The 110,378-nt window shown below is 72.2% G+C and carries 110 protein-coding genes and 3 pseudogenes (2 of these 113 cut by a window edge); 51 read left to right on the top strand and 62 right to left on the bottom strand.

From position 1 onward, the window contains the following. The 4 genes from ACZ3TI_RS09870 to ACZ3TI_RS09855 all read right to left on the bottom strand — a co-directional run. Positions 1-677 carry the 5' portion of a thiolase family protein gene (locus tag ACZ3TI_RS09870; protein ID WP_465725269.1) on the bottom strand. It extends 541 nt beyond the left edge of the window, so only the first 677 of its 1,218 coding nucleotides appear in the window; its start codon is at positions 675-677; the stop codon falls past the left edge of the window. Between the two features lie 231 nt (positions 678-908). Then, positions 909-2,168, bottom strand: coding sequence for an HRDC domain-containing protein (locus ACZ3TI_RS09865; protein WP_465725267.1), 1,260 nt, complete (start codon positions 2,166-2,168; stop codon positions 909-911). A gap of 127 nt (positions 2,169-2,295) precedes the next feature. Continuing rightward, entirely contained in the window at positions 2,296-3,012 is a 717-nt protein-coding gene (locus ACZ3TI_RS09860; RefSeq protein WP_188303604.1) for a LuxR C-terminal-related transcriptional regulator, read from the bottom strand. A 320-nt stretch (positions 3,013-3,332) separates the two neighbouring features. After that, positions 3,333-3,995 carry a DUF3000 domain-containing protein gene (locus ACZ3TI_RS09855; protein ID WP_465725265.1) on the bottom strand — a complete coding sequence of 221 codons (663 nt, stop codon included), beginning with the start codon at positions 3,993-3,995 and terminating at the stop codon, positions 3,333-3,335. Between the two features lie 236 nt (positions 3,996-4,231). Here ACZ3TI_RS09855 and hemE point away from each other — a divergent pair, with 236 nt between their 5' ends. From hemE to hemQ, 3 genes are all read left to right on the top strand, one after another. Next, positions 4,232-5,245 (top strand): uroporphyrinogen decarboxylase, encoded by a 1,014-nt coding sequence (hemE, locus tag ACZ3TI_RS09850; protein ID WP_465725485.1) that lies wholly within the window; start codon positions 4,232-4,234, stop codon positions 5,243-5,245. A gap of 127 nt (positions 5,246-5,372) precedes the next feature. After that, positions 5,373-6,803 (top strand): protoporphyrinogen oxidase, encoded by a 1,431-nt coding sequence (gene hemG, locus ACZ3TI_RS09845; RefSeq protein WP_465725263.1) that lies wholly within the window; start codon positions 5,373-5,375, stop codon positions 6,801-6,803. Then, complete coding sequence (hemQ, locus tag ACZ3TI_RS09840) at positions 6,800-7,519, top strand: hydrogen peroxide-dependent heme synthase (protein ID WP_465725262.1); 720 nt, start codon at positions 6,800-6,802, stop codon at positions 7,517-7,519. Before hemG ends, hemQ begins: the two co-directional genes overlap by 4 nt. Positions 7,520-7,629: 110 nt before the next feature. Here hemQ and ACZ3TI_RS09835 read toward each other — a convergent pair whose 3' ends face one another. The 3 genes and pseudogenes from ACZ3TI_RS09835 to ACZ3TI_RS09825 form a co-directional block, all read right to left on the bottom strand. Continuing rightward, positions 7,630-8,412, bottom strand: a complete 783-nt coding sequence (locus tag ACZ3TI_RS09835; RefSeq protein WP_465725260.1) for a TIGR04222 domain-containing membrane protein — start codon at positions 8,410-8,412, stop codon at positions 7,630-7,632. 69 nt (positions 8,413-8,481) lie between these two features. Continuing rightward, positions 8,482-9,555, bottom strand: a complete 1,074-nt coding sequence (locus ACZ3TI_RS09830; RefSeq protein WP_465725259.1) for a TIGR04222 domain-containing membrane protein — start codon at positions 9,553-9,555, stop codon at positions 8,482-8,484. An 81-nt stretch (positions 9,556-9,636) separates the two neighbouring features. Then, a pseudogene (locus ACZ3TI_RS09825) lies at positions 9,637-10,877 on the bottom strand (MbnB/TglH/ChrH family RiPP precursor modification enzyme). Positions 10,878-11,236: 359 nt separating this feature from the next. Between ACZ3TI_RS09825 and ACZ3TI_RS09820 the strand changes: the two are divergent. The 7 genes from ACZ3TI_RS09820 (at position 11,237) to ACZ3TI_RS09790 (ending at position 17,989) form a co-directional block, all read left to right on the top strand. Next, positions 11,237-12,157, top strand: a complete 921-nt coding sequence (locus ACZ3TI_RS09820) for a GNAT family N-acetyltransferase (protein WP_465725257.1) — start codon at positions 11,237-11,239, stop codon at positions 12,155-12,157. A gap of 271 nt (positions 12,158-12,428) precedes the next feature. Then, the gene (locus tag ACZ3TI_RS09815) at positions 12,429-13,439 is read left to right on the top strand and encodes an MBL fold metallo-hydrolase (RefSeq protein WP_465725255.1); all 1,011 of its coding nucleotides are present in this window, start codon (positions 12,429-12,431) and stop codon (positions 13,437-13,439) included. Between the two features lie 109 nt (positions 13,440-13,548). Beyond that, positions 13,549-15,423 (top strand): ATP-binding protein, encoded by a 1,875-nt coding sequence (locus ACZ3TI_RS09810; protein WP_465725253.1) that lies wholly within the window; start codon positions 13,549-13,551, stop codon positions 15,421-15,423. Next, a complete protein-coding gene (locus ACZ3TI_RS09805) occupies positions 15,420-15,851 on the top strand; it encodes a roadblock/LC7 domain-containing protein (protein WP_465725251.1) in 432 nt (143 codons plus the stop codon). The genes ACZ3TI_RS09810 and ACZ3TI_RS09805 overlap by 4 nt, the downstream gene beginning before the upstream one ends. Continuing rightward, on the top strand, positions 15,848-16,201 hold the full coding sequence (locus tag ACZ3TI_RS09800) for a DUF742 domain-containing protein (protein ID WP_465725249.1): 354 nt from the start codon (positions 15,848-15,850) through the stop codon (positions 16,199-16,201). The genes ACZ3TI_RS09805 and ACZ3TI_RS09800 overlap by 4 nt, the downstream gene beginning before the upstream one ends. After that, positions 16,179-16,799: a GTP-binding protein gene (locus ACZ3TI_RS09795; protein WP_465725247.1), complete on the top strand. Its 621-nt coding sequence runs from the start codon at positions 16,179-16,181 to the stop codon at positions 16,797-16,799. Before ACZ3TI_RS09800 ends, ACZ3TI_RS09795 begins: the two co-directional genes overlap by 23 nt. Further along, positions 16,796-17,989, top strand: a complete 1,194-nt coding sequence (locus tag ACZ3TI_RS09790) for a cytochrome P450 (RefSeq protein ID WP_465725245.1) — start codon at positions 16,796-16,798, stop codon at positions 17,987-17,989. The genes ACZ3TI_RS09795 and ACZ3TI_RS09790 overlap by 4 nt, the downstream gene beginning before the upstream one ends. Before the next feature lie 108 nt (positions 17,990-18,097). Here the strand turns inward: ACZ3TI_RS09790 and msrB are convergent, their stop codons facing one another. The 4 genes from msrB to ACZ3TI_RS09770 form a co-directional block, all read right to left on the bottom strand. Further along, positions 18,098-18,502: a peptide-methionine (R)-S-oxide reductase MsrB gene (gene msrB, locus ACZ3TI_RS09785; protein ID WP_465725243.1), complete on the bottom strand. Its 405-nt coding sequence runs from the start codon at positions 18,500-18,502 to the stop codon at positions 18,098-18,100. Positions 18,503-18,524: 22 nt separating this feature from the next. Next, on the bottom strand, positions 18,525-19,913 hold the full coding sequence (murC, locus tag ACZ3TI_RS09780; protein WP_465725483.1) for a UDP-N-acetylmuramate--L-alanine ligase: 1,389 nt from the start codon (positions 19,911-19,913) through the stop codon (positions 18,525-18,527). Positions 19,914-20,097: 184 nt separating this feature from the next. Further along, positions 20,098-20,559 carry an indole-3-glycerol phosphate synthase gene (locus ACZ3TI_RS09775; protein ID WP_465725241.1) on the bottom strand — a complete coding sequence of 154 codons (462 nt, stop codon included), beginning with the start codon at positions 20,557-20,559 and terminating at the stop codon, positions 20,098-20,100. Positions 20,560-20,632: 73 nt separating this feature from the next. Beyond that, positions 20,633-21,403 (bottom strand): pyrimidine reductase family protein, encoded by a 771-nt coding sequence (locus tag ACZ3TI_RS09770; protein WP_465725239.1) that lies wholly within the window; start codon positions 21,401-21,403, stop codon positions 20,633-20,635. 109 nt (positions 21,404-21,512) lie between these two features. Here ACZ3TI_RS09770 and zapE point away from each other — a divergent pair, with 109 nt between their 5' ends. From zapE to ACZ3TI_RS09745, 5 genes are all read left to right on the top strand, one after another. Continuing rightward, positions 21,513-22,586, top strand: a complete 1,074-nt coding sequence (gene zapE / locus ACZ3TI_RS09765) for a cell division protein ZapE (protein ID WP_465725237.1) — start codon at positions 21,513-21,515, stop codon at positions 22,584-22,586. 36 nt (positions 22,587-22,622) lie between these two features. After that, positions 22,623-24,713 (top strand): excinuclease ABC subunit UvrB, encoded by a 2,091-nt coding sequence (uvrB, locus tag ACZ3TI_RS09760; RefSeq protein WP_465725235.1) that lies wholly within the window; start codon positions 22,623-22,625, stop codon positions 24,711-24,713. Positions 24,714-24,965: 252 nt separating this feature from the next. After that, positions 24,966-25,547 (top strand): TerD family protein, encoded by a 582-nt coding sequence (locus ACZ3TI_RS09755; RefSeq protein WP_465725233.1) that lies wholly within the window; start codon positions 24,966-24,968, stop codon positions 25,545-25,547. Between the two features lie 203 nt (positions 25,548-25,750). After that, positions 25,751-26,737, top strand: a complete 987-nt coding sequence (locus ACZ3TI_RS09750; protein WP_465725232.1) for a TerC family protein — start codon at positions 25,751-25,753, stop codon at positions 26,735-26,737. Positions 26,738-26,967: 230 nt separating this feature from the next. Then, positions 26,968-28,158 carry a UDP-N-acetylglucosamine--N-acetylmuramyl-(pentapeptide) pyrophosphoryl-undecaprenol N-acetylglucosamine transferase gene (locus ACZ3TI_RS09745; protein WP_465725230.1) on the top strand — a complete coding sequence of 397 codons (1,191 nt, stop codon included), beginning with the start codon at positions 26,968-26,970 and terminating at the stop codon, positions 28,156-28,158. On the opposite strand, the gene ACZ3TI_RS09740 is transcribed toward ACZ3TI_RS09745, so the two are convergent. Genes ACZ3TI_RS09740 through ACZ3TI_RS09720 form a run of 5 tightly spaced genes read right to left on the bottom strand, consistent with a single transcriptional unit; the run spans position 28,155 to position 32,379 of the window. Next, a complete protein-coding gene (locus tag ACZ3TI_RS09740; RefSeq protein ID WP_465725228.1) occupies positions 28,155-28,619 on the bottom strand; it encodes an arsenate reductase/protein-tyrosine-phosphatase family protein in 465 nt (154 codons plus the stop codon). The two genes, ACZ3TI_RS09745 and ACZ3TI_RS09740, sit on opposite strands and share 4 nt — an antisense overlap. Before the next feature lie 20 nt (positions 28,620-28,639). After that, a complete protein-coding gene (locus ACZ3TI_RS09735) occupies positions 28,640-29,788 on the bottom strand; it encodes a DegT/DnrJ/EryC1/StrS family aminotransferase (RefSeq protein ID WP_465725226.1) in 1,149 nt (382 codons plus the stop codon). 16 nt (positions 29,789-29,804) lie between these two features. Beyond that, a complete protein-coding gene (locus tag ACZ3TI_RS09730; RefSeq protein ID WP_465725224.1) occupies positions 29,805-30,803 on the bottom strand; it encodes an ATP-grasp domain-containing protein in 999 nt (332 codons plus the stop codon). An 11-nt stretch (positions 30,804-30,814) separates the two neighbouring features. Continuing rightward, complete coding sequence (gene rfbB, locus ACZ3TI_RS09725; RefSeq protein ID WP_465725223.1) at positions 30,815-31,789, bottom strand: dTDP-glucose 4,6-dehydratase; 975 nt, start codon at positions 31,787-31,789, stop codon at positions 30,815-30,817. Next, positions 31,789-32,379, bottom strand: a complete 591-nt coding sequence (locus tag ACZ3TI_RS09720) for a dTDP-4-dehydrorhamnose 3,5-epimerase family protein (protein WP_465725221.1) — start codon at positions 32,377-32,379, stop codon at positions 31,789-31,791. Before ACZ3TI_RS09720 ends, rfbB begins: the two co-directional genes overlap by 1 nt. Before the next feature lie 65 nt (positions 32,380-32,444). Here ACZ3TI_RS09720 and ACZ3TI_RS09715 point away from each other — a divergent pair, with 65 nt between their 5' ends. Next, positions 32,445-33,359 carry a transcriptional regulator gene (locus ACZ3TI_RS09715; RefSeq protein ID WP_465725219.1) on the top strand — a complete coding sequence of 305 codons (915 nt, stop codon included), beginning with the start codon at positions 32,445-32,447 and terminating at the stop codon, positions 33,357-33,359. Positions 33,360-33,363: 4 nt separating this feature from the next. Here ACZ3TI_RS09715 and cutA read toward each other — a convergent pair whose 3' ends face one another. The 3 genes from cutA to ACZ3TI_RS09700 all read right to left on the bottom strand — a co-directional run bounded on the left by cutA (position 33,364) and on the right by ACZ3TI_RS09700 (position 35,247). Continuing rightward, the gene (cutA, locus tag ACZ3TI_RS09710; RefSeq protein ID WP_465725217.1) at positions 33,364-33,690 is read right to left on the bottom strand and encodes a divalent-cation tolerance protein CutA; all 327 of its coding nucleotides are present in this window, start codon (positions 33,688-33,690) and stop codon (positions 33,364-33,366) included. Between the two features lie 120 nt (positions 33,691-33,810). After that, entirely contained in the window at positions 33,811-34,464 is a 654-nt protein-coding gene (locus ACZ3TI_RS09705) for an MBL fold metallo-hydrolase (protein ID WP_465725215.1), read from the bottom strand. 48 nt (positions 34,465-34,512) lie between these two features. Continuing rightward, on the bottom strand, positions 34,513-35,247 hold the full coding sequence (locus ACZ3TI_RS09700; protein WP_465725207.1) for a maleylpyruvate isomerase family mycothiol-dependent enzyme: 735 nt from the start codon (positions 35,245-35,247) through the stop codon (positions 34,513-34,515). Positions 35,248-35,517: 270 nt separating this feature from the next. On the opposite strand from ACZ3TI_RS09700, the gene uvrA reads away from it, so the two are divergent. The 11 genes from uvrA to ACZ3TI_RS09645 all read left to right on the top strand — a co-directional run bounded on the left by uvrA (position 35,518) and on the right by ACZ3TI_RS09645 (position 48,539). Continuing rightward, on the top strand, positions 35,518-38,433 hold the full coding sequence (gene uvrA, locus ACZ3TI_RS09695) for an excinuclease ABC subunit UvrA (RefSeq protein WP_465725205.1): 2,916 nt from the start codon (positions 35,518-35,520) through the stop codon (positions 38,431-38,433). A gap of 127 nt (positions 38,434-38,560) precedes the next feature. Then, positions 38,561-39,001: a Rieske (2Fe-2S) protein gene (locus ACZ3TI_RS09690; RefSeq protein ID WP_465725203.1), complete on the top strand. Its 441-nt coding sequence runs from the start codon at positions 38,561-38,563 to the stop codon at positions 38,999-39,001. 66 nt (positions 39,002-39,067) lie between these two features. Next, complete coding sequence (gene uvrC / locus ACZ3TI_RS09685; protein WP_465725201.1) at positions 39,068-41,116, top strand: excinuclease ABC subunit UvrC; 2,049 nt, start codon at positions 39,068-39,070, stop codon at positions 41,114-41,116. 76 nt (positions 41,117-41,192) lie between these two features. Beyond that, positions 41,193-42,119, top strand: coding sequence for an RNase adapter RapZ (gene rapZ / locus ACZ3TI_RS09680; protein ID WP_465725199.1), 927 nt, complete (start codon positions 41,193-41,195; stop codon positions 42,117-42,119). A gap of 65 nt (positions 42,120-42,184) precedes the next feature. After that, entirely contained in the window at positions 42,185-43,282 is a 1,098-nt protein-coding gene (locus ACZ3TI_RS09675) for a gluconeogenesis factor YvcK family protein (RefSeq protein ID WP_465725197.1), read from the top strand. Next, positions 43,273-44,253 (top strand): DNA-binding protein WhiA, encoded by a 981-nt coding sequence (gene whiA / locus ACZ3TI_RS09670; RefSeq protein WP_350521392.1) that lies wholly within the window; start codon positions 43,273-43,275, stop codon positions 44,251-44,253. The genes ACZ3TI_RS09675 and whiA overlap by 10 nt, the downstream gene beginning before the upstream one ends. 305 nt (positions 44,254-44,558) lie before the next feature. Next, on the top strand, positions 44,559-45,566 hold the full coding sequence (gene gap / locus ACZ3TI_RS09665; protein WP_465725194.1) for a type I glyceraldehyde-3-phosphate dehydrogenase: 1,008 nt from the start codon (positions 44,559-44,561) through the stop codon (positions 45,564-45,566). 153 nt (positions 45,567-45,719) lie between these two features. Continuing rightward, positions 45,720-46,931, top strand: coding sequence for a phosphoglycerate kinase (locus tag ACZ3TI_RS09660; RefSeq protein ID WP_465725192.1), 1,212 nt, complete (start codon positions 45,720-45,722; stop codon positions 46,929-46,931). Positions 46,932-46,935: 4 nt separating this feature from the next. Next, positions 46,936-47,721 carry a triose-phosphate isomerase gene (gene tpiA, locus ACZ3TI_RS09655; protein ID WP_465725190.1) on the top strand — a complete coding sequence of 262 codons (786 nt, stop codon included), beginning with the start codon at positions 46,936-46,938 and terminating at the stop codon, positions 47,719-47,721. Positions 47,722-47,808: 87 nt separating this feature from the next. Then, positions 47,809-48,045, top strand: a complete 237-nt coding sequence (secG, locus tag ACZ3TI_RS09650) for a preprotein translocase subunit SecG (protein ID WP_402218557.1) — start codon at positions 47,809-47,811, stop codon at positions 48,043-48,045. Positions 48,046-48,251: 206 nt separating this feature from the next. Next, the gene (locus ACZ3TI_RS09645) at positions 48,252-48,539 is read left to right on the top strand and encodes an RNA polymerase-binding protein RbpA (RefSeq protein WP_030238413.1); all 288 of its coding nucleotides are present in this window, start codon (positions 48,252-48,254) and stop codon (positions 48,537-48,539) included. A gap of 62 nt (positions 48,540-48,601) precedes the next feature. Here ACZ3TI_RS09645 and pgl read toward each other — a convergent pair whose 3' ends face one another. The 5 genes from pgl to tkt all read right to left on the bottom strand — a co-directional run bounded on the left by pgl (position 48,602) and on the right by tkt (position 55,406). Next, positions 48,602-49,390, bottom strand: a complete 789-nt coding sequence (gene pgl, locus ACZ3TI_RS09640; RefSeq protein ID WP_465725188.1) for a 6-phosphogluconolactonase — start codon at positions 49,388-49,390, stop codon at positions 48,602-48,604. Then, a complete protein-coding gene (opcA, locus tag ACZ3TI_RS09635; protein ID WP_465725186.1) occupies positions 49,387-50,463 on the bottom strand; it encodes a glucose-6-phosphate dehydrogenase assembly protein OpcA in 1,077 nt (358 codons plus the stop codon). The genes pgl and opcA overlap by 4 nt, the downstream gene beginning before the upstream one ends. Next, complete coding sequence (gene zwf / locus ACZ3TI_RS09630; RefSeq protein ID WP_465725481.1) at positions 50,460-52,016, bottom strand: glucose-6-phosphate dehydrogenase; 1,557 nt, start codon at positions 52,014-52,016, stop codon at positions 50,460-50,462. Before zwf ends, opcA begins: the two co-directional genes overlap by 4 nt. Before the next feature lie 61 nt (positions 52,017-52,077). Next, a complete protein-coding gene (tal, locus tag ACZ3TI_RS09625; RefSeq protein ID WP_465725184.1) occupies positions 52,078-53,220 on the bottom strand; it encodes a transaldolase in 1,143 nt (380 codons plus the stop codon). A gap of 86 nt (positions 53,221-53,306) precedes the next feature. After that, on the bottom strand, positions 53,307-55,406 hold the full coding sequence (gene tkt / locus ACZ3TI_RS09620) for a transketolase (protein WP_465725182.1): 2,100 nt from the start codon (positions 55,404-55,406) through the stop codon (positions 53,307-53,309). A 465-nt stretch (positions 55,407-55,871) separates the two neighbouring features. On the opposite strand from tkt, the gene ACZ3TI_RS09615 reads away from it, so the two are divergent. Next, entirely contained in the window at positions 55,872-56,819 is a 948-nt protein-coding gene (locus ACZ3TI_RS09615; RefSeq protein ID WP_465725180.1) for a heme o synthase, read from the top strand. Between the two features lie 68 nt (positions 56,820-56,887). Here ACZ3TI_RS09615 and ACZ3TI_RS09610 read toward each other — a convergent pair whose 3' ends face one another. Beyond that, complete coding sequence (locus tag ACZ3TI_RS09610; protein WP_465725178.1) at positions 56,888-57,529, bottom strand: DUF2461 domain-containing protein; 642 nt, start codon at positions 57,527-57,529, stop codon at positions 56,888-56,890. Between the two features lie 72 nt (positions 57,530-57,601). Here ACZ3TI_RS09610 and ACZ3TI_RS09605 point away from each other — a divergent pair, with 72 nt between their 5' ends. Next, the gene (locus ACZ3TI_RS09605) at positions 57,602-57,940 is read left to right on the top strand and encodes a hypothetical protein (protein ID WP_030238391.1); all 339 of its coding nucleotides are present in this window, start codon (positions 57,602-57,604) and stop codon (positions 57,938-57,940) included. 67 nt (positions 57,941-58,007) lie between these two features. Here the strand turns inward: ACZ3TI_RS09605 and ACZ3TI_RS09600 are convergent, their stop codons facing one another. Next, on the bottom strand, positions 58,008-58,994 hold the full coding sequence (locus ACZ3TI_RS09600; RefSeq protein ID WP_465725176.1) for a COX15/CtaA family protein: 987 nt from the start codon (positions 58,992-58,994) through the stop codon (positions 58,008-58,010). A 626-nt stretch (positions 58,995-59,620) separates the two neighbouring features. Between ACZ3TI_RS09600 and ACZ3TI_RS09595 the strand changes: the two genes are divergently transcribed. Then, a complete protein-coding gene (locus tag ACZ3TI_RS09595; protein ID WP_465725174.1) occupies positions 59,621-60,343 on the top strand; it encodes an LAETG motif-containing sortase-dependent surface protein in 723 nt (240 codons plus the stop codon). Between the two features lie 74 nt (positions 60,344-60,417). On the opposite strand, the gene ACZ3TI_RS09590 is transcribed toward ACZ3TI_RS09595, so the two are convergent. Together ACZ3TI_RS09590 and ACZ3TI_RS09585 are read right to left on the bottom strand one after the other, a co-directional pair. Continuing rightward, the gene (locus ACZ3TI_RS09590; RefSeq protein WP_465725479.1) at positions 60,418-61,137 is read right to left on the bottom strand and encodes an ABC transporter permease; all 720 of its coding nucleotides are present in this window, start codon (positions 61,135-61,137) and stop codon (positions 60,418-60,420) included. A gap of 47 nt (positions 61,138-61,184) precedes the next feature. After that, a complete protein-coding gene (locus ACZ3TI_RS09585; RefSeq protein ID WP_465725172.1) occupies positions 61,185-62,111 on the bottom strand; it encodes an ABC transporter ATP-binding protein in 927 nt (308 codons plus the stop codon). Positions 62,112-62,275: 164 nt separating this feature from the next. Between ACZ3TI_RS09585 and ACZ3TI_RS09580 the strand changes: the two genes are divergently transcribed. Genes ACZ3TI_RS09580 through ACZ3TI_RS09545 form a run of 8 tightly spaced genes read left to right on the top strand, consistent with a single transcriptional unit; the run spans position 62,276 to position 69,071 of the window. After that, the gene (locus ACZ3TI_RS09580) at positions 62,276-63,118 is read left to right on the top strand and encodes a helix-turn-helix transcriptional regulator (RefSeq protein ID WP_465725170.1); all 843 of its coding nucleotides are present in this window, start codon (positions 62,276-62,278) and stop codon (positions 63,116-63,118) included. A 9-nt stretch (positions 63,119-63,127) separates the two neighbouring features. Further along, a complete protein-coding gene (sufB, locus tag ACZ3TI_RS09575; protein ID WP_465725168.1) occupies positions 63,128-64,543 on the top strand; it encodes a Fe-S cluster assembly protein SufB in 1,416 nt (471 codons plus the stop codon). A 57-nt stretch (positions 64,544-64,600) separates the two neighbouring features. Beyond that, positions 64,601-65,830, top strand: coding sequence for a Fe-S cluster assembly protein SufD (sufD, locus tag ACZ3TI_RS09570; protein ID WP_465725166.1), 1,230 nt, complete (start codon positions 64,601-64,603; stop codon positions 65,828-65,830). Positions 65,831-65,835: 5 nt separating this feature from the next. Beyond that, the gene (locus ACZ3TI_RS09565) at positions 65,836-66,153 is read left to right on the top strand and encodes a bifunctional 3-phenylpropionate/cinnamic acid dioxygenase ferredoxin subunit (protein WP_063349526.1); all 318 of its coding nucleotides are present in this window, start codon (positions 65,836-65,838) and stop codon (positions 66,151-66,153) included. A 6-nt stretch (positions 66,154-66,159) separates the two neighbouring features. Next, positions 66,160-66,924 (top strand): Fe-S cluster assembly ATPase SufC, encoded by a 765-nt coding sequence (gene sufC, locus ACZ3TI_RS09560; RefSeq protein WP_465725164.1) that lies wholly within the window; start codon positions 66,160-66,162, stop codon positions 66,922-66,924. Beyond that, on the top strand, positions 66,921-68,180 hold the full coding sequence (locus ACZ3TI_RS09555) for a cysteine desulfurase (RefSeq protein ID WP_465725162.1): 1,260 nt from the start codon (positions 66,921-66,923) through the stop codon (positions 68,178-68,180). The genes sufC and ACZ3TI_RS09555 overlap by 4 nt, the downstream gene beginning before the upstream one ends. Positions 68,181-68,200: 20 nt before the next feature. Then, positions 68,201-68,653 (top strand): Fe-S cluster assembly sulfur transfer protein SufU, encoded by a 453-nt coding sequence (gene sufU / locus ACZ3TI_RS09550; protein ID WP_188303625.1) that lies wholly within the window; start codon positions 68,201-68,203, stop codon positions 68,651-68,653. A gap of 22 nt (positions 68,654-68,675) precedes the next feature. After that, on the top strand, positions 68,676-69,071 hold the full coding sequence (locus ACZ3TI_RS09545) for a metal-sulfur cluster assembly factor (protein ID WP_465725160.1): 396 nt from the start codon (positions 68,676-68,678) through the stop codon (positions 69,069-69,071). 282 nt (positions 69,072-69,353) lie between these two features. Here ACZ3TI_RS09545 and ACZ3TI_RS09540 read toward each other — a convergent pair whose 3' ends face one another. The 10 genes and pseudogenes from ACZ3TI_RS09540 to ACZ3TI_RS09495 all read right to left on the bottom strand — a co-directional run bounded on the left by ACZ3TI_RS09540 (position 69,354) and on the right by ACZ3TI_RS09495 (position 75,711). Further along, complete coding sequence (locus ACZ3TI_RS09540) at positions 69,354-70,238, bottom strand: hypothetical protein (RefSeq protein WP_465725158.1); 885 nt, start codon at positions 70,236-70,238, stop codon at positions 69,354-69,356. Between the two features lie 234 nt (positions 70,239-70,472). Further along, positions 70,473-70,904 carry an NUDIX hydrolase gene (locus ACZ3TI_RS09535; protein WP_465725156.1) on the bottom strand — a complete coding sequence of 144 codons (432 nt, stop codon included), beginning with the start codon at positions 70,902-70,904 and terminating at the stop codon, positions 70,473-70,475. Between the two features lie 129 nt (positions 70,905-71,033). Beyond that, positions 71,034-71,678, bottom strand: a complete 645-nt coding sequence (locus ACZ3TI_RS09530; RefSeq protein ID WP_465725154.1) for an L-threonylcarbamoyladenylate synthase — start codon at positions 71,676-71,678, stop codon at positions 71,034-71,036. Positions 71,679-71,740: 62 nt separating this feature from the next. Beyond that, positions 71,741-72,487, bottom strand: coding sequence for a phytanoyl-CoA dioxygenase family protein (locus ACZ3TI_RS09525; protein WP_465725152.1), 747 nt, complete (start codon positions 72,485-72,487; stop codon positions 71,741-71,743). Between the two features lie 26 nt (positions 72,488-72,513). Next, entirely contained in the window at positions 72,514-73,302 is a 789-nt protein-coding gene (locus tag ACZ3TI_RS09520; RefSeq protein WP_465725150.1) for a creatininase family protein, read from the bottom strand. Continuing rightward, the gene (locus tag ACZ3TI_RS09515; protein WP_465725148.1) at positions 73,299-73,631 is read right to left on the bottom strand and encodes a hypothetical protein; all 333 of its coding nucleotides are present in this window, start codon (positions 73,629-73,631) and stop codon (positions 73,299-73,301) included. Before ACZ3TI_RS09515 ends, ACZ3TI_RS09520 begins: the two co-directional genes overlap by 4 nt. A 221-nt stretch (positions 73,632-73,852) precedes the next feature. Beyond that, a pseudogene (locus ACZ3TI_RS09510) lies at positions 73,853-74,089 on the bottom strand (class I SAM-dependent methyltransferase); the annotation flags it as partial. Next, positions 74,086-74,541, bottom strand: a complete 456-nt coding sequence (locus ACZ3TI_RS09505; RefSeq protein WP_465725146.1) for a hypothetical protein — start codon at positions 74,539-74,541, stop codon at positions 74,086-74,088. The pseudogene ACZ3TI_RS09510 and the gene ACZ3TI_RS09505, both read right to left, overlap by 4 nt. Positions 74,542-75,043: 502 nt before the next feature. Then, the gene (locus ACZ3TI_RS09500) at positions 75,044-75,271 is read right to left on the bottom strand and encodes a hypothetical protein (RefSeq protein WP_465725144.1); all 228 of its coding nucleotides are present in this window, start codon (positions 75,269-75,271) and stop codon (positions 75,044-75,046) included. Further along, a complete protein-coding gene (locus ACZ3TI_RS09495) occupies positions 75,268-75,711 on the bottom strand; it encodes an ATP-binding protein (RefSeq protein ID WP_465725142.1) in 444 nt (147 codons plus the stop codon). Before ACZ3TI_RS09495 ends, ACZ3TI_RS09500 begins: the two co-directional genes overlap by 4 nt. A 71-nt stretch (positions 75,712-75,782) precedes the next feature. On the opposite strand from ACZ3TI_RS09495, the pseudogene ACZ3TI_RS09490 reads away from it, so the two are divergent. Both ACZ3TI_RS09490 and ACZ3TI_RS09485 read left to right on the top strand, forming a co-directional pair. Next, positions 75,783-76,019: pseudogene (locus tag ACZ3TI_RS09490) on the top strand (helix-turn-helix domain-containing protein); the annotation flags it as partial. Positions 76,020-76,130: 111 nt separating this feature from the next. Continuing rightward, complete coding sequence (locus tag ACZ3TI_RS09485) at positions 76,131-76,490, top strand: NUDIX hydrolase (RefSeq protein ID WP_465725477.1); 360 nt, start codon at positions 76,131-76,133, stop codon at positions 76,488-76,490. Between the two features lie 457 nt (positions 76,491-76,947). Here ACZ3TI_RS09485 and ACZ3TI_RS09480 read toward each other — a convergent pair whose 3' ends face one another. Further along, the gene (locus tag ACZ3TI_RS09480; RefSeq protein WP_465725140.1) at positions 76,948-78,279 is read right to left on the bottom strand and encodes an MFS transporter; all 1,332 of its coding nucleotides are present in this window, start codon (positions 78,277-78,279) and stop codon (positions 76,948-76,950) included. A 327-nt stretch (positions 78,280-78,606) separates the two neighbouring features. Between ACZ3TI_RS09480 and ACZ3TI_RS09475 the strand changes: the two genes are divergently transcribed. Next, positions 78,607-80,220, top strand: a complete 1,614-nt coding sequence (locus ACZ3TI_RS09475; RefSeq protein ID WP_465725138.1) for a hypothetical protein — start codon at positions 78,607-78,609, stop codon at positions 80,218-80,220. Positions 80,221-80,225: 5 nt separating this feature from the next. Here the strand turns inward: ACZ3TI_RS09475 and ACZ3TI_RS09470 are convergent, their stop codons facing one another. After that, positions 80,226-80,702 (bottom strand): VOC family protein, encoded by a 477-nt coding sequence (locus ACZ3TI_RS09470; RefSeq protein ID WP_465725136.1) that lies wholly within the window; start codon positions 80,700-80,702, stop codon positions 80,226-80,228. Between the two features lie 136 nt (positions 80,703-80,838). Between ACZ3TI_RS09470 and ACZ3TI_RS09465 the strand changes: the two genes are divergently transcribed. Together ACZ3TI_RS09465 and ACZ3TI_RS09460 are read left to right on the top strand one after the other, a co-directional pair. Next, positions 80,839-82,023 carry a hypothetical protein gene (locus tag ACZ3TI_RS09465; protein WP_465725134.1) on the top strand — a complete coding sequence of 395 codons (1,185 nt, stop codon included), beginning with the start codon at positions 80,839-80,841 and terminating at the stop codon, positions 82,021-82,023. Positions 82,024-82,251: 228 nt separating this feature from the next. Continuing rightward, a complete protein-coding gene (locus ACZ3TI_RS09460; RefSeq protein ID WP_465725475.1) occupies positions 82,252-83,742 on the top strand; it encodes an alkaline phosphatase PhoX in 1,491 nt (496 codons plus the stop codon). Here the strand turns inward: ACZ3TI_RS09460 and ACZ3TI_RS09455 are convergent. Then, complete coding sequence (locus tag ACZ3TI_RS09455; RefSeq protein ID WP_465725132.1) at positions 83,730-85,373, bottom strand: PucR family transcriptional regulator; 1,644 nt, start codon at positions 85,371-85,373, stop codon at positions 83,730-83,732. The genes ACZ3TI_RS09460 and ACZ3TI_RS09455 overlap by 13 nt on opposite strands. Positions 85,374-85,518: 145 nt before the next feature. Here ACZ3TI_RS09455 and ACZ3TI_RS09450 point away from each other — a divergent pair, with 145 nt between their 5' ends. The 4 genes from ACZ3TI_RS09450 (at position 85,519) to ACZ3TI_RS09435 (ending at position 90,269) form a co-directional block, all read left to right on the top strand. Continuing rightward, complete coding sequence (locus ACZ3TI_RS09450) at positions 85,519-86,115, top strand: PadR family transcriptional regulator (RefSeq protein WP_465725130.1); 597 nt, start codon at positions 85,519-85,521, stop codon at positions 86,113-86,115. Beyond that, complete coding sequence (locus ACZ3TI_RS09445) at positions 86,112-87,275, top strand: FAD-dependent oxidoreductase (RefSeq protein ID WP_465725129.1); 1,164 nt, start codon at positions 86,112-86,114, stop codon at positions 87,273-87,275. Before ACZ3TI_RS09450 ends, ACZ3TI_RS09445 begins: the two co-directional genes overlap by 4 nt. A 229-nt stretch (positions 87,276-87,504) precedes the next feature. Continuing rightward, positions 87,505-89,133: an L-glutamate gamma-semialdehyde dehydrogenase gene (gene pruA, locus ACZ3TI_RS09440; RefSeq protein WP_465725127.1), complete on the top strand. Its 1,629-nt coding sequence runs from the start codon at positions 87,505-87,507 to the stop codon at positions 89,131-89,133. A gap of 206 nt (positions 89,134-89,339) precedes the next feature. Further along, positions 89,340-90,269, top strand: a complete 930-nt coding sequence (locus ACZ3TI_RS09435; protein WP_465725125.1) for a proline dehydrogenase family protein — start codon at positions 89,340-89,342, stop codon at positions 90,267-90,269. Between the two features lie 65 nt (positions 90,270-90,334). Here the strand turns inward: ACZ3TI_RS09435 and ACZ3TI_RS09430 are convergent, their stop codons facing one another. Next, positions 90,335-90,928, bottom strand: a complete 594-nt coding sequence (locus ACZ3TI_RS09430; protein WP_465725123.1) for a Uma2 family endonuclease — start codon at positions 90,926-90,928, stop codon at positions 90,335-90,337. A 148-nt stretch (positions 90,929-91,076) separates the two neighbouring features. On the opposite strand from ACZ3TI_RS09430, the gene ACZ3TI_RS09425 reads away from it, so the two are divergent. After that, a complete protein-coding gene (locus ACZ3TI_RS09425; protein ID WP_465725121.1) occupies positions 91,077-91,769 on the top strand; it encodes an RraA family protein in 693 nt (230 codons plus the stop codon). 20 nt (positions 91,770-91,789) lie between these two features. Here the strand turns inward: ACZ3TI_RS09425 and ACZ3TI_RS09420 are convergent, their stop codons facing one another. The 4 genes from ACZ3TI_RS09420 to ACZ3TI_RS09405 form a co-directional block, all read right to left on the bottom strand. Beyond that, on the bottom strand, positions 91,790-92,278 hold the full coding sequence (locus ACZ3TI_RS09420; protein ID WP_465725119.1) for a GNAT family N-acetyltransferase: 489 nt from the start codon (positions 92,276-92,278) through the stop codon (positions 91,790-91,792). A 47-nt stretch (positions 92,279-92,325) separates the two neighbouring features. Next, positions 92,326-92,595 carry a hypothetical protein gene (locus tag ACZ3TI_RS09415; protein WP_465725117.1) on the bottom strand — a complete coding sequence of 90 codons (270 nt, stop codon included), beginning with the start codon at positions 92,593-92,595 and terminating at the stop codon, positions 92,326-92,328. A gap of 167 nt (positions 92,596-92,762) precedes the next feature. Then, a complete protein-coding gene (locus tag ACZ3TI_RS09410; RefSeq protein ID WP_465725473.1) occupies positions 92,763-94,109 on the bottom strand; it encodes a TerD family protein in 1,347 nt (448 codons plus the stop codon). Positions 94,110-94,369: 260 nt separating this feature from the next. Continuing rightward, positions 94,370-95,542, bottom strand: a complete 1,173-nt coding sequence (locus ACZ3TI_RS09405; RefSeq protein ID WP_465725115.1) for a hypothetical protein — start codon at positions 95,540-95,542, stop codon at positions 94,370-94,372. Positions 95,543-95,882: 340 nt separating this feature from the next. On the opposite strand from ACZ3TI_RS09405, the gene ACZ3TI_RS09400 reads away from it, so the two are divergent. Then, positions 95,883-96,383, top strand: coding sequence for an SsgA family sporulation/cell division regulator (locus ACZ3TI_RS09400; protein ID WP_465725113.1), 501 nt, complete (start codon positions 95,883-95,885; stop codon positions 96,381-96,383). Between the two features lie 74 nt (positions 96,384-96,457). Here ACZ3TI_RS09400 and ACZ3TI_RS09395 read toward each other — a convergent pair whose 3' ends face one another. The 3 genes from ACZ3TI_RS09395 to ACZ3TI_RS09385 form a co-directional block, all read right to left on the bottom strand. Beyond that, positions 96,458-97,873 carry a GAF domain-containing protein gene (locus ACZ3TI_RS09395; protein ID WP_465725111.1) on the bottom strand — a complete coding sequence of 472 codons (1,416 nt, stop codon included), beginning with the start codon at positions 97,871-97,873 and terminating at the stop codon, positions 96,458-96,460. Between the two features lie 163 nt (positions 97,874-98,036). Next, positions 98,037-99,206, bottom strand: coding sequence for a M56 family metallopeptidase (locus tag ACZ3TI_RS09390; RefSeq protein ID WP_465725109.1), 1,170 nt, complete (start codon positions 99,204-99,206; stop codon positions 98,037-98,039). Continuing rightward, positions 99,203-99,649: a BlaI/MecI/CopY family transcriptional regulator gene (locus tag ACZ3TI_RS09385; RefSeq protein ID WP_465725107.1), complete on the bottom strand. Its 447-nt coding sequence runs from the start codon at positions 99,647-99,649 to the stop codon at positions 99,203-99,205. The genes ACZ3TI_RS09390 and ACZ3TI_RS09385 overlap by 4 nt, the downstream gene beginning before the upstream one ends. Before the next feature lie 423 nt (positions 99,650-100,072). On the opposite strand from ACZ3TI_RS09385, the gene ACZ3TI_RS09380 reads away from it, so the two are divergent. Together ACZ3TI_RS09380 and ACZ3TI_RS09375 are read left to right on the top strand one after the other, a co-directional pair. After that, a complete protein-coding gene (locus tag ACZ3TI_RS09380; RefSeq protein WP_465725105.1) occupies positions 100,073-100,741 on the top strand; it encodes a phosphatase PAP2 family protein in 669 nt (222 codons plus the stop codon). Between the two features lie 159 nt (positions 100,742-100,900). Beyond that, complete coding sequence (locus tag ACZ3TI_RS09375; RefSeq protein ID WP_465725103.1) at positions 100,901-101,416, top strand: pyridoxamine 5'-phosphate oxidase family protein; 516 nt, start codon at positions 100,901-100,903, stop codon at positions 101,414-101,416. Between the two features lie 65 nt (positions 101,417-101,481). On the opposite strand, the gene ACZ3TI_RS09370 is transcribed toward ACZ3TI_RS09375, so the two are convergent. From ACZ3TI_RS09370 to ACZ3TI_RS09310, 13 genes are all read right to left on the bottom strand, one after another. After that, positions 101,482-101,775: a hypothetical protein gene (locus tag ACZ3TI_RS09370; protein ID WP_465725101.1), complete on the bottom strand. Its 294-nt coding sequence runs from the start codon at positions 101,773-101,775 to the stop codon at positions 101,482-101,484. Between the two features lie 25 nt (positions 101,776-101,800). Continuing rightward, positions 101,801-102,385, bottom strand: a complete 585-nt coding sequence (locus tag ACZ3TI_RS09365; protein WP_465725099.1) for a hypothetical protein — start codon at positions 102,383-102,385, stop codon at positions 101,801-101,803. Beyond that, positions 102,382-103,968, bottom strand: coding sequence for a WXG100-like domain-containing protein (locus tag ACZ3TI_RS09360; protein WP_465725098.1), 1,587 nt, complete (start codon positions 103,966-103,968; stop codon positions 102,382-102,384). The genes ACZ3TI_RS09365 and ACZ3TI_RS09360 overlap by 4 nt, the downstream gene beginning before the upstream one ends. A 30-nt stretch (positions 103,969-103,998) precedes the next feature. After that, positions 103,999-104,328, bottom strand: coding sequence for a WXG100 family type VII secretion target (locus tag ACZ3TI_RS09355; RefSeq protein ID WP_465725096.1), 330 nt, complete (start codon positions 104,326-104,328; stop codon positions 103,999-104,001). Between the two features lie 144 nt (positions 104,329-104,472). Then, positions 104,473-105,075, bottom strand: coding sequence for a hypothetical protein (locus tag ACZ3TI_RS09350; RefSeq protein ID WP_465725094.1), 603 nt, complete (start codon positions 105,073-105,075; stop codon positions 104,473-104,475). Next, positions 105,072-105,743: a hypothetical protein gene (locus ACZ3TI_RS09345; protein ID WP_465725092.1), complete on the bottom strand. Its 672-nt coding sequence runs from the start codon at positions 105,741-105,743 to the stop codon at positions 105,072-105,074. Before ACZ3TI_RS09345 ends, ACZ3TI_RS09350 begins: the two co-directional genes overlap by 4 nt. Then, positions 105,733-107,055: a WXG100 family type VII secretion target gene (locus tag ACZ3TI_RS09340; protein ID WP_465725090.1), complete on the bottom strand. Its 1,323-nt coding sequence runs from the start codon at positions 107,053-107,055 to the stop codon at positions 105,733-105,735. The genes ACZ3TI_RS09345 and ACZ3TI_RS09340 overlap by 11 nt, the downstream gene beginning before the upstream one ends. Next, entirely contained in the window at positions 107,052-107,348 is a 297-nt protein-coding gene (locus ACZ3TI_RS09335) for a hypothetical protein (RefSeq protein WP_465725088.1), read from the bottom strand. Before ACZ3TI_RS09335 ends, ACZ3TI_RS09340 begins: the two co-directional genes overlap by 4 nt. A gap of 159 nt (positions 107,349-107,507) precedes the next feature. Then, entirely contained in the window at positions 107,508-107,999 is a 492-nt protein-coding gene (locus tag ACZ3TI_RS09330; protein WP_465725087.1) for a hypothetical protein, read from the bottom strand. Positions 108,000-108,113: 114 nt separating this feature from the next. Beyond that, a complete protein-coding gene (locus ACZ3TI_RS09325; protein ID WP_465725085.1) occupies positions 108,114-108,434 on the bottom strand; it encodes a DMT family transporter in 321 nt (106 codons plus the stop codon). Positions 108,435-108,441: 7 nt separating this feature from the next. Next, a complete protein-coding gene (locus tag ACZ3TI_RS09320; RefSeq protein WP_465725083.1) occupies positions 108,442-109,134 on the bottom strand; it encodes an HAD family hydrolase in 693 nt (230 codons plus the stop codon). Between the two features lie 59 nt (positions 109,135-109,193). Continuing rightward, on the bottom strand, positions 109,194-110,279 hold the full coding sequence (locus ACZ3TI_RS09315; RefSeq protein ID WP_465725081.1) for an ABC transporter ATP-binding protein: 1,086 nt from the start codon (positions 110,277-110,279) through the stop codon (positions 109,194-109,196). A 54-nt stretch (positions 110,280-110,333) separates the two neighbouring features. Next, positions 110,334-110,378, bottom strand: partial view of an ABC transporter permease gene (locus tag ACZ3TI_RS09310; protein ID WP_465725471.1) — the end only. It continues 765 nt past the right edge of the window; 45 of the gene's 810 nt are visible here — the last part of the coding sequence; its start codon lies beyond the right edge, outside the window; the stop codon is at positions 110,334-110,336.

Genomic DNA, 110,378 nt, shown 5'->3' with positions numbered 1-110,378 from the left:
CCCGGGCGCATCGGCTCGTCCGTGGTGGCCAGGCCCCAGCCGGTCTCGCCGGCCTCGGGGTTGGTGTTGCGGATCGAGATCGGCACCAGGTCGGGCTGGATGTCGCCGTTGGCGTAAGCCTTGGCGGCCTTCTCCTGCGAGCGCACGGCGTAGGCGTCGCAGCGCTCCTTGGTGATGTGCGGGAACCGGTCGTGCAGGTTCTCCGCGGTCATGCCCATGAACAGGGCGGACTCGTCGACGAGCTTCTCGGAGACGAAGCGCGGGTTCGGGTCGACGCCCTCGCCCATCGGGTGGCGGCCCATGTGCTCGACGCCACCGGCCACGACCACGTCGTACGCGCCGAAGGCGATGCCGCCGGCGGTGGTGGTCACGGCGGTCAGCGCGCCGGCGCACATGCGGTCGATCGCGTAGCCGGGCACGGACTTCGGCAGGCCGGACAGCAGGGCGGCGGTGCGCCCGATGGTCAGACCCTGGTCGCCGATCTGCGTGGTGGCCGCGATGGCGACCTCGTCGATGCGCTCGACGGGCAGGTTCGGGTTACGGCGCACGAGCTCCCGGATGCACTTGACGACGAGGTCGTCGGCGCGCGTCTCGTGGTAGATGCCCTTCGGGCCGGCCTTGCCGAACGGGGTGCGGACGCCATCGACGAAGACGACGTCCCTCGCGGTACGAGGCACGGGGGCTCTCCTCCCAGGGACCAACATTTGAGGTGGGCAGGCTGCCGCCGTCGAAGACCCGAGCGGCGCCGCATCACCGCCATGCTACCGGTCGGTAACCAACCTGCCCAGGCCCCTCGGTCGGTTACGGCGGTGTGTCCCGCGACACGTCCGACCAGGAGAGCTGCTCCGAATACGACGAAGGGGACGTCGCCCGTACGGACGACATCCCCTTCCGAGGCTCTGCCGGGGTCAGCCCTGGGCCGTGGTGGTGGCCGTGGCCGCGGCTGCGGCGAACGCGGCGGCCACCGCGGGCGCCACCAGGTCCACCTGCCACTGCCGGGCGCCGAGCCGGCGCAGCGCGGCGGCCACGCCCTCCGCACCACGGTCGGCCGGCGGCTCCCAGGAGACCCGCCGGACCAGGTCCGGGGTGATCAGGTTCTCGGCGGGCAGGTTGTGCCGCTCCGCCAGCTCGCTGACCGCGGTGCGCGCGCCGGAGAGCCGGGCGGCGGCCACCGGGTCCTTCTCGGCCCAGGCCCGCGGCGGAGGCGGTCCGTCGTGCGGCGCGGCCGCCGGCGGCAGCTGCCCCTCCGGGACCTCCCGGCCGCGCTGAACGGCAGCCAGCCACTGCTCCAGCTGACGCCGGTGCACCCGCGGCCCGAAGCCCTGGACGGCCTGCAGCGAGGCGATGTTCAACGGCATGGCCAGCGCGGCGTTGACGATCGCGGCATCCGAGAGCACCCGTCCGGGGGAGACGTCCCGTTCCTGCGCCATCCGGTCGCGGGCCAGCCACAGCTCGCGCACCACGGCCAGCTGACGGCGCCGGCGGACCTTGTGCAGCTGCGAGGTGCGCCGCCACGGGTCGGTGCGCGGGGCCGGTCGGGGCGCGGCGGCGATCGCGGCGAACTCCTCCATGGCCCAGCCGAGCTTGCCCTGGGCGTCCAGCTCCTGTTCGAGTGCGTCGCGCAGCTCGACCAGCACCTCGACGTCCAGAGCGGCGTAGCGCAGCCACGGCTCGGGCAGCGGGCGGGTGGACCAGTCGACCGCCGAGTGCTCCTTGGCCAGGCTCAGGCCGAGCACGTTCTCGGTCATCGGTCCGAGGCCGACCCGGGCGAAGCCGGCGATCCGCCCGGCCAGCTCGGTGTCGAAGAGGCGCCGGGGTCTCATGCCCACCTCGGCCAGGCAGGGAAGGTCCTGGGTGGCCGCGTGCACCACCCATTCGGCGTCCTCGATGGCAGCGCCGAGCGCGCTGAGGTCGGGGCAGGCGATCGGGTCGATCAGGGCGGAGCCGGAACCCGCGCGGCGCAGCTGGATGAGGTAGGCGCGCTGCCCGTAGCGGTAGCCGGAGGCGCGCTCGGCGTCGACGGCGACAGGTCCGGTGCCCGCGGCGAAGGCGGCGATCGTGGCGGCCAGCGCCTGCTCGTCCGCCACGACGGGCGGGATCCCCTCCTTCGGCTCGAGGAGCGGGACCGGGGCTGCTTCTTCTGGGATGGCTGCTACGGCGTCGGTCACCCACCAAGGGTACGACGGTCCTCGCGACCGGGAGTGTTGTCCGACTGCGGCCGGACCCGGCGAACGGTGCGGCGGCCGAGGAGGAAACGTTCCTCCTCGGCCGCCGCGGCGGTACGGAGCGGTCGGCTCAGTGGATGATCCCGGTGCGCAGTGCGACGGCGACCATCCCGGCGCGGTCGCCGGTGCCCAGCTTCCGGGCGATCCGGGCGAGGTGGCTCTTCACGGTGAGCGCCGACAGGCCCATCGCCACGCCGATCGCCTTGTTCGACTGCCCCTCGGCGACCAGTCGCAGCACCTCGACCTCGCGACCGGACAGCTCGCGGTAGGCGGCCTGCTGCGGGCCCGGCGCTCCGGGGGCTCCGGGAGCGCCCGGGGCACCGGTGGCGCCCGGCATGCCCGGCATCCCGGGGCGGCGCATCCGGCCGGCCAGTCCGGCGGCGCCGAGCGGCAGGCCCGGGCGGCCGGGCATCGCGACGTTCGTCCGGGTGCCGGTGACGACGTAGCCCTTGACGCCGCCGGCCAGCGCGCTGCGGACCGCGCCGATGTCGTCGGCGGCGGACAGCGCCAGGCCGTTGGGCCAGCCCGCGGCGCGGGTCTCGGCGAGGATGGTCAGCCCGGAGCCGTCCGGCAGGTGCACGTCGGCGACGCAGATGTCGCGCGGGGTGGAGACCCGGGGGCGGGCCTCGGCGATCGAGGACACCTCGATCACGTCCCGGACGCCGAGCGCCCAGAGGTGACGGGTGACGGTGTTTCGGACGCGGGGATCGGCGATGACCACCATGGCGGTGGGCTTGGTCGGGCGGTAGGCGACCACGTTTGCGGGGTGCTCAAGAAGGACCGACACCAGGCCTCCTGCGGGGAGTGGCGGACGGAACCCCGATGGGGGCGGTCGGAGTGTTCCGCGTTCGGAAAGGGTCACAGTCTGCTTCGGCAGCAACCGTGCCCGGCTTTAGCGAAAGATCACGATCTAGTGAGTAACAATACGGACAAATCGCGCAAATGATTGATGCGACATGCCTGGTATTCGCACAAAATCGATCAGATTCGATGCAGATCGGTCGGTGTCGACCGGTTAATTGACACAGAGCGGATCCGAAGTCACACTCCGTCAGTCCTGGGGGTGGCGTCCGGCCGTCCGGTGCCGTCGGGTCCGGACACCACCCGTCAGTGCGACCGGGGGCGTCGCCGGGCGGGCATCGGGACCACTCCACCGAGTGACGGCACCTCGGCGGGGCCCTGCGGCGCCGGGGAGGCGGGCGGCAGGCCGGCGCTGATGCAGAGCAGGTCCCCCCAGGCCGCCAGGTGCCGCTCGAACCGGCCGTCGGCCGGCGTCCAGGAGGCCCGGATCTCGATCTCGGTCGACGTCGGGCGGTCCGCCAGACCGCCGAAGTACTGGGACGCGCACCTGGTCACCGTGCCGGAGGGCTCCGCGTACCCGGCGCCGTGCGCCTGCAGCGCGTCCAGCAGCCAGGCCCAGCCGACCTCGCAGAGCATCGGGTCGCCGGCCATCTCCGGCTCCAGCTCGGCCCGGGTCATCGTGACCACCCGGAACTCCCCGTTCCAGGCCTCCTGCCCGGCCGGGTCGTACAGCAGCACCAGCCGGCCGTCCGCCAGCTCCTCGCCGTCCACCTCGACCGCGGCGGTCACCGCGAAGGAGTACGGGGCGAGCCGGCGCGGCGCCGGTGCGGGGGAGAGCTGCACCTCGGGCCGCAGCCGGGCCCCGTCCAGGGCCGCCACGGCAGCCCGGAACTCGCTCGGCGCCCCCTCGCGACCCGTTCCGCCACCTGCTCCGCCACCCTGCGCGGGGTGCCCTCCGACCGCTGCCATGCCCCGAAGACTAGGTCGAAGACCCGGGTTATCGCCGCAACTTCTCTCCCAGCGGCGTGCCGGAACGGCAAACCCGGGCAGATCTTGGAGGAACCGACGAGACCGGCTGGGGAGAGGCCCCCGGGACGCGTGCGAAGATTTGACGCGTGAGCGAGACAACGGCAGACACGACGGCGGCCGTCAACGACGGCCGGACCACCCCCGCGCGCCGCGGCGCCGCGCACGACTCCGCGTTCCTGCGCGCCTGCCGGCACGAGCCGGTGCCGCACACGCCCGTGTGGTTCATGCGCCAGGCCGGCCGCTCGCTGCCCGAGTACCTGAAGGTCCGCGAGGGCATCCCCATGCTCGAGTCGTGCATGCGGCCCGAGCTGGTCAAGGAGATCACGCTGCAGCCGGTGCGACGGCACAAGGTGGACGCGGCGATCTTCTTCAGCGACATCGTGGTGCCGCTCAAGGCGGTCGGCATCGACGTCGACATCAAGCCCGGCATCGGGCCGGTCATCGCCGACCCGATCCGCACCTTCGAGGACCTCCAGCGGCTGCGCCCGCTCGAGCCGGACGACGTCCCCTACATCACCGAGGCCGTCGGCCTGCTGGTGGACGAGCTCGGCGGGACCCCGCTGATCGGCTTCGCCGGCGCGCCGTACACGCTGGCCAGCTACCTGGTCGAGGGCGGTCCGTCCAAGAACCACGAGAACACCAAGGCCATGATGTACGGGCAGCCCGAGCTGTGGGCCGCCCTGGTGGACCGGCTCGCGGACATCACCTCGGCCTTCCTCAAGGTGCAGATCGAGGCCGGTGCCTCGGCGATCCAGCTGTTCGACTCCTGGGTCGGCTCGCTCGCGCCGCAGGACTACCGCCGCTCGGTGATGCCGGCCAGCACCAAGGTCTTCGACGCCGTCGCCGGGTACGGCGTGCCGAAGATCCACTTCGGCGTCGGCACCGGCGAACTGCTCGGCCTGATGGGCGAGGCCGGCGCGGACATCGTCGGCGTCGACTGGCGGGTGCCGCTGGACGTCGCCGCCGAGCGGGTCGGCCCCGGCAAGGGCCTGCAGGGCAACCTCGACCCGGCGGTGCTGTTCGCGCCCACCGGGGTCGTGGAGGCCAAGGCCCGCGAGGTGCTGGACGCCGCCCGGGCGCTCGGCACCAGCGGCCACATCTTCAACCTCGGCCACGGCGTGCTGCCGTCCATGGACCCGGACGCGCTCAGCCGCCTCGTCGCCTACGTCCACGAGGCCAGCGCGCGCTGAGGCCTGCCGCGGCGGCGGGCCTCCGGAACCGGGGGCCCGCTACCCGGCGGCGACCTCGATCCCACGATCGACCTGGCGCGTGCAGCGGATTGAGGCGTCGGTGTAAAGACCTGCGAGACTGCGGAGCATGTCGGATGCACAGGTCGTCGTCGTCGGTGGTGGGATCGCGGGGCTGGCTGCGGCCGCCTTCCTGAGCGGAGCGGCCGGGGGGCCGGCGCGGGCGCGGGTGACGGTGCTGGAGGCTTCGGGGCGGGTCGGCGGGAAGCTGTGGGGCGGGGAGGTCGGCGGGGTCCGGGTGGACCTCGGGGCCGAGTCGGTGCTGGCCCGGCGGCCGGAGGCGGTGGAGCTGGCGCGGGCGGTCGGGCTGGGGGAGGAACTGGAGCCGCCGACCACCGCGAAGGCGGCGATCTGGACCCGCGGCGCGCTGCGGCCGCTGCCGGGCGGGCAGGTGATGGGGGTGCCGGGCGATCTGGAGGCGCTGGCGGCCTCGGGAGTGCTCACCGCCGAGGGGCTGGAGCGGGCCCGGCACGAGGAGCCCACCGAGGTGGGCGAGGACGTCGCGATCGGGCGCTACGTCGCCGCCCGGCTGGGCCGGGAAGTGGTGGACCGGCTGGTCGAGCCGCTGCTCGGCGGCGTCTACGCCGGGCGCGCCGACGAGATCTCGCTGCGCGCCGCGGTGCCGCAGCTGCTGGCGATCGCGCGCGGCGGCGGTTCGCTGGTCGAGGGGGTGCACGAGCTGGCCTCCCGGCCGAAGGTGGTCGGCAGCCCGGTGTTCAACGGTCTGCGCGGCGGCATCGGCACCCTGCCGGAGGCGGTCGCCGCGGCCTGCGGCAAGGCGGGGGTGGACCTGCGCACGGACGCCCCGGTGGACGAGCTGCGCCGCACGCCCGATGGCTGGCGGGTGGTGACCGGCGGCGAGGTGCTGCACGCGGACGCCGTGGTGCTGGCCGTCCCGGCCCCGGCCGCGGCCCGTCTGCTGCGCGAGGACGCCCCTGCGGCCGCCGCCGAGCTGGACACCGTCGAGTACGCGGGCATGGCGCTGGTGACGCTGGCGTTCCGGCGGTCCGACCTGGCCGAACTTCCGAGCGGCAGCGGGTTCCTGGTGCCGCCGGTGGACGGTCGGTGGATCAAGGCGTCCACCTTCTCCTCCAACAAGTGGGGCTGGCTGGAGCGTTCCGCGCCGGACGCGTTCCTGCTGCGGACCTCGCTGGGCCGGCACCGCGAGGAGGAAGCGCTGGGCCTGCCGGACGAGGAGCTGGTGGCCCGCTCGCTGGCGGACCTGGAGGAGGCGATCGGGCTGACCGCCCGGCCGTACGACACCTTCGTTTCGCGCTTCGCGGCCGGTCTGCCGCAGTACCCGGTGGGCCACCCGGAGAAGGTGGCCCGGGTCCGGGCGGCGGCCGAGCGGGTGGGCGCGCTGGCGCTGTGCGGCGCCGCGTACGACGGGGTGGGGATTCCGGCGTGCATCGGTTCGGCGGCCGTCGCGGCGGCCGCCGTCGACAGACTGTTGACCCCGGCGACCGGGGAAGGTTCCACGGAGAGGACAATGGGCGCATGACTGAGAGCGTTGAGCGGGAGCAGCAGCCCGAGAAGAAGAAGGCGCGCGACCTGAACCAGGTCATCCGCTACACCATGTGGTCGGTGTTCAAGCTCAAGGGCGCCCTGCCCGAGGACCGCACCGCGCTGGCCGCCGAGGTGGACGAGCTGTTCGAGCAGCTGGCCGCGAAGGACGTGACGGTGCGCGGCACGTACGACGTCTCCGGTCTGCGCGCGGACGCCGACATCCTGGTCTGGTGGCACGCCGGCGACTCGGACGACCTGCAGGAGGCGTACAACCGCTTCCGCCGCACCGCGCTGGGCCGCGAGCTGGAGCCGGTCTGGTCGAACATGGCGCTGCACCGCCCGGCCGAGTTCAACAAGTCGCACATCCCGGCGTTCCTCGCCGACGAGCGCGCGCGCGACTACGTCTGCGTGTACCCGTTTGTGCGCTCCTACGAGTGGTACCTGCTGCCGGACGAGGAGCGGCGCGCGATGCTCGCCGAGCACGGCATGATGGCGCGCGGCTACCCGGACGTGCGGGCCAACACGGTGGCCTCGTTCGCGCTCGGCGACTACGAGTGGCTGCTCGCCTTCGAGGCGGACGAGCTGCACCGGATCGTCGACCTGATGCGCGACCTGCGCCCCTCCCGGGCCCGGCTGCACGTCCGCGAGGAGGTGCCGTTCTTCACCGGGCGCCGCAAGCCGGTCCGCGAGCTGCTCAACGGCCTGGTCTGAGCGACTCGACGGTCCGGTCCGAGCGACCGCGGTTCCCGCAGGAGGCCGGTTCCCCCGTACGCCGGGGGAGCCGGCCTCCGCGCGTTCGCAACGGGTGCGGCCGGTTCCGGTCAGGTGCGGTGCGGGCGCAGGGCGGCGCGCAGGCGGGCGTCGGGGAGGACGGCCGGGCCGTTCATGGCGACGGCGGTGAGCAGTTCGCGCTCCTCGTCGTCGACGAGGCCGCGCTGGCGGGCCGGGCGGACCTCGCGCAGCACCTCCTGGCCGATCGGGGAGGCCCAGCGGGTGTAGGGGTAGACGTCGACCCGGGCCATCAGCAGGGTGCCGGAGGTGAGCACCAGCGGCAGCGAGAACCAGGCCAGCGGGGCGAGGGTGTCACCACCGGTGAAGCCGCTGAGGGCGAGCGAGGCGGCCAGCAGGAGCAGGGACAGCAGCAGCGCGTGCCGTACGTGCCGGACCACCACCACGGTGTTGCGCTGCACCAGGGCCGGGGTGGCCAGGCCGGCCAGCGCGAGCCGGGCGCCGATCTCCAGCACGGTCGGGTGCTCGGCCATCGCCCGGCGCAGCTCGTCGGTACGGCACTGCCCCTCCGGGCCGACGGTGGCGATGACCGCCCGCTCCAGACGGCTGCGGCCCTTGGGGTCGACCACGGTGGTCCAGCCGGTGTGCGCGAGGTGCAGCCGGCCCCGGCCGGCCATCAGGACGAGGGCCAGTTCGACCACCCGGTCCGGGCCGCCGGCCAGGTAGGCGGTCTCGTAGAGCCCGATGCCGACGGCCTCCGGCGGGCGCGGTCCGCCCTGGTCGGCCAGGGCGTCGGCGGTGGCGGTCATCCGGACCAGCCGGAGGCAGGAGAGCACCGCCGCGACACAGGCCGGTATCAGGAAGAGCAACCACATGGCCTTGTTGTATGCCTGGCCCGTCGGCGCGGGGAACGTGTTCCCGGTCCGCGATACCGAACTGTGACGTCAGGAGCCGCCACAGCCGCCGCCACCGCAGCTGGAGCCGCAGCTGGAGGAGGACGACGAGCCACAGCTGGACGAGGAGGACCCGCAGCTGCTGGAGCCGGAGCCGCAGCTGCTGGAGGAGGATCCGCAGCTGGACGAGCCGCAGCCGCTGCTGCCGGAGGACCCGGAGTCGGAGGAGCCGCACCAAGCGGCGGTGCTGCCGCAGGAGCTCGACGAGCCGGAGGAGGACGAGGAGTTCGAGGACGACGAGAGGAACGAGGACGAGCTCGCGGCGGCCTGCCGCATCGCCTCCTCCTCGGCCTCCGCCGCCAGCATCGTGGCCTCCAGCTCCGGGTTGTCCAGCCCGGCGGCGGCGAGCCCGCCGAGGGCGAGCGCGCCCAGCAGCGCGCCGCCCGCCAGCGCGGGCGAGAACCCCGAGTGGGGCGTCCACGGCGAGCCGCCCATCAGGGACAGCTGGCGCGTTCCGGCCGGGGTGATCCGGCCCCTGACCGGCTTCGTGACGAGCAGGGTGACGGCGCCCGCCATCAGCAGGACGGCGGGGATCCACAGGTTGGGACGGTCGGGGCCGTGGGCGCTGTCGATCAGCTCGGCGGCGATGGTGAAGGCCACGACGACGAGCATGGCGAGCCAGAGCAGCCGGCGCGCGGTGCGGGCCCGTCGCATCCGCTCGGGGCGGCGCATCAGACCGCGGTCGGCGAGCCGGTCGCCGATCTCCTGGACGGCGGCGGAGCGCATCACCATCCGGCGCAGCGGGGCGATCTCGCGGCTGCCGGTGGGACCGACGGCGTCCTGGATCGCCTGGTCGACGGCGTCGTACGGCGTGCCGCCGGTGAGCGTGACCAGGCCGGAGCGGCTGATCACGACCTGCTCGCCCAGGTGCATCCGGACGAGCGCGGTGTCGAACACCCGGCCCGGCCCGCCGGACAGGAACGCGGTGTCGAGCAGCGGCAGACCGCGCCCGCTCAGGCCCTGGGGGCGCGGGACGTGGCCGATCCGCTGGCGGGTTTGGGCGGCGTACAGGGCGGCCGCGGCCAGCAGGACGGCCGGAGTGACGAAGTAGCTGTTCTGCCACATGGGCGATTCCCCCCAGAATGACGATGAGTCGGGTCGTTGGGCGTGTCTCGCGGGCCCGGCGAGGATCCGCAGGACGCGCCGCTAGCCGTACAGCGCTCGGCGCAGGCGTGCGAGCGGGCCGGGCGGCCGTACGGGGGCCGGGTGGAGCCACTGCTCCAGGGCCCGGCGGTCGTCGGCGGCGAGTGGGCCGCCGTCGGTGAGCACCCACTTGCCGAAGGCCCGGGCGTCGGCGCGGTAGCCGCCGGTCTGCGGGTGGGTGCGGGCGTAGCCGAGGAACAGCTGCCCGTACCGCTCCCCGAGCAGGCGGGGCAGCTCCGGGGCCACCTTGGCGGTGGTGTCGCGCCGCTTGGCGGCGAGGCCGGTGGACTGGGCGCGGACCTGGGCCGGGTCGAAGCCGGGCGGGACGGGCCCGCCGGCCACCAGGGCGGCCAGCAGCTCCTCCTGGCGGCGGGCCAGGCGCTCCCGGGCGGCGGTGGTGTCCCGGTCGCCGGTGCGGTCGTGGACCGCGGTCGGGTCGCTCATCGCCGGGTGCTCCCCTCCAGCACCCGGCGGATGGCGTCCAGTTCACCGGCCAGCTCGCTGGGCGGCGGGAAGTCGGCGTCCCGCTCCAGCAGGACGCCGGGCGGTGCGACCCGCGCGCAGAGCTCGGCCAGCACCTCCAGCACCGGTTCGGTGACGGGGTGGGCGTGCGTGTCGTGCCAGGTCCCGTCGACCAGGGTGCCGCCCGCGACGTGGACGTAGGCGAGCGCCTCCAGCGGCAGGCGGTCGAGTTCGGCGGCCGGGTCGACGCCGAGGTTGACCCGGTTGGTGTGCAGGTTGGCGACGTCGATCAGCAGCCGGACGCCGGTGCGCCCGACCAGCTCGGCGAGGAACTCTCCCTCGGTGAACTCGTCATCCGGCCACGCGAGTTGGGCGGCGACGTTCTCCACGGCGAGCGGCACCGGAAGCTGGTCCTGGGCGATCCGGATGTTCTCGGCGATCACCCGCAGCGAGTCCCGGGTGCGGGGGACGGGCAGCAGGTGCCCGGCCTCCAGGCCGCCGGCCCGGACGAAGGCCAGGTGCTCAGTGACCAGCGGGGATCCGAGCGCGAGCGCGGTGTCGGCGAGCCTGGCGAGGCGGTCGGGGTCGGGCAGGTCGGCGCCGCCGAGGCCGAGGCCGACGCCGTGCGGGACGACGGTGACGCCGCGTTCGCGCAGCACCGTCAGGGAGTCGGGCAGGTGGCCGGTGCAGACGTTCTCGGCGACCACCTCGACCCAGTCCAGGCCGGGTTGGCGTTCGACCACGGTGTCGATCTCGCTGCGCCAGCCGAGGCCGACGCCCAGGCGGGTGGGGCTGGTGGAGCCGGTGGGGTTGGTGGAGCCGGTGGGGCCGCCGGTGGCCCGTGCGGGCAGGTCCAGGGCAGGGGAAGTCATCGGTTCGCCCCCTTCGGAGGGCTGGGGTGGGAAGGGCCGTCGGGTGGTGCGGGCGTCGTCGCCAGGACCACGCGGCCGTGATGCTGAGGATGTCCCCGGGCGGGGTGGCTGCCAAGCCTCACCCGGTCTTCTCAGAGCATTATTTGAGCTTGCCGTCCTGTCGATGACGGACTCTAGCCTCCCGTCGCGGCCATCACCGCAGGTGGGGTGCCCTGTCAGCGGGAATAACCGGAGGCGGAGCGGGGCCGGTGCGGCTAGCGTGGGAACCCATGACTTCTTTGACCATTCGTGAATTCCGCTCCGACGACGCCGATGCGGTGGCGGCCGCCCACCGGGCCGGGCGCGAGCACCTGGTGATGTCCGCCGAGGCCCTGCTCTGGCTGAACGGCCAGCCGAACCCCGACGGGCACTTCCGCACCTTCGTCGCCGAGTACGAGGGCCGGGTGGTCGGCGCGGTGCGCTGCGCGCTGGTGCTCGGCTCGACGACCACGGGCGTCGGCTACGCCAACGGCAGTGTGCTGCCCGAGTTCCGCCGGCGCGGCGCGGCCACCGCGCTGCTCGCCGCGGCCGAACGGCACCTCGCCGAGCACGGGGTGACGGACCTGCACACCTGGCTGGACGACGAGCCCGCCGCGCTGGCCTTCGGCACCGCCCGGGGCTACGAGCTCGGGCGGGCGGCGCAGTTCGGCGCCCGGGACCTGGCGCTGCCGCTGCCGCAGGCGCCCGTACGGCCCGCCGGCGTCGAGCTGCGCCCGGCCTCCGACTGGGCGGACGACCCGCGCCCGCTGTTCCTGGTCGAGGCGGACGCCATCCGGGACGAGCCCGGCGAGGTGCCGATGGACGCCCTGGAGTACGAGGAGTGGCTGCGGGGCGACTGGGCCCGACCGGACCTGGACCTGGGGCTGAGCCTCGTCGCCGTGGTGGACGGTGAGCCGGTCGCGTTCACCATGGCGCAGACCGACGGGGTGGACCGCTATTGGTCCGCGTTCACCGCCTGCCGCCGGGACTTCCGCGGGCGCGGGCTGACCAAGCTGGCCAAGCTGGAGTCGCTGCGCCGGGCGGCCGGGGCGGGCTTCCGGCACGCGTACACCTCCAACGACGAGACCAACGCGCCGATGCTGGCGATCAACGCGTGGCTCGGGTACGAGCGCTGTGCCGGGGAGCGCAAGGGGATCAAGCGCCTGACGTGACGCTCGGCGCGGTGGTCCCGGTGCTCCGCGCCCTGCCCCGCCTCGCGGTCCGGCGTCCCGTCGGGCCCGCGAGGCGGGGCGGGCGAGGTGCGCGAGGCGGGCGGGGCGGGCGAGGTGCGCGAGGTGTCCGCGAGTCGTCCCGAGCAATGAGACAATTGGTCTCGACCATCCGGGGCGAATCCGGACAGCCCGGGAGAGACCGGGGCATGAACTCCCGGTGTTCGTAAAGGTTTTACCCCGCCCACGACCCATCATGGGCATAATCGCGCACATGACGATCAACCGTGCGAACGTGAGCGCGATTGCCGAGGACCTGTACGTGTGGCTCCCCCCGAAGCGGGGCTGGGGCCTGGCCAACTGCGGCCTGCTGGCCTCCGAGACCACCGCGCTCTGGATCGACACACCCTACGACCCCTCGATGGCCGGGGAGTTCCTCGCCGCGAGCCGTCGGCTTCTGCCGACCGGAGTCGAGATCGACCGAGTGGTCGTCACCCACGCCAACGGAGACCACCTGTGGGGCGCGGGGGTGCTCCCGGACGCCGAGGTGATCGCCACCCGCGAGGCGCTGGACCACATCCACTGGGAGCCCACCCCCCAGCAGCAGCACGCCCTCGTCACCGGCAGCGACCCGGACTCCCTGCTCGGCGGCTACCTCAAGGAGCACTTCGGGCGGTTCGACTGGTCCACCACCGAGCCGGTGCACCCGGACACCGTCTTCACCGGCGAGCTTGAGCTGCGGGTCGGACGCCACCCCGTGCGGATCACCAGCCTGCCCGCCGCCCACACCGGCGGCGACCTGATGGTCCACCTCCCGCACCAGCGCGCGGTGTTCACCGGCGACATCATCTTCTCCTCGACGCCCGAGCAGCCCGGCGACCACCCCTCGCACTGGGCCGGCCCGTTGGAGAACATCATCGGCGCCTGCGAGCAGGCCCTGGCCACCGGAGCGGAGATCTTCGTCCCCGGTCACGGCCCGGTGCTCGACCGCGACGGCGTCCGGGAGCACATCGCCTACCTCGCCTACGTCCGCGAGCGCGCCCACACCCTGCACGCCGCCGGGATACCCGCGCTGGACGCCGCCCGGCGGGTGATCGCCGAGCAGCGCCACCCCGAACTCGGCCTGCCCGAGCGGCTGGTGCTCACCGTCGCGGCCGAGTACCGGCACCTGGACGGCTCGGCGGCGCCGGGCGCGCTGGACGCCATGGGCCAGGTCGCGCTGGTCGCCCGGGAGCTGGCCGAGGACGCCGCCCGGATCCCGGGCCCGCGCACCGCCCAGGGCTGACGCCCGTACGGACCCCGCGCCCCCGCCCGGGAGCGCGGCCCGACCTGATCCGCCCGGCCCGACCCGGCTCGCCCGACCCGCACGCACTCCGAGGACCCCGAGGACTCCGATGACGCAGATCGCGCTGATCGCCCTGGCGCTGGTCGCCGCCGTGGCCGCGGCCGTGCTCGCCCGCGGCCGGGCCGGGGCCGTCGCCCGGGCGGCGGCCGCCGAGACCGCGCTCACCCGGGGCGAGGAGCGCGCCCGCGTCGCCGAAGGCCGCCTCGCCCGTGCCGAGCAGCAGCTGCGCGAGGCGCAGGAGACCGCCCGGCGCGCCGCCGACGAGGCCCGGCGGGCCGAGGGCCACGCCCGCGCCGCCGAGGATGCCGCCCGCGAGGCGCACGACGCGACCCGCGAGGCCCAGGAGGCCGCCCGGGAGGCCGACCGGCAGGGCGCCGTCGCGACCACCCGCGCCGATGAGGCCGATCGCCGCCTCGCCGCCGCCGACGCGCACGCCGCCGCGCTGCTCGCCGAGATCGGCCACCTCGCCCGGGAGCGGGTCGCCGCCACCGCCGTACGGCTCACCCACGCCAACGCCCCGCTGGTCGGCCCGCTGGACCCGCAGGCCGTCGGCCCCGAAGCCGTCCGGGCACTGCAGTCCGTGCTGGACGCCGCCGCCACCGCCCTCGCCGAGGAACGCGAACGGGTGGACGCCGCCGCCCGTGCCGCCATGCGCGGCGCCACCTCCCGGATCCAGACCCTGCTCTACCAGATCCAGAGCCTGGTCCAGCAGCTCCAGCACGACAACGACGACCCCCGGCTGCTGGAGGTCGACTTCCGCAACGAGGTCGCGCTGCGCCGGATCCAGACCGTCGCCGTGCTCTGCGAGGCCTGGCCGGGCCTGGCCCGCACCGACTCACCGCTCGCCGAGGTGGTCGTCGGCGCGCTCTCCCGGGTGCCCGGCTACGCCCGGATCAGGGTTGCCAACCACCTGCGGGAGCACCGGCTCGCGGTGGTCGCCCGGGCCGCCGAGCCGATCGCCGTCACCATCGCCGAACTGCTCGCCAACGCCACCGCCTACTCCCACCCGGAGACCGACGTCCCGGTCACCGTCCAGCAGACCGGCCGCGGCGCGCTGGTGATCATCGACGACAGCGGCATCGGCATGGACGAGGACCAGCTGCGCCGCGCCCGCCGACTGCTCGCCGGGCCGCCGGACCTGCTGCTCACCGAACTCGGCAACCCGCCCAAGACCGGCTTCGCGGTGATCGGCAAGCTGGCCCGCCAGTACGGCTTCGCCTGCCACATCGAGCCCTCGCCGTACGGCGGCATGCGGACCATCCTGCGGATCCCGGCCGGACTGGTGACCGTCGTCGACGACGAACAGCCGCTGTCGGTGCTCACCCCGCTGCCGCTGCGGGCCGGCTCCGGACCCGCCCCCGCGCCCACCGTCGCCGCCGTCCCGCCGATGCGCGACGCCGACGAGCAGGGCGGGCCGCAGCTCGCCGACCGCCACCACCAGCCGGGCCCGCACCCGGCACCGGCCATCCACGTGGTGCCCGACCCGGGCGCGGACGGCGCGACGGCGGGCGCCCCGACGGTGGACCCCCTGGCCTCCGCGGAGGCGGCGGGGGCCGCCGGCTCCCCGGTGGAGGACGGCACCGGACTGCCCACCCGGCGCCGCCGCCGTCCGCTGGCCGCCGAGGACCCGGGCGCGCCCGCGACCGCCGCCGCTTCCGACCGGGCCTCCGACCCGGCCTCCGACCGGACGCCCGAGCGGGCCGCCGCCCGCTGGCAGGCGCTGCAGCAGGGCACCGGCTCCGGCCGGGCCGCCGTGGCGCAGGCCGCCCGCGAGAGCGCCGTACGCGAGGACCCCGTACGCGAGGACCCGGCTCGCGAGGACCCCGCCCGCGAGGGCAGCAAGAGCACCGCCGGCGACACCACCGCCGACCGCAGCACCGGCCCGACGACCCTTCCGACGTCCTTAGAAGGAGCAGAGCAGTGAGCAGCTCGCCCAGCCCGACCGCCACCGACGAGATCTCGTGGGTGCTGACCCCGCTGCTGGAGCTGCCGGGGGTGCTGCACGCGGTCATCGCCACCGGGGACGGCCTGGTCGAGGGCGCCTCGGACGGCCTGGGGCGGGCCTCCGCCGAGCGGGTCGCCGCGATGACCGCCACCGTGCACGCCGCCGCCCGCGCCTTCACCACCGCGTTCACCGACACCGAGCGGCCGCGGCTCGCCCAGACCGTGGTGGAGTCGGACCTCGGCTACGCCATCGTCGTCCCCGCCGGGGAGAACACCTCGCTCGCCGTGTTCACCGCCCCGGACGCCCAACTCGGCAACGTGTCCTACCAGATGCAGGTACAGGTCGCCGCCCTGGGCCGCGCGCTCGCGAGCCCGTCCCGGCGGCAGGACGACACCGTCCGGTCATGACCGCCGCACCCCGCAGGCGGATGGTGCCCGCCTACCTGGCCACCGGCGGCCGCAGCCGCCCCGGCAGCGAGGGCTTCGAGCGGCTGACCGTCCTGTTCGCCGACCGTGCCGAACCGCCGACCGGGCTCGAACCCGAACACCGCCGGCTCTGGGACCTGCTGTGCCCCGGCGCGCTGACCGTGGTGGAGGCCGCCGCGCACCTGCGCCTGCCGGTCAGCGCCACCGTCTTCCTCGCGGCCGACCTGGTCGAGGCGGGCTGCCTGCGCGCCCGCGCGCCGATCCCGCGCGCCCAGCAGACCGACCGCTCCATCGTCGAGAGGCTCCTCGTTGGACTCCGTGCGCTCCGGTGACCGGGTGGGCTACCTGCCCGACCGGGACCAGACGCTGATGAAACTGGTGGTCGCCGGCCCGTTCGGGGTCGGCAAGACCACGCTCATCCGCACCCTCTCCGAGATCGCCACCCTGCACACCGAGGAGGCGATGACCGAGACCGGACGGCCGGTGGACGACCTGGCGGGCCTGCCCGAGAAGACCACCACCACCGTCGCCGTGGACTTCGGCCGGCTCACCCTGCCCGGCAACGTCGTGCTCTACATGTTCGGCACCCCCGGCCAGCGCCGGTTCTTCCCGCTCTGGCAGGACATCGCCCGCGGCGCCCTCGGCGCCCTGGTGCTCGCCGACACCCGGCGACTGGCCGACTCCTTCGAGATCATGGACATGGTCGAGGAGCAGGGCCTGCCGTACGCCGTCGCCGTCAACTGCTTCCCGGACGCGCCGGTCCACCCGGTCGAGGTGCTCCGCGCCCACCTGGACCTGCACCCTGCCACCCCCCTGCTGCTCTGCGACGCCCGTGAGCGGGAGGCCAGCCTGGACGCGCTGATCGCGCTGGCCGAGCACGTCCTCGACGCCCTGCCCGCCGCCTCCACCGCCATCCAGGAGCGCCCATGACCGTCGAGACCCGCCCGACCCCGATCCACGGCCCGGTCTTCGCCGCCGACCCCCAGCTGGTCTACGAGCGGCTGCGCCGGCACGGTCCGGTCGCCCCGGTGGAGATCGCGCCGGGCGTCGAGGCCCTGCTGGTCACCGACTACCAGGCCGCGCTGGACCTGTTGCGCGACACCGACACCTTCTCCAAGGACTCCCGCGCCTGGCAGCGGACCGTCCCGCCGGACTCCCCGCTGCTGCCGATGCTCGGCTACCGCCCGACCGCCCTGTTCAGCGACGGCGAGACGCACGCGCGCTACCGCGCCGTGATCATCGACGCCCTCGCCCTGTTCGAGCCGCACCGGCTGCAGCGCCAGGTCGCCGAGACCGCCCACCGGCTGATCGACCGCTTCGCCGCCGTCGGCCGCGCCGACCTGATCGCCGAGTACGCCCGCCGACTGCCCGCCTCCGTGCTCACCACCTGGTTCGGGGTGCCCGAGGAGCAGCACGAGGATGTGGTCGCCGCGATCACCGGGCTGATCGAGTCCGGCGCGCAGGCGGGCGCCGCGTACGGGAAGCTCCTCGCGGTGGTCACCGCCATGGTCGCCGAGCGCCGCAAGCGCCCCCGGCACGACCTCGCCTCCTGGTTCGTCACCCACCCGGTCGGGCTGGACGACGACGAGGCGATCCGGCAGATCAGCCTGACCATGATCGCCGGGCACGAGCCGACCACCAACCTGATCGGCAACGCCCTGCTGCGCCTGCTCACCGACGCCCGCTACGCCGGCTCGCTGTTCGGCGGCGCGATGACCGCCCACCAGGCGATCGACGAGGTGCTGTGGCACGAGCCGCCGCTGGCCAACCTCTCCGCCCACTACCCGCGCTACGACATCACCTTCCACGGCCGCGAGATCAAGGCCGGCACCCTCCTGCTGGTCTCCTACGCGGCCGCCAACTCGCAGGCCGCGCCGCCCACCGGCGACGGCGAGCTGCGCAGTGGCGAGAGCGCCCACCTGGCCTGGGCGGCCGGCCCGCACGCCTGCCCGGCCCGCGACCCGGCCCTGCTGATCGCGATCACCGCGATCGAGCAGCTCGGCAGCCGCCTCAGCGACCTCGAACTGTCCACCCCCGCCGAGGAGTTGCTCTGGCGGCCGGGCCCGTTCCACCGCGCCCTGGTGCACCTCCCGGTCCGCTTCGACCCGGTTGCCGGGTAGCCGAGGCGGGTGACCGAGCCGGACAGCCGAGCCGGACAGCCGAGCGGACAGCGCGAAGGCCCGGACTCCGTCCGCGGAGTCCGGGCCTCGGTGCGGGTGCGACCGGTACTACTCGGCCGGCCTGAGCGTCAGCGAGATGCTGTTGATGCAGTAGCGCTGGTCGGTCGGCGTGCCGTAGCCCTCGCCCTCGAAGACGTGCCCCAGGTGCCCGCCGCACCGCGCGCACCGCACCTCGACCCGGCGCATGCCGAGCGAGGTGTCCTCGATGTACTGGACCCGGTCCTCCGCCAGCGGCGCGTAGTACGACGGCCAGCCGCAGTGGCTGTCGAACTTGGTCTCGGAGCTGAACAGTTCGGCCCCGCAGGCCCGGCAGCCGTACACCCCGACGGTCTTGGTGTCGGTGTACTCACCGGTGAACGGGCGCTCGGTGCCCGCCTCGCGGAGCACGTGGTACTCCTGCGGGGTGAGCTGCTCGCGCCACTCGGCCTCGGACTTCTCGATCTCGTAGCTCATCACGGCTCCCGGTCGGGGTACGTCAGACGTTGGAGGCAACGTTCGCGAGGTGCTCAAGAATTTCGGGTCCGAGGTTGGTGACGTCCCCGGCACCCATGGTGAGCAGCAGGTCGCCCGGGCGGGCGAGGCCGGCCAGCAGGGCGGGGGCGGCGGCGAAGGAGTGCTCGGCGGTGACCTCGGCGCCGGCCCGGCGGGCGGCGTCGATGATCAGCTCGCTGGTCACGCCCGGGATCGGGTCCTCGCGGGCGGGGTAGATGTCCAGCACCACCGAGGCGTCGGCCAGCGCCAGGGCCTGGCCCATCTCCTCGGCGAGCTGCTGGGTGCGGCTGAACAGGTGCGGCTGGAAGACCACCAGCACCCGGCCCGCGCCGTCCAGGCCCTCGCGGATCGCCTCCAGGTCGGCGGTCATCTCGGTCGGGTGGTGGGCGTAGGAGTCGATCACCTGGACGCCGGCGGCCTCGCCCTTGAGCTGCAGGCGGCGGCGCACGCCGGTGTAGGCGCCGAGCGCCTTGGCCAGGTCGGCGGCCGGGACGCCCAGCGCGACGCCGGCGGCCAGCGCGGCGACGGCGTTGTGGGCGTAGTGGCGGCCGGGCACCGAGACGGTGAAGGTCAGCTCGGAGCCGTCCAGGACGACGGTGACCTCGCTGGTCATGCCGCGGGCGACGACCGAGAGCACCCGCACGTCGGCGTCCTCGGCGGAGCCGACCGTCACCACGTTCAGGCCCTCGCGGCCGGCCACCCGGGAGGTCAGCTCGCGGGCGCCGTCGTGGTCGGCGGAGACCACCAGGGTGCCGCCGGGGACGATCCGGCCGACGAAGGTCTCGAAGGACTCGTAGATCTCGTCGATCGAGGCGTAGTTGGCGTGGTGGTCCAGCTCCACGTTGAGCACGATCGCCACCTCGGGCGCGTACTTGTGGAAGCTGCGGTCGCTCTCGTCGGCCTCGGCGACGAAGATCTCGCCGGTGCCGTGGTGGGCGTTGGAGCCGGGGGTGTCGAGGTCGCCGCCGATCGCGTAGGACGGGTCCAGGCCCAGCTCGCCGAGGGCGACGGCGAGCATGCTGGTGGTGGTGGTCTTGCCGTGGGTGCCGGCCACCGCGAGCGCGCGGCGGCCGCCCATCAGCGCGGCCAGCGCGTCGGAGCGGTGCACCACCGGGATGCCGCGCTCGCGGGCGGCGGCCAGCTCCGGGTTGTCGCTGCGGATCGCGCTGGAGACGACCACGCTGCTGGTGCCGTCCGGCACGTGCTCGGCGGCGTGGCCGACGTGCACGGTGGCGCCGAGGGCGCGCAGCGCGAGGACGGTCTCGGACTCCTTGGAGTCGCTGCCGGAGACGCTGGCACCGCGCACTGCGAGGATCTTCGCCAGGCCGGACATCCCGGCGCCGCCGATGCCGATGAAGTGCGGGGCGTGCAGGTCGTGCGCGGCGTCGTTCAAGGCGTGGCTCCGTACGGGCGGGGGCAGACAGGTCGGGCGGACGGTTCGGTGCGCGTCGACGTCACCTGGGTCACCGACGTCGGCAACGTCGCAGACGCCGGAACCGTCCTCGCGGGCGGACCGCAAGGACGATTCTGCACCACCGGCGCGCGGAGCCGGGGCCCTAGGAGTCGCTGGCGAACAGCCGCAGCACCGGGACCCCCACCTTGTGCCGGGCCTGGGAGGCCCAGTCGCGGTGGAAGAACTCCTCCACGAAGTGCGGTGAGGTGAGCACCACCACCTCGTCGGCCTGGTGCTCGTCGACCACCGCGCGCAGCCGCTCCAGCGGCTTCTCCTCGACCAGCTCGCCCACCGCTTCGGCCCCGGCCGAGCGCAGGTGGCGCAGGCTGTGCTCCAGCGACTCGGTGGCCAGGGTCGGGGCGTTCTCGGACTCGTCGTGCTCGTGCACCACCTTGTCGAGGTGGCCGAGGGCGACGTCGTCGAGCGCCCGCAGCAGTTCGTCCTGCTTGCCGCGCGGCTGCATCAGGACGACGAAGGAGACCTTCTCGTCGCTGTGGAGCGTGGTGACGAGCTCCACGTCCGCGTCGGAGAGAGCCTTTTCGATCATCAGTACCGTCTTGAACACGTGAGTCCCTTCCAGTGGCCGGCCCCCGGGCCCCGGCATCGCATAACGGGATCACGAGCGGGGGGTCACGGGGTCATTCCGAACCCAGGTGACGCAGGTAACGGGTGAAAAGGAATCCTTTCTGCTCGATCAATGAGACCAGCCGCATCCGCTGCACGTCAGGCATTTCCGCACGGTGGAGGATGCGCGGCGCGTCGCCGCCGGTGAGCAGCGGAGCGAGCGACAGGCACAGCTCGTCCAGCAGGTCCGCCGCCGCGAGCTGCCCCAGCAGGCGGGGGCCGCCTTCGGTCAGCAGCCGGGTCCAGCCGCGCTCGGCCAGCGCCGCCACGCCCGCCCGCAGGTCCACCGAGCCGGTGCCGGCGAGCACCAGGTCGGCGACCTCGGCGACCGCCCGGCGGCGTTCCTCGGGGGCGTCCTCGGTGGTGATCACCACCGTTCTGACCAGGGGTTCCGTGAACAGCGGTGCGGTCAGGTCCAGCTGCAGCGAGCGGGTCACGATCGCGATCGCCGGGGCCGGCGCCTGCCCCGCCGCGGCCCGGGCCGCCGCGAACTCCTTGCGGGCCCGGGCCGGCCGGTAGCCCTCGGCGCGGACCGTCTCCGCGCCCACCAGCACCACGTCGGACAGCGCCCGCAGCACCCCGAAGATCCGCTTGTCGGCGTCGCCGGAGAGCCCCTCGGACAGGCCGTCGAGCCTCGCCCCGCCGTCCAGCCCGGCCACCATGTTGGCGCGCAGCCAGGGGAGGCCCCGATTCACCTGTTCGGGGTACGCGTACACGGCGGCGAGCGACTCCAGCGCGGCCGGATCGGCGACCGGCTCACCCAACGGGCTGATCAACTGTTGCATGCCCTCAGTGTTCCACCGTGGGCCGTCCGCGGGCCCCTCCGGAGGCGGCCGGGAGGTCGGTCCGGAGGCGGTTCGGAGGCGGCGGGGAGCAGGCGTACCCTCTACTACCGTGCCCGCAGCCTCCCGCCCCGACACCGCGACCGAGTCCATAGCCGCCGACGGCTTCCCGATCGCGCTCACCGACCGCCGCCCCGTCGTCCCCGCCGAGCGGCTGGTCGCCGAGATGGTCCCGCCGCCCCGGTTCGCCGGCGTGAGCTTCGGGTCGTACATCCCGGACCAGAGCCAGCCGAGCCAGTACGAGGCCGTCCAGGTCCTGGAGCAGTTCGCCGGCACCCTCGCGGGAGGAAACGGTTCCGCGCCCAAGCGCGGCTGGTTCCGCCGCTCCGCCCCCGCGCCCGCCGGCCCCGCCGGGGTCTACCTCGACGGCGGCTACGGCGTCGGCAAGACCCACCTGCTCGCCTCGCTCTGGCACTCCGCCCCCGGCCCCAAGGCCTTCGGCACCTTCGTCGAGCTGACCAACCTGGTCGGCGCGCTCGGCTTCCAGCAGGCCGTCCAGACCCTCTCCGGGCACAAGCTGCTCTGCATCGACGAGTTCGAGCTGGACGACCCGGGCGACACCGTGCTGGTCTCCACCCTGCTCGGCCGCCTGGTCGACGCCGGCGTCAAGCTGTGCGCCACCTCCAACACCCTGCCGGAGAAGCTCGGCGAGGGCCGCTTCGCCGCCGCCGACTTCCTGCGCGAGATCCAGGGCCTGTCCGCGCACTTCCGCCCGCTGCGGATCGACGGCCAGGACTACCGCCACCGCGGCCTGCCCGACGCCCCGCCGCCGTACACCGACGAGGCCGTCGAAGCCGCCGCCGCCCGCACCCCCGGCGCCTCCCTGGACGACTTCGACGCCCTGCTCGCCCACCTCTCCGCCGTCCACCCCAGCCGCTACGGCGCCCTGCTGGACGACGTCACCGCCGTCTGCCTGCGCGGCGTGCGCCAGGTGGACGACCAGTCCACCGCCCTGCGCCTGGTCGTCCTGGCCGACCGCATGTACGACCGCGAGCTCCCCGTCACCGCCTCCGGCATCCCCTTCGACCAGGTCTTCCCCGAGGACATGCTCCGCGGCGGCTACCGCAAGAAGTACCTGCGCGCCGTCTCCCGCCTCGTCGCCCTCGCCCGCGACAGCGCCAAGTAGGCCCCGGCTGTCAGTGGTGGGTCGTACGGTGGAGTCGTGCGTCCCATCACGAGTATTGAGCGGTCCGTGGCGCCCTTCGAGGTCGTCAGCCCCTTCCAGCCGAACGGTGACCAGCCGGCGGCGATCGCCGAGCTGGAGCGGCGGATCAGGGGAGGGGAGAAGGACGTCGTCCTGCTCGGTGCCACCGGTACCGGCAAGTCGGCCACCACGGCCTGGATGATCGAGAAGCTGCAGCGGCCCACCCTGGTGATGGCGCCGAACAAGACGCTGGCCGCTCAGCTGGCGAACGAGTTCCGCGAGCTGCTGCCGAACAACGCGGTCGAGTACTTCGTCTCGTACTACGACTACTACCAGCCCGAGGCGTACGTCCCGCAGACGGACACCTACATCGAGAAGGACTCCTCGATCAACGAGGAGGTCGAGCGGCTGCGCCACTCGGCGACCAACTCGCTGCTCACCCGGCGGGACGTGGTCGTGGTCGCGTCCGTCTCCTGCATCTACGGCCTCGGCACCCCGCAGGAGTACGTGGACCGGATGGTGCCGCTCAAGGTCGGCCAGGAGATCGACCGGGACGTGCTGCTGCGCCGCTTCGTGGACATCCAGTACGCCCGCAACGACGTCGCGTTCTCGCGCGGCACCTTCCGGGTGCGCGGCGACACCATCGAGATCTTCCCGGTGTACGAGGAGCTCGCCGTCCGGATCGAGATGTTCGGCGACGAGATCGAGGCGCTGTACACCCTGCACCCGCTCACCGGCGAGATCATCAGCCAGGACGACTCGGTCTACGTCTTCCCCGCCTCGCACTACGTGGCCGGCCCCGAGCGCATGGAGCGCGCGATCACCGGCATCGAGCAGGAGCTGGAAGGGACGCTCGCCAGGCTGGAGAAGCAGGGCAAGCTGCTGGAGGCCCAGCGGCTGCGGATGCGCACCACCTACGACATCGAGATGCTGCGCCAGATCGGCACCTGCTCGGGCGTCGAGAACTACTCGATGCACTTCGACGGCCGCGAGCCCGGCTCCCCGCCGAACACCCTGCTCGACTACTTCCCGGAGGACTTCCTCCTGGTCATCGACGAGTCGCACGTCACCGTCCCGCAGATCGGCGCGATGTACGAGGGCGACGCCTCGCGCAAGCGCACGCTGGTCGAGCACGGCTTCCGGCTGCCGTCCGCGATGGACAACCGCCCGCTGAAGTGGGAGGAGTTCCTGGAGCGGACCGGCCAGACGGTCTACCTGTCGGCGACGCCCGGCCCGTACGAGCTGTCGCGCGGCGACGGCCAGGTCGAGCAGATCATCCGCCCGACCGGTCTGATCGACCCCGAGGTGATCGTCAAGCCGACCGAGGGCCAGATCGACGACCTGGTGCACGAGGTCCGCAAGCGGGTGGAACGGGACGAGCGCGTGCTGGTCACCACGCTGACCAAGAAGATGGCGGAGGACCTCACCGACTACATGCTCGGCCTGGACATCCGGGTCCGGTACCTGCACAGCGACGTGGACACCCTGCGCCGGGTGGAGCTGCTGCGCGAGCTGCGGGCGGGCAGGTACGACGTGCTGGTCGGCATCAACCTGCTGCGCGAGGGCCTGGACCTGCCCGAAGTGTCGCTGGTGGCGATCCTGGACGCGGACAAGGAGGGCTTCCTGCGCTCCGGCACGTCGCTGATCCAGACGATCGGCCGCGCGGCCCGCAACGTCTCCGGCCAGGTCCACATGTACGCGGACAAGATCACCCCGGCGATGGAGAAGGCCATCGACGAGACCAACCGCCGCCGGGCCGTGCAGCAGGCCTACAACAAGGAGCACGGGATCGACCCGCAGCCGCTGCGGAAGAAGATCGGCGACATCCTGGACACCCTCGCCCGCGAGGACGTGGACACCGACGAGCTGCTCTCCACCGGCTACCGCGGCCAGGGCAAGGGCAAGGCCCCGGTGCCGTCGCTGGGTGCGGAGCGCAAGCCCGCCAAGTCCCTGCCGGCCGCCGAGCTGGCGGACCTGATCCAGGAGATGACCGACCGGATGCACACGGCCGCCGCCGATCTGCAGTTCGAGGTCGCGGCGCGGCTGCGCGACGAGGTCAAGGAGCTGAAGAAGGAGCTGCGGCAGATGCGCGAGGCCGGTGTGGCGTAGGGCGTGTCGTGAGGGACCGCCCGGGCTTGGCCGGAATGGCACCGGTCAAGCCCGGCGGTGTCTCAGCCTTGCCACAAACGGGGAAACCCTGGGGAGGTCGGGGTGTCGCAGGGCCTAGGCTGGCCTGCGGCATCGCGCTCATGGGACGGGCGCGGGCCGTATGCAGAGGGGGCCTCAGCCGGGGGACGGCGACGGGGTGTTCCACGGGGGCCGGGCGGTATCGACCGCGTGGCCGGCAGAGAGGACAACGTCGTGTCGGTGAACCTTGCCAAGGGGCAGCGGGTCAGCCTCCAGAAGGGGCCGGGCGCCGCCCTGACCGTGGTCCGGATGGGCCTCGGCTGGCAGGCCGCCCCCAAGCGGGGCCTGTTCGGCAGCCGCACCAGGACGATCGACCTGGACGCCTCGGCGCTGCTGTACGCCGAGAAGACCCCGTCCGACGTGGTGTTCTTCCAGCACCTGGAGAGCAACGACGGCTCCGTCCGGCACACCGGGGACAACCTGGAGGGCGGCTCGGGACAGGAGGACGACGAGGCGATCCTGGTCGACCTGGTGCACGTGCCGGCGCACATCACCCAGGTGGTGTTCACGGTGAGCTCGTACACCGGGCAGACCTTCGCCGAGGTGCAGCGGGCGCACTGCCGCCTGGTGGACGAGACCACCGGGCTGGAGCTGGCCCGCTACGAGCTGGCCGGCGGCGGGCCGCACACCGGGCAGATCATGGCCAAGGTGTTCCGGGACGGCTCCGACGGCGGCTGGGCGATGCAGGCGATCGGCGCCCCGGCGAAGGGGCGCACCTTCCAGGACCTGCTGCCCGCGATCGAGCCGTTCCTCTGACCGTCGAACCCTGACGGCCCTTTACCTTCTTTACCTTTCTTTGCCTTCCCTGTTACTCTCGATGGCAGCGGAGGGGAGTATTCCTCGACAGCCGACCCCGTCATCACGGGTGCCCGTCGCGGCACCCCGGGGCGCTGGCCCGATGGGCGGAAGAGACCTCCGGCAGTGACGACCTGTCTCGCCTAGCTGCCGGAGGAGCAGTAATGGACGTTTCCGTGACCATGTGGGCCACCACGATCGGTGTGCTGATCGCACTGATCGTGGCGGACTTCTTCATCGGCGGGCGCAAGCCGCACGAGGTCTCGATCAAGGAGGCCGGGATCTGGACGGCCGTCTGGGTCGCGCTCGCGGTGCTCTTCGGCGGGTTCCTCTGGTGGCACTCCGGCGGGCAGCCGGCGGGTGAGTTCTTCGCCGGCTACATCACCGAGAAGTCGCTCAGCGTCGACAACCTCTTCGTGTTCATCCTGATCATGGGCAAGTTCGCGGTGCCGAGGATCTACCAGCAGCGCGTGCTGATGTTCGGTGTGATCATCGCGCTGGTGCTCCGGGCGGGCTTCATCGCCGGCGGCGCGGCGCTGGTGGCGCAGTTCTCCTGGGTGTTCTTCCTCTTCGGCGCCTTCCTGATCTGGACGGCCTGGAAGCTGATCAAGGAGGCCCGCGCCGACGAGGAGGACGAGGAGTTCGAGGAGAACCGCCTGCTCAAGTCCATCACCCGGCGCTTCCCGGCCACCGAGGACTACCGCGGCACCAAGCTCCTGGTCCGGGAGCACGGCCGCCGGCTGATCACCCCGATGCTGATCGTCATGCTGGCGATCGGCACCACCGACGTGCTGTTCGCCCTGGACTCGATCCCGGCCATCTTCGGCCTCACCCAGGACCCGTACATCGTCTTCACCGCCAACGCCTTCGCCCTGATGGGCCTGCGCCAGCTGTACTTCCTGATCGGCGGCCTGCTGAAGAAGCTGGTCCACCTGAGCTACGGCCTGTCGGTGATCCTCGGCTTCATCGGCGTGAAGCTGGTGCTGCACGCCGCCCACGAAGCCGGCGCGAGCTGGGCCCCGGAGATCGGCATCCCGGTCTCCCTCGGCTTCATCGTCGTCGTCCTGGCCGTCACCACCTTCACCAGTCTGCGGGCCTCCAAGAAGGCCGCCGCCCTGGCCGAGCGCGAGCAGGAGAAGCTCGACGCCTGATCGGCATAGTACGGATCGGGGCCCCCGCCGCCGGATGCGTCATCCGGCGGCGGGGCTCAGCTCTGTGGGCGGCGACCGTACTCGGCGACCCATCGCGAGCCGAGTAGGACGACGTCGGCGGTCTCGACTGGCCGGCCGGTGGCTTGGTCGCAGTAAGTTACACATCCGAGTCTGACGGCTTGTCAGATCTGGTGCGCCGAACGGCCCTCGGGGACTGGTATGTTCCAGGAGTGAATCGCGACGCCAGCGCTCTCGTCTGCCACCTTGGACGGCCCCTTCGGCTGATCGTCACCGGTGGTGGAACGGGCGGGCACACCTATCCGGCCCTCACCGCGATCCGTGCCCTGCGATCCCGGCTCAGCGAGGCCGGAGGCGCCTTGGACGTGCTGTGGATCGGCACTGCCACCGGTCTTGAGACCAAGGTGGCCGCCGCCGAGAACATCCCGTTCAGGACCGTCGCCACCGGGAAGATCCGGCGCAGCGCCAACCCGCTCAAGCTGGTGTCGCCCGCCAACGTGAAGGACATGGGGCGCGTCCCCCTCGGTGTCGCCCAGGCCCGCTCTGCGGTCGCAGCCTTCGATCCGGATGTGGTCCTTGGCACCGGCGGTTACGTCGCGGTGCCGGTCGGGATGGCCGCCCGGCTGTGTCACCGGCCGCTGGTCGTTCACGAGCAGACTGTCCGGCTCGGCCTGGGCAACCGGGCCCTGGCCCGGATGGCGACCCGCGTCGCGGTCTCCTCCGAGTCCACGCTGGAGTTCCTGCCCGAGGGTGCCCGAGCCGCCGCCGTGGTCACCGGCAACCCGGTGCGCCCCGAGGTGCTGATCGGCCAGCCGGACAAGGCGGTTCAGGCGCTCGGCCTGTGGGGCTTCGACCGCTCCCGGCCGACCGTGTACGTCACCGGCGGCGCGCAGGGTTCCCAGCAGATCAATGGGTTGGTCAGCGAGATCCTGCCGTGGCTGCTCGGCCACGCCAACGTGATCCACCAGTGCGGCCCCAGCCACGAGACCGACCTGCGCGACCGCGCGGCCTTGCTACCGGAGTACCTGCGCGGCCGGTACCTGGTGACCGGCTTCGTCGGCCCGGAGCTGCCCGACGTGCTCGCCCTGGCGGACGTGGTGGTCTCGCGCAGCGGCGCGGGGACGCTGGCGGAGCTGACCGCCCTGGGCCGGGCGGCGGTGTTCATCCCGTTGGCGACATCGGCCGGGAACGAGCAGGAACACAACGCCCGCCACCTGGTCGACGCCGGCGCGGCGGTCGCGCTGCTCGGCCACGCCACTCCGGACACCCTGCGGGCCGCGATCGGCCCGCTGCTGACCGACCCGGCCCGCCGCGCGGACATCGCGCGGCGGGCCGCCGAGCACGGCCGTCCGGACGCCGCCGACCGGCTGGTGGACGTGCTGCTGTCGGTCGTGGACCGCTAGGCGCCCAGGTCCAGCAGGTGCCGGACGGCGCCCGCCTGGATGACGGCCACGCAGGACTGGTACGCCGTGTAGTCGCCCTCCCAGGGGTCGAACACGTCCTCGCCCGAGATGTACAGGCCGAGCTTCGGCTCATCCGGGGTGCCGTCCGTCATGGCCAGGAGCTCGGCGAGGACGGCATGGTCCATGGCCAGCACCACGTCGGCCCAGTCGAGCATGCGACGGTTGACCTTGACCGCACGGTGGTCGCGGATGTCGTACCCGGCCTCCCCGGCGGCCCGGATCGCGTTGCTGTGTGCCGGGCCCCCGACATGGCGCTCGCGCAGGCCGGCCGAGCGCACCTCGACCTTCTGGCCGCCGATGTGCGCGAGCACCGCGGCGGCGATCGGCGAGCGGTTGTGGTTGCCCAGGCAGACCACCAGGATGCGGTGGCGCTTCGGGTGCCGGAACTGGTCATCGCTCATCTTCGACTCCTTGGTGTCGGTCACGCGGTGGCCTTGATTGCCTCGGCGAGCGCGGCAACCGCGTAGCGGGCGCTGTCGTAGGTCATGGCGGGGTGGAACGGCAGGCCGAGAATCTGGTTGGCGACCCTTTCCGTGACCGGCAGATCGCGGCGCCAGGCGGAGAAGCCGGGCTGGGTGTGATTGGGCGGGTAGTGCACGGCAACGCCGATGTTCCGCTCCCGCAGGTAGTCAAAGACCTTGTCCCGGCCGCGGTTCAGGCGCACCGCGCAGTTGAACGGCACGGTGTTGGTCACGTCCACGTCGACCAGCTGGACGCCGTCCAAGCCGTCCAGCTCGGCCTGGTAGGTGCGCCACAGGTGCTGGCGCAGCGCGGCTACCTCGGTAAAGTGCTCCAACTGGGCGAGGCCGATCGCGGCGTTCAGCTGGGACATGTCGAAGCGCATCCCGAGGCCCTGGACCTCATAGGAGGTCAGTGAGGCTCGGGCGTCCTTGGACTGGACGATGCCGAACAGGCGCAGGCTGCGCAGGTCGTCGGCCTCCGCCCGGCTGCGGGGGATGATCGTGCCACCCTGCCCCGTGGTGAGGTTCTTGATGGGGTCGTGCGAGAAGCAGGTCAGCACGCCCGGAACGGCGCCGACCATGGTCCCGTCCGCGTGGCGGGAGCCGAAAGCATGCGCGGCGTCCTCGACGATCTGGATGCCGCGCCGGGCCAGTTCGTCGCGGATCGGGGAGAGGTCAACGGCCCGGCCGCCGTACAGCACGGGCATCACGGCCTTGGTCCGCGGCGTCAGGGCTTCCAGCACGGTGTCCGCCGTGACGGCCAGCGTGTCGGGGTCGATCTCGGCGAAGCGGGGAGAGGCGCCGTTCCAGGTGATGGCCTGGACGCTGGCGCAGAAGGTGAGCGAGGGGACGATGACGTCGTCGCCGGGGCCGATGCCGACCGAGCGCAGCGCGAGGTGGAGCGCGGTGGTGCCGGAGTTCACGGCGACGGCGTCGTTCACGCCGATCAGGTCGGCGACGCCGGCCTCGAATTGGTCGGTGGCTGGGCCGTGTCCCCACTGGCCGCCGGGCAGGACGGCGGCCAGTGCGTCGGCCTCGGTGCCGTGCACGAGCGGGGCGGCGTTGCGCTCGACGCCGGGAGGCGGGGTCTGGGTCTGGGTCTGGGTCAAGGCTGATCCTCCTTCGTCAGGCCGTGTCGGGGACGGCACGGGGTTCGGTGGACATCACGGCGACGTACTTGGTGAGGAAGGTGCCGCTGCGGTAGGACAGCCGCCGGTGGTCGATCGCCCTCTGGAAGAGCCCGTTCACAATTTGCTCGACCAAGTTGGCTCCGGCTTCCTCGGAGAGCAGGAACCCGGCGGCGAGCCGGGAGTTGATCTCGGTGATGACAACGCGAGGGTCGGAGCCTTCGGTGATGAAGCCCTGGACGTCGACCGGGCCGGTTGCGCGGATCGCCCGGATCGCCTCGGTGACGCGCTTGGTGGCCTCGGCGTCGTCGATCGTCACGGCGACCACCGACATGCCGGCCTGGACCATCAGACGACGGCGCAGCACCACCGAGGCGCGGCCGTTGTGGTCCACCAGACAGTCGGCGGAAAACTCGACTCCGGGGATGCGCTGTTGGACGATCGGATCAGGCACCAGCTCGCACAGCACGCGGGCCTGCTCGCGGGTGTGGCAGAAGTGGACGTTCTTGGAGCCCTGGCCCCGGCGCGGTTTGACGACCAGATCAGTCCCCTCGGGGATCTCGTCGGTCTGGTCGGGCAGCCAGGTTGCGGGTGTGGGCACCCGGCTGCCCACCATTGCCCGGTGGAAGGCCCACTTGTCGCCTGCGGCGGTGACGGTGGCCATGTCGGGCAGCCACGTGCGGACTCCCGCGCGCTGGAGGTGGCCGCGCAGGTGGACCAGTTGGGGTAGCTCGTTTTCGACGCAGCACAGCAGGGCGTCCGGCTTGAGGCCGTGCACCAGCTCCATCAAGTCGGCGGCGAACAGCGGGCTGTCGGCGCGGGTGATGGTGCGGGCGGTGATGCCAGGGGCAAGCAGGCCCGGCGCGAGGGGATTGGAGTCGGTGCCGATCACTTCGTGCCCGAGCTTGCGGAGGGTGAGCGCCAGGTCGAGGCCGGGCGCACCGCCGACGCCGGTCACCACGATGCGTCGAGGTTCCGCCGGGTTGGAGGTCTCCACGGTCCGGCCCTTCACGTGGCGGCCCGCGCGGTCGCGGCGGTGTCCCACCAGTCCGGGTTGCGGCGGTACCAGTCCACGGTCTCGGCGATGCCGGCCGCCAGGTCCTGCTGGGGCTTGTAGCCGAGCTGGGCGAGCTTCGACCAGTCCATCGAGTACCGGACGTCGTTGGCGGCCCGGTCCGGCACGTAGGTGACCTGGTCCCAGCTCGCGCCGGTCTCGCGCAGGAGCATCCCGGTGAGCTCGATCGTGGTCAGGTCGGTGCCACCGCCGATGTTGTACGCCTCGCCGGGGATGCCTTTGTGGAGCACCAGCTCCACCCCGGCGCAGTTGTCGGTGACGTGCAGCCAGTTCCGGATGTGTTCGCCGTTGCCGTGAATGGTGACCTTCTCGCCGGCCAGCAGCCTGGTGACGAACAACGGGATGAGCTTCTCCGGGAACTGGCGGGGCCCGTAGTTGTTGGAGGAGCGGGTCACGCACACCGGCACGCCGTAGCTGGAGTGGTAGGCCAGGGCGATCATGTCGGAGGCGGCCTTGGACGCCGAGTAGGGCACGGTGGGGCGCAGCGGGTCGGTCTCGAACGCCGTGCCGGTCGGCAGCGAGCCGTACACCTCGTCGGTCGAGATGTGGACGAACTTACGGGTGCCGATGCGGCGGGCCGAGTCGAGGAGGGTCTGGGTGCCCAGCACGTTGGTGGAGACGAAGTTCCCGGCGTCCGTGAGGGACCGGTCCACGTGCGACTCGGCGGCGAAGTGGACCACCGCGTCGTGGGTCTCCATCAGGGCGTCGACCATGGCGCGGTTGAGGATGCTGCCCTGGACGAAGGTGAACTTCTTCGAGTCGGTGATGCCGGCGAGGCTGCCGAGGTTGCCCGCGTAGGTGAGGGAGTCCAGGACGGTCACCTTGGCGACGTCGTCGGCGTCGACGAGGCGGCGGGCGAAGTGCGATCCGATGAACCCGGCGCCGCCGGTGATCAGGATGTTTTCCATTAAGGGCCACCAATCTGGGTGAGGTGTGGCAGTGGTCCGTCGGTGTAGCCGGGCAAAAGGCCCCGGTCGCGGGCCTCGGCGAAGCTGAGGTTGCTGCCCGCGACGATGGCGGCCGGCTCGGGTGGCCACCCGATGGCGAGGTCCGCGTCGAGAGGGTCGATCGACAGGAACTGTTCGGGATGGTGCAGTTCGTTCAGCAGATAGGTGACGCAGGAGCGGTCCGCCAGGGCGAAGGTGGCATGGCCGACGCCGGGCGGCACGTACAGCGCGGTGAGCCGCTCGGCGTCGAGGTGCGCCAGGTGCCAGGTGCCGAAGGTGGGCGATCCGGTCCGCAGGTCGACCAATGCGTCCAGGACCGCCCCGCCGGTGCAGGTGATGTACTTTGCCTGGCCAGCGGTGGCGACGCTGATGCCGCGCAGTGCGCCGAGCCGGGACGTAACGGTGTTGGCCTGGGCGAGGTGGAACACCATGCCGGTGGCGGTCCGGAAGTCGTCTTCCCGGAAGAACTCCCGGAGTTCACCCCGGGTGTCGTAGTGCGCGTTGGGCTCGAAGGCGAAGGTCCCGGGGATGTTGAGCTGTCGGGCATTCATCGGGGGCTCCCTTGAGCGGCTGTTTCGCCGGGCGAATATGGGCCCGGCGCACGACGACGCGAGTCGTGGCGATCGAGCCGTGGGGACGGCTGGCCGCTGCACTGGACGGCAGCGGCGTCGATCAAGCAACGGTGACCCACCTGGAGGACATCACCGCGAGCATGTTCGGCGTCGAGGAGCACACCCCGTCCCGGCTACTCGCGACTCGGTTGTCCGCACACCTGGACACGATCACCGCTGTCCTGCCAAACGCGGGCACGTACCGAACAGCGTTGACCATCGCAGCGGGGGAGACGGCTGCGCTGGCCGGTTGGACCTGCTGGGACCTGGGCGACTATGAGCGGGCGAAGGAGTACTACCGCACTGCCCGGATGGCCGCCGACTGGTCCGGGCACGGCCCCCTGCATGCCCTGGTGCTGGGGTACGCCTCGTACGGCGTTGCACCCAATCAGGCGCGGCCGATGCTGGCAGCCGCGCAGGAACACGTGCGTGGCCGCGACCACGCGGCGGCCCGGGCATGGCTCGCCGCGCGGGAGGCCGAGGAAGCCGCAGCTGCCAATGACAGGGAGTCTGCGGTGTGTGCGCTCGACCGCGCCCAAACTGCCTTCGACTATGCCGACCCTGCGACCGCCGCTGCCTGGATGTCCTTCTTCGGGCGGGCCAGGCTCGGCTCGATGCAGGTCTCTACGTACGCCCGTCTCCGGCATCAGGGTCTCGGGGCCGCAGCTGATCAGACGTTGTCCGACCTGGGCGAGGACGACCGAAAGGTTCGCGTCGCGGTGCTCGGCGACGTTGCGGCCGGATACCTGACCGCTGGCGCCGTCGACCAGGCCGTAGAGATCGGTCGGCGGGCCCTCGCCGCGACGGTAGCGAGCGAGACCATGATGGGCCGAGTCCGACTGTCCGCACTCGCCGATCGACTCCCGGAGACGACAGCGGCCCGTGACCTCCGGGCAGAGATCCGGGCTGCCTTGGCGTAGCCGGTTACTCCGCGCTCGTCTCCGCGTTCACCCAGTCCAGGTACGCATTCGAGCCAGTGCTTACCGGAACGCCTACGACCTCCGGGGTGTCGTAGTCGTGCAACTCTGTGATGCGGGCGCCCAAGCGGTCCGAAAGGTCGGCACGCGTCTTGAAGTCGACCCGCCACTCGGCGGCATCCTGGACCTCGCCGTCCCACCAGTACACGGACTGGATGCGGTAAACCTGCGCACATGCGGCCAGTCGGTCACGCACCACCGCCGCCGCGAGGTTGCGGGCCTTCGTCTCGTCGTCATGAGTGGTGGTGACCACGATGAAGTCACGGTTCGTCATGGCAGAACGCTACCCGGCTCGACTCCCCTTGAACGCCCCTTCCAGTTTTGGGCGGAGTGGTGGCCGATGGCGGCTTCCGGGCCGGTCGGCTCCGGTGGGAACCGGCCGGCCCGGACATGGTCACCAGCCGCGTTCGCGCCATTCCTCCAGGTGCGGGCGCTCGGCGCCGAGGGTGGTGTCGTTGCCGTGGCCGGGGTAGACCCAGGCCTCGTCGGGGAGGACGTCGAAGATCTTCTCGTTGACGTCCCGGAAGAGCGTGCGGAAGGCCTCCGGGTCGCCCCAGGTGTTGCCGACGCCGCCGGGGAAGAGGCAGTCGCCGGTGAACACGTGCGGGTGGCCCTGCGGGTCGTCGTAGATCAGCACGATCGCGCCGGGGGTGTGCCCGACCAGGTGGCGGACGGTGAGCTCGACGTCCCCGACCCGGAGCTTGTCGCCGTCCGCGAGCAGCAGTTCGGTGGGGACGTCGATGCCCTCGGCGTCGTGCTCGCCCGCGGCGGTGCGGGCGCCGGTCGTGGCGACCACCTCGGCGAGGGCGCCCCAGTGGTCGTGGTGCCGGTGGGTCGTGACCACGGTCTCCAGCTCGTCCCCGACGGTCTCCAGCAGTACCGGGGCGTCGGCGGCCGCGTCGATCAGCAGCTGCTCGTCGGTGGCCCGGCAGCGCAGCAGGTAGGCGTTGTTGTCGTACGGGCCCACGGCCACCTTGGTGATGATCAGGTGGGCCAGCTCGCGCACGTCCGGCGGCCCGCCGACCTTGACCGCTCCGTGGTACGTCATCCGTCCGCTCCTCGTCCGAGTTCAGGGGTCAGGATCATCGTCCCGCCGTCAGCCCATCGGGGGAAGCTGGGGGAGCGCGGTGTCGGGGGTGCGGCGCAGGCCGGTGCCGTCCGAGCGGCCGGAGAGCCAGGCGGTGAGGGCGCGGACGGGGCCCCGGACGGTCAGCGAAGCCGTGCCCGACCCGATCGCGCCGTGCTCCTCGGTGTCCTCGGAGATCAGCTCGACGGCGGGGAGGTCGGCGCCGGCCAGCTTGGCGGCGAGGTTGCGGAACTCGGCTACCGCGAAGTCCGTCGGCCACTGCGCGGGGGTGTGGCCGGCGTCCAGGTCGACGTGGTGGTACTCCAGCTCCAGTAGGCGCTTGCGCGGGATGTCGGAGGCCGGGAAGACGTAGCCGCTGCGGTGCTTGACCGATGCCTCCCAGGCCTCGGCGGGCAGCTTGGCGGCGGCCTCGGCGAAGCGGGCGTGCGAGCCGCGCAGGTCGGCGAGGTGGACGTCCAGCGGGCGGGGCGCGTCGCGCTCGATGTCCCCGTCGCGGGCCTCGTTGCTGGCGTACTGCGGGATGTCGGTGCCGGTGCGGGCGCCGTCGAGCAGGTTGACCAGGGAGTCGGCGTTGCGGGCGAGGTGGGCCAGCACGTGGCCGCGGGTCCAGCCGGGGAGGGCGGAGGGCTCGGCGACGGCCCCGGGCTTCAGCTCGGAGACGGTCTGCAGCAGGCGCTGGGTGCTCTCCTCGACCTGGTTCAGCCAGGAGGTGGCGGAGGCGGCGGCGGACTGCGGGTCGGTCATCGATATCGGCCTTCTGTCAGGAGGCGGAGCGTTGCCCGTCGGGGGTTTCGCTCGTTGACCAGTCGACGCTACCGCCGAATCCGGGCCCTGAGCAGGGGCTTTTTCGGTCCGGGTACGGACGGTCCCGGGGCGGGCCTCACTCGTTCGGGTGGTCTCCACTGGACAGAGTCGAGATTCGAACGTCTGAGCTATAGGCTGGCTGCCGCATCCTGGAAGAAGTACAGATCTCTCACGCAAGCCGTCTCGCCCCGGAGAAAGGCGCCAGAAGCAGTGGCCGACCGCCTCATCGTCCGCGGTGCTCGCGAGCACAACCTCAAGAACGTCTCGCTCGACCTGCCCCGCGACTCCCTCATCGTCTTCACGGGCCTCTCCGGCTCCGGCAAGTCCTCGCTCGCCTTCGACACGATCTTCGCCGAGGGCCAGCGCCGCTACGTCGAGTCGCTGTCCTCCTACGCCCGTCAGTTCCTCGGGCAGATGGACAAGCCCGACGTGGACTTCATCGAGGGCCTCTCCCCGGCCGTCTCGATCGACCAGAAGTCCACCAACCGCAACCCCCGTTCGACCGTCGGCACCATCACCGAGGTCTACGACTACCTGCGCCTCCTGTTCGCCCGCATCGGCAAGCCGCACTGCCCGCACTGCGGCCGCCCGATCGCCAAGCAGTCGCCGCAGGCGATCGTGGACAAGGTGCTCGAGCTCGCCGAGGGCACCCGGTTCCAGGTGCTCAGCCCGGTGGTGCGCGAGCGCAAGGGCGAGTTCGTCGACCTCTTCGCCGACCTCCAGTCCAAGGGCTACTCCCGCGCCCGGGTGGACGGCGAGACGATCCAGCTCGCCGAGCCGCCGAAGCTCAAGAAGCAGGAGAAGCACACCGTCGAGGTGGTCGTCGACCGCCTGACCGTCAAGGAGAGCGCCAAGCGGCGGCTCACCGACTCGGTGGAGACGGCCCTGCGGCTGTCGGGCGGCATGGTCGTGCTCGACTTCGTCGACCTCCCCGAGGACGACCCCGAGCGCGAGCGGATGTACTCCGAGCACCTCTACTGCCCGTACGACGACGTGTCGTTCGAGGAGCTGGAGCCGCGCTCGTTCTCCTTCAACTCGCCGTTCGGCGCCTGCCCGGACTGCTCGGGCCTGGGCAACCGGATGGAGGTCGACCCGGAGCTGGTCGTGCCGGACCCGGAGCGCTCGCTGGACGAGGGCGCGATCCACCCGTGGTCGGCCGGGCACGCCAAGGAGTACTTCCAGCGCCTGATCGACGCGCTCGCCGAGGAGCTCGGCTTCCGCACCGACATCCCCTGGGCCGGGCTGCCCGCCCGCGCCAAGAAGGCGCTGCTCCACGGGCACAAGCACCAGGTGCAGGTCCGCTACCGCAACCGCTTCGGCCGCGAGCGCTCGTACAGCACCGGCTTCGAGGGCGCCGTCCCGTTCATCCAGCGCCGGCACACCGAGGCGGAGAGCGACAGCAGCCGCGAGCGCTTCGAGGGCTACATGCGCGAGGTGCCGTGCCCGACGTGCCAGGGCACCCGGCTCAAGCCGGTGGTGCTCGCGGTCACCGTCGAGGACAAGTCGATCGCCGACGTCTCCTCGATGTCGATCGCCGACTGCGCCGAGTTCCTCGGCGCGATGAAGCTCAACGCCCGGGACAAGCAGATCGCCGAGCGGGTCCTCAAGGAGGTCAACGAGCGGCTGCGCTTCCTGGTCGACGTCGGCCTGGACTACCTGTCGCTCGACCGCGCGGCCGGCACCCTGTCCGGCGGCGAGGCCCAGCGCATCCGGCTGGCCACCCAGATCGGCTCCGGCCTGGTCGGCGTGCTCTACGTGCTGGACGAGCCGTCCATCGGCCTGCACCAGCGGGACAACCACCGGCTGATCGAGACGCTGGTGCGGCTGCGCGACATCGGCAACACCCTGATCGTCGTCGAGCACGACGAGGACACCATCAAGACCGCGGACTGGGTGGTCGACATCGGCCCGGGCGCCGGCGAGCACGGTGGCAAGGTGGTGCACTCCGGTTCGCTGAAGCAGCTGCTCGGCAACAAGGAGTCGCTGACCGGCCAGTACCTCTCCGGCAAGCGGTCCATCCCGATCCCGGCCGCCCGCCGCGAGCGGGACAAGAAGCGCCAGCTGACCGTCCACGGCGCCCGCGAGCACAACCTCAAGGACGTCACGGTCGGCTTCCCGCTCGGGACCTTCACCGCGATCACCGGCGTCTCCGGCTCCGGCAAGTCGACGCTGGTCAACGACATCCTCTACACCCACCTCGCCCGGGAGCTGAACGGCGCCCGCAGCGTGCCCGGCCGGCACACCCGGATCACCGGCACCGACCAGGTGGACAAGGTGGTGCACGTCGACCAGTCGCCGATCGGCCGCACGCCGCGCTCCAACCCGGCCACCTACACCGGGGTGTTCGACCACGTCCGCCGGCTCTTCGCGGAGACCCAGGAGGCCAAGGTCCGCGGCTACCTGCCCGGCCGGTTCTCGTTCAACGTCAAGGGCGGCCGCTGCGAGAACTGCTCGGGCGACGGCACCATCAAGATCGAGATGAACTTCCTGCCGGACGTCTACGTCCCGTGCGAGGTCTGCCACGGTGCCCGGTACAACCGGGAGACGCTGGAGGTGCACTACAAGGGCAAGTCCATCGCCGAGGTGCTGGACATGCCGATCGAGGAGGCGCTCGCCTTCTTCGAGGCCGTCCCGGCGATCGCCCGGCACCTCAGGACGCTCAACGACGTCGGCCTCGGCTACGTCCGGCTCGGCCAGTCCGCGCCGACGCTTTCCGGCGGCGAGGCGCAGCGCGTCAAGCTCGCCTCGGAGCTGCAGAAGCGCTCTACCGGGCGGACGGTCTACGTGCTGGACGAGCCGACCACCGGTCTGCACTTCGAGGACATCAGCAAGCTGATCAAGGTGCTCAGCGGGCTGGTCGACAAGGGCAACACGGTGATCGTCATCGAGCACAACCTCGATGTGATCAAGACCGCCGACTGGGTCGTCGACATGGGCCCCGAGGGCGGCTCCGGCGGCGGCACGGTGGTCGCCGAGGGCACCCCCGAGCAGATCGCCGCAGTCCCGGACAGCCACACCGGCAAGTTCCTGCGGGACATCCTGCCGAGCGACTTCGCGGACGCCCCGGCCGCCGCCCCGGCGAAGAAGGCGGCACCGCGCAAGCGCGCCGCCGCCGCGAAGAAGTAGCGGCGGACGAACATCCCCCGCCCCGCCGCCCCGGGCCCGCCGAACAGCGGGAGTCCCCGGAGCGGCGGGGCCGGCGCCGCATAGACTTCCGTGGTCCCCCGCAGCAGCGAACCGTAGGAGCGCACCGATGTCCGAGGCCCCCGAGACCAGCCCCACCGCCTCCCGCCGCACCCTGCTCTGCGGGGCCGCGGCCGTGCTGGCGGCCGGCGGCACGGTGGCCGTCACCGGCTGCAGCTCCTCGTCCTCCACCGGCACCGGCAGCGCCGCCAAGACCCCGGTGGACCTCGGCCCGGCCTCGGCCGTGCCGGAGGGCGGCGGCACGGTGTTCCGCGAGCAGAAGATCGTGGTGACCCAGCCGGCCGCCGGCCAGTACAAGGCCTTCAGCGCCAAGTGCACCCACGCCGGCTGCGTCGTGGACCAGGTGAAGAACCAGCAGATCCAGTGCCCCTGCCACGGCAGCCGCTTCGGCATCGCCGACGGCTCCGTGCAGGACGGCCCGGCCCCCTCCCCGCTGCCCGCCTACACCGTCACGGTCGAGGGCGGAAACCTCAAGGTGACCCCGAGCTGAAGCAGTTGATCCCCTCCCCGTCGATCACCCCTCCGCGGCCCCGCCCCCAGTCGGTACGGTGGACCCATGGCTGACCCGAGCACCTACCGCCCGGCGCCCGGCGCGATCCCGGTCTCCCCGGGCGTCTACCGGTTCCGCGACGCCCACGGCCGGGTCATCTACGTCGGCAAGGCCAAGAGCCTGCGGCCGCGCCTGTCGTCCTACTTCCAGGACCTGGCCGGCCTGCACCCGCGCACCGCGACCATGGTCACCACCGCCGCCTCGGTGGAGTGGACCGTGGTCGGCACCGAGGTCGAGGCGCTCCAGCTGGAGTACTCCTGGATCAAGGAGTTCGACCCGCGGTTCAACGTCAAGTACCGCGACGACAAGAGCTATCCGGAACTCGCCGTCACCCTCAACGAGGAGTACCCGCGGGTCCAGGTGATGCGCGGGGCGCACAAGAAGGGCGTGCGCTACTTCGGCCCGTACGGGCACGCCTGGGCGATCCGCGAGACGGTCGACCTGCTGCTACGTGTCTTCCCCGTCCGCACCTGCTCCAACGGCGTCTTCAAGCGCGCCCGGCAGGTCGGCCGGCCCTGCCTGCTCGGCTACATCGGCAAGTGCGCCGCGCCCTGCGTCGGCAAGGTCTCGGCGGACGAACACCGCGAGCTGGCCGAGGACTTCTGCGACTTCATGGCCGGGCGCACCGGCAACTACCTGCGCCGGCTGGAAGAGCAGATGCAGGAAGCCGCGGCCGAGCTGGAGTACGAGAAGGCGGCCCGGCTGCGGGACGACATCGGCGCCCTCAAGCGCGCGATGGAGAAGAACGCCATCGTGCTCGCCGACGCCACCGACGCCGACCTGCTGGCCCTCGCCGAGGACGAACTCGAGGCCGCCGTGCAGATCTTCCACGTCCGCGGCGGGCGGGTGCGCGGCCAGCGCGGCTGGGTCACCGACAAGGTCGAGGACGTCGACACCGCCGGCCTGGTCGAGCACGCCCTCCAGCAGCTCTACGGCGGCGGCGAGTCCGTCCCGCGCGAGGTGCTCGTCCCCGCCCTGCCCGACCCGGTCGAGCCGGTGCGGGAGTGGCTGAGCGGCCTGCGCGGCAGCCAGGTCGACCTGCGCATCCCGCAGCGCGGCGACAAGAAGGACCTGATGGCTACCGTGCAGCGCAACGCCCAGCAGGCGCTGGCACTGCACAAGACCAAGCGCGCCTCCGACCTCACCACCCGCAGCCGCGCCCTGCAGGAGATCGCCGACGCGCTGGAGTTGGACTCCGTCCCGCTGCGCATCGAGTGCTACGACATCTCCCACCTCCAGGGCGAGGACGTGGTCGCCTCCATGGTCGTCTTCGAGGACGGCCTGGCCCGCAAGAGCGAGTACCGGCGCTTCCAGATCAAGGGCTTCGAGGGCCAGGACGATGTCCGCTCGATGCACGAGGTGATCAGCCGCCGGTTCCGCCGCTACCTCCAGGAGCGCGAGCAGACCGGCGAGTGGGCCGTCCCCGAGGAGGACGACCGGCCCGAGGACGACCGGCCCGAGGACGGCCCGCGCACCGAGGACGGCCGCCCCAAGCGCTTCGCCTACCCCCCGCAGCTGCTGGTGGTCGACGGCGGGCAGCCGCAGGTCGCCGCCGCCAAGCGGGCCCTGGACGAACTCGGCATCGACGACGTCGCGCTGTGCGGCCTGGCCAAGCGCCTGGAGGAGGTCTGGCTGCCCGGCGAGGACGACCCGGTCGTGCTGCCCCGCTCCAGCGAGGGCCTCTACCTGCTCCAGCGGGTGCGCGACGAGGCCCACCGCTTCGCGATCGGCTACCAGCGCGCCAAGCGTTCCAAGCGACTCACCGCCGGGGAACTGGACTCCGTCCCGGGCCTCGGCGAGACTCGCCGCCAGGCGCTGCTCAAGCACTTCGGCTCGCTGAAGAAGCTCCGGGCCGCCACCGTGGACGAGCTCTGCGCGGTACCCGGCATCGGACGCCGCACCGCGGAGACTGTTGCGGCGGCGTTGTCGTCCCGTACACCCGCCGCACCCGCGGTCAACACCGCGACCGGCGAGATCATCGAGGACGGGGCCGACCAGGTCGCCGAGCCGGTGGCAGCAGCACCCCAGACCGCACCATCCCAGGAGACGCCATGACGGCCGACGCCGCCCGTCAGCCGGTGTGCCCCGGCCCCGCCCGCCCGTCCGGGCCGGGGAAGGGCGGCCGCGCCGTATGCGTTCTCCCCAGCAGAAAGACCGAGAGCGGGGAACCGAAGTGACCGTGTCAGACGTGGCCGAGAACGCGCCGGAGCTGGTGATCATCTCCGGCATGTCCGGAGCCGGCCGCTCCACCGCCGCCAAGTGCCTGGAGGACCTCGGCTGGTTCGTGGTGGACAACCTGCCGCCGGCCCTGATCCCGACCATGGTCGACCTGGGCGCCCGGTCCCAGGGCAACGTCGCCCGGATCGGCGTGGTCGTCGACGTCCGCGGCCGCCAGTTCTTCGACGACCTGCTCACCTCGCTGGACGAGCTGGAGAAGCGCGGCGTGCGGCTGCGGGTCGTCTTCCTGGACTCCTCCGACGAGGCGCTGGTGCGCCGCTTCGAGAGCGTCCGCCGCCCGCACCCGCTGCAGGCCGACGGCCGGATCGTGGACGGCATCGCCCAGGAGCGCGACCTGCTGCGCGACCTGCGCGGCGAGGCCGACCTGGTGATCGACACCTCCAACCTCAACGTGCACCAGCTGCGCGCCAAGCTGGACGCCCAGTTCGCCGACCACGACGAGCCCGAGCTGCGCGCCACCGTGATGTCCTTCGGCTTCAAGTACGGCCTGCCGGTCGACGCCGACCTCGTGGTGGACTGCCGCTTCCTGCCCAACCCGCACTGGGTGCCCGAGCTGCGGGCCCGGACGGGCACCGACGCGGACGTCGCCGACTACGTGTTCCAGCAGTCCGGAGCCAACGAGTTCCTCGACGGCTACACCGAGCTACTCCGGATCGTGACCGAGGGGTACCGCCGGGAGGGGAAGCGCTACATGACGCTTGCCGTAGGCTGCACCGGTGGCAAGCACCGTAGCGTCGCCATGTCCGAGCGTCTGACCAAGCGTCTCATCGCCGACGGAGTCGAGACGGTGCTCGTCCACCGTGACATGGGACGGGAGTAACCGCCGCCTTCCCTGCCGGGCCCGCCGGCGGAGCCGGTGGCGGGGCGAGGAACGCGAGGTGATGTGTGGCGGGATACGTGCCCGGGCGGCAGCCGCAGAACAGGACCGGTGACCGGGCGGGCAGCCCGGCCCGGCCCACGGCGCCGAGCCGTCCGCGCAGCAGTCCCGCCCGGACCAACCCGGCCCCCCGGATCACCGCGCTCGGGGGCGGCCAGGGCCTGTCCGCCTCGCTGTCCGCGCTGCGCCGGCTCACCAGCGACCTCACCGCCGTGGTCACCGTCGCCGACGACGGCGGCTCCAGCGGACGGCTGCGCGAGGAACTGGGCGTGCTGCCCCCGGGCGACCTGCGCAAGGCGCTGGCCGCGCTGTGCGGGGACGACGACTGGGGCCGCACCTGGTCCGAGGTGATCCAGCAGCGCTTCACCGGCAACGGCGAGCTCGGCGGCCACGCCGTCGGCAACCTGTTGATCGTCGCGCTCTGGGAGAAGCTGGGCGACCCGGTGGCGGCCCTGGACTGGGTCGGACGGCTGCTCAACGTCCAGGGCCGGGTGCTGCCGATGTCGGCGGTGCCGCTGGACATCGAGGCCACCGTGCGCGGCCACGACCCGGCGCGCCCCGGCGAGGTGTCGGCGGTCCGCGGGCAGGCGAACGTCGCGGTCACCCCCGGCACCGTGCAGTCGATCCGGCTGCTGCCGGACGAGCCGCCGGCCGTCCCGGAGGCGGTCACCGCCGTGCGGGAGGCGGACTGGGTGGTGCTCGGCCCCGGCTCCTGGTTCACCAGCGTGCTGCCGCACCTGCTGGTGCCCGAGCTGGCCAAGGCGCTCACCGAGACCCGCGCCCGCCGGCTGCTCACCCTGAACCTGGCCCCCCAGCCCGGCGAGACCGAGGGCTTCACCCCGCAGCGCCACCTGGAGGTCATCGCCGACCACGCCCCCCAGCTCGCGGTCGATGCGATCCTGGTGGACGAGCGTGCCGTCACCGGCGGCGCCTTCGGCCAGGCGGACCTCGACGGCCTGGAGAAGGCGGCCGAGCGGATGGGCGCCGCACTGGTGCTCGGTTCGGTGGCCCGTACCGACGGCACGCCGCGACACGACCCCGAGCTGTTGGCGGCAGCGTACGACCGGATTTTCCGGACACATGGAAGGATCGGGCCATGGCGATGACTCCAGCGGTGAAGGACGAGATCAGCCGGCTCCCGGTCACCCGGGCCTGCTGTCGCAAGGCGGAGGTGTCGGCGATCCTGCGGTTCGCGGGCGGACTGCACATCGTGAGCGGCCGCATCGTGATCGAGGCGGAGCTGGACACCGGGGCGGCGGCACGGCGGCTGCGCAAGGACCTGCTGGAGATCTTCGGGCACTCCTCCGACCTCGTCGTGATGGCCCCCGGCGGGCTGCGCCGCGGCAGCCGCTTCGTGGTCCGCGTGGTCAAGGACGGCGAGCTGCTCGCGCGCCAGACCGGTCTGGTCGACGGCCGCGGGCGCCCGATCCGCGGCCTGCCCCCGGCGGTCGTCTCCGGCGCCACCTGCGACGCCGAGGCGGCCTGGCGCGGCGCCTTCCTCGCACACGGCTCGCTCACCGAGCCGGGCCGCTCCTCCTCGCTGGAGATCACCTGCCCCGGATCCGAGGCGGCGCTGGCCCTGGTCGGCGCGGCCCGTCGGCTCGGCATCCCGGCCAAGGCCCGCGAGGTCCGCGGCGTGGACCGGGTGGTCATCCGCGACGGCGACGCGATCGGCGCGCTGCTGACCCGGCTGGGCGCGCACGAGTCGGTGCTCGCCTGGGAGGAGCGCCGGATGCGCCGCGAGGTGCGGGCCACCGCCAACCGCCTCGCCAACTTCGACGACGCCAACCTGCGCCGCTCGGCCCGCGCCGCGGTCGCGGCCGGCGCCCGGGTCGCCCGCGCGCTGGAGATCCTCGGCGAGGAGGTCCCCGAGCACCTGGCCGCGGCCGGCCAGCTGCGGATGCAGCACAAGCAGGCCTCGCTGGAGGAGCTGGGCGCGCTCGCCGACCCGCCGCTGACCAAGGACGCGGTGGCCGGCCGGATCCGCCGCCTGCTGGCGATGGCCGACAAGCGGGCCTCCGAGCTCGGCCTGCCGAGCACCGAGGCCAGCCTGACCGACGAGATGGCGATGAACTGATCGGCGATGAACTGATCACTTCGCTCCGTGGGCGATCTGCGGCCGGTGTCCGGATTCCGGGGCACCGGCCGCCGTCGTGTCCGGACGTTCCGGCGAACCGAAATTGGTCAAGACCACCTGACCAGGACCGACGGCCCGCACTACCAGGGGACGGACGGCCCGGATCCGCGCCACGCCGCGTCTTGCCAGGTGGCGCGATGTGCCCTCGCAGGCCAGGGAGGGGTAGGGTCATAGGCGGTCGGGGACTTCCCAAATCTCACCCCCGTCGGGCTCCGGCCCGGCGTACCTAACGAGGAGATCGGTTCGTGACGATCCGGGTAGGCATCAACGGCTTCGGCCGCATCGGCCGCAACTTCTTCCGGGCGGTCAAGGCCCAGGGCGCTGACATCGAGATCGTCGGTGTCAACGACCTCACCGACACGAAGACCCTGGCTCACCTGCTCAAGTACGACACCACCCTGGGCACCTTCCCGGGCGAGGTCTCGCACACCGAGGACAGCATCACCGTCGACGGCCACACCTTCAAGGTGACCGCCGAGCGTGACCCGGCCAACCTTCCGTGGGCCGCCCTGGGCGCCGACATCGTCGTCGAGTCCACTGGCATCTTCACCAAGGCCGAGGCTGCGAAGAAGCACCTCACCGCCGGCGCGAAGAAGGTCATCATCTCGGCGCCCGCGACCGACGAGGACGTCACCATCGTCCTGGGCGTCAACGACGACAAGTACGACGCTGCCAAGCACGACATCATCTCCAACGCCTCCTGCACCACCAACTGCGTGGCGCCGATGGCCAAGGTGCTGAACGAGAGCTTCGGCATCGTCAAGGGTCTGATGACCACCGTCCACGCGTTCACCAACGACCAGGTCACCCTGGACTTCCCGCACAAGGACCTGCGCCGTGCTCGTGCGGCCTCGCAGAACATCATCCCGACCTCGACGGGTGCCGCCAAGGCGACCGCCCTGGTCCTGCCGGAGCTGAAGGGCAAGCTGGACGGCACCTCGCTGCGCGTCCCGGTCCCGACCGGCTCCATCACCGACCTGGTCGTCACCCTCGAGCGCGAGGTGACCAAGGACGAGGTCAACGCGGCCTTCCAGAAGGCCGCGCAGGAGGGCCCGCTCAAGGGCATCCTGGCCTACACCGAGGACCCGATCGTCTCCTCGGACATCGTCAACGACCCGGCCTCCTGCATCTTCGACAGCCAGCTCACCATGGTCCAGGGCAACCAGGTCAAGGTGCTCGGCTGGTACGACAACGAGTGGGGCTACTCGAACCGCGTCGTCGACCTGGTCACCCTCGTCGGTGGGCAGCTCTGACTCGGTGGGAGCTGACGTGATGTAGGGGCGAGGGCCCGGACGGCGCACCATGCCGACCGGGCCCTCGTTCCGCGCTTCCAGTACTTCCCAGGCGGCCCCTGCGCCGTGCCGCCTCTGCGCATCAACCATCTCCCCAGGAGAAACCGAATCCCCGTGAAGACCATCGAAGAGCTCATCGAAGCCGGTGTCGCTGGCAAGCGCGTGTTCGTGCGCGCCGACCTCAACGTCCCGCTGGACGGCGAGACGATCACCGACGACGGCCGGATCCGCGCCGTCGCCCCGACCATCGCCAAGCTGGCCGCGGCCGGCGCGAAGGTCGTCGTCGCCTCGCACCTCGGCCGCCCCAAGGGCGAGCCGGACCCGAAGTTCTCGCTCGCCCCGGCGGCCAAGCGGCTCGGCGAGATCCTCGGCAAGGACGTCGCCTTCGCCACCGACACCGTCGGCGACAGCGCCGCGGCCACCGTCGCCGCGCTCGGCGACGGCGAGGTCGCGCTGCTGGAGAACCTGCGTTTCAACGCCGGCGAGACCAGCAAGGACGACGCCGAGCGCAAGGCCTTCGCCGAGCAGCTCGCCGAGCTCGCCGACCTCTACGTCGGCGACGGCTTCGGCGCCGTGCACCGCAAGCACGCCTCGGTCTACGACCTGCCCGGTCTGCTGCCGCACGCCGCGGGCGACCTGATCGCCACCGAGGTCGGCGTGCTGAAGAAGCTCACCGACGAGGTTCAGCGACCGTACGTCGTGGTGCTCGGCGGCGCCAAGGTCTCCGACAAGCTCGGCGTGATCGACAACCTGCTGAAGAAGGCCGACAGGATCCTCATCGGCGGCGGCATGGCGTACACCTTCCTCAAGGCCAAGGGCCACGAGGTCGGCATCTCGCTGCTGCAGGCGGACCAGATCCCGGTCTGCCTGGAGTACCTGGCCGAGGCCGAGAAGCGGGGCGTCGAGTTCGTCCTGCCGGTCGACGTCCTGGTCTCCGCCGAGTTCCCGGACCTCAAGGGCAAGACCCCGGCGAACCCGGACCTCGTCGCCTCGGACGCCATCCCGGCCGACAAGGAGGGCCTGGACATCGGCCCGAAGACCCGCGAGCTGTACGCGGCCAAGCTGGCCGACGCCGGCACGGTGTTCTGGAACGGCCCGATGGGCGTCTTCGAGCACCCGGACTACGCGAACGGCACCAAGGCCGTCGCGCAGGGCCTGCTGGACAGCGACGCGTTCACCGTGGTCGGCGGCGGGGACTCCGCCGCGGCCGTCCGCATCCTGGGCTTCGACGAGAACGCCTTTGGACACATCTCGACCGGCGGTGGCGCGAGCCTCGAGTACCTGGAGGGCAAGACCCTTCCCGGTCTCGCCGCCCTGGAAGGCTGAAAGCATGACCGACCGTCTCCCGCTCATGGCGGGCAACTGGAAGATGAACCTCAACCACCTCGAGGCCATCCAGCACACCCAGAAGCTGGCCTTCGCGCTGGCCGACAAGGACTACGAGACCGTCGAGGTCGCCGTCCTGGTGCCGTTCACCGACCTGCGCTCGGTGCAGACCCTGGTCTTCGGTGACAAGCTGAAGATCAAGTACGGCGCGCAGGACATCTCGCAGCACGACGGCGGCGCCTACACCGGCGAGGTCTCCGGCCCGATGCTGGCCAAGCTGCAGTGCACCTACGCGGTGATCGGCCACTCGGAGCGCCGCCAGTACCACGGCGAGAACGAGGAGATCGTCAACGCCAAGGTGAAGGCCGCCTACCGGGCCGGGGTCACCCCGATCCTGTGCATCGGCGAGCCGCTGGAGATCCGCAAGGCCGGCACCCACGTCGAGTACACCCTGGCGCAGCTGGACGGCGCCCTGGCGGACGTCCCGGCCCACCAGGCCGAGAGCATCGTCGTCGCCTACGAGCCGGTCTGGGCGATCGGCACCGGCGAGGTGGCCACCCCGGAGGACGCGCAGGAGGTCTGCGCTGCCATCCGCAAGCGGATCGCCGAGCTGTACGACGCCGAGCTGGCCGACAAGGTCCGTGTGCTGTACGGCGGTTCGGTCAAGTCGTCGAGCGCGGCCGGCCTGATGGCCAAGCCCGACATCGACGGCGGCCTGATCGGCGGTGCCTCGCTGGACGCCGACGAGTTCGTCAAGATCGTGCGCTACCGTGAGCAGGCAGTAGGCTAACGCCGCTGCAGCAACGTAGGCTTTGGGGCCGGACCGCCGTACGCGGCCCGGCCCCTTCGCCGAAGATACGAGAGAGTTGGTCCCGTCGTGGTTCTCGGGTTCTCGATTGCCCTGATCATCTTCAGTCTGCTGATGATCCTGCTGGTGCTGCTGCACAAGGGGAAGGGCGGCGGCCTGTCGGACATGTTCGGCGGTGGCGCGATGTCCACCGGCGGCGGTTCGGCGGTGGCCGAGCGCAACCTGGACCGCATCACCATCGTGGTCGGCCTGGGCTGGTTCGCCTCCATCATCGTGCTCAGCCTGCTGCTGAAGTACCAGAGCTGACACAAGCCTGACGCCCCGTCGCCCCAGCGCCTATCCTGGGACGGTCGGGGGCGGAGGCAGTGGGTGGCGAAGGCTTAACTCCTGCTTACACTAGGACGACTTTCGCCACCGACGCGCACCGCGGCGGGTCGGCGCACCAGTACGCAGGGAGTCAGACCGTGGCAAGTGGCAATGCCATCCGTGGCAGCAGGGTTGGGGCCGGCCCGATGGGCGAGGCGGAGCGCGGCGAGTCCGCCCCGCGCAACCGGATCTCCTTCTGGTGCGCCAACAAGCACGAGACCCGGCCCAGCTTCGCCGCCGAAGCGGCGATCCCGGACACCTGGGACTGCCCGCGCTGCGGCTTCCCGGCCGGTCAGGACCAGCACAACCCGCCGGCGCCCTCGCGCAACGAACCGTACAAGACGCACCTCGCCTACGTCCGTGAGCGGCGCACCGACGCCGACGGCGAGGCGATCCTGGCCGAGGCGCTGGCGAAGCTCCGCGGCGAGATCTGAGTCGAACAGGCAGAGAAGGGCGCCACCGTCGATGACGGTGGCGCCCTTCTCCGTTACGCCCGTTACGCCGAGGCCGGCGGGTAGAGCTGCGGCGGGATCCGCTCCGCGGCCGCGCGGTCCAGCAGCATCAGGGTGCGGCTGCGCCCGTACGCGCCGGAGGCGGGCGCCTGGATCTCGCCGGCGCCGGACAGGGCCAGCGCGACCGCGCCCGCCTTGTCCTCGCCGGCGGCCAGCAGCCAGACCTCGCGGGCGGCCCGGATGGCCGGGAGGGTGAGCGAGACCCGGGTCGGCGGGGGCTTGGGGGCCCCGCGCACGCCGACCACGGTCAGCTCCTTCTCCCGCACCCCCGGGTGCTCGGGGAACAGCGAGGCGACGTGGGTGTCCGGGCCGACGCCGAGCAGCAGCACGTCGAAGGCCGGGACGCCGAGCCGGTCGCCCGGCCCGGCCGCCTTCCGCAGTTCCTCGGCGTAGCGGGCCGCGGCAGCCTCCACGTCCGAGCCGTCCACCCCGTCCGAGGCGGGCATCTCGTGCACCCGCGCCGGGTCGAGCGGGACGGCGTCCAGCAGCTCGGCGCGGGCCTGGACGGCGTTGCGGTCCGGATCGGCGGCGGGCACGAAGCGCTCGTCGCCCCACCAGAGGTCCAGCCGTCCCCAGTCGACCGCGTCGCGCGCCGGGGAGGCGGCGATCGCGGCCAGCAGGGCGTTGCCGTTGCGACCGCCGGTGAGCACCACCGAGGCGGTGCCGCGGGCGGCCTGGGCGTCCACGATCCGGGTGATCAGCCGGGCCGCGGCCGCCTGGGCCATCAGCTCCTTGTCCCGGTGGACGACCAGCTGCGGGGTCGCGTTGGTCATGCGCTTTCCTTGGTGGTGCGCTTGCCGGCGGCCTTCTTCGCGGGCTTCTTCTCCGAGGCGTCAGAGGTGACCCGCTCGGGGTTGGCCACGGCCTCCTCGGCGACCTCCCGGGCGATCCGCTCGGCCACCGCCGTCTCGGCGTTGGCCGGCTCGTGCAGCCGCTCGACGGGCGTGCGCACGGCCGTCGCGTAGATGTCGTCCGGGTCCAGGCGGCGCAGCTCCTCGGCGATCAGCTCCGAGGTCTCGCGCCGCTTGAGCGCCACCTGGCGGTCCGGCGAGCCGGGCATGGACAGGGTGCCCATCAGGCCGTCCGGGCGGTCCAGGGTGATGTCCCCGTCCTTGGTGCGCAGGTGCACCGCGGTGATGCCGGGGCCACCGGTGACGACCCGCTCGACCGGCACGTGCAGCCGGTTGGTCAGCCACAGGCCGAGCAGCTCGACGCTGGGGTTGTAGGACTCGCCCTCGACCGCCGCGGAGACGATGGTGGACGGCCGCTGGTCCAGCGCGGCGGCCAGCATCGAGCGCCAGCCGGTGATCCGGGTCCAGGCCAGGTCGGTGTCGCCCGGGGTGTAGCTCTGCGCCCGCTGGGCGAGCTGGCCGACCGGGGACTCGGCGGTGACGGCGTCGGTGATCCGGCGCTGGGCGAGCGAGCCCAGCGGGTCCTGCGCCGGGTGCAGCGGCGCGTTGTCCGGCCACCAGACGACGACCGGGGCGTCCGGCAGCAGCAGCGGCAGGACGACCGACTGGGCGTGCGCGGCGAGCTCGCCGTGCATGCGCAGGATGACCGTTTCTCCGGAGCCGGCGTCGGAGCCGACCAGGATCTCGGCGTCCAGCCGGGTCTCGGCGCGGGCCCGCGGCGAGCGCCCGGCGCGCTTGATCACCGCGAGGGTGCGCATCGGGTGCTCGCGGGAGGCGTCGTTGGCGGCCTTGAGGGCGTCGTAGGCGCTGCCCTCGTCGGTCACGATCACCAGGGTGAGCACCATGCCGGCGGCGGTGGAGCCGCTGGCCCGGCGCGCCTCCATCAGCGCGGCGTTGATCTTGCTGGACGTCGTGTTGGTGAGGTCGATCTTCATGGCCGGCGCCAGCTCCTGCCGTCTCGTGCGAGCATCTCGTCCGCCTCGACGGGGCCCCAGGTCCCCGCCGCGTACTGGGCGGGCTTGCCGTGAGTGTCCCAGTACTTCTCGATCGGGTCGAGGATCTGCCAGGAGAGCTCGACTTCCTGGTGGCGCGGGAAGAGGTTGGCGTCGCCGAGCAGCACGTCGAGGATGAGCCGCTCGTACGCCTCCGGGCTGGACTCGGTGAAGGACTCGCCGTAGGCGAAGTCCATCGTGACGTCCCGGACCTCGAAGGAGGTGCCCGGCACCTTGGAGCCGAACCGCACCGTCACGCCCTCGTCCGGCTGGACCCGGATGACCAGGGCGTTCTGCCCCAGCTCCTCGGTCGCGTAGGAGTCGAAGGGCAGGTACGGGGCGCGCTGGAAGACGACCGCGATCTCGGTGACCCGGCGGCCCAGGCGCTTGCCGGTGCGCAGGTAGAACGGGACGCCCGCCCAGCGGCGGTTGTTGATCTCCAGCTTGATGGCCGCGTAGGTGTCGGTCTTGGAGTCGGGGTTGATCCCGTCCTCGTCCAGGTAGCCGACGACCTCCTCGCCGCCCTGCCAGCCGGAGGCGTACTGGCCGCGCACGGTGTGCCGGCCGAGGTCGGCCGGGAGCTTGACGGCGCTGAGCACCTTGAGCTTCTCGGCCACCAGCGCCTTCGGGTGGAAGGACGCCGGCTCCTCGATGGCGGTGAGCGCCATCAGCTGGAGCAGGTGGTTCTGGATGACGTCACGGGCGGAGCCGATGCCGTCGTAGTAGCCGGCCCGGCCGCCGATGCCGATGTCCTCGGCCATGGTGATCTGCACGTGGTCGACGTACGACCGGTTCCAGATCGGCTCGAACATCTGGTTGGCGAAGCGCAGCGCCAGGATGTTCTGGACCGTCTCCTTGCCCAGGTAGTGGTCGATCCGGAAGACCTCGTCCCGGGGGAAGACCTCGTGGACGACCTTGTTGAGCTCCTGCGCGCTCTCCAGGTCGTGCCCGAAGGGCTTCTCGATGACGGCGCGGCGCCAGGAGCCCTGCGGCGGGTCGGCCAGGCCGTGCTTCTTGAGCTGCTGGACGACCGTCGGGAAGAACTTCGGCGGGACGGACAGGTAGAAGGCGAAGTTGCCGCCGGTGCCCTGGGCCTTGTCCAGCTCCTCGATGGTCTCGCGCAGCTTGTCGAAGGCCTCGTCGTCGTCGAAGGTCCCGTGGATGAAGCGCATGCCCTTGGCGAGCTGCTGCCAGACCTCCTCCCGGAACGGGGTTCGGGCGTGGTCCCGGACGGCGTCGTGGACCTCCTTGGCGAAGTCCTCGTCGTCCCACTCGCGGCGGGCGAAGCCGACGAGGGAGAAGCCCGGCGGAAGCAGACCGCGGTTGGCCAGGTCGTAGATGGCCGGCATCAGCTTCTTGCGGGACAGGTCGCCGGTGACCCCGAAGATGACCAGACCGGACGGCCCCGCGATGCGCGGGAGCCGTCGGTCCGAGGGGTCACGAAGCGGGTTGACGGGGGAGGACGGGAGGTCGTCCGCATCCGAATCCGAAGTCAACTCGGGGAAATCAGTGCTCACTTGATGGGCTCCGCTTTCGTGCGCTGGCTGTGAGCAGGGGTCACTTCTCGGCGGCGAAGGAGGCCAGCGAGGCGGTGACGGTGTCGAGCAGCTCGTTCCAGGACTGCTCGAACTTCTCGACGCCCTCGTCCTCCAGGACCTGGACCACGTCGTCGTAGTCCACGCCGGCGGCCGCGATCGCGTCCAGCACGGCCTTGGCGTCGGCGTAGTTGGGGACGATGGTGTTGCCGGTGACCACGCCGTGGTCGCCGGTGGCGTCCAGGGTGGCCTCGGGCATGGTGTTGACGGTGCCGGGGGCGACCAGCTCGGTGACGTACAGGGTGTCCGGCAGGGCCGGGTCCTTGACACCGGTGGAGGCCCACAGCGGGCGCTGCGGCTTGGCGCCGGCGGCCTCCAGGGAGAGCCAGCGGGCGCTGCCGGCGGTCTTGCCGTCGACGCTGCCGAAGACCTCCTCGTACGCCTGGTAAGCGAGGCGGGCGTTGGCCAGGGCGGCCTTGGAGCGCAGGTTCTTGGCGTCGCCGCCGATCTTGTCCAGGCGCTTGTCGATCTCGGTGTCCACGCGGGAGACGAAGAAGGAGGCGACCGACTCGATCTGGGAGAGGTCCAGGCCCTTGGCCTTGGCGGTCTCCAGGCCGGTCAGGTAGGCGTCGATGACGGCCTTGTAGCGCTCCAGCGAGAAGATCAGCGTGACGTTGACGCTGATGCCCTTGCCGATGACCTGGCTGATCGCCGGCAGGCCGGCCTTGGTGGCGGGGATCTTGATGAAGACGTTCGGGCGGTCGACCAGCCACCACAGCTGCTTGGCCTCGGCCACGGTGGTGGCGGTCTCGTGCGCCAGGCGCGGGTCGACCTCGATGGAGACCCGGCCGTCGCGGCCGTTGGAGGCGTCGTAGACCGGGCGCAGCACGTCGGCCGCGTCGCGCACGTCGGAGGTGGTGATCATGCGGATCGCCTCGTCGGTGGTGACCTTGCGGACGGCGAGGTCGCGCAGCTGGCCGTCGTAGGAGTCGTCGCCGCTGCCGGCGATCGCCTTCTGGAAGATGGTCGGGTTGGTGGTGACGCCCACCACGTGCTTGTTCTGCACCAGTTCGGCCAGGTTGCCGGAGTTCAGCCGCGCGCGGCTGAGGTCGTCCAGCCAGATCGCAACGCCTTCGTCGCTGAGGCGCTTCAGTGCGTCAGTCATGGTGCTTCAGTCCCTTGTTCTTCTGCTTCGTGGGGTAGTCAGAGGGGCCGCGTACTCGCGTGCGGGCGAGTACGCGGCCCGGGGTGCTAGCGGTTGACGGCTTCGAGGGAGCGCAGGGCGTTGTGGGCCTCGGCCACCACGCGCTCGGCGGTGATGCCGAACTCCTCGAAGAGCACCTTGTAGTCGGCGGAGGCACCGAAGTGCTCCAGCGAGACGATCCGGCCGTGGTCGCCGACCAGCTCGCGCCAGCCCTGGGCGATGCCGGCCTCGACCGACACCCGGGCCTTGACCGACGGCGGCAGCACGCTGTCGCGGTAGGCCTGGTCCTGCTCCTGGAACCACTCGAAGGATGGCAGCGAGACCACGCGGGTCGCGATGCCCTCGGCCTCGAGCGCCTCGCGGGCCTTGACGGCCAGCTGGACCTCGGAGCCGGTGCCGATCAGGATCACCTGCGGGTCGCCGGTCGAGGCCTCGGCCAGGATGTAGCCGCCCTTCGCGGTGCCCTCGGCGGAGCCGAAGACCTCGCGGTCGAAGGTCGGGACGCCCTGGCGGGTGAGGGCCAGGCCGACCGGGCCGGGGTGGCTGGTCTGCCGCTCGATGATGGTGCGCCAGGCGACGGCGGTCTCGTTGGCGTCGGCCGGGCGGACCATGGCCAGGCCCGGGATGGCGCGCAGCGAGGCCAGGTGCTCGACCGGCTGGTGGGTCGGGCCGTCCTCGCCGAGGCCGATCGAGTCGTGCGTCCAGACGTAGGTGACCGGCAGCTTCATCAGCGCGGCCAGGCGCACGGCCGGGCGCATGTAGTCGGCGAAGACCAGGAAGGTGCCGCCGTACACGCGGGTCCCGCCGTGCAGGGCGATGCCGTTCATGGTCGAGCCCATGGCGTGCTCGCGGATGCCGAAGTGGATCGTCCGGCCGTACGGGCTCGCCGTCTTCAGCGGGTTGCCCTCGGGAAGGAAGGAGCTGTCCTCGTCGATGGTGGTGAGGTTGGACTCGGCGAGGTCGGCCGAGCCGCCCCACAGCTCCGGGATCACCGCGCCGATCGCCTTGAGGGTGTCGCCGGAGGCCTTGCGGGTGGCGACGTCCTTGCCGGCCGGGAAGGAGGGGACGGCCTTCTTCCAGCCGTCGGGCAGCTCGCCGGCCTGGATCCGGTCGAACTCGGCGGCGCGGTGCGCGTTCGCGGCGCGCCAGGCCTCGAAGGACTGCTGCCACTGGTCGCGGGCGGCCTTGCCGCGCTTGATGACCAGGCGGGCGTGCTCGATGACCTGGTCGCTGACCTCGAAGGTCTTCTCCGGGTCGAAGCCCAGGACCTTCTTGGTGGCGGCGATCTCGGCGGCGCCGAGCGCGGAGCCGTGCGCCTTGGCGGTGTTCTGGGCGTCCGGGGCCGGCCAGGCGATGATGGTGCGCATCGCGATCATCGACGGGCGGGAGGTCTCGGCCTTGGCCGCGGCCAGCGCGTCGGCGAGGGCGGCCACGTCGATGTCGCCGTTGGACTTCGGGGTGACCCGCTGGACGTGCCAGCCGTACGCCTCGTAGCGCTTGAGGACGTCCTCGGAGAAGGCGGTCTCGGTGTCGCCCTCGATCGAGATGTGGTTGTCGTCGTAGAGGGCGACCAGGTTGCCCAGCTGCTGGTGGCCGGCCAGCGAGGAGGCCTCGGCGGAGATGCCCTCCTCCAGGTCGCCGTCGGAGACGATGGCCCAGATGGTGTGGTCGAAGGGGGACTCGCCGGCCGGGGCCTCCGGGTCGAAGAGTCCGCGCTCGTAGCGGGCGGCCATCGCCATGCCGACCGCGTTGGCGATGCCCTGGCCGAGCGGGCCGGTGGTGGTCTCCACGCCGGCCGTGTGGCCGTGCTCGGGGTGGCCGGGGGTGCGGCTGCCGGCGACGCGGAAGGCCTTGAGGTCGTCCAGCTCCAGGCCGTAGCCCGACAGGTACAGCTGGGTGTAGAGGGTCAGGCTGGTGTGCCCGGGGGAGAGGACGAAGCGGTCACGGCCGACCCAGGCCGGGTCGGTCGGGTCGTGGCGCAGGAACCGCTGGAAGATCAGGTACGCGGCCGGGGCCAGCGACATGGCCGTCCCGGGGTGTCCGTTGCCGACCTTCTGGACGGCGTCCATCGCGAGGACTCGCGCGGTGTCCACCGTGCGCTCGTCCAGATCGGTCCACTCGAATGCGTTCGTCGGCGCAGTGCTCACCCTGTCTCAGGGCTCCTTCCGTATTGAAGAGTGACCCCGTGAATTGGGGACCGGGTCGGCCACGGCGCTGTGGTCCCGACGCTGGGTGGTGCCGGTCACGGAGGGTAGATCCCGCTTCTGCGTGCGAGCCTACCGTCCGGGCCGGGGCTCACCCTCCGTGCTGAGACAACCGGGATTTCCGCATGGTGATTCCCACTAGGCCGGTGTGACTGCTTTTGTCCCAGGCTCTCCCGTTTCTCGGCCGTCCGCCGCCGGGGTGGTCGGGACGGGCGAGCGAGGCGCGCCAAGGACGGTTCGTGGCATCACCCAGTCGGTTCACCCGCGGGTGTGCGGTTGCGCCTCGCCGGGGACCCCGGAGCCGGATGGGATATATGGAGCGTCTATGGTGTCGTGGTACGCGCAGAGCGGACGATTTCGGGACCCTTCGTTCCTGTGGACGCCTGCGAAGATTCATCTTCAGTTGGGGTGTTAGTGACCGCCGTCGAAACCCGTCCCGCCGGGGTCACCGGGGCGACTCCTGCGCACCGGCCGATCGGGGCCCGTGTCGGCGCGTTCGTCGCACTGACCAAGCCACGGATCATCGAGCTGCTGCTGATGAGCACCGTGCCGGTGATGTTCCTGGCGCAGCAGGGCGTGCCCGACATGCTGCTGGTGCTGAAGGTCGTGGTCGGCGGCTACCTCTCGGCGGGCGGCGCCAACGCCCTCAACATGTACATCGACCGCGACATCGACGCGGTGATGTCCCGCACCGAGCGTCGGCCGATCGTCACCGGCATGGTGTCGCCGCGCGAGGCGCTGGTGTTCGGCATCGTGCTGGCGGTCGTGTCGACGCTGCTGCTGGGCTTCGGCGTCAACTGGCTCTCCTCCGGGCTGGCCCTGGGCGCGCTGCTGTTCTACGTGTTCGTCTACACGCTGGGGCTCAAGCGGCGCACCTCGCAGAACATCGTCTGGGGCGGCATCGCGGGCTGCATGCCGGTGCTGGTCGGCTGGTCCTCGGTGACGAACTCGGTGTCCTGGGCGGCCGTGGTGCTCTTCCTGGTGGTGTTCTTCTGGACGCCGCCGCACACCTGGGTGCTGTCGATGAAGGTGCGCGACGACTACCTGCGGGCCGGGGTGCCGATGCTGCCGGTCATCAAGGGCAACGTGGCGGTCGGCAAGCAGGTCGTCGTCTACTCCTGGGTGATGGTCGCCGTCTCGCTGGCGCTGTGGCCGCTGGGGCACATGAGCTGGCTGTACCCGGTCGCCGCGGTGGTGCTGGGCGGGGCCTGGCTGCGCGAGGCGCACGCGCTGTACTCGCGGGCCAAGGCCGGTGTGGTGGGCGCGAAGCTCAAGGAGATGCGGCTGTTCCACTGGTCGATCACCTACCTGTCGCTGCTGATGGTGGTGTGCGCGGTCGACCCGTTCGTGAAGTAGCGGCTCGATGTGCGGAAGAGCCCCGGTCCGGGTGGACCGGGGCTCTTCCGCGTTCGGGCCCGTCGCGTTCAGCGGGCCGGGAGCTCCGACGGGCCGACGTGGCCGTCCAGCCAGTCCCGCAGCGGGCGGGAGGCCTGCAGGAAGCCGGTGATCCGGGTGTAGGCGGTGCGGGTGCCCAGCCACTTCGCCGGCTCCCACTCCTGCCAGGCCACCAGGCCCTTGTGGCGCAGCAGCTCGATCCGCGGGTGGTCCTTGGGGTAGCCGCGCGGGGCCGACTTGAGGGAGTCCCGGCCGAACACCTGCGGGCCGTCCTTCTCCACCCGGGCGATCACCCGCTCCAGCTCGGCGCCGGTGACATCCTCGGCGACGGCGGCGCGGTAGCGCTCCAGCTGGTCCGGGGCGAGCTGGTACATGCCGTTTCCGCAGGCCAGGCCGTCGGCGGAGAGCTGGATGTAGCCGCCGCTCTCCAGGTGGGCGCCGATGTGCGTCTTGTACGGGGACTTGTCGGCGCTGAAGCGGACGTCGCGGTTCGGGCGGAAGATCTTCCCCGGCCCGAACTCCGGTTCCAGCTCGGCGAGCAACTGCTCCATCGGGGCGCGCACGGTGTCCTCGTACTGCCCCTTGTGGGCCTGCCAGAAGGTCTTCGAGTTGTCGGCCTCCAGGTGCTCGTAGAACTCGAGCGCCTCGTCCGGCCAGCCTGTGAACGTCACCTCTCCAGTATGTGTCCCGGTGCACAGGGCGCTCCCGTCGCCAGCGCCCGTACCGGTGGGTAGCATGCGGGCATGAGCAGCGCAGAGACCGCCACCGCCGCCGCGCCGGACGCCCGCACCGAGCGCCGCGCCAAGCGCATCGCCAAGAACCTGACCAGCTTCGCCCAGCAGCACGGCGGCAGCGCCGACGCGGTCGTCGAGTACGTCGGCGCCGTGGCCACCCGGATCGTCGTGGTCGGCGCGGACGGCGCCTGGGGCGACCAGGTGGCCCCCAGCTACGCCGTCGGCCGCCGCGCCGCGGAGCTGGCCGGGCTGACCCTGCACGACGACTTCGAGGGCGAGCTGGGCCTCAAGGTCAAGACCGGCCCGTACGAGTGGAAGCGCATGGCCGGCATCCAGCTCGGCGGCTGAGGCCCGTAGCGACGACGGCCCGGCTCCCCTTCGACGGGGGAGCCGGGCCGTCGCGTCGTTGCACGCGTCAGACGGTCGCGGTCTGCGGGGTCTGGGCGGGCAGCTGCTCGGTGCCGGGCGCGTCCTCGCGGGTGCGGAGGGCGAGGGGGATGCGCAGGGCGGCGATCCAGGTGAGGGCGGCCAGCAGCATGTGGAGGCCGACCATCAGCTCGGGGGCGTCGGTGAAGTACTGGATGAAGCCGAGGACGCCTTGCAGTAGCAGGACGGCGAGCAGTTCCTTGGCGCGGGCCTTGGCGGGCTGGGGGGCCTTGACCGCCGCGAAGACGAAGATCACCGCGATGGCCAGGCCGACCGAGACCATGGCGAAGTCGGCGTGGAACTGGGCCAACCTGTCGTAGTCGATCGGGATGCGCGGGACGATCTTGTTGTCCTTGGGCGTGCCCGGGTGGTGGCCGGCGCCGGTGACCAGGGTGCCGACCGCGACCAGCAGACCGATGACCGTCACCAGGACGTACGACAGCTGGTGGATCGGGCGGGCCACCGCGAGCTTCGGCGGGCCGTCGCCCTCCTTCGTCCGCTCCCACATCAGCAGGGCGACCCAGACCAGGGCCATCGCGGCGATCATGTGCAGCGCGACGGTGTACGGGTTGAGGCCGGTCAGCACGGTGATGCCGCCGAGCACGGCGTTGCTCATCACCAGCCAGAACTGCGCCCAGCCGAGCTTGGTCAGGCTGCGCCGCCAGGGCCGGGCGCACCGGGCGGCCAGGATCGCCCAGCCGACGGCGGCGCTCAGCACGTAGGTGAGCATCCGGTTGGTGAACTCGACGATGCCGTGGAAGCCCATCTCGGCGGTGGGCGTCAGGCTCTCGTCGGTGCAGCGGGGCCAGGTCGTACAGCCGAGGCCGGAGGCGGTGAGCCGGACGGCGCCGCCGGTGACGACGATCACCACGCTCATCACCAGCGCGGCGAACGCGGCGCGCCGGACCATCGCGGCGGAGGGCTGCCAGCGCTCGGCGAGCAGGGAGAAGGGGGTGGTCTTCAGCACGACGTCCATGGTAGGTGGCCTTACGGGCGATCTTGGGGCGGGGCCGGATCGCCGCGCCCGGCGCGCGAGCGGATCGCCGTCGGTGACGCCGAGCGGTTCGGCCTCCCCGAGTGGGTCGGCGAGCCCGTCGGCAGCCCATCCGCGCCGAACAGCGGCAAGCCCGGCGCGAGCGGCTCGGCGAGCCCGTCCGCTCAGGCGAACGGCGGCGGCAACCTGGCGCACACCGGCTCCGGCCCCGTGCTGCCGCTGGCCATCGGCGGTGCCGTGGTGATCGCCGCCGGTGGCGCGATCGTGATGGCGGCCCGGCGCAAGGCGGCCAAGAGGGCCTGAAGAGTCGGGAAGCACGACTGATTGAGGCGACGCCCCCGGTGATTGAACCTGATCACCGGGGGCGCCGTTCTGTCTGAAAGGTGACGAAGTTCATTCAAGTTTGCCGAATCCGCGTTCTGCGAGGTGGCGACTGTGATGGGCTGGTCATGCACATCGGAGACCGGACGGACAGGCGAAATCCGGTCGTACGGCGGGGTGTGGTGGGATGCGGGAGTGCCGGTAGAGTCCCCCGGACAGTCGTAGCGGGCCACCGCGAACCACTCAACACGCCTGCTGCACAAGACCGTTCGGAGGGGAACAGCGTAATGGCGCGACAGCAGCGGCACATCGGGATCGGCGCGGCGGCACTTGCCGGCACGGCGGCGGCCGGTTTTCTACTGCCTCTGGCACTGGCCACCAACGCCTCGGCGCACGTGCCGAGTTGGTCGGTGACCTGCGACAAGATCGTGATCGATCTGATCAACTACAGCCCCAAGCCTGACGTGAAGAACACCGTCAGCCTCACCATCGACGGCGACAAGGTCCTGGACGCCAAGGCCTTCCCCGCCGAGTTCCACGGCACCTTCCCGGTGAAGGACCACACCGCCCCGATCAAGGCGACCCTGGTGGTCACCACCTCGGAGAACCCGAACGAGAAGGGGTGGAACATCAACGAGACCAAGACGATCGAGCCGTGCCACACCCCGACTCCGACCCCGACCCCGACCAAGACCCCCACCCCCACACCGACGCCCACCGTGACGCCGACGAAGACCCCCACTCCCACTCCCACTCCCACTCCCACCCCCACGTCGACGCCGACGCCGACGCCGACGCCGACGCCGACCGGGACGCCGACCACGGCCCCGCCGGTCACGCCGCCCCCGAGCACCCCGTCCCCGGCGCCCAGCACCAGCGGGCCGGCGCTCGCCCAGACCGGTAGCAGCGACGCGACCCCGATGATCGCGGCGGCCGGCGGCGGCGTGCTGCTGGTCGGCGGCGCGCTCGTCCTGCTCGCCCGTAAGCGTCGTGGCGGCAGCCCGAGCTGACGCACCGCGAGCCGAACGCGCGACGCCCCCCGGCCTCGAGTGGCCGGGGGGCGTCGCGCGTCGGGTGCCGGGGTCTACTCCCAGCGGAAGAAGCGGGCGGCCGCGGCCAGTCCCAGCACGGACCAGCCGGCCAGGATCCCGAGGTCAGCCCAGGGCACCCCGGCACCGGTCTGCAGCACCGACCGCAGGCCGTCCGAGAGCGCCGAGATCGGCAGCAGCTCCAGCACCGACCGCACCGCGTCGGGGAACTTGGCCAGCGGCACGATCACCCCGCCCGCGAGCAGCAGCAGGATGAACACCAGGTTGGCGGCGGCGAGCGTGGCCTCGGCCTTCAGGGTTCCGGCCATCAGCAGGCCGAGCCCGGAGAAGGCCGCGGTGCCCAGGACCAGCAGCGCGGCGACGGTCACCGGGTTGCCCTGCGGGGACCAGCCGAGCGCCAGCGCGATCACCGACAGCAGCGCGACCTGCAGCGCCTCCGTCACCAGGACGCAGCCGGTCTTGGCGGTCAGCAGCGCCCAGCGCGGGAGCGGGCTGGCACCGAGCCGCTTGAGCACGCCGTAGCGGCGCTCGAAGCCGGTGGCGATGGCCTGCCCGGTGAACGCGGTGGACATCACGGCCAGCGCGAGCAGGCCGGGCGCCAGGAAGTCGACCCGCTTGCCGGGGCCCTCGACCGCGACGATGTCCACGGCGGAGAACAGCACCAGCAGCACGGTCGGGATGACCACGGTGAGCAGCAGCTGCTCGCCGTTGCGCAGCAGCATCCGGGTCTCGAAGGCGGTCTGGGCGAGCAGCATCCGGCCGACCGGTGCCGCCCCCGGCCTCGGGGAGTAGTCGGTCGAGGTCACGAGCGGAGCTCCCGTCCGGTCAGGTCGAGGAAGACGTCTTCGAGGCTGCGGCGCTGCACGGACAGCCGCTCGGGCAGGACGCCGGCGGCCGCGCACCAGCCGGTGACGGTGGCCAGCAGCTGCGGGTCCACCGGCGCCTCGACGCGGTAGCTGCCGGGGGCGGTCTCGACGGCGGTGGCGCCCTCGGGCAGCTCCTTGAGCAGCGGGTCGAGGTCGAGCCCGGGCGGGCCGTCGAAGCGCAGGGCACTCTCGGCGCCGCCGCGGCACAGCTCCTCGGTGGTGCCGTCGGCGATCACCTTGCCGCGGTCGACGATGGCGACGCGGTCGGCGAGCTGCTCGGCCTCGTCCATGTGGTGGGTCGTGACCACCACGGTGACGCCGTCCCGGCGCAGGTCGCGGACCAGCTCCCAGGTGGCGCGGCGGGCCTGCGGGTCGAGTCCGGCCGTGGGTTCGTCCAGGAAGACCAGCTCGGGGCGGCCGACCACGGCCATGGCCAGGGCGAGCCGCTGCTGCTGGCCGCCGGAAAGCCGCCGGTAGGTGGTGCGGCCGCAGGAGCCGAGGCCGAGGCGCTCGACCAGGGCGTCCACGTCCAGCGGATGGGCGTGCAGCTTGGCGGTGTGCCGCAGCATCTCGACGGCGCGGGCGCCCGCGTAGATGCCGCCGGACTGCAGCATGACGCCGATCCGGGGGCGCAGGGCGGCGCTCTGGGTGACCGGATCGAGGCCGAGGACGCGGACGGTGCCGGCGTCGGGGCGGCGGTAGCCCTCGCAGGTCTCGATGGTGGTGGTCTTGCCGGCGCCGTTGGGGCCGAGCACGGCGGTGATCGCGCCGCGTGCGATGGCGAGGTCGAGGCCGTCCACGGCCGACTTGGCGCCGTACCGCTTGACCAGCCCGGCGATCTGGACCGCGGGTTCGGAGTGCATACGGGCGAGTGTAAGAGGCGCCTACGCGGCGGCCCCACGGCGGCCTCGGTGATCGTTTCCCCAGGTCAGGTAAGGCTTACCTGCGTGATCGATGACACCGATGAGGCCTGCGTCACGGCTTGTCCCGACGGAAGTAATTACGCAACACTGGTGTTGTGAAAAACATGCGCGAGCACGCCACGCAGCAGGAGGCCGAGTCGGCCCCCGGCTGTGACGTGCCCGTGACGGCGGCCGAGGTGCTGCTGGAGGGCCACCGCGCCACCCGGGACCGGGTCGCCCGGTCGATCCTGGACCACGGCCCCTCCTCCGCCGCCGACCTGGCGAGCCGGCTCGGCCTCACCGCCGCCGCCGTCCGCCGCCACCTCGACGGACTAGCCGCCGCCGGCCTGGTCGAGTCCCGCGAGCAGCGGGTCTACGGCAGCCGCGGCCGCGGCCGCCCGGCCAAGGTGTTCGCGCTCACCGACGGCGGCCGGGACGCCTTCTACCAGGCGTACGACCAGCTCGCCGCCGACGCGCTGCGCTGGATCTCCGACTCGGTGGGCGGCGGCAAGGCGGGCGAGGAGGCGGTCGCCGCCTTCGCCCGGGCCCGCTTCGGCAAGCAGGGCGAGAAGTACCTGGAGTCGCTGCGCCAGGCCGAGGCGGGCGAGCGCACCGAGGCCCTCGCCCAGGCGCTCAGCGCGGACGGGTACGCTGCCACGGTGCGGCGTGTCCCGTCGGCCGCGGCCAAGGCCCCGGCGGGCGCCCAGCTCTGCCAGCACCACTGCCCGGTCGCGCACATCGCCGAGCAGTTCCCGCAGCTCTGCGAGGCGGAGACCGAGGTCTTCTCTCAGCTCCTGGGCACCCATGTGCAACGGCTGGCCACCATCGCCCACGGCGACGGGGTCTGCACCACCTATGTGCCGGCACCCGGTGCCGCATCGTCGCCCGCCCGGGGTTCCGCGGTCCGCGGCTCCGATGCAGTGCCGACTGCCGGTACGTCCACCGAAGATTCTGCGTCCGCGCGTTAGGAAGCTCGCATGACTGACACCGTTTCGCACCCGGAGCTCGAGGGCCTGGGCAACTACGAGTACGGCTGGGCCGACCCGGACGCCGCCGGCTCCGTGGCCAAGCGCGGGCTCAGCGAGGAGGTCGTCCGCGACATCTCCGCGAAGAAGAACGAGTCCGAGTGGATGCTGAACCTGCGGCTCAAGGGCCTGAAGCTGTTCGGCAAGAAGCCCATGCCGACCTGGGGCTCCGACCTCACCGGCATCGACTTCGACAACATCAAGTACTTCGTCCGCTCCACCGAGAAGCAGGCCGAGTCCTGGGAGGACCTGCCGGCGGACATCAAGGCCACCTACGACAAGCTGGGCATCCCGGAGGCGGAGAAGCAGCGCCTGGTCGCCGGTGTCGCCGCCCAGTACGAGTCCGAGGTCGTCTACCACCAGATCCGCGAGGACCTGGAGGAGCAGGGCGTCATCTTCCTGGACACCGACACCGCGCTGCGCGAGCACCCGGAGCTGTTCAAGGAGTACTTCGGCACCGTCATCCCGGCCGGCGACAACAAGTTCGCCGCGCTGAACACCGCGGTGTGGTCCGGCGGCTCGTTCATCTACGTGCCGAAGGGCGTGCACGTCGACATCCCGCTGCAGGCCTACTTCCGGATCAACACCGAGAACATGGGCCAGTTCGAGCGGACGCTGATCATCGTCGACGAGGACGCCTACGTCCACTACGTCGAGGGCTGCACCGCGCCGATCTACTCCTCCGACTCGCTGCACTCCGCGGTCGTGGAGATCATCGTCAAGAAGGGCGGCCGCTGCCGCTACACGACCATCCAGAACTGGTCGAACAACGTCTACAACCTGGTCACCAAGCGCGCCGTGGCGTACGAGGGCGCGACCATGGAGTGGATCGACGGCAACATCGGCTCCAAGGTCACCATGAAGTACCCGGCCGTCTACCTGATGGGCGAGCACGCCAAGGGCGAGACCCTGTCGATCGCCTTCGCGGGCGAGGGCCAGCACCAGGACGCCGGCGCCAAGATGGTGCACATGGCGCCGAACACCTCCTCGCACATCGTCTCCAAGTCGGTGGCGCGCGGCGGCGGCCGGACCTCCTACCGCGGTCTGATCGAGATCGGCGAGGGCTCGCACGGGGCCAAGTCCAACGTGCTGTGCGACGCGCTGCTGGTCGACACGATCTCCCGCTCGGACACCTACCCCTACGTGGACGTCCGCGAGGACGACGTGTCCATGGGCCACGAGGCGACGGTCTCCAAGGTCAGCGAGGACCAGCTGTTCTACCTGATGAGCCGCGGCCTGACCGAGACCGAGGCCATGGCGATGATCGTCCGCGGCTTCGTCGAGCCGATCGCGCGTGAGCTGCCGATGGAGTACGCGCTGGAGCTCAACCGGCTGATCGAGCTGCAGATGGAGGGCGCGGTCGGCTGACGACCAGCCGCCACCGCCGTCCACCGATTTCCGAGGAAGAGAGCACTACGAACAGCCATGGCTGAGCAGAACACCACCGGCTCCACCACCGCCGGGTCGATCGAGGTCGGCACCGCCGGCGCGGGCGCGCAGCTCGCCGGCCCCGGCACCGGCCGTGCCACGGTCAAGCAGCCGATCGACGCGCGCGTCGCGGTCAAGCCGTCCTTCGACGTGAACGACTTCCCGGTGCCGACCGGCCGCGAGGAGGACTGGCGGTTCACCCCGCTGCACCGCCTCGGCGGGCTGCACGACGGGACCGCCGCCGCTGCCGAGCGCGGCGAGACCAAGGTCGAGTTCACGCTGCCGGACGGCGTCACCGCCGAGACCGTCGGCCGCGACGACGCCCGCCTGGGCAAGGCCGGCACGCCGGTCGACCGGGTCGCCGCGCAGGCGTTCAGCGCCTTCGAGCAGGCCCTGGTGGTCACCGTCCCCAAGGACGCGGTGCTGACCGAGCCGGTCAAGATCGACGTGCACGGCGAGGGCGGCGTCCGCTTCGCCCACGTGGTGATCGACGTCAAGCCGTTCGCCGAGGCCGTCGTGGTGCTCAACCACACGGGCACCGGCACCCACGCCGCCAACGTCGAGGTGCTGGTCGGCGACGGTGCCAAGCTCACCTTCGTCTCCGTCCAGGACTGGGACCGCGACGCCGTCCACGTCGCCCAGCACAACGCGCTGGTCGGCCGGGACGCCACGTACAAGTCCGTGGTCGTGACCTTCGGCGGCGACCTGGTCCGCCTGCACCCGCGGGTCAACTACGCGGGCCCCGGCGGCGAGGCCGAGCTGTTCGGCCTCTACTTCGCCGACGCCGGCCAGCACCTGGAGCACCGCCTGGTGATCGACCACGACACGCCGCACTGCCGGTCGAACGTGGCGTACAAGGGCGCGCTGCAGGGCCAGGACGCGCACGCGGTCTGGGTCGGTGACGTGCTGATCCGCGCCGCCGCGCTCGGCACCGACACCTACGAGCTCAACCGGAACCTGGTGCTCACCGACGGCGCCCGCGTCGACTCGATCCCGAACCTGGAGATCGAGACCGGCGAGATCGTCGGCGCCGGCCACGCCTCGGCGACCGGCCGCTTCGACGACGAGCAGCTGTTCTACCTGCAGGCCCGCGGTATCCCGGCGGACGAGGCCCGCCGCCTGGTGGTGCGCGGCTTCTTCGCCGAGCTGCTGCAGCAGATCGGCGTGGCCGAGGTCCAGGAGCAGCTCATGGAGAAGATCGACGCCGAGCTGGAATCGGCGGTCTGAACGCGATGACCTTCCTCCGTGCCTGCGCGCTGAGCGACCTCCAGGAGGACGTGCCCAAGCGCGTGGACCTCAACGGCGTGCCGGTCTCCGTCGTCCGCACCGACGAGGGGGTGTTCGCGATCAACGACACCTGCTCGCACGCGAACGTCTCGCTCTCCGAGGGTGAGGTCGAGGACTGCATGATCGAGTGCTGGCTGCACGGCTCCAGCTTCGACCTGCGCACCGGCAAGCCCTCCGGCCTGCCCGCCACCAAGCCGGTCGCTGTCTACCCCGTAAAGATCGAAGGGGACGATGTGCTCGTCTCCGTCAACCAGGAGTCCTGAGTACACATGGCAACCCTTGAAATCCGCGACCTGCACGTCTCCGTCGAGGCCGAGAACGGCCCGCGCGAGATCCTGAAGGGCGTCGACCTGACCGTGAAGCAGGGCGAGACCCACGCCATCATGGGTCCGAACGGCTCCGGCAAGTCCACCCTGGCCTACTCGCTGGCCGGCCACCCCAAGTACACCGTGACCGGCGGCTCGGTGCTGCTCGACGGTGAGGACGTCCTGGAGATGTCCGTCGACGAGCGCGCCAAGGCCGGCGTCTTTCTGGCCATGCAGTACCCGGTCGAGGTCCCGGGCGTCTCGGTCAGCAACTTCCTGCGCACCGCCGCCACCGCCGTCCGCGGCGAGGCCCCGAAGCTGCGGCTGTGGGTGAAGGAGGTCAAGGAGGCGATGGCCGCCCTCCAGATGGACCCGGCCTTCGCCGAGCGCAACGTCAACGAGGGCTTCTCCGGCGGCGAGAAGAAGCGCCACGAGATCCTCCAGCTCGAGCTGCTCAAGCCGAAGATCGCGATCCTCGACGAGACCGACTCCGGCCTGGACGTCGACGCGCTGCGGATCGTCTCCGAGGGCATCAACCGGGTCCGCTCGACCGGCGAGGTCGGCACCCTGCTGGTCACCCACTACACCCGCATCCTGCGGTACATCAAGCCCGACCAGGTGCACGTCTTCGCGGGCGGCCGCATCGTCGAGTCCGGCGGCGCCGAGCTGGCCGACAAGCTGGAGGAAGAGGGCTACGAGGCGTACGTGAAGGGGGGCGCATCCGAGTGACGCGTCCGTTTACCGGCCTGCTCGACACCGACGCGATCCGCAAGGACTTCCCCGTCCTGCAGCGCGTGCTGCACGAGGAGAAGCCGCTGGTCTACCTGGACAACGCGGCGACCTCGCAGAAGCCGCGCCAGGTGCTGGAGGCGCTGAACGCCTACTACGAGCGGCACAACGCCAACGTCCACCGCGGCGTGCACGTGCTGGCCGAGGAGGCCACCGCGCTGTACGAGGGCGCCCGGGACAAGGTCGCGGCCTTCGTCAACGCGCCGAGCCGCAACGAGGTGATCTTCACCAAGAACGCCTCGGAGTCGCTCAACCTCGTTGCCAACATGCTCGGTTGGGCCGACGAGCCGTACCGGGTGGACGCCGACTCCGAGATCGTCATCACGGAGATGGAGCACCACTCGAACATCGTCCCGTGGCAGCTGCTGGCGCAGCGCACCGGCGCGAAGCTGAAGTGGTTCGGGCTGACCGACGAGGGCCGGCTCGACCTGTCGAACATCGACGAGCTGATCACCGAGAAGACCAAGGTGGTCTCCTTCACCCTGGTCTCCAACCTGCTCGGCACGATCAACCCGGTCGAGACGATCGTCCGCAAGGCCCAGTCGGTCGGCGCGCTGGTCCTCATCGACGCCTCTCAGGCCGCGCCGCACATGGTGCTGGACGTGCAGGCGCTGGAGGCCGACTTCGTCGCCTTCACCGGCCACAAGATGCTGGCCCCGACCGGCATCGGCGTGCTCTGGGGCCGCCAGGAGCTCCTGGAGGACCTCCCGCCGTTCCTCGGCGGCGGCGAGATGATCGAGACCGTCACCATGGGCTCGTCCACCTACGCCCCGGCGCCGCACAAGTTCGAGGCCGGCACCCCGCCGATCGCCCAGGCGGTCGGGCTCGGGGCGGCCATCGATTACCTGTCCGGCATCGGGATGGACAAGATCGCGGCGCACGAGCACGCGATCACCGAGTACGCCGTCGAGCGGCTGCTGGAGGTCCCGGACCTGCGGATCATCGGCCCGCGCACGGCCGTGGACCGCGGCGCGGCGATCTCCTTCACCCTCGGCGACATCCACCCGCACGACGTGGGCCAGGTGCTGGACGAGCAGGGCATCGCCGTGCGCGTCGGTCACCACTGCGCGCGGCCGGTCTGCCTCCGGTACGGAATTCCTGCGACCACGCGGGCGTCGTTCTACCTGTACTCGACGCCGGGCGAGGTCGACGCGCTGATCGACGGCCTGCACCACGTCCGGAACTTCTTCGGCTGACGGGACGGGGCAGGACGACCATGAAGCTCGACTCGATGTACCAGGACATCATCCTGGACCACTACCGCAACCCCCACGGCAAGGGGCTGCGGGACGGCGACGCCGAGGTGCACCACGTCAACCCGACGTGCGGCGACGAGATCACCCTGCGGGTGAAGCTCGACGGCGCGACGGTCACCGACGTCTCGTACGAGTCCCAGGGCTGTTCGATCAGCCAGGCGAGCGCCTCGGTGCTCAACGACCTGGTGGTCGGCAAGACCGTGGGCGAGGCGCAGGCGGTCCAGGAGGCCTTCCTGGAGCTGATGCAGAGCAAGGGCCAGGGCGAGGGCGACGAGGAGGTGCTGGAGGACGCGGTCGCGTTCGCCGGCGTCTCCAAGTACCCGGCCCGGGTCAAGTGCGCCCTGCTCAGCTGGATGGCCTGGAAGGACGCCACCGCCCAGGCGCTCGCCCAGCACCCCGCCGTGAACGACTGATCCCGCGAAGGAGGACAAGACCATGAGTGACGAGAGCACCATTGCCGACGCCACGGCCTCCGCTGCGGAGGAGCAGCCGAACGGCCTGATCGTCGGCACCACCGCCGGCACCGTCTCGGTGGAGGACCTGACCGAGGCCCTGATGGACGTCGTCGACCCCGAACTGGGCATCGACGTCGTCAACCTGGGCCTGATCTACGGCATCCACATCGACGAGTCCGACGTGGCCACCATCGACATGACGCTCACCTCGGCGGCCTGTCCGCTGACCGACGTCATCGAGGACCAGGCCAAGACCGCCACCGACGGCCTGGTGAAGGACCTGCGCATCAACTGGGTCTGGATGCCGCCGTGGGGCCCCGACAAGATCACCGACGACGGCCGCGAGCAGCTGCGGGCGCTGGGGTTCAACGTCTGAGGTCATTCCGTACCGAACGCCGCTGCCCGGGACTTCTTCGGAAGTCCCGGGCAGCGGCGTTCTTGTGGGGTGAACACCCGCGCGTCATCGCCTTGTTGAGTGGGTTCAGCACCGTTCCCCACCGTCCACCCCCCACCCGCCTGTCGGCGGGTGCCCGCCCCGGCCCTGGCCGCGTGCCGCCCGGCCGGGCGGCACGCGGCGCTGATGGTGAAGCGCGAACTTCCTGCCGGAGTGAGGGGGTCTCTTGCTGCCGACGCCCACCAGACGGCGAGGCCGCGTGTCTCAGGCGGCGGCGTGTGCGGGCCGGCTGCCGGCCAGGGCGGAGCGCAGGGCGGTTCTGACTCGGGCGGCACCGGTGGCTGCCACCTCGGCGCCTTGGCCGGTCGTGAGGGCGCGGGTTGTCAGGCCGGCGCACGGGCGGCAGATGCCCGGTCGAGGCACAGGGTCGTGGCACCTGGCGCACTCCGCATACCGGGTCGTTGGCCGGGCGGCAGGCTGGGCGGGCGGCATCTTGTGCTCCAGGCGGTAGCGGAGCACGGCCGCCGCCGAGTGCATCGGGACGGGCAGGCCCGGGAGCAGGGCGTTCGCGAGGTCGGCTGCGGTGCAGCCGCGCGCCAGCCACTGCGCGACCAGGGGCGCCAGGTCCTCAGCTTCGGCCTCGGCCAGGCGCAGGCGCGGCTCGGGGCGGATCGCGCGGAACAGGGTGGCCACCGCTTCGCTGATCTCGGGGGGCACCTCCCGTTCTCCCCGGTCGCTTTCGTCGGACGGACTCCTGGGGAGGGAGGGTTCTTGGTGCCGGTTCTTTACAACAGTGCTGCCAGCACGGCCGGTTGCCGCTTCACCGGGCGCCGGACGGGTGGCACTCGGGCGCGCGAGCTGCGGGGTGTCGTAGACGTGGGTTTCGGTGATGATCGTGCCGTCCGGCATGCGGATCTTCTCGACCCGGTAGTACCCGGCCTCGGTCAGCTCCTTCAACGCCTTGCGGACGGCACCGCGCCCTTGGGGACTGCTGTCGGCCATGTGCCGTCCGTCCTCGCGCCAGCCGTCGGGCCGGGAGAGGAGATCCGCGAGGAGGCCCCGGGCGGTGTAGCTCAACCGCCGGTACTGGAGAACGGCGTTGGGTAGCACGGTGAAGTTGCGCACGTGGGCGCTACGATGGACGCGCATCGGGAGGTTGGACTCCTGTTGCCGGACCCCGGGGTGTTGGTAGCACCGCCGGGGTCGCCTATTTTCGGTTGGATTACGGAACGTACCACAACGCCCAGACGGTCAATCCGCCTCCACCGAAGCAAATCTGATCGTCGATCAGGCACAGTCGTTTTCTGGCGAGACTGTGTGTCATTGATGTGGTGGTTTGCATGCGGATGATCGGGTGGCCGAGTTGCCCTGCCCCTCCCGTGATTACTGGGCCGCGAGGATTTCCCCGCGCTCGATGACCGCGCGCAGGACGACCGCGAAGTCCGGGGGCAGAAGGTTGACCGCGTCGAGGGAGTCGGCGGTCAGGGGGACTTCTTCGAGGAGGTACTCGCCTCGGCCTTCCTGGCTGAACTCCGGGCCGGTGCGGTCCTCGAAGCTCCACTTCTCGATGGTGGCGAGGTAGAAGTCCTGGCGCTCGTCGGCGGTCTCGATGGTGTGGAGGAGGCTGACGATCTCGGCTTCGCCCGCGATCTCCTCGCGGACCTCGCGTCGGAGGGCGTCCTCGGGGCTGGCGTCGGTCGGTTCGATTTTGCCGCCGACGATCACCCAGTACGGGTCGATGCCGGGGCGGATGCGCTTGATCAGCAGCATGCTGTTGTTCGGGGTGAGGAGGACGGCGCGGACGCGGTGCTGCATGGTGGCCTGCTTCCTGTTCGATGGGGCGGTCGGGTCAGTGGAGGAGCCAGCCGCCGTATACGTGCAACGGCTGGCCGGTGATGAAGGACGCACAGCTTGGTGGGACTTAGCTGTCCCTCGCATTCTCGGTCATGACACCTGGCGGCCGAGCACGGCGGAGATCGCGCGCTGGTGGACAAGGCCGGTGCGGACGAGACGGGCTGCCGGTGTCGAGCAGTCGACGATGGTGAGGTGGTTGGCCGTCGGTGAGACTCCTCCGTCGAGGATGACGGTCGCCTTGACGCCGGTGGAGTCCAGGAAGCGTCGGACCTCCCCGATCGTGATCGCAGGGCCGGGCGCCTCGACTCCCGCGTCGCCCGAGATGTTGACGGTCGTCGCTGCCACTGGCGTTCGGGCCGCCGTCGCGAGGGCGCCGAGTGGGCCCGACGAGTTGGTGGTGAGGGCCGGCGACCCGACTGCGGGGTGTTGTGCTCCGACGTCCACGCTCTGCCAGGGAAGGAGCATGGCGAGGTCGCCGGGCCAGAAGGCGCCGGCCAGTTGCCTGGCCTCGGGGTGGATGACGAACTGCTTCTCGCACTCCTCCAGAGAGGGGGTGGCGAGTACGAGGGACTTGGCTCGTGGCCGCTGCTTGCCGTCGAAGATGCTGTTGCAGGCGGCCAGGTTCGTGGCGTCGGCGCAGATCATGTACCAGCGCTCGGTGGGCACGATGACGAGGTCGCCGGCTTCCAGGGCACGGGCGGCGGCGATGAGTTGTTCTGCTGGGATCGGTCGCACAGGTATCCCTCTGTCTCGGAGTCAGTGGACAGGCCGAGCTCGCTCCCGGCCCTGGCTGGAGTTCACGCGGGCTGTGACAGCCCCGGGTAGTCGAGCCACGGGTCTTGCAGTGCCTGCAGCCGTCGCCGCGCGTGGTCGGGGTGCTCTACGCGGAAGTACGCCATGATCCGTGGCTCCAGGCTGAGGTTGCGGCCAACGGCGTGGGGGACGAGGTGGTGCATCAGCAGCAGGTCGCCGGGCCGGCCGAGCAGCGGAATGCCGGCGTGGGCGTCGATGTCGGGCGGGACCTGCTCGGTGATGCCGAGCGACCACTGGGTGCGGAACCACTCGGCCATGGCCAGGTGCCCGCGCGGCTGGCAACGCAAGGCCCCGCCCTGTGGGTCGGTGATGTCGGACAGCACCACGCCGACCAGCAGCGAGAAGGTCCGCAGCTCCTCGGGGTCGAGGTGCGGGCAGGCGACGCCGTCCACGTGCATCGCCTTCTCCGGCTGGGCCTGTTCGAGTTGGCCCTCGGGGATGCGGATCTGGAGCTGCACGGTGGACACGGGTCGAACGGTGCCGAGCAGGTCTTGGGCGAGCTCGGCGGCCGGGGACGCCGAGAAGAGCGCGAGCAGGTCGGGGTGGCTTCCGAGCTCCGGTGCGAAGGTCCGCTGTGTGTAGGCGCTGATGAGCTCGGGGTTCATCGATTCGCGGTACCAGTCGGTGACCAGTTCACGGGCTCGGTCGATCTGGTCGTCGGGGACGGCGCCGCGCCTGACGAGCAGGCCGTCGCGCATGAAGGCGTGCTTCTCTGCGGCGGTGAGGGCCACGGGATCTCCTGGTAGACCGGGGGCGGTTACGGGCGGTGGCTGGTGAGGTGAGTGAGCACGTGGCCGGCCGCATCGAGGGCGCTGTCGAGGATGGCTCGGCCGGCGTCGGCGGTTGCCCTGCGCGGGTCGCCTCCGATGACGCCGCAGGTGGCGATGGTGGTGTCGCCGGAGGTCCACGGCCAGGTCGTGCCGCGGTCCAGGACGAGCCGCTTCGCCTCGGCGCCGTTGGCGGTGAAGTCCGTTGGGAGGCTGTCGAGACGGACGTCCTCGGGCGCGAGTTCGAGCATCATGGCCGTCTCGCGGATGCCCGCGTGGATCTCCGGGACGGTCTCGCCGCCGACCTGGACAGTGGACAGCGAGGCCGGGTGGATGACGCAGTCGGAGAAGGCCTGCGTTCGCCTCAGCTCGTGGAGGGCAGGCTCCAGGATTCCTCGGTTGCCGCCGTGGCCGTTGATGATCAGGAGCCTACGCGCAGGGGTCGCCTGCAGGTGCTCAGTGACCACGGCGTCGAGCAGGGACATGAAGCTCGCGATCCGTAGCGACACGGTTCCCGGCGACCAGGCGTGTTCGAGTGAGAGCCCGTACGGGATGGCCGGCAACGCCCACAGGTCGTGCTGTTCGCCGTACCGCTGGACCAGCAGGTCGGTGAACCGCTCCGCGATCACGGTGTCCGTGTTGAGCGGCAGGTGGGGACCGTGCTGCTCGTGGGAGCCGATGGGCAGGCACAGCACGGATTCGGTGGTGAGGTCGGTCAGGACCGCGGGTGCGGCCAGCCGCCCGTACTGGCGGGCGGCTGGGCCGTCTGCTCGTATCACTCGGTGCCCCGTCGGCCGATGCGGATGAGGAACTCGTTGTCCTCCGGGAAGACGTCCTCGGTGCTGTGCTGGGCGAGGGCGGTCTCCACAGCGGCCTCGAACTCGTCGAGGCGGCCTCCGAAGAGGTGCGGTGCGGCGAAGCTCGTGGAGTAGAGGTAGCCGAGGATGCTGTTGGTGCTCCACGTCCGGTGGACGGGCACCCGGATCTCTTCGACCTGGTTGAAGGGCGACTCCTCCATGATCTCGCTGTAGGGTCGGTTGTGGTGCTTGAAGGTGCTGTTGCCTGCCCGCCGTTCCTCGCCGAGGAAGCTCTGGACGACCGCACGCACGGACTGCTTCCAGGGGCTGTCGGCGGCCCAGAAGCCGTTGTCGCCGAAGATGGCGACGGCACCGCCGGGGGCGACCTGGTCGTCGAGGAGCGCGAGGACGGTGGCCTGGTCGAGCCAGTGGAAGGCCCGGCAGATCGTGACGAGGTCGGCCTGCCACCGGTCGGGGGCTTGAAGTCCTCGGCCGTCGACTCGATGAGCGACAGGCTGGCCCCGTCGGGGAGTTGGGGTCGGAGGGCCTCCTCGGCGGCCTTGAGCATGTCGGCGTCGTTGTCGATGGCGATGATGTCGTCGAACCGGCCGAGGAGGGCCTCGGCGACCAGCCCGGTGCCGGTGCCGATGTCCAGGAGCCGGCGCGGCTTGCCGGAGGCGACGACCTGGTCGAGGACGGTCGCGACCTCCTCGGGGATCCCCGGGCGGTACTGGCGGTAGTAGCTGGCGGTGCCGGTGAACAGGCTCATGGGTTCCTCAGATCGAGTAGCTGGCGAACGTGCTGGACTGCGTCGGCGAGATCGTGGGCAGCGAGCACGTCACGCAGCCCTATCAGATGGTCGACGGCCGCCCGCTCCCGCTCGAAGCATCCGGTCGACACGGTGACCTCACGGAGTTCGGCCAGGTTGTGGCGGGGGTGCCGCTCGACCATCACGGCCAGCAGTTCGGCCAGCTCCCGCTCCTCCGAGAGACGGTGATCGGCGGCGGCCTCCAGGGTGTTCGGGCAGAACGAGCACCCCACACAGCGGCTGCGGGCGTTGGGGTTGAGCGTCGCGGCCCGCCCGTCGTCCCTGAAGTACCCGCCGACCGCCTCGTCGGCGGCGACGCGGTCGATGGAGCCGACTGCGACGCCACCCAGCGACAGCTCGTCGCCGGCCAAGTGGAATGGCGAAGCCTTTGCGTTGAGCGGGACGATCACCATCCAGGCGACGTCCTGCCGGGTCGTGAGACGAACCGAGATTCGGGCGCGATGACGGCCGTGGGTGGAGGAGATCCCCACAGGTTGATCGCGATGAGCAGGGCGTCCTCCACGGGCACGCTGTAGTGCTCCGCCATGCCCCTGACCGCCGGGAGGGTGAGGACCGCTACGGGTTGGCTGCCGAGCGCTGTTTTCATGATCCACTCTCCGTCACTGGCTGGACCGGGCTTCGCTGCCCTGGTCGTCGTTCTCTGCTGGATCTGCCTCGCTCCCCTCCACTGGTCGGGGAGGATGAGCCCGTGTGGGCCTGCCGGTGTCCGTCCGGCAGGCCCACACGGTTCCTTCGCTCAGCGACCGGGGTACGGCGGCTGCGGGGTCGGCGGTGCCGGCGGCGGCGGGGGCGGAGGCGGTGGCGGCTGGGGCGCCCGCAGGCGCGCGATGGACGACATGGCGGTGTTCCCTTCTCGCTCGGTGGTGCGTGTGGCGACGAGGCGTGACTCCGTTGTCATGCCTCGGGTTCGACCGCGGGGTGCTGCTCAAGGTCGCGGTCGGGCTCGTGATCGGCCGCCAGGACGGGGCCGAAGTGATCGGAGCTGAGCTGGTGGTCGGCTGCCACTCCGAGCAGGGCGAGGACGATGAGGTGGCCGAGCGCCCAGAGCCAGGTGAGTACGGCTTCGACGGGATCCCGGTGAGCAGCGCAATAGATGTCTTCGTGCGGCTGGTAGTCGGTCATGCCGCATCGGTCCTGAGCTCGGCCCAGACCACGGTGCCGTCGCTCGTCGCGTCGACGCCCCAGTGCTCGCACATCCGGCTCACGAGGAGGAGCCCCCGGCCGTTGTCGGCCAGGGCGGACGGAGCAGGCCGGTCAACGGGCCCAGGCCCCGCGTCCGTAACCTCGATTCGCAGACCGCGCGGCTGAGGTGCCAGGCGGACGTCGAAGCAGCCAAGGCACGACGCCGCGCCGTGAAGAACGGCGTTGGTGCAGAGCTCGGATGCGACCAGCTCGATGTCCTGGACGAGTGGCCCGTCGAACTCCCATGCGCCGACGACCCCCCTGATCAGCGCCCGGGCCAAGGGCACGGAGGCGTGAGCGTGCAGGAAGCTCATCTGCACCGACAGGCAGCCGGCCACCTCGATGGCTTCCTTTGCTCGAAGGTCCTGACGTGCCACCACGATCAACCCTCCTTGTTGCCCAATCACCCATCAGGCAGAGCCGCTTGAGGGCGAGTCAGAACGCTAGGAGGATGGATGGAGGGGAACCCGGAAAATCCTTCCGGGGTAGGCAGCGGGAGCGCCCTCAGGCTGGGAGCATGCCTGGAATGAGTGAGACGCTGAGCATCGGCGAGCGCGTCGCCTGGTACCGCCGTCGACGGGGCATGCCCCAGGAGGTTCTGGCCGGCCTCGTCGGGCGAACAGCCGACTGGCTGAGCAAGGTCGAGAACGGCCGTATCGAGCTCGATCGGCTTTCGGTCATCAGGGCGCTGGCTGATGCGTCTACCTGGAGCACGGAGCGACCTGCCCGTAGGCCCCACACCTCACAGCGGCTACACGATGCTTCTCCCTCGGCTGCCTGTGGATGTGACTACCCCGTCTTGGCGGCCGCCTCCACCCCGTCACGGGAGTGCTGTGCGAGCGAGGGCCAGCTCTCGTGGCAGTTCCCGGCGGGTGAGATCGAGGCGGGCGAGTCGCCCGAGGAGGCGGCCGTCCGCGAGACCGCGGAGGAGACCGGACCCGGCGTGGCCACGATCAAGTTCCTGGGCGAGCGCGTGCACCCGATGACCGGGCGGCTGATGTCGCCGGCTTGCGAGATCGTGAGCGGCACCGCCGAGGTGGTGGACACCAACGAACTGGACGCTCTTGCTTGGGTGGCCCTTGCCGAGATCCCCGAGTACGTGCCGTACGGGCTCTTCGAGCCGGTGCAGGCGTACCTGGACATTGCGCTGACTGCCTGACCTCCGGCTCCGTGGGTGGCCACCCATGGAGCCGGAGGTCGCACCGGCGCCGCCATGGAACCTTGTCCGCATCAACGCCTGGGGCGCCGACACACCCCGCGCCCGCACCTCCCGCCTGGCGGCACCCGCCCGCTGGATCACATCCAGTGGGCGGAGGCGGGACCCACCCTTTCGCCAGCGGTATCCGGCAGCTGGGGCGGCCTCCGGGTGGTCCTCCGACGGGCAGCTCGCCTTGCTCCACCAGCGCCGCGCGCCGCCCGGCGGGGTGGCGCGCGGAGAGGCCCGGGGCGGGCACCCGCCGGGAGGCGGGAGGCGGGTGGGGGGTGGATGGTGGGGAACGGTGGTAGGACTGCTCGACGGAGCGGATGATGCGCGGGTGTTCACACCCGATGGCGGAAACGCCGCTGCCCGGGGCTTCCGAAGGGGAAGTCCCGGGCAGCGGCGTTCGTCGTGCGGGTCAGGCCGTGCGGGGCTTGCGGGCCACGGCGACGGCCAGGGCCGTGCAGAGGACGGCGGCCAGGGCGGCGAAGCCGCTGACGGCGGGGAGGAGGCCGTAGGCCTGGACGAGGGCGCCGACGCCGATGATGGGGGCGGAGCTGCCGAGGTAGACGATGATCCACAGCGCGCTCAGCTCGGAGCCGCGGCGTTCCGGGTCCATCGCGGCGACGGCGGTGGTGAACAGGGAGCGGAAGGCCACGCCCTGGCAGATGCCGCCGAGGACGCTGCCGATGAACAGCAGTGCGGGGGTGCCGGTGTACCCGGCGGCGACGACCAGGCCGAGGCCGGTGGCCAGGCCGGTCATGCCGAGCGCGATGACCGTGCGGTCGGCGGTCGGGGGGACGACGAGCTGGGCGGCGGCGGAGGAGCCGAGCAGCAGGGCGGCCACGATCGCGCCGGTCAGGTGCGACGGGGTGTGCAGCAGCTTGGCGGAGAACGCCGGGGCGAGCGCCAGGTAGACGCCGAACACGCCGTAGGAGATGAAGCCCGCGGCGGCGGCGAGCAGGAACTCGCGGCGGCCGGTGCGCGGCAGCCGCAGGCGCTGCGGGCGCAGGTGGGCCGGGGTGGTGATTCGGGGCGGGGAGGCCGGCGGGCGGCTGCGGCCGGGCATCCGGGGGTGGACCAGGGCCAGCGGCACGCAGAGCGCGAGGAGCGCGATGGCGTGCAGCAGGAACGGGGTCAGCAGCGGGTCGGAGCCGCCGGACAGCAGGGCGCCGACGATCGGGCCGAGGGCCACACCGCCCGCGGAGCAGGCCAGGGTGAGCTTGGCGGCCAGCGTCGGGTGGTCGGGCAGCAGGTCGCCGAGGGCGGCTCCGGCGGCGCCGGTGGACAGGCCGACGGCGATGCCCTGGATCGCGCGGCCGGCGGCGAGCTGCCAGAAGCTGCCGGAGGTCGCGAAGACGACGTCGCCCGCGGCGGCCAGCGCGACGGCGGGCAGGATCAGGGCGCGGCGCCCGAGGTGGTCGGACCAATGGCCGACCACGGCCAGCACCGGGACCAGCGCGAACACGTAGATCGTGAAGAGGATCGTGGTATCGAGCGGGCCGAGTCCGAGGCGCTGCTGGAGCATCGGGTAGATCGGCGTCGCCAGGTTGGCACCGATGAGCATGAACAGCAGGCCGGCGGCCACCAGGCCGACGCGGACGCCGCGCAGCGCGTTCCAGCGGCTGATCGCGGCGAGCTGGAGCTGGGCGCGCGGCGCGAGCTCCAGGGGAAGCAGGGCCTCCGACAGTCGGCGTCCGTCGAGCTGCGCGGTGCGCAGGCCGGAGCCGGCGGGGGAGAGGTCCGCCATGTGAGGGGTCTCCTGTGGCAGGGCACCACCGAGGGTCGGCAGGGTGTGCCGGCGCGCCCGTCCTGAGGCGCTGTGGTGGTGGCCGCGGTGCGGGGCTCCCTGGTGGAGCGGATGAGCTGAAGAAGAGGGGCTTCGTTGCCCGGTGGCCCGCGCGGGGTGTGCACGGTACCAATGCGAAGGATAAGGGGTGGGCGCACGGATGCGGCGCGCGCCCCTGTGTGCGCCCCTTGCGGCGGGGCATCGGGGGTGCCACACCTATACGCTGAGGTGGTAGATCGGTACGCGGAGCTGTTTGGGCTGACCGCCGGCTGAGGGAGAGCGCAAACGATGGCGGGACGACGTCGGAAGAACGCCGGGGCTTCGGGGGGAGAGGGTGCGGCTGAGGCGGTGCTGCCCGCCGACCTGGAGCTGCAGGACCTCTACGGGGCGTTCGCCGCGCACGGGCTGGACGACGAGGATCTGGACGACGCGGCCGTGCTGGTCCCGCCGGTGAAGCTGCCCCCCGAGGAGGAGCTGGCCGAGCAGGCGAAGGCCGTCCCGATGTTCGGGTACGCGCTGGCGCTGGCTCGCTGGGCGGCCCCGCACCGGGTGGTGGACGAGTTCGGCGACCTGGTGGAGGCGGACCGGGCCCCCGCGGCACGGCTGCTGGGCCTGGCCCCGGCCGAGGGCGAGGTGCCGGAGGAGGCCGAGGTCGAGGCGCTGCGGGCCTGGTCGCTGGCCTGCGACCTGGACCTGGTGGAGCTCGGTACGACCGCGGAGGGCGAGCACGTCGCCGTCCCGGGCCCGGACCTGGAGCCCGCCGAGCAGGGTGATCCGGAGACCGTCCTGGAGCTGTGGCTGACCGCTGCCGGGATCGTCCGGGAGCTGGCGGTGGAGGCGGACTCGCTGCCGGAGGAGGATGGCGAGCCCGACGAAGCCCCGGCGGAGGAGGACGAGGACGGCCTGAACGAGGTCGAGGAGGCCCGGGACGAGGCCGCCGAGCTGCTGGACGAGGCGCTGCAGGTGCTCTACGAGACCACCGCCTTCGCCGATCCGGGCAACGAGACCGTGCCGCTGGGCGTGCTGGCGGCGCTGCTGGTGGTGCCGGAGGGCGAGGAGCCGAGCGAGGAGCTGCTGGGCGACATCACCGACGTGATGGTCGCGCTGGACCCGATGCTGGGCGACCTGGCCGAGCTGGGCCTGCTGGACTACCGCCCGATCGACCCGGAACTCTTCGACGAGGAGGAGGGCGAGGAGCCCGCCGTCGTCGGCGAGGAGCCGCTGGACGAGGAGGAGTCGGCCCGCTTCGGCCTGGTCCGGCTCACCCCGCTCGGCCAGTACGGCATCCGGCAGTGGCTGCTGGAGGACGGCTACGACGCGCCGCTGGTCGGCGAGCTGGCCCAGGGCGACGCGGCGGAGCTGCTGCGCGGGGTGTGCGAGTCGGCGAACGTGCTGCCGGAGGAGGAGCTGCGGGCGTGGACCGCGGGCCGGGAGCCGGTGGCGGCGGCGCGCGAGCTGCTCGCGGCGGCGCGCGGTGGCGACGCGTACGGCCCGCTGCGGCGGATGCTGTGCGTCACGGCGCTCGACCTGCTGGGGCCGGGCTCCGAGCCGGCCGTCCGGGAGGTGCTGGACGACCCGGAGCTGGGCGGCGCGGCGCGGGCCTGGCTGACCGCGCAGGGCGCGACGGACGTGCCGGTGCCGGCCCGGACGATGGCGCTGTGGACGGTGGTCGACACCTTCGCGGCCCAGCTGCTGGACAGTGGCGGTGACGCCGAGCTGCTGCGCGAGCTGGTCACCGACCTGCCGGTGAAGGGCGATCCGGCGACCTGGTTCGGTGAGCTGTGGCGGGTCGACCACCCGTACACGGCGGACGTCCTGGAGGCGATCGGGGAGCTGCACGTGGACCGGGCAGTGGCCAAGGAGGCGCGCAAGGCGGCCTTCAAGGCGCGCTCCAAGAACTAGGTGTTTCAGGGCAGGTCCAGCGACCCCTCCTCGGTGAAGGGGAAGAAGGGGTTGTGGGCCAGCTCCCAGAGGTGGCCGTCCGGGTCCTCGAAGTAGCCGGAGTAGCCACCCCAGCTCGTCGGGACCGGCGGCTTGACCACCACGGCGCCGGCCTCGACGGCCGTCCGCATCGCGGCGTCCACCAGCGCGGGGGACTCCAGGTTCACCGCGAGGGTGACGCCGCGGAAGGACGGTTCGCCGGTGGCGGGCACGCCGGCGTCGGCGGCCAGCTCGTCGGTGGGGAAGAGGCCGAGCACCGAGTCGGCGGTGCGGAACCAGACGATCTCCGGGCTGGAGGCGGTGGAGCGCCGCCAGCCGAGGTCCTCGTAGAAGCGGGCGCTGCGGTCGAGGTCGGAGACGCCGAGAGTGACGATGCTGATCCTGGCGGGGAAGCCGTTCGGTGCGGGGGTGTTGTCGGTGGTGCTGCTGCTCTGTGCTGTCATGCCGCCAGGTTAGGGAGGGCGGCTGACATCCGGGCGTCCTGACACGGCCACCGCCCCCGACCGGCAGTCGAGCTGATGACCCGGCAGCTGCGGGCACGTAAGGTGGCGTCAGCGGTGCGGGCGCGAGGAATCGGGGGTGCGGCAGAGGATGATGCGGGAGAGCGGCGGCAGGCACCAGGAGTGGAACACCGGGCCTTCGGGCCCCGCCCCGGCGCCGGACCGGCCCGGTCAGGAGGATCGTTTCGCCGACCAGGAGGAGTTCTCCCGCCGGACCCTCGCCGCGGTCGACTTCCCGGTGTACGGCGTGGCCGCCGGACCGGCCCGTACGGGTGAGGCGCTGGCCGCCTTCGAGACCTCCGACGGCGAGCTGCGCTGGGTCGAGGTGCAGTGCGGTGACTGGCGCTCGGCGGCGGGCCCGTACGTGACCGTGCGCACCTACCGGCCGGGGGCCGAGCAGGGCGAGCCGCTGCCCGAGCTGGAGGACGTGGTCGAGGACGAACGGGACCGCGTCTACGAGCAGTTGGGGGTCGACGAGGGCGACGGTCCGGGCCGGGTGCGGGCGCTGCGCGAGTGGATCACGGTGGACGGCGAGCCGTGCGCGGTGGAGGTGCACGAGGACCGGCCGGTGCTGCCGACCGGCCCGGACGCGGGCGGGCCCGCGCCGGTGTGGGCCGGGCGGCTGCGGGTCGGCGGGCTGACCGTGACGGTCTGCGGGCGCGGGGTGGCCCCCGGCGGGGTGGAGCTCGGCAGGATCGGCGACTTCGAGCGCTGCCTGCGCGGGCGCACCGACCTGCTGCGCGACCTCGCCTCCCGGCAGTCCCGGTACGTCCCGGTGGAGGAGCGCGAACTGCCGCCCGTCGTCGGGCTGGAGGCGCACCGGTCGCTGATCGCGCAGAGCATCGCCGAGACCGCCGCGATCGAGGCGCAGGTCCGGGCCGGGCGCACGCCGAGGCTGCCGCGCGGGCTGCGCGGGGACGCCTGCGCGGTGCGCTGGGAGGCGGCGGTGCGCCAGCAGATGCGGCTGGCCACCGAGACCCGGGAGGAGGCCGCGGCGGCGGTGACCGCGATGGTCAACCACCTGAACCGGCTGTCCCAGCAGACGCATTGGCTGGTCGGCACGGCGGAGGGGGAGGCGGCCGTCGAGGAGGTCGTCCGGTACACGGTGTTCGCGAGCGAGGTGGCGAGCCTGCCGGCCCAGCGGGCCTGGGGGCAGCTGTGGCGGGAGCGGTCGGGCGGCGGAGCCGGGGTGTGGGAGGAGCACCGGCTGGCCGAGCAGCTGTGGCTGGCGGCCTGGGAGCAGTGGCGGGCGGCGCGGCGGTGACGGTGGTGACGGCCCGCCGGTGACGGCGGTACGGCGGTACGGCGGTGTGGTGGATTGTGGCAGGGCTGACGCCGGCTTGGCAAAGCGAAGGTCATGTTTCGGTCATCGGTCGGCAAACGGACGCCCGGACGTGAGGTGGGCGTCATGCTGGGTTCACCCGTCCGGCGGAGCCTGCTGGGCGTCGGCATCCCGCCCCGACGCCCGCTCATCCCCTCAGGAGTTGCTGCCATGTCGCTGTCCCGCCGGGACTTCGTCAACCGTTCCACCGTCGTCGGGGCCGGCGTGCTGATCGCCGGCAGCGCCGAGGCCCTGGCCAGCGCCCCCGGTGCGATCGCCGCCCCGGTCGGTGGCGAGGCCCCGGTCGCCGCGGCCGCCGGGACCAACGCGGCCGGCGGCACCGCCGTCGGCTACGGCCCGCTGGTGCAGGACCCGGCCGGGCTGCTGTCCCTGCCGAAGGGCTTCGCGTACCAGGTCCTGAACCGGGCCGGCGTCACCAAGCTGCGCACCGGCGAGTTCACCCCGAGCAACCACGACGGCACCTCCGCCTTCGAGGACGAGCACGGCGGCAACTACATGGTCGTCAACCACGAGCTGTCCGGCGCGCGCGACAAGTGGCCGCACCCGGTGCCGCTGACCGAGGGCCACGTCTACGACCCGGGCGCGGCCGGCGGCTGCACCATCGTGCACGCCAAGCGGGACGGCTCGGTCGAGCAGTGGGTCGGCATCGCCGGCACCGCCACCAACTGCGCCGGCGGCATCACCCCGTGGGGTACCTGGCTGTCCGGCGAGGAGACCGAGGACAAGGCCGGCAAGAACGGCTTCACCAAGGACCACGGCTACATCTTCGAGGTCGACCCGTTCGACGACGACTACAACCGCGACCCGCAGCCGGTCAAGGCCTTCGGCCGCTACGCGCACGAGGCCGTGGTCGTGGACCCGAAGCGCGGCCAGGTCTACCTGACCGAGGACGCCTCGAACCCGAACGGCCTGCTGTTCCGCTGGACCCCGCCGGCCGGCTTCAAGCACGGCCGCTACCAGCTCCGCAAGCTGGCCGCCGACGCCGGTGTGCTGGAGGCCTTCAAGGTCTTCGACGCGCAGGGCAAGTTCGTCGACGACCTCTCCCGCGCCACCAAGGTCGGCACCACCTACGGCGTGGACTGGGTCAAGGTCCAGGACCGCGACGCCAAGACCGTGTCCGTCCGCAAGCAGTTCAAGGACGGCGAGGTCAGCCGCGCCCGCAAGCTGGAGGGCATGTGGTGGGGTGACGGCGGCTTCTACTTCGTCTCCAGCTACGCCCGCTCGGAGAGCCCGCTGCAGCACGACGGCCAGGTGTGGTTCTACAACCCGGCCCGCCGCACCATCACCCTGAAGGTCCTGCTGGGCGTCAACGCCGACGTCTGGGGCGACCACGACAACTACGACGGCCCGGACAACATCACCGTCTCGCCGTACGGCGGCATCGTGATCTGCGAGGACGGCGAGGGCGTCTCGCACCTGTTCGGCGCCACCGAGGACGGGCTGGTCTACCCGATCGCCCGCAACGAGCTGAACATCGGCACCGCCGAGAAGCCCGAGTTCAGCGAGTTCACCGGGGTGACCTTCTCGGACGACGGCAAGACCCTGTTCGCCAACATCCAGACCCCGGGCATCCAGCTGGCGATCACCGGCCCGTGGCGGCGGCTGAACGAGCACAAGCGCGGCCAGGGCTACGGCGAGTGACCCTCGGAGCGTGACGGGCTGCCCGCGGACCACTCGTCCGCGGGCAGCCGCAGTTGCAGCATCGCCAGCAGCCGCTGCTGCGGCTGGGTGAGGTCGATGCCGGTCAACTGCTCGGCGCGGCGCACCCGGTAGCGCAGGGTGTTGGGGTGGATGTGCAGGGCGTCCGCGGCCACCCGGACCTCGCCGAGCGCGTCCAGCCAGGCCAGCACCGACTCGGCGAGCCGGGTGCCGTGCCGGCGGTCGTACTCGGTGAGCGCGGTGAGCCGCGGGTCGCGCAGCCCGGTGCGCTCCTGCAGCAGCGCGACCATCTCGCTGACCAGCACCTCCGCCTGGACGTCGATCAGCGCCGCGACGTCGAGGTCCACCCCGCCGCGGCCCATCGCGTCCAGGATGCGGTCCGCCTGCGCGCGGGAGTCGGGCACCTGGGCGAGGCCGCCGACGGTCGAGCCGATCGCGGCGCGCAGCGGGACGCCGAGGTGCTCCCGGGCGGCCGCCACCACCTCGGACGCCCAGCCGCGCACGGTGGCCATCGGCAGACCGGGCGGCAGCTCGGGCAGCAGCACGTACACCCGGGACTCGATCGGTGCGAGCAGCGCGGTGCGGTGCCGGGCGGCGGTGTGCACCGAGATCAGGCCGGTGACGTCGGAGCGGTGCAGCGCCTCGGTGGTGTGCGCGCCGTACGCCAGCACGGTGGCCGGGCGGCGCAGGTCCAGGCCGAGGTGGGTGGCGAGCGACTGGGGGCCGGTGGAGCCCTCCAGCAGGCCGGTGAGCAGGGTCTGGGTGAGCCGGACGTCGGCGGACAGCTCCCGGCGGCGGCGCACCAGTTGGGCGGCCGCGACCCGGGCGGCGCCGACCAGCGCCTGTTCGGCCAGCGGGGCCAGTGGCTGCGCGCCCTCCTGCACCCAGATGGTGCCGAGCGGCTGCGCCCCGGCCCGGATGCCGACGGCCAGGCGGCGGCGCAGGCCGAGCTCGGGGTGCGGCTCGACCGCGATCGGGGCGTCCGAGCTGCGCAGGTGCTGGAAGATGCCCCACTCGCGGAGCTTGGACAGGTACGGCTCCGGGCCCTGCCAGCCGAGGATGGAGAGCCGGCGCAGGTCGTCGACCTCGTCGGAGTCGGAGGAGCGGGAGTAGGCCAGCACCCGGCTGGAGGTGTCCTCGATCGAGACGATGCCGTTGGTGAGCACGGCGACGGTCTGGGCGAGGGAGAAGAGGTCGCCCGCGTTGGGCTCGGGGGCGCCGGGCGCGTCCGGGGCGTCCGGCCCGGCGATGATCGCGCGGGCCAGCGAGTCGAGGTGCTCCCAGCGGGTCTCCCGGCGCACCGAGAGCAGGGCGACGCCCGCGTCGGTGGCGGCCTCGCGCAGCGCGTCGGCCTGGCCGGGGCCGTCCAGCTTGACCGCCACCGCGGCCGCGCCGGCCCGGCCGGCCGCGCGCAAGGCGGGGAGGGCGGCGCGGCCGCGGGCTCCGATCGCGAGGACGAGCTCGCCGGGGGCGGCGGTCGGCGGGTCCTCCGGGTCGAGGATGGCGACGTCGCGGACCGGGACGTCCAGGCCCAGCGGTGCGGCCTGCAGCTCGACCAGCGGTTCGCCGAGGGACATCAGCAGTTGACGGAGCGGCAGGCCGGGTGTGGTCACTCGGGCCTCCTTCATCCGCTCGGACAACGCCGTGTGGTTGATTTTAGCCGGGCGGACAGAGTTCTGGTTCGTCACTCCTGAATAGTTGATTCCGACTATTCGATGTCGGATAGTCGGTACTGACCAAGTGATGAGGATCGTTCTCATGGCGAAGCGACGCAAGGTGTCGAACCCGCTGGCCCTCGCGGTCCTGGCCGAACTCGGAGCCGAGCCCATGCACCCGTACGAGATGGGGCGCCGGCTCAAGGAGCACGGCAAGGACCGCAACATCAAGTACAACCGCAGCTCGCTCTACATGGTCGTCGAGCAGCTGCGGAAGGCCGGGTTCGTCGCCGAGCAGGAGACCGTCCGCGACACCCAGCGACCGGAGCGCACCGTCTACGCCCTCACGCCCGAGGGGCAGGCGGAGCTGCTCGACTGGATGCGCGAATGGATCGCGGAACCGCAGGAGGAGTACCCGGCCTTCGGGGTTGCGCTCTGCCTGCTGGTGGTGCTCCCGACCGAGGAGGCGGCCGACCTGCTCGGCCGGCGGCTGGAGGCGCTGGACGCGCGGATCGACGCCTCGCGCGCCCAGTTGCACAAGGCCGCCGCGATGGACGTCCATCCGATGTTCGTCATCGAGGAGGAGTACGCCCTCGCGCTGCTGCAAGCCGAGCGCCGCTACACCGAGAACCTCATCGGAAAGATCGGGGACCCGGAGTTCAACCGGACCCTGCGGGAATTCATGAGGAGCCTGGAATGAGCACCGACGGCACCAACGGCACCAACGGCACCAACGGCACCAACGGCACCAACGGCACCAACGGAACCACCGGCACCGCCCGGGTCGTCCGGAAGGCCCTGGTCATCGGCGGCGGCATCGCCGGACCGGTGATGGCCCTGGCGCTGCGCCGGGCCGGCATCGAGGCGGAGGTCTTCGAGGCCTACGAGACCTCCGCCGAGGGCGTCGGCGGGACCTTCATGGTCGCGCCGAACGGGCTCGCCGCGCTGGCCGCCGTCGGCCTGGCGGAGCAGGTCGGCGGGGTCGGCCAGCCGATCCGGCTGATGGTCATGGAGGACGGCAAGGGCGGCGCCTTCGCCGAGCTGCCCGCCGGCGGCCGGGCGATGCGGCGCGCCGAACTGTACGCGGTGCTCCAGCAGCGGCTGAGCGAGGAGGGCCTCCCCGTCCGGTACGGAAAGCGACTGGTCGGTGTCGCGGAGGGCCCGACCCGCGTCACGGCCCGCTTCGCCGACGGCAGCACCGCCGAGGGCGACCTGCTGATCGGCACCGACGGCACCCGCTCCGTGGTCCGCGAGCTGATCGACCCGGCCGCGCCCGGCCCGCAGTACACCGGTCTGATCGGCGTCGGCGGATACAGCGCGCACCGGCTGGACGGGGTGCGCGGGCGCGGTGAGTCCGTTCACTTCGCGCAGGGCGGGCGGGCGTTCTTCGGCTTCTGGGCCCTGCCGGACGGTGCCGGGACGGCCTGGTTCAGCAACATCCCGCAGCCCGAGCAGCTCACCGCGGAGCAGGCGCGCGGGGTCTCCCGGCAGGACTGGCTGGCGCTGGCGCGCGAGCTGCACGCCGAGGACCTGCCCGCCCGGGACATCCTGGCGGAGGCGGACGCCGCGACCGTCGAGGTCTTCCCGCGGTTGGAGATCATGCCCTCCGTGCCGCACTGGTACCGGGACCGGCTGGTGCTGGTCGGCGACTCGGTGCACGCCCCGTCCAACAGCTCCGGCCAGGGGGTCTCGCTGGCCGTCGAGAGCGCGGTCGAACTGGCCCGCTGCCTGGAGTCGCACCCCGACCTGCCGAGCGCCCTCGCGGCCTACGAGGCGGCCCGGCGGCCCGCCGTCGAGGCGGTCGCCGCGAAGGCGGCGGTCGTCAACAGCCAGAAGGCGAGCGCCGGGGAGGGGATCTGACGGGCGGTGCGCGCCGCCGCGTCAGCGCCGCCGTGGAACGCCGCGGTGGAACGGGGGCCGCCGTGACCGTGGCGTGACCCGCTTCGTCGGCGCGGACAACGCCGTACGGGGGAATTTAGCCGCCCGGCCAATCAAGTGGCCCGGTGGCCAGGAATAGCGTTCGTGCTGTGGCCGGCGTGCGACCCGCGCCGGCAAACCCCCCGCATCAACGAAGGAGAGCGTGCGCTTCATGGACGCTGTGACCCAGGTCCCCGCGCCGGTGAACGAGCCGGTCCACAGCTACGCCCCCGGGAGCCCGGAACGGGCCCGTCTGGAGGCCAAGCTGAAGGAGCTGGGCGGCCAGGAGCCGGTCCAGCTGACCATGACGATCAACGGTGAGCGCCGGATGGGCGGCGGCACCGAGATCCACGTCGTCCAGCCGCACAACCACGCGGCTCGGCTCGGCACCCTGCGCAACGCCACCCAGGCCGACGCGCAGGACGCCATCGACGCTGCCCTGGCCGCTGCTCCGGCCTGGCAGGCGCTCTCCTTCGACTCCCGCGCCGCGATCTTCCTCAAGGCCGCCGACCTGCTGGCCGGCCCCTGGCGCGAGACCCTGGCCGCCGCCACCATGCTCGGCCAGTCCAAGACCGCCCAGCAGGCCGAGATCGACACCCCCTGCGAGCTGGTCGACTTCCTGCGCTTCAACGTGCACTTCGCCCGCCAGATCATGGCCGAGCAGCCGATCTCCTCGGACGGCGTGTGGAACCGCAGCGACCACCGCCCGCTGGAGGGCTTCGTCTACGCGATCACCCCGTTCAACTTCACCGCGATCGCCGGCAACCTGCCGACCGCGCCCGCGCTGATGGGCAACGTGGTGCTGTGGAAGCCGTCCCCGACCCAGCAGTTCTCCGCGCACCTGCTGATGCAGCTGCTGGAGGAGGCCGGCCTCCCCAAGGGCGTCATCAACATGGTCACCGGTGACGGCCTCGCCGTCTCCGAGGTCGCGCTGAAGCACCCGGCGCTGGCCGGCATCCACTTCACCGGCTCCACCGCCACCTTCCAGCACCTGTGGCGCGAGGTCGGCACCAACATCGCCGGCTACCGCACCTACCCGCGGATCGTCGGCGAGACCGGCGGCAAGGACTTCCTGGTCGCCCACCCGTCGGCGGACCCGAAGGTCCTGAAGACCGCGATGACCCGCGGCGCCTTCGAGTTCCAGGGCCAGAAGTGCTCGGCGCTCTCCCGCGCCTACGTCCCCGCCTCGCTGTGGGCCGGCCTCAAGGACGAGTTCGCCGCCGAGGTCGACGGCCTCACCATGGGCGACGTCAGCGACCTGTCGAACTTCATGTCGGCCGTCATCGACGAGCGCTCCTTCGCCAAGAACAAGGCCGCCATCGACCGCGCCCGGGCGGACGCCTCCGTGGAGGTCCTCGCCGGCGGCACCTACGACGACTCCGTCGGCTACTTCGTCCGCCCGACCGTCCTGGTCTGCCAGGACCCGGCGAGCGAGTACTTCAAGGACGAGTACTTCGGCCCGATCCTCGCCGTGTACGTCTACGAGGACGAGAAGTACGAGGAGATGCTGGCCCAGATGGAGTCGGTGTCGGCGTACGGCCTGACCGGCTCGATCATCGCCCAGGACCGTGCGGCGGCCCAGGACGCGATGCACAAGCTGCGCTTCGCGGCCGGCAACTTCTACATCAACGACAAGCCGACCGGCGCCGTCGTCGGCCAGCAGCCCTTCGGCGGCGGCCGGGCCTCCGGCACCAACGACAAGGCCGGTGCCAAGCAGAACCTGGCGCGCTGGACCTCGACCCGCTCGGTCAAGGAGACCTTCGTCCCGCCGACGGACTACCGCTACCCGCACATGGGCTGACCTGCCCTGTCGCCGACCGTTCCGCTGTAGAAGCCACCGGTCACCCGCGACGCCCGGCCCCGCAGCCGGGCGTCGCCCGCCGGGGCGGCGTCCCACCCGTCGCCCGCCGCCACCCTTCTTGGGACGCGCTGCGCGCGACACCTCCGGTGTGCCCGCCGCCCCGGCCCCTTCTGCCACCCTTGGAAACACCAGCTCCAGGAGTCACGATGCTCCGTTCCGCCCTTCTCGCGGCCTCCCGGTCCCCGCAGGTCCGCACCGTGGTCGAGAAGTTCCCCCCGACCCACGCGATAGTCGAGCGCTTCGTCGCGGGCGAGGCCCTCGACGACGCGGTCACCGCCTGCGACGACCTGGTCGCCACCGGCCGCAAGGTCACCCTGGACCACCTCGGTGAGGACACCCAGGACGCCTCCCAGGCCGCCGGCACCGCCGAGGCCTACGAGCACCTGCTCAAGGCCCTCAAGGAGACCGGCCTGGCGGCCGGCGCCGAGGTGTCGGTGAAGCTGTCGGCCGTCGGCCAGTTCCTCCCGGTGGACGGCGAGAAGATCGCGCTGGAGAACGCCCGCCGCATCTGCGAGGCCGCCGCGGACGCGGGCACCACGGTGACCCTCGACATGGAGGACCACACCACCACCGACTCCACCCTCTCCATCGCGCGCGAGCTGCGGGCCGACTTCCCCTGGCTGGGCGTCGTGCTGCAGGCCTACCTGCGCCGCACCGAGGCCGACTGCCGCGAGTTCTCCGGCGACGGCTCCCGCGTGCGCCTGTGCAAGGGCGCCTACAAGGAGCCCGAGTCGGTCGCCTTCCAGGGCAAGCGCGAGGTCGACCTCGCGTACGTCCGCGCGCTGAAGATCCTGATGGCGGGCGAGGGCTACCCGATGATCGCCTCGCACGACCCCAACATGATCAAGATCGCCGGTCAGCTGGCCGAGTGGAACAACCGCACCCGGGACTCCTTCGAGTACCAGATGCTGTACGGCATCCGCCCCGAGGAGCAGCTGCGCCTCGCCGGCGAGGGCAACACCATGCGCGTGTACCTCCCGTACGGCCAGGAGTGGTACGGCTACTTCATGCGCCGCCTCGCCGAGCGCCCGGCCAACCTGACCTTCTTCCTGCGCGCCATGGCCACCCGCGGCTGACGCGCTCCGCATGCCGAACGGCTCGTACCCCCTGTGTGGGAGGGGGTGCGGGCCGTTTCGCGTTCCTAGAGGAAGTCCTTCGTGTCCAGCTCGAACGCGAAGGGGACGGGCAGAGCGAGGGGGTCGCCGAAGGCGGCGAGGTGCACCTCGGTGTACTCCTCGCGGTGCGGGCTGCTGAACAAGCTGACCTGGGACTTTTCCCGGTCGATGAGGAGATAGAGCGGGATGCCGGCGCGGGCGTAGCAGTGCCGTTTGGTGATGCGGTCCTGATCGGGCTTGCCCGACGTGACCTCGGCGACCATGGCCACGCCGTCCGGCTCCATCCATGGCGGGGCGCCGCGGAAGAGGCGGAGTTCTCGCGGTGCGAACGTCGCGTCCGGGATGACGTGGTTCTTCGGGCAGAGGCCGCCGCTGATCAGGCGAAGACCCTTGCCGCCGGACACCTGCATGTGGACCTTGGACTTGGCTTTCACTTGATCGATGAGCAGGTCGATGTAGTCCTCGTGATCGCCGTCCGGCGGTGGTGCCACGATGATCTCTCCCTCGATGAGCTCGGCTCGGAAGCCTTCGGGGGAGTGCAGGCTCAGGAAGCTCTCCAGCAGGATGTCGGCCTGCGATGGGGAGTCCGTGATCGGTTGCTCATGCGCCACAGCACTCATGATGCCCCTCCTTCAGATGGCCGTCACGCTAATCGTCGTGTGACCGGGTTATGCCGTGTACGGCTGGGTTTCACTCGATGGTGCGAGTTTGAGACCCGGCATAGGATCCGGAACTGGTGAACTGGGCGTTCGTTGGGAGGAGTTGGGGATGCTGAAGTGGTTCGAGGGGCTGTCGACGCCGGTGGTGGCGGATGCGTGTGTGCGGGTGGGGGTGGGGCTCAGGGCGGCGCCGGTGGGGGTGGCCGGGGTGGCTGCCGGGAACCGGGTGGCCGGGCGGGTGCTGCCGGTGCGGCACTACGGGAGTGTGGACGTGTTCCTGGAGGCGTACGGGACCGCCCGGGACGGGGACGTGCTGGTGATCGACAACGGCGGGCGGACGGACGAGGCCTGCATCGGGGACCTCGCGGTGCTGGAGGCGCGCGCCGCCGGGGTGGCCGGGATCGTGGTGTGGGGGCTGCACCGGGACACCCCCGAGCTGCTGGAGATCGGGCTGCCGGTGTTCAGCTACGGTGCGCTGCCGCTCGGGCCGACGAGGCTGGACGGGCGGGAGCCGGAGGCACTGCTGTCGGCACGGGTCGGGCCGCACGCGGTGACCGCCGAGGACGTGGTGTTCGCCGACGCGGACGGGGTGCTGTTCGTTCCGGCCGACCGGGTCGAGGAGGTGCTGGAGACGGCCGCCGCGATCGCCCGCACCGAGCGCGCGCAGGCCGAGCGGATCGCCGCCGGTGACACGCTGCGCAGGCAGACCGCCTTCGACGAGTACCTGGAGCGCCGCGCCGCCCACCCGGCATACAGCTTCCGGCAGCACCTGCGGCGGGTCGGTGGGGCGATCGAGGAGTAGTCGGGGAAAGGTCGAGTCCCTTACAGCGGGCGGTACATGACGTGCAGGCCGACGTAACCGTCGACGGGGTGGCGGAAGGCCCCGGGGACGGTGCCGACGATTTCGAAGCCGAGTGACTCGTAGAGCTTCACGGCGCGGTGGTTGTTGGCGACCACCGCGTTGAACTGCATGGCGCGGAAGCCGGTTCGGCGGGCCCAGTCGAGGGTGTACTCGACCAGGGCCCGCCCGGTGCCCTTGCCGTGGTGGGCCGGGTCGACCATGTAGCTGGCGCTGGCGACGTGCGAGCCGTTGCCCGGGCGGTTGCGGTTCATGGTGGCGGTGCCGACGATCCGTCCGTCGTCGTCCACCGCGACCACCGTGCGGTCGGGGGCGGAGAGCAGCCACCACTCCGCGCCGAGCTCGGAGGGCATGTCGAGGGGGTACGGGAAGGTCTCGCCGGCGGCGACGATCTGCTGGAAGAACGGCCAGATGGCCGGCCAGTCCTCGGGGGTGGCTTCGCGGATGAGCATCCGGACAGGATGCCCGGGGGCGGCCGGCGCGGCCACTGGTTTTCGGTTCAGCCGAGGAGGGCGGACCCGACCTGGCCGGCGGCGAAGGCCTGGCCGTGGGCGTTGGGGTGGATGACGGCGTACCTGAGGGGGATGACGCTGGTGAGCACGCCGTCGAGCCAGTGGTCGGTGTCGCAGACGCTGTGGCCGGCGGAGTCGGGGTAGAGGTCGACGAAGGTGTCGTGGTGGCGGGCGGTCTGCGCGCCGATGACCCCGTTGAGGGGTTCGAGGACGGCGGCGGCGCCGGCGACGGCGAGGCGGGACAGGAGGCGTGGCACGGTCTCTCCTCAGCGAGTGCGCGAGGGAGAGTGCGATTCACCCCCCTGAGAGTCAATCGAGCCGGTGTCCGGACGACTTGATGCCTCACGGGGGTGAATTCGCGGGCGCGGGTGTGACGGGGACGCCCCGCCCTACGGCCGCGTGACGGCTACGGCAGAGCGACGGGCTACAGCAGTGCGGCGGCGGGCTCGATCATCGCCCGGGCGGTTTTGCCGTCGACGTACTCGCCGAGCGCCGTCATCTCCCACTCGCCGCCGGGGCGGCGGACCAGCTTGCACATCACCACGCCGGTGCGCGGCTCGGAGTGGGTGAGGTCGAAGCGGACCAGTTCCTCGTTGGTACGGGCGTCCAGGAGGCGGCAGTAGGCGTTCTTGACGTCGGTGAACTTCTGGCCGGAGAAGGAGTTGACGACGAAGACCAGTCCGTGGACCTCGGCCGGCAGGCCCTCCAGGTGGACGGTGATCAGCTCGTCGTCACCGTCGCCGCCGCCGGTGAGGTTGTCGCCGGAGTGGGCGATGGCGCCGTTGAAGATGTTCAGCTTCATGAACCAGGCCGTCTCCAGCCGCTTGTGGCGGTCGTCGAAGGCGAGGCAGGAGGCGTCCAGGTCGACGCTGCGGCCGCGGGCGGCGGGCTCCCAGCCGAGGGCCATCCGGACCGACGACAGGAAGGGGCGGCCGTTCTTGACCAGGGAGACGGAGCTGCCCTTGACCAGATTGACCCGGCCCTTGTCCAGGGTGACCTTGGCGGGTGCGGCGGGTGCGGCGGGTGCGGCGGGTGCGGCGGGTGTGGCGGGTGCGGCGGGTGCGGCGGGTGCGGCGGGTGCCGGGGGAGCGGCGGGCGGCGCGGGCAGGGTCGGGGGCAGCTCGTGGGAGCCGGTGGCGAGGGCGATCCGCGGATCGACCGGCGCGGCGGGCGGGGCCGTCGGAGGGGTCGGCGGCACGGGCGGGGCGACGGGGGTCGGCGGAGCCGGCGGGGTGCTCGGGTCGGGGGCCGGGGCGGCCTGGGCGGCCGGGGCCGGGGAGTCGTCGACGCTGACCCCGAAGTCGGTGGCGATGCCCGCCAGCCCGTCGGCGTAGCCCTGGCCGACCGCGCGCACCTTCCAGGAGCCGTTGCGCAGGTAGACCTCGACCACGATGAGCGCGGTCTCCAGGCCCAGCCGGGGCGGGGTGAAGGTGACCAGGACCTCGCCGGTGTCGGCGTCGCGGACGGTGGCGGTGGGCTCCGTCCCGGCGAAGGTGGAGACCTGGTCGGCGGGGCTGGCGGTGACCACGATCTTGGTGATGCCCGCCGGGACGGCCCGGGTGTCGACGGTGATCGCGTCGGGAGTGCCGGCGGCGGCCGGGCGGTGGCTGACGCCGGGGCCGTTCGGGGCGTTGAAGAAGACGAAGTCGTCGTCCGAGCGCACCTTTCCGGCATCGGTCAGCAGCAGGCCGGAGACGTCCAGCGCCTTGGGCGCGGTGACCTCGACGGTCACTCGCGCGGCGGTCAGCGGTGCGTTGCCGCCTTGGGTCAGGACGGTGGGCACGGACTCCTCCTCGGGTGCGGAACGACGGCCCGGGTCGGGGGCCGCTGGGGGCGCCCGGCCGGGTGCTGCCCACAGTAACGAACGAGGGTGCGGGGATGCGCCCGTCCGGGCAGGTCAGCTGTCGGATCGTCGGACTGTCGGAACGCCGCCACGAACAGAACGTCGTCACGAACAGAACGTCGTCACAACGGATCGTCGTCACAACGGATCGTCGGAGGACGGTGGCGTGCCCGGGGCGCCCCGGGCCGTCAGCGGGGCGCGGTGGCCGGCGGTGCCGACGGGACGCCGGGCGCCGGGGGTGCGATCGGCGGCGGCGCGGCGGGCAACGGCGGGACGGGGTCGAAGCCGCCGAGCGCGGCGACCGCGCGCGGGTGGTCGAGGGCGAAGGCCGAGGCGCTCCAGCTCTCCGCCGGGGGCGACTTGCGGGCCGCGGCCGGGTCGGCGGCGGCCGGCCGGGCACCGCGTACGCCGAAGGTGTAGTGGCCCGGCCGGACGTCGGTGCCGGGCGGCGTGCTGAAGCGGTAGACCAGGGTGCCGCGCTCCTGCTGGACGGTGACCACGGCGCCGGGCAGGTCCGTCCAGGCGGTACCGGGGCCGGCCGCCGACTCGCCCGGGACGAGCCGGAATTCGGCCTGCAGCGCGGTCACCGGCTCGGTCACGGTGAGGCCGAGCTCGTGCCGCAGGCCGTCGCGGCCGGTCGGGGCGACCAGGGAGACGCCGGCCAGGGCGTGGTCGGCGCTCGGGTCCGGTGCGGTGGGGGTCGGTGTGCCCGGGGCGGTCGTGGTGGGGTCGGGCGTGGTGGACGGCGGTACGGGGCGGGTGGGCGCGGTGGGCTTGAGGCCGGGCGGGTGCGGCGACGGGCCGGTGGTGGGCTGCCCGTCGGGCGGGGTCGGGGAGGGCGAGGGCCCGACCGGAGCGGGGGTGCCCGGGGCGCCGCCCGGGTCGGTGCCGGCGAGCTGGGTGCCGGAGGACTGCCCGTCCTGCCCGGCGCCGGCGCGGCCGCCGGTCGGCTCGGCGTCCGGGTGCGCCGGGGCATGCGGAGTGACCGCGACCGGTGCCGCGCCGGAGGGGTGCGCCGACGGGTGCGCCGGTCGCCGGGCGGCGGACGGGGTGCCGGAGGCCGGGGTGGCGGTCGGGGTCCGGGCGGCGGCCGCCTCGGCCTGGTCGGTGGCGCCCGGCGTGGGCGGCGGGGTGGACCCGACCCGAGCCACACCGGCCCGACGGCCGATCCCCTGCTGCTCGTTGAGCAGGAGGGTGGTGGCGATGCTGATGCCGACGACGGTGGACATCGCCATCGCGGCACCGGAGAAGCGCAGGGTGGGCAGTCGGAACCGGCCGCCGAACGGGCGGGGCCGACCGTGTCGGCCGTGCCGCTCGGGCTCGTGCAACACGTCCTGCGCGGTGTCCTCGCGCACAGCCACCGGACCCCTCCATCCCCGAAGCCGCCGTCGCGTCGCCGTATTCTCCCACGCGCTGGCGGCGGGCCCGGCTCCGGCCGTCGCGGGCCGTTCCGCCGCGGGCCCGCGTCGGGGAGGGGGAGAGCGTACCAGCGGACGGTCATACCGTGGACGGGTTCCATCCATTTCATGGACACCCGTTCGATACACGGAAGTTGACGCTCCGTCTGGCAACCCGGGCGGGGGGTGCGGTAGGGGTCGGCCGCCCCGGACGGGGGTTGTTGCAACCCCCTTGCAACCCTTGCCCCTCCGGCACGGGGTGGCGCAGGCTGGGTCCATCCCACGCCGCCCCGGAGAGACCGTCATGCCGCCCGACCCGCTGTCCGCAGCCTCCAGTGCACCCCTCGCCGCCACCCCCACGGGCGGCGATGGGGACGGCTCCACCGCCGCTCCGGCGGCGGTGGAGGAGGTGCTGACCCTGCGGATCTCGCTGGGCGAGGAGGTGGTCGGCGAGGTGCGCACCCGCTTCCGGTTCGACGCCGCCCGCCCGTACGAGGTGCTGCTGACGTTCCACCTGGGGCGGCCGGACGAGGCCGACTGGGTGTTCTCGCGCGAGCTGCTGCGCGACGGCCTGCGTACGTTGAGCGGCCAGGGCGACGTCAAACTGTGGCCGGCGTACTGCCCGTGCCACGGTTCGACGTTGCACCTGGCGCTCGAATCCCCGCACGGCAGCGCCCTGCTGGAGGCCTCCAAGTCGAGGGTCCAGGCCTGGCTGGACCGGACCTACGCGCTGGTCTCCGAGGAGCAGGAATGCGACTGCGGCCCCACTGACGCCGACCTGGCCGCGCTGCTCGCGGACGGCTGACGGGCAACCGGTGCCGCCCCGGCGAGGCCAGGCGGTCAGGGCCGGCGGCTAGGGCCCTCTCCTTCGGGAGGGCCCTAGGCAGCGGTCGGCGGGACGGGCGGTGCGCCGGGCAGCCGCACCGCCCCCGTGGCCAGCGCGGCCCGCAGCCTCCGGACGGCCGGGGCCGAGGAGGAGGGCAGCAGGTCGTACGGGTCGTCCGGTCCGTCCACGGTGACCAGCACCGACTCGGCGATCCGGTACGGCCGGTGGGCCAGCAGCCCGCCCAGGTAGCGGCGCAGCCGGGACAGTTCGGCGCGGACCGTCACCGTCCGGCCCGCGTCGCCGAACAGCGCCTCGGCGAGCTGGGCGGCGGTGCTGCCCTCGCGTCCGGTGACGAGCAGGAGCAGCAGTTCGGCGTGGCGCGGGCTCAGCGGGTGGGACCAGCTGCCGGCCGCGCCCCGGACGGACAGCTCGGGGCGGTCCGGCCGGCGCAGGTCGAGCCGGAGCCGGGCGCCCTCGGCCTGTTCGGTACCCGCCGGGCCGGAGCCGTCCTCCGCGGGCTGCCGGACCGGGCGCACCAGCCAGCCGTCGGCGAGCGGTTCCAGCACGCACTCGCCGAGGCCGGGAACCCACTGCACGGCGGCCGGGGCCCAGCCCTCGCTGGGCACCCGGAGCCGGTTGGGCGGCGGCAGCCCCGCGGCGGCTGCCGTCCAGCCGGCCGAGTCCACCACCAGGGCCGGACCGCCGACCCGGGCGAGCATCGGCGCGGCTAGGGTGCGCAGCTGGTGCAGCGCCTCCAGCCGGTGGGCGCGCAGCTCGGTCTCGGCGAGCCGGGCGGCGGTGGCGGTGAGCTGGAGCAGGTACGGGCGGATGCTGTGCGCCGGGCCGCTCAGGTTGACGGCGCCGACCAGCTGTCCGGTGCCGGGGTCGTGCACGGGTGCGGCCACGCAGGTCCAGGAGTGGTGGCTGCGCAGGTAGTGCTCGGAGGAGTGGACGTGCATCGGGCGCCGGGCGCGCAGGGCGACCGCGATGCCGTTGGTGCCGACGCTCTCCTCGACCCAGCGGGCACCCGTGATGAAGCCGATCCGGTCGGCGCTGCGGCGCAGGCCGCGCTCGCCCTCCTGCCAGAGCACGTGGCCCTCGGCGTCGGCGATCGCGAGGATCAGCGGCAGTGCGCCGGTCGGCTCCAGCAGGGTCTGGCGCAGCACCGGCAGGACCGCGTCGAGCCCGCTGGTGCGGCGGCGCTGTTCGATCTCGGCCGGGCCGAGCAGGACGGTGGCGGCACCGGTGTCGGGGTCGAGTCCGAGCCGGCGCAGCCGGGCCCAGGAGTCGCCGATCTCGGGGCGGGGTTCGAGCAGTCCGGGGGCGCCGCCCTCCTCGGGGTGGGCCGGTCCGGTCAGCTCGCGGGCGGCGGCGTCGGCGAGGGTGCGCTCGTGCACCTTGGCCAGCTCCGCCGCGGTCGGCGGGGTGCGGCGTTCGGGTCGTCGGGACTGCCGTCCGGTCTGCCGCACTCGTTCCGCTCCTCGCCGCCGTCCGAGGTCGCGCCGGGGCCGACGCGCTGACGAAAGCGTACGGGTGAGGTGGGCCCGTGGGGATGGGGTCTGCCAACTCGGCATACCGGGCGGTACGGAAACGGCGGCCGGGGGCGTGGGCCGTCCCGGTCGTGGACGGATCTCAGTGCTGTGCGCCCGCGCCGTGCTGTGCACCCGCGCCCTGCGGTGTGCCCGTGCCGTGCTGTGCGCCCGTGCCCTGCGGTGTGCCCGTGCCGTGCTGGGCCGCTTCGACGGTGTGGTGCAGGTCGGCAGTGGCCTCCAGGGTGGCGCCGGTACTGAGGGCCAGGCAGGCCGCCAGGGCCAGGGCGACGGCCCGCCGCCGGGTGCCGGGGGTGGCGGCCGGGCGGGGCTGGAGCAGCGCGGCGACCCGGCGCGGCACCGGCCCGGAGTGGGCCGCGGGGACCAGTCGGGGCCGGTCCGGCCAGGGGGAGCGGCTCGCGGCGAGGGCGGCCCGGCCGACCGCGCGGGCGGTCACGGTGCGGTCGCCGATCCGGGCCGCCGCCACCTCGTCGGCCCAGCGCTCCAGGTGGTACCCGAGGGGCGTGCGCAGCGGGCGGAGTGCTGGGTGGATGCCGGCGGCGTATTCGGCGAGGGCAAGGAGGACGTGGTGGCGGGCGGCCAGGTGGGCGCGCTCGTGGGCGAGCAGGGCGGAGCGCTCGGGGCCGCTGAGGGCGCGCAGCATGCCGGAGGTGACCACGATCCGGCCGGGCTCGCCCGGTCGGCCGGGGCGGCGCAGGCGGCCGGGCAGGGCGAAGGCGTCGGCGCGCTCGTCGTCCAGGACGGTGAGCGGGGGCTCGGCGGGGCGCAGGAGGGCGGTGAGTGCGCGCCCGGGCCCCGGGGCGGCGGCGGGCGTGGCTCCGGCGGGCCGCCCCGGGGTGCGCGTGCGGCGCACGGTGGCGCCCGGGGGGCGCATGTCCGGATGCCGGTCACCGGGCGGGAGGGCGGCCCGGGCGGTGCGCAGCTCCAGCCGTCGGCGGTGGACCGTGCGCCCCGCCGGCACGGTGAGGAGGACGAGTGCCAGGGCGGCCGCGGCGGCGGCGAACGGGGCGTCCGGCGCGGCCGCGGTGAGCCAAGGCAGCGAGAGGTGGCCGAGCGCGGCGACCGGCGGCAGCTGGAGCAGTCCGGCGGCGGCGAGCAGCCCGAGCGAGCAGAGCGTGCCGCCGGCCAGGACGGCCGCGCTGCCCGCCAGTGTCCAGGCGGCGGCCCGCGGCGCCAGCGCCTCGGCGAGGCGGCGGGCGAGCGGGGCGGCCGGGAACGGCAGCAGCAGCGGGGCCCAGACGGCGATCATCATCGGCCGGACGCTCCCGGCCGGCCGGGCCCGGGTCGGTCGTTTTCGCTGCCGTCGGCTCCGGTGCCGGAGGTCGCGGGGCCGTCGCCGAGCAGGTCGCGCAGCAGCTGCTCGTCCTCGGCGGAGAGGTCGGAGACGAAGCGGGCCAGCACCGTGGAGCGGTCGGCCTCGCGGCCCAGCTCGGTGTGCATCCGGCGGGCGGCGAGCCCGGCGGTGTCCTGGACGGTCGGGGTGTAGGCGTACGCGCGGCCGGCCCGGGTGCGCTCGACCGTCCCCTTGTCGTGCAGCCGGGCCAGGATGGTCGCGATCGTGGTGCGGGCCAGGCCGCCGCCGAGCGCCGCCTGGACGTCCTGCGGCGTCATCGGCTGCCGGGCCGACCAGAGGGCGGCCAGCACCTCGGCCTCCAGCTCCCCGGCGGGCCGGCGGGCGGGCGGTACGTCGGACATGGCGGCGGTTCCTCCAAGTGTCGTCTACAGTAACGTAGACCGTCTACGTGACTGTAGACGGTCCGGGCGGCTCCTGTCGGCGACCTCCCGGTCCGGGCGCGTTCCGCCGTGAACCGCCCACCAACGTACGGGAGGTCCGTCGGCGCTGCTCCGGTTCCCGCGGTGACGGTGCTCGTCTGCCCCCTCCGCTCGTTCACCTTCCGGCAGGTCGGCGGCGCGGTCCGGGCGGTCGGCGTGGTGCCGGCGCGGTGCTCGCGTGCTGCTCGCGTGGTGCTCGTCGGGCTGTGGGCCCGGGGCGTCGCCACCCGGGATCGACCGATATCTGCTGCCCGTCATCGGTCTGGTAGTAGTTGTCTCCGTGCTCCCCAATGTTCTCGAACTGTTCCGCGCCCGTAAGGCGCCACGTCACGGAGGTGACGCGTGATGTCTTCCCGGGCCCTGGCCGTCTACGACGGCAGCGGTATCGACGGCAGCCTCTACACCCGGGTCAACGGGTGGGCGCAGTCGGCCCCGCACTGGCTGGATGAACTGATCAAGGTCTGGTCGGCGCTCGGACTGGGACTGTTCGCGGTCTTCATGCTCTGGGCGTGGTGGCGGGCGCGCGGCGCCGAATCCGCGGTGATGGCGAAGGTGCTGGCCTCGCCGGTGATCGTGGTCGTCGCGTACGGCGTCAACTCGGTGTTCAAGGGCCTCGTCGAGGAGATCCGGCCCTGCGCGCAGATCCCCGGCAGCGTCTCGCTGGAGACCTGCCCCGGCACCGGGGACTGGTCCTTCCCCAGCAACCACTCGGTGATCGCCTTCGCCGCCGCGGCCTCGCTCTGGTTCGTCAACCGGCGGCTCGGCTGGGTGGCCGGCCTGTTCGCGGTGCTGATGGCTGCCTCCCGGGTCTGGGTCGGTGTGCACTACCCGCACGACGTGGCGGTGGGCGCGCTGGTCGGCGCGCTGGTCGCGGTGGCGCTGGCGGCCGTCGCCGGGCGCTGCGGACCGCTGGTGGACCGGATGCGGTCCGGCGCGCTGCGGCCGGTGCTCGGGCCCGGGGAGCCGCCGTTGGTCAGCCGCGGCTACTCGCCGTACGAGGCGCAGCGGCACTGAGTCCGATCCCGCTGATTCCACCCGTTCCGCGGCCCTTGTCCGGCCGGGGTGGCGGGTAGAGCATGTGAGCCGGGTGTGGGGCCCCTCAGGGGGCGCCCGCCCGGCTCAGTCGTGCTCGGGGCGCGAGGGCGCCGGGCGTGCCAGCGGAGGGAGTGCCGAATGCCGTACAGACTCGACATCACGCAGGGGGACTGGCCGGGCGACCTGCTGCACAAGGGCGTCGAGGGCCTGCTCGCGGAGGCCATGGTGCTCACCCTCGCCACCGCCGGCCACGAGCACGGGCCGCACGCCAACCTGGCCTTCTTCGCGTACGACGACGACCTCGTCCTCTACTTCGTCAGCGAGCGCTCCACCCGGCACAGCCACCACCTCGCCGAGGAGGCCCGGGCCGCCGCCACCGTGTTCCTGCCGCCGCCCGTCTTCGGCGAGCAGCTGCGCGGGCTGCAGCTGACCGGCAGCGCGGGCGAGGCCTGGGGACGGCAGGCGGAGGCGGCACTGGCCGCGTACCAGGGGCGGTACCCGTCCTTCGCGCAGGACGAGGAGGTCCGGCGGCAGTTCCTCACCGGCGGCGGGGCGGCGGCGCTGTACCGGTTCCGGGTGGAGCAGCTGACGGCGGTGGACGAGCCGAACTTCGGCCGGCGCAACTACCTGCGGGCGCGGGTGGTGCGGGGGTAGGGCGGCGTCCGACCCCTCCCCGCGCGTCGGGTGGGCGTCATTCCGACGCCCACCGCGCGGCGGAGTCAGTCGGGCGGGAGCGGGAGCTCCGCGGCGTCGAGGAAGAGGTACGCGTGGACCTTCTCCAGATAGGCGTAAAGCTCCTCGTCCGTCTCGAAGTCGACCCAGGTGTTCTCGCAGTACTCGCCCCGGGTCACGGTCCGCTCGGCGATGGTCCGCGCGAGCCTGCGCTGCACGTCCTCGCACCAACCCGCCGATCGGATCGTTCCTTTGACGCGAGCCAGGGTGCCCGCGGCCATGTCGGCGTTCAGGTACGTCTGCAGGAAGCCGGCCAGCTCCGGGTCCATGGATTTCCTCACGGGTGTTTCCCCCGCGCGGGGGCCGTCAGCTGTGGTCGGTCGACTGCTTGCTGCGGGCCGCCAGGGCGTGGAATTCGGCCCAGCTCCTCTCGTCGAGGGCGTCGAGGGTGTCGTCGTCGAGCTCGATGACCGGGTCGGGGGAGAAGTGCGAGTGCCAAGTGCCGCGTTTGACCATCAGCATCCCGAAGTCGAGGAAGCCGTTGGCGTAGGAGAAGCCGGCACCGCCGCGTTCGTAGAGCCGGATCAGGGGTTCGAAGGGGTCGGGCAGCGGGGGCAGGACCGGGCCGGAGGAGTCACGCAGGGCGGCCCACTGGACGGCGGCCGCCGAGCACTCGACGGCGTGCCAGGAAGCGGAGGCCTCCTCGACGAAGTCCTCGATGTCCGAGACCACCGTCGGGTCGGCCCGGACGGCCGGGGCAACGACGGCCGCCAGGTCGAAGAAGGGCCATTCGTCGGTGTCCCCGTAGGCGTCGAGCCAGAGTGCGGCCCGCCGGAGGTATTCCCTCATGAGCGCCGCGCGGGAAAAGGCTTTGTCCTGCCCCTCCTGGTAGGCCGACCACTCGATGGCCTTGAGGCGGTCGACCATCAACTGAACGGAATTCGCGTTCACTTGATAATTCCTCTCGCGCGTAGTTGGGGGATGAGGGCATCGACAACGATATCAAGGTTCGAGAGGTCCGCGGCGACGCGTTCCGTGGGCGCCGTGAACCCGAAGAGCTCCCAGTGTTTGAGTGATCCGTCCGCCGACACCTCTCCCGGGTGGAAGCTCTTCGGCGCCAGACTGTGCGCTCCGAAATGCTCGGGGTGGATTTTCGGCTCGTTCCCGTTCCAGGCGTCCGGGTGGCTGCTGAGGTAGGGGAGTCCGAGTTCGAAGAGTTTGGCCTCGATGTATTCGTGGGCGAGGGCTCCGCGCAGTGCCGGAATGCTTCCTTCTTTGATGAATCCGCCGACGGCGGCGTTCCAGGGAATGGAGATCGCCGGGTCCGGTTCGAAGTGGACGTCCTTCAGGACGTTCTCCTCGCCCGGCCCCACGGGGACGTCATGCCGTTTGACCATGAGGTTGTCCTTGGCGACCTGGACGATTCGCGGATCGACGCCGGTCTCCTTGGCGACCTCGATCACGTCATCCGTTCTGGTCTTGTAGTCCTCGTAGACCTTCACGGCCTTCTTGTTCGGCGTGCCGGTCGGGTCGATGGCGTACGGCGTGCCGGAGTCCGAGAGCCACGGCTCCGGGCGGCCGTTGCTGCCGCCCTCCCAGCCGTTCGCCTCGGCGCCGGTGAAGCCGGGGCGCTTCTTCGGGCGGCTCCCGGGTGCGGCCGCGCTGCCGACGGCGCCGAGGATGAGGTCCAGGGGCATGATCGGGCCGGTCTGGAAGGCCGCGTCGTAGCCGTAGGTGAGGCCGGCGCCGGTGACCATGCGGCCGGGGAGGGAGTCGGCGGCGTTGGCGACCTTGGCCAGGCCCGCGAGGGCGACGGAGGCGTTCTCCGCGCGTCCGGCGGCGTTGGCCACGGCGCGCCCGCCGGCGCCGAGGCCGGCGCCGGCGCCGCCCATGATGCCGCCGGTCTCGGCGGAGTCGACGGCCTCCTTGAGGCTGTAGCCGCCGTCGTCGTAGAACTCGACCCGGATCGTCTGGGCGACGGCGACGTCGACGACGATGGCCTCGACGGCGCCGAAGACCACGCCGGTGAGGACGGTGGCGGCGATGGTGGCGATGGTCTCGGAGACCGCGACGCCGAGGCCGGCCGCGGTGGCGACGATGCCCGCGGTGGCGGCCCCGGCGGCGGCCTCGGAGATCCCGGCGGTGAAGAAGGCGAGGGCGGTGCCGGCGACCAGCGTGGCGCCGACGATCACCGCCTCCTCCTCCAGCTTCTTGATCGCCTTGTCCACCTCGTGGGCGAAGTCCCGCAGCGCCTTGGCGAGACTGCGGCAGGCGGCGGCGGTGTCGGGCAGCCAGCCCTTGCCCTGGCCGCCGTAGTACTGGCCCCAGAACTTGCCGAAGGCGTCGATGGCCGGGCCGTGGTTGTTCGCGACGATGGCGGCCGCGGCCTGGTTGGTGGGCGCGGTGACGTTGTCGATGGCGGTGGCCATCGCGTCCCACGCGTCGGCCACCTTGCGGAGCTTGTCGGGGTCGGCGTCGGGCCACCACATTCCGGTGAGCTTGCGGACGGCCTTCGCCGCCGTGGACTCACCCATGCCACGCCCCCGCCGGGCAGGAAGCGCCGGTCATGAGAAGTCCTTGCGGACGTGGCTGTCGGCGCCGGTGTGGTTGTCGGCGTGGGCGTGCAGTCCCGTCCCGATGCTGGTGAGCCCCTTGACCAGGACGTCGAGCGCCGAGAGCACCTTGTCGTGCGGACCGTTGTAGGCCTGCGCGAACTCGTTGCCCTGCTTGTCCCCGCCCCACGGGCTCCCGGCCGCGGTGAGGCTCTGCTTGAGCTTGTCGAGGGCTTCCTTGAGCGCCTTGCTCTGGTTGTCGAAGGTCGGCGCGGCGTCCTTCAGGTCCCCGGGCCGGAGCTTGAACTCCGGCCCACCGGCTTTCGCCCCGTCATCCGCCATGGTGCTTCCCCCGTCGGTCGTCCGTCTGACGTGCTGTTACGAAGAGCAAGGGGCGGGGCGGATGGGTTTCCGATAGTTCGTGTGATGACGGACACTTTGCCTGGGCATGGGAAAGTCTTGATCACATCGTGGTGATGGCTGAGGTCACCCCGTGGTTCGGCGCGGGCGGCCGCCGAGGTGGGCGAGGCAGAGCAGGAGGACCGCGATGGCGGCGTTGAGTCCGATGACGGACCACAGGGAGGCCGATGAGGCCGCCTCGCCCGGGAGTTTGGGGCCGACGCGTCCGGCCGGGTCCATCCGGACGGTGACGGTGTCGCCGGGCTTGAATCGCTCGGAGCCCTGGGTCAGCGGCCCGCCGGGAACGGTGGCGCCGTCCGCCGACGTGAGGGTGTAGCTCCAGGTCGTCGAACCTCGGGACGACCTGTCGGCCTTCTCGGACACCACCACGGCGTTCACCTCGCGGCCGGAGGAGAGCACCAGGTTCTGCCAGGCGTCCCCGCCCGCGGCGGTGGCCAGGACGACGGCCAGGGCCACCAGGGCCAGCGCCCCGCCGGTGTCCTTGTAACCGGGGTCGCTGCCGGGCCCCCGCAGCTTGGCCAGCCCCACCCCCGCCACCACGAGGTACAGGACCACCAGGCCGACGACGAGGGCGGTCCCGACGTAGGCGCCGGCGAGGACGATGGCGACGAACAGGCCGGTCAGGACGGCGGCGAGGGCGGCGGCCCGGCCGAGCGGGGCGGCGGTCACCCGAAGGCCCTGCGGATGCTGTCCCACTGCTCCGGCGGCAGGGCGTCGAGGCTCTCGTCGCGGGGCGGGTGGAAGGAGATGCCGCGGAAGGCGGCGGCGAGCAGCGGGAGCCACTCGTCCCAGTACTCGAGGTCCTCGGTGGTGAAGACGGCGGCGACCACGTGGGGGCTCCACGGGTGCGGGAGGAGCAGTTCGAGCTGGCGCACCGTGCTGACCGTGGACTCGGGGACGCCCCACACCGCGCCGGGCACGAGGACGTCGAGGTCGCGGGCGGCGAGCGCGGCCCGGCCGACGGGGAGGTCGACCACGCCGACGTCGGCGTCGGGCCAGGCCTCGGCCAGCTCCTCGGCGACGCGGGCGGGGTAGCTGCCCGGCGGGCCGAGGTCCTGGGGGCGAAGGAAGACGGTGAACATGCCGTGGATGGGCGAGCCGTCCTCGGCGCGGACCAGGCAGCCGGACACGTGGACGGCGCCCTCGCGCAGCCGGGCCTGCAGGGCGGTCTCGGCGGCGATGACGGCGCCGAGCTTCTGTTCGGCTCCGGTGCCGGGGTAGAGCGCGTCCAGCTGCTCGGCCGTGCGGGCCATCCGGTCGCCGAGGTCCTCGTCCAGGTCGACGGCGGTGAAGCCGGCGGGGAGGGTGAGCCAGAGGGGAGGAGTCTCAACGGCCATAGCCGGCCGCCCATCCGCTGACGCCGAGCAGGTTGCCGACGGTGGACACGGTGCCCACGACGGCGTTGGCCTTGCCGCCGCCCGCGGCGAGGCCGCCCGAGCCGAAGAGGTTGTTCACGCCGGTGGTGTAGTTGACCGCGCTGGTCAGGCCGTTGCTCGGGTTGTCCTGGGTGAGGGCGTACGCGGTCGGGGCGTTGAGCCCGGCGGTGGTGACGGCCTGGACACCGTCGGAGACGTCCATCGCGGCGGCCTTGGAGAGCCCGAGCTTGACGGCGGGCTTCTCGATCGCGGTGGTGAAGAGCGGGTTGGCCGGGTCCACCGCGCGGGCGGCGGACCGGACCTCGGTCGTCCCGGCGGTGACCGCGCCGCGCACGCCCGCCCCGGCGGCGCTCGCCTCTCGGGCGGCGGTCACGCCCTTGGCGGCGACGCCCACGCCGGGGATCGCGCCGAGGACGTCGCCGCCCAGGGTCAGCCAGTTGCCGATGTTCTTCTGCGGCGGCCACAGCTGGCCCTTGGCCGCGTACTGGGCGGCGTGCGTGCTCGCGGCGGCGGCGCTCAGCAGGATGGCGGGCAGGGCGAAGGCCGGGAAGAAGATCGCCGCGACGCCGCAGACCCCGGCCGCCACCGTGAGCAGGTCCGCGCCGTGGTTCTTCAGCCAGTTGCCGACCTTGCTGAGCCAACCCGGCTCCGGCGGGGCCTTGCTGTCGGCGGCCTTGCGGATCGCGTCGGCGGTCTTGTGGGCGTCCGACTTGTGGGTCTCGGCGAGCTCGTGGGCCTGGTTCTGCAAGCCCGTGAGGTCGTTGGCGGCGCTGGTGACCAGTGCGGCGGCCGCGTCGAGGTGGCCCTTCGCTTTGGTGTAGCGCTGTTCGGCGGCGGCGAGGGAGGCGTCGTCGGGGAAGTGTTGACCGGCCAGCTTGAGGTCGGGGGCGGCGGCCGCGGTGGCGTGGGCCTGTTCGGCCTCCGCCTTGCGCTGCTTGGCGGTGACCGCCGCGCGGGCCAACTCGACGGCCTTGGGCTGGTGTTGGGTCAGCGCCTGGTACCAGACGTCGAGCGCCTGGTAGGCGGCGGTGATGGAGTCGGCGGCGTCCTGCAGGTAGCTGGGGAGCTTGCCGAACTGGCCGGCGAAGGCCTTGGCCGCCTCGCCGGTCCACTGGCCCTGGTTGGCGGAGATCTGGGCGAGCGTGGTGTGGACGTCGGTCAGGTGCTGGCCGACCCGGCGCAGGCTTCCGCTGAGGGCGGTGACGGCGCCGGAGTCGCCGGGGGCGGGGTCGAAGCCGAGTCCGGACCAGTCGGGCGGGGTGGGCGCGGTCATGACTGCCCCGCCGGGGTGAGGGCCTTGGTGATGCTCTGCTCGGTGCCGTCGTAGCTCTGCTGCACCTTGTCCAGGCCGTCGTCGAGGATCTTGACGCACTCGCGGACCTTCTTCAGGCCGTACTCCCACTTGCTCTGGAAGTGCCCGCAGGCCTCGTCCAGGAAGTCGAAGCCGGTGCCGGTGCGACCGGCTTCCTTCAGGGCCTTGAGCCCCTGGTCGAGTTCGTCGCCACAGCCTTTGAGGTCCTGGGCCAACTTGGTGAGGAATTCGGTGCTGACCGTGAAGTCGGCCACTTTTGCCCCCGATGCGTCGTTTGTCGGACCGGGCGAGCATAACTCCCTTACGGGAGAGGGTGATCGACTCGGCGGCCGGAGGGGGCCGTTGTTACGGGACTTTTACGGGCCGTCGACGCCGTCTTGACGCCGACGGCCCCGCTCGGGAGGGACGCGGCGTCAACGGCGCCAGAAGCCGCGCTTCTTGGGGGTGACGAGCCGGACGACCGCCGCGACGAAGAGTTCGGCGACGGGGGAGGGGCCCGGGCCGTGGTTGAGGTGGCTCTCCGGGGTCCATTCGCCGAGGACGGTGCCGGGGCTGCCGTCGAAGGGGTCGAAGGCGTGTTCCAGGGTCACGTAGCGGATGGCCCGGGCGCCCTCGGGGTGGACCGCGGCGACGAAGTGGGCCTCGGTGGCGCCGGTCGGGGTGGGCAGGGTGACCAGCAGCATGCGGTGGCCGTCGACCGACAGGTGGCGGCAGTCGAGGCCGTGGGCGGGCAGGCGTTCCTCGGGCGGGAGGGTCCGGCCGAGGTCGTCCCAGATCTGGGTGACGACGGGCAGCAGGCTGCCGCCGTCCGGGGTCGGGGTGGCCACGCGCGGGCCGAACTCCAGTATCTGGCGGGCGAGCTCGCGGTGGGCGAAGCGGTAGTGATGGGGCCGGGGGTCCGTCATGGAGGACACCGTAGCGAACGGCCCGGAGCGGGAGGCCGGCCCGTCCGACTTCCCGCTCCGGTAGGTGAGTTGAGTGGCTTCCCGGTGAACTGATGAACCGTCAGGAAGGGATTCTCAGTGGCTGCCCTTGAGGTTCAGCACGACCACGCCGACGATCACCAGCGCGAGCCCCAGCCACTGCAGTCGTCCGAGCGACTCGCCGAAGGCGACCACGCCGATCCCGGCGACCGCCGCGGTGCCCGCCCCCGACCAGACCGCGTAGGCGACCGAGACCGGGATGTGCTTGAGCGCGCGGCCGAGCAGGAAGAAGGAGAGCGCGTAGCCGATGCCGACCCCGAGGCTGGGCCAGAGGCGGGTGAACCCCTCGGTGAGCTTGAGGCAGCTGGTGGCGCAGACCTCGCTCAGGATGGCGAGGGCGAGCAGGACGTAAGGCATGTCGGTGTCAAACCGCCGGGGCCGCGGTGAGCTTCCCGAGCAGCGCCAGGTCGGCCTGCTCCAGGCTGGCGAGCAGCGTGATCCGGTCCCCGCCCGGCATCGGCGTCGGGGTGGACGGCACGGCGAGCACGGCGCAGCCGGCCGCGGCGGCGGAGGCGACCCCGGTCGGGGTGTCCTCGACGGCGAGGCAGACGGCCGGGTCCAGGCCGAGCCGTTCGGCGGCGGCGAGGTACGGGTCGGGGGCGGGCTTGGTGCGCGCGGTGTCCTCGGCGGCCAGGGTGACGGCGAACCAGTCGCGGCCGATGGCGGACAGCACCAGGTCGACCACCCGGCGCGGGGAGGCGGAGACGAGCGCGGTGGGCACCCGGGCGTCGCGCAGCGCGGCCAGCAGGGCGAGCGCGCCGGGGCGCGGCACCGTCTCGGCGGCGACCTTGCCGGCGAAGGACTCGCCCAGCCGGGCCGCGAGCTCGGCCTCGCCGAGGGTGGTGCCGCTGACCCTGTGCAGGTGGGCGGCGGTGTGCTCGACGGCCTGGCCGAGCACCTCGGGGGCGTCCTGCTCGGTGAGCGGGTGGTGGAGCTCCGCGGCGATCTCGGCGGCGGTCTGCCACCACAGCTGCTCGGTGTCGACCAGGGTGCCGTCCATGTCGAAGAGGACGGCGGCGGGCAGCCCCGGCGGGAGGGGCAGGGAGGATTCAGGCATGGCGGTACCTTCGGGGCGGTTCAGCTCGGGTGATTCTCGCAGAGCGCGTTTCGCGCGGGTCAGGCGGGACGGCGGTCCACCAGCACGGGGCGCTGCGGCAGGGTGAGCTCGGCGCGCGAGCCGGCCGGCAGCGCGGCGACGGCCTCGGTGGGTAGGTCGGCCTTGACCTCGGTGCCGTCGTCGAGGCGGACGGTGAGCCGGGTGACGGCGCCCAGGAAGGACGCGGAGACCACCAGCGCGGGGCCGTCCTCGGCGGGGGTGAGGGTGACGTTCTCCGGGCGGACCAGCACCTGCAGCTCGCCGTCGGCCGGGACCGCGCCGTCCACCGCGTGGCGGCGGCCGAGCACCTCGACGCCGTCCGAGGTGCGGGTGCACGGGATGCGGCTCATGGTGCCGACGAACTCGGCGACGAAGGCGGTGGCCGGGCGGCCGTACAGCTCGGACGGGGTGGCGCACTGCTCCAGCCTGCCCGCGCGCAGCACCGCGACGCGGTCGGCCATGGACAGCGCCTCCTCCTGGTCGTGGGTGACGAACAGGGTGGTGATGCCCAGCTCCTGCTGCAGGCGCCGGATCTCCTCGCGCAGCTGCAGCCGGACCTTGGCGTCCAGCGCGGACAGCGGCTCGTCCAGCAGCAGCACGCGCGGCTGCAGGGCGAGCGCGCGGGCGAGCGCGATGCGCTGCTGCTGGCCGCCGGACATCTGGTGCGGGTAGTGCTCGGCGCGGTGCGGCAGGCCGACCAGCTCCAGCAGCTCCTGGGCGCGCTTGCGGCGCTCGGCCTTGCCGGTGCCGCGCATCCGCAGCCCGAAGGCGACGTTGTCCAGCGCGGTCAGGTGCGGGAAGAGGCTGTAGGACTGGAACACCATGCCCGCATCGCGCTTGTGCGCGGGGATCGCGGTGATGTCCTGGCCGTCGACCAGGACCTCGCCGGAGTCGTGCTGCTCGAAGCCGGCCAGGATGCGCAGCGCGGTGGTCTTGCCGCAGCCGGACGGGCCGAGCAGGGCGAGCAGTTCGCCCGGGTGGACGGTGAGGTCCAGGCCGTCGAGGGCGGTGGTGGCGCCGAACGAGCGGCGCAGCGAGCGGAACTCGACGGTGGCGCTGCCGGGGGCGAGCGCGACGCCGGCGACGGGGGCGGGGGCCGTGGTCATGGCAGGTGACTCCTGGAAAGCGGGGGGTGGTTCAGGACCGTACGGGCGGTGCGCTCAGGAGCGCGCGGCCTTGCGGCCGCGGCCGGCGGCGGACATCAG

This window comes from Kitasatospora sp. NPDC023120 (assembly GCF_055560835.1).
The sequence above is the reverse complement of the archived record's forward strand: the minus strand, read 5'-3'. Positions and strand labels throughout refer to the sequence as shown.

What these genes read in the sequence shown, in the direction of transcription:
- ACZ3TI_RS09855 (WP_465725265.1), bottom strand. Translation starts at nt 3,995, where the DNA reads ATGGCAGCGGTCGGAGGGCACCCCGCGCAGGGTGGCGGAGCAGGTGGC.
- hemG (WP_465725263.1), top strand. Translation starts at nt 5,373, where the DNA reads ATGTCGGATGCACAGGTCGTCGTCGTCGGTGGTGGGATCGCGGGGCTG.
- hemQ (WP_465725262.1), top strand. Translation starts at nt 6,800, where the DNA reads ATGACTGAGAGCGTTGAGCGGGAGCAGCAGCCCGAGAAGAAGAAGGCG.
- ACZ3TI_RS09835 (WP_465725260.1), bottom strand. Translation starts at nt 8,412, where the DNA reads ATGTGGTTGCTCTTCCTGATACCGGCCTGTGTCGCGGCGGTGCTCTCC.
- ACZ3TI_RS09830 (WP_465725259.1), bottom strand. Translation starts at nt 9,555, where the DNA reads ATGTGGCAGAACAGCTACTTCGTCACTCCGGCCGTCCTGCTGGCCGCG.
- ACZ3TI_RS09820 (WP_465725257.1), top strand. Translation starts at nt 11,237, where the DNA reads ATGACTTCTTTGACCATTCGTGAATTCCGCTCCGACGACGCCGATGCG.
- ACZ3TI_RS09815 (WP_465725255.1), top strand. Translation starts at nt 12,429, where the DNA reads ATGACGATCAACCGTGCGAACGTGAGCGCGATTGCCGAGGACCTGTAC.
- ACZ3TI_RS09810 (WP_465725253.1), top strand. Translation starts at nt 13,549, where the DNA reads ATGACGCAGATCGCGCTGATCGCCCTGGCGCTGGTCGCCGCCGTGGCC.
- ACZ3TI_RS09800 (WP_465725249.1), top strand. Translation starts at nt 15,848, where the DNA reads ATGACCGCCGCACCCCGCAGGCGGATGGTGCCCGCCTACCTGGCCACC.
- ACZ3TI_RS09790 (WP_465725245.1), top strand. Translation starts at nt 16,796, where the DNA reads ATGACCGTCGAGACCCGCCCGACCCCGATCCACGGCCCGGTCTTCGCC.
- msrB (WP_465725243.1), bottom strand. Translation starts at nt 18,502, where the DNA reads ATGAGCTACGAGATCGAGAAGTCCGAGGCCGAGTGGCGCGAGCAGCTC.
- ACZ3TI_RS09770 (WP_465725239.1), bottom strand. Translation starts at nt 21,403, where the DNA reads ATGCAACAGTTGATCAGCCCGTTGGGTGAGCCGGTCGCCGATCCGGCC.
- ACZ3TI_RS09750 (WP_465725232.1), top strand. Translation starts at nt 25,751, where the DNA reads ATGGACGTTTCCGTGACCATGTGGGCCACCACGATCGGTGTGCTGATC.
- ACZ3TI_RS09740 (WP_465725228.1), bottom strand. Translation starts at nt 28,619, where the DNA reads ATGAGCGATGACCAGTTCCGGCACCCGAAGCGCCACCGCATCCTGGTG.
- rfbB (WP_465725223.1), bottom strand. Translation starts at nt 31,789, where the DNA reads ATGGAAAACATCCTGATCACCGGCGGCGCCGGGTTCATCGGATCGCAC.
- ACZ3TI_RS09720 (WP_465725221.1), bottom strand. Translation starts at nt 32,379, where the DNA reads ATGAATGCCCGACAGCTCAACATCCCCGGGACCTTCGCCTTCGAGCCC.
- cutA (WP_465725217.1), bottom strand. Translation starts at nt 33,690, where the DNA reads ATGACGAACCGTGACTTCATCGTGGTCACCACCACTCATGACGACGAG.
- ACZ3TI_RS09705 (WP_465725215.1), bottom strand. Translation starts at nt 34,464, where the DNA reads ATGACGTACCACGGAGCGGTCAAGGTCGGCGGGCCGCCGGACGTGCGC.
- ACZ3TI_RS09700 (WP_465725207.1), bottom strand. Translation starts at nt 35,247, where the DNA reads ATGACCGACCCGCAGTCCGCCGCCGCCTCCGCCACCTCCTGGCTGAAC.
- ACZ3TI_RS09690 (WP_465725203.1), top strand. Translation starts at nt 38,561, where the DNA reads ATGTCCGAGGCCCCCGAGACCAGCCCCACCGCCTCCCGCCGCACCCTG.
- uvrC (WP_465725201.1), top strand. Translation starts at nt 39,068, where the DNA reads ATGGCTGACCCGAGCACCTACCGCCCGGCGCCCGGCGCGATCCCGGTC.
- rapZ (WP_465725199.1), top strand. Translation starts at nt 41,193, where the DNA reads ATGCGTTCTCCCCAGCAGAAAGACCGAGAGCGGGGAACCGAAGTGACC.
- whiA (WP_350521392.1), top strand. Translation starts at nt 43,273, where the DNA reads ATGGCGATGACTCCAGCGGTGAAGGACGAGATCAGCCGGCTCCCGGTC.
- tpiA (WP_465725190.1), top strand. Translation starts at nt 46,936, where the DNA reads ATGACCGACCGTCTCCCGCTCATGGCGGGCAACTGGAAGATGAACCTC.
- ACZ3TI_RS09645 (WP_030238413.1), top strand. Translation starts at nt 48,252, where the DNA reads ATGGGCGAGGCGGAGCGCGGCGAGTCCGCCCCGCGCAACCGGATCTCC.
- pgl (WP_465725188.1), bottom strand. Translation starts at nt 49,390, where the DNA reads ATGACCAACGCGACCCCGCAGCTGGTCGTCCACCGGGACAAGGAGCTG.
- opcA (WP_465725186.1), bottom strand. Translation starts at nt 50,463, where the DNA reads ATGAAGATCGACCTCACCAACACGACGTCCAGCAAGATCAACGCCGCG.
- tal (WP_465725184.1), bottom strand. Translation starts at nt 53,220, where the DNA reads ATGACTGACGCACTGAAGCGCCTCAGCGACGAAGGCGTTGCGATCTGG.
- ACZ3TI_RS09605 (WP_030238391.1), top strand. Translation starts at nt 57,602, where the DNA reads ATGAGCAGCGCAGAGACCGCCACCGCCGCCGCGCCGGACGCCCGCACC.
- ACZ3TI_RS09600 (WP_465725176.1), bottom strand. Translation starts at nt 58,994, where the DNA reads ATGGACGTCGTGCTGAAGACCACCCCCTTCTCCCTGCTCGCCGAGCGC.
- ACZ3TI_RS09595 (WP_465725174.1), top strand. Translation starts at nt 59,621, where the DNA reads ATGGCGCGACAGCAGCGGCACATCGGGATCGGCGCGGCGGCACTTGCC.
- ACZ3TI_RS09590 (WP_465725479.1), bottom strand. Translation starts at nt 61,137, where the DNA reads ATGCTGCTCGCCCAGACCGCCTTCGAGACCCGGATGCTGCTGCGCAAC.
- ACZ3TI_RS09585 (WP_465725172.1), bottom strand. Translation starts at nt 62,111, where the DNA reads ATGCACTCCGAACCCGCGGTCCAGATCGCCGGGCTGGTCAAGCGGTAC.
- ACZ3TI_RS09580 (WP_465725170.1), top strand. Translation starts at nt 62,276, where the DNA reads ATGCGCGAGCACGCCACGCAGCAGGAGGCCGAGTCGGCCCCCGGCTGT.
- sufB (WP_465725168.1), top strand. Translation starts at nt 63,128, where the DNA reads ATGACTGACACCGTTTCGCACCCGGAGCTCGAGGGCCTGGGCAACTAC.
- sufD (WP_465725166.1), top strand. Translation starts at nt 64,601, where the DNA reads ATGGCTGAGCAGAACACCACCGGCTCCACCACCGCCGGGTCGATCGAG.
- ACZ3TI_RS09565 (WP_063349526.1), top strand. Translation starts at nt 65,836, where the DNA reads ATGACCTTCCTCCGTGCCTGCGCGCTGAGCGACCTCCAGGAGGACGTG.
- sufC (WP_465725164.1), top strand. Translation starts at nt 66,160, where the DNA reads ATGGCAACCCTTGAAATCCGCGACCTGCACGTCTCCGTCGAGGCCGAG.
- sufU (WP_188303625.1), top strand. Translation starts at nt 68,201, where the DNA reads ATGAAGCTCGACTCGATGTACCAGGACATCATCCTGGACCACTACCGC.
- ACZ3TI_RS09545 (WP_465725160.1), top strand. Translation starts at nt 68,676, where the DNA reads ATGAGTGACGAGAGCACCATTGCCGACGCCACGGCCTCCGCTGCGGAG.
- ACZ3TI_RS09540 (WP_465725158.1), bottom strand. Translation starts at nt 70,238, where the DNA reads ATGCGCGTCCATCGTAGCGCCCACGTGCGCAACTTCACCGTGCTACCC.
- ACZ3TI_RS09535 (WP_465725156.1), bottom strand. Translation starts at nt 70,904, where the DNA reads ATGCAGCACCGCGTCCGCGCCGTCCTCCTCACCCCGAACAACAGCATG.
- ACZ3TI_RS09505 (WP_465725146.1), bottom strand. Translation starts at nt 74,541, where the DNA reads ATGGTGATCGTCCCGCTCAACGCAAAGGCTTCGCCATTCCACTTGGCC.
- ACZ3TI_RS09500 (WP_465725144.1), bottom strand. Translation starts at nt 75,271, where the DNA reads ATGACCGACTACCAGCCGCACGAAGACATCTATTGCGCTGCTCACCGG.
- ACZ3TI_RS09480 (WP_465725140.1), bottom strand. Translation starts at nt 78,279, where the DNA reads ATGGCGGACCTCTCCCCCGCCGGCTCCGGCCTGCGCACCGCGCAGCTC.
- ACZ3TI_RS09475 (WP_465725138.1), top strand. Translation starts at nt 78,607, where the DNA reads ATGGCGGGACGACGTCGGAAGAACGCCGGGGCTTCGGGGGGAGAGGGT.
- ACZ3TI_RS09470 (WP_465725136.1), bottom strand. Translation starts at nt 80,702, where the DNA reads ATGACAGCACAGAGCAGCAGCACCACCGACAACACCCCCGCACCGAAC.
- ACZ3TI_RS09460 (WP_465725475.1), top strand. Translation starts at nt 82,252, where the DNA reads ATGTCGCTGTCCCGCCGGGACTTCGTCAACCGTTCCACCGTCGTCGGG.
- ACZ3TI_RS09450 (WP_465725130.1), top strand. Translation starts at nt 85,519, where the DNA reads ATGGCGAAGCGACGCAAGGTGTCGAACCCGCTGGCCCTCGCGGTCCTG.
- ACZ3TI_RS09445 (WP_465725129.1), top strand. Translation starts at nt 86,112, where the DNA reads ATGAGCACCGACGGCACCAACGGCACCAACGGCACCAACGGCACCAAC.
- pruA (WP_465725127.1), top strand. Translation starts at nt 87,505, where the DNA reads ATGGACGCTGTGACCCAGGTCCCCGCGCCGGTGAACGAGCCGGTCCAC.
- ACZ3TI_RS09435 (WP_465725125.1), top strand. Translation starts at nt 89,340, where the DNA reads ATGCTCCGTTCCGCCCTTCTCGCGGCCTCCCGGTCCCCGCAGGTCCGC.
- ACZ3TI_RS09430 (WP_465725123.1), bottom strand. Translation starts at nt 90,928, where the DNA reads ATGAGTGCTGTGGCGCATGAGCAACCGATCACGGACTCCCCATCGCAG.
- ACZ3TI_RS09425 (WP_465725121.1), top strand. Translation starts at nt 91,077, where the DNA reads ATGCTGAAGTGGTTCGAGGGGCTGTCGACGCCGGTGGTGGCGGATGCG.
- ACZ3TI_RS09420 (WP_465725119.1), bottom strand. Translation starts at nt 92,278, where the DNA reads ATGCTCATCCGCGAAGCCACCCCCGAGGACTGGCCGGCCATCTGGCCG.
- ACZ3TI_RS09400 (WP_465725113.1), top strand. Translation starts at nt 95,883, where the DNA reads ATGCCGCCCGACCCGCTGTCCGCAGCCTCCAGTGCACCCCTCGCCGCC.
- ACZ3TI_RS09390 (WP_465725109.1), bottom strand. Translation starts at nt 99,206, where the DNA reads ATGATGATCGCCGTCTGGGCCCCGCTGCTGCTGCCGTTCCCGGCCGCC.
- ACZ3TI_RS09385 (WP_465725107.1), bottom strand. Translation starts at nt 99,649, where the DNA reads ATGTCCGACGTACCGCCCGCCCGCCGGCCCGCCGGGGAGCTGGAGGCC.
- ACZ3TI_RS09380 (WP_465725105.1), top strand. Translation starts at nt 100,073, where the DNA reads ATGTCTTCCCGGGCCCTGGCCGTCTACGACGGCAGCGGTATCGACGGC.
- ACZ3TI_RS09375 (WP_465725103.1), top strand. Translation starts at nt 100,901, where the DNA reads ATGCCGTACAGACTCGACATCACGCAGGGGGACTGGCCGGGCGACCTG.
- ACZ3TI_RS09360 (WP_465725098.1), bottom strand. Translation starts at nt 103,968, where the DNA reads ATGGGTGAGTCCACGGCGGCGAAGGCCGTCCGCAAGCTCACCGGAATG.
- ACZ3TI_RS09355 (WP_465725096.1), bottom strand. Translation starts at nt 104,328, where the DNA reads ATGGCGGATGACGGGGCGAAAGCCGGTGGGCCGGAGTTCAAGCTCCGG.
- ACZ3TI_RS09345 (WP_465725092.1), bottom strand. Translation starts at nt 105,743, where the DNA reads ATGGCCGTTGAGACTCCTCCCCTCTGGCTCACCCTCCCCGCCGGCTTC.
- ACZ3TI_RS09340 (WP_465725090.1), bottom strand. Translation starts at nt 107,055, where the DNA reads ATGACCGCGCCCACCCCGCCCGACTGGTCCGGACTCGGCTTCGACCCC.
- ACZ3TI_RS09330 (WP_465725087.1), bottom strand. Translation starts at nt 107,999, where the DNA reads ATGACGGACCCCCGGCCCCATCACTACCGCTTCGCCCACCGCGAGCTC.
- ACZ3TI_RS09325 (WP_465725085.1), bottom strand. Translation starts at nt 108,434, where the DNA reads ATGCCTTACGTCCTGCTCGCCCTCGCCATCCTGAGCGAGGTCTGCGCC.
- ACZ3TI_RS09320 (WP_465725083.1), bottom strand. Translation starts at nt 109,134, where the DNA reads ATGCCTGAATCCTCCCTGCCCCTCCCGCCGGGGCTGCCCGCCGCCGTC.
- ACZ3TI_RS09315 (WP_465725081.1), bottom strand. Translation starts at nt 110,279, where the DNA reads ATGACCACGGCCCCCGCCCCCGTCGCCGGCGTCGCGCTCGCCCCCGGC.